The sequence below is a fragment of the Nonomuraea thailandensis genome (assembly GCF_024172165.1).
Classification (GTDB): Bacteria; Actinomycetota; Actinomycetes; order Streptosporangiales; family Streptosporangiaceae; genus Nonomuraea; species Nonomuraea thailandensis.
This window is the reverse complement of the sequence record NZ_JAMZEB010000002.1, coordinates 10,503,766-10,617,849: the sequence shown is the minus strand read 5'-3', so window position 1 is coordinate 10,617,849 and position 114,084 is coordinate 10,503,766. Positions and strand designations below refer to the sequence as shown.

The 114,084-nt window shown below is 72.7% G+C and carries 99 protein-coding genes and 1 pseudogene (2 of these 100 cut by a window edge); 57 read left to right on the top strand and 43 right to left on the bottom strand.

What is annotated here, in order from left to right; all coding sequences use genetic code 11:
• The 5 genes in view from HD597_RS53315 to HD597_RS53295 are tightly spaced (at most 5 nt apart) and all read right to left on the bottom strand, a layout consistent with a single transcriptional unit that may run on beyond the window.
• A protein-coding gene (locus HD597_RS53315; RefSeq protein ID WP_253755534.1) for an ABC transporter substrate-binding protein crosses the window boundary here: on the bottom strand, positions 1-235 show its 5' portion. The gene continues 1,052 nt to the left of window position 1, outside the view; 235 of the gene's 1,287 nt are visible here — the first part of the coding sequence; the start codon lies at positions 233-235; its stop codon lies off the left edge, out of view.
• Between the two features lie 5 nt (positions 236-240).
• Positions 241-1,239 (bottom strand): branched-chain amino acid ABC transporter permease, encoded by a 999-nt coding sequence (locus tag HD597_RS53310; RefSeq protein ID WP_253755532.1) that lies wholly within the window; start codon positions 1,237-1,239, stop codon positions 241-243.
• On the bottom strand, positions 1,236-2,117 hold the full coding sequence (locus HD597_RS53305) for a branched-chain amino acid ABC transporter permease (RefSeq protein WP_253755530.1): 882 nt from the start codon (positions 2,115-2,117) through the stop codon (positions 1,236-1,238). Before HD597_RS53305 ends, HD597_RS53310 begins: the two co-directional genes overlap by 4 nt.
• Before the next feature lie 4 nt (positions 2,118-2,121).
• Complete coding sequence (locus HD597_RS53300; protein ID WP_253755528.1) at positions 2,122-2,838, bottom strand: ABC transporter ATP-binding protein; 717 nt, start codon at positions 2,836-2,838, stop codon at positions 2,122-2,124.
• Positions 2,835-3,593 carry an ABC transporter ATP-binding protein gene (locus HD597_RS53295; RefSeq protein ID WP_253755526.1) on the bottom strand — a complete coding sequence of 253 codons (759 nt, stop codon included), beginning with the start codon at positions 3,591-3,593 and terminating at the stop codon, positions 2,835-2,837. The genes HD597_RS53300 and HD597_RS53295 overlap by 4 nt, the downstream gene beginning before the upstream one ends.
• A 177-nt stretch (positions 3,594-3,770) precedes the next feature.
• Between HD597_RS53295 and HD597_RS53290 the strand changes: the two genes are divergently transcribed.
• The gene (locus tag HD597_RS53290; RefSeq protein WP_253755523.1) at positions 3,771-5,114 is read left to right on the top strand and encodes a PucR family transcriptional regulator; all 1,344 of its coding nucleotides are present in this window, start codon (positions 3,771-3,773) and stop codon (positions 5,112-5,114) included.
• Positions 5,101-6,582, top strand: a complete 1,482-nt coding sequence (locus HD597_RS53285; RefSeq protein WP_253755521.1) for a long-chain-fatty-acid--CoA ligase — start codon at positions 5,101-5,103, stop codon at positions 6,580-6,582. Before HD597_RS53290 ends, HD597_RS53285 begins: the two co-directional genes overlap by 14 nt.
• Here HD597_RS53285 and HD597_RS53280 read toward each other — a convergent pair.
• Positions 6,560-9,040 (bottom strand): M20/M25/M40 family metallo-hydrolase, encoded by a 2,481-nt coding sequence (locus HD597_RS53280; protein ID WP_253755519.1) that lies wholly within the window; start codon positions 9,038-9,040, stop codon positions 6,560-6,562. The genes HD597_RS53285 and HD597_RS53280 overlap by 23 nt on opposite strands.
• 72 nt (positions 9,041-9,112) lie before the next feature.
• Positions 9,113-11,446 (bottom strand): glycoside hydrolase family 2 protein, encoded by a 2,334-nt coding sequence (locus tag HD597_RS53275; protein WP_253755517.1) that lies wholly within the window; start codon positions 11,444-11,446, stop codon positions 9,113-9,115.
• A gap of 224 nt (positions 11,447-11,670) precedes the next feature.
• Here HD597_RS53275 and HD597_RS53270 point away from each other — a divergent pair, with 224 nt between their 5' ends.
• From HD597_RS53270 to HD597_RS53220, 11 genes are read left to right on the top strand one after another with little or no spacing between them, the layout of a single operon-like run.
• Positions 11,671-12,993 carry an ABC transporter substrate-binding protein gene (locus HD597_RS53270; protein WP_253755515.1) on the top strand — a complete coding sequence of 441 codons (1,323 nt, stop codon included), beginning with the start codon at positions 11,671-11,673 and terminating at the stop codon, positions 12,991-12,993.
• Positions 12,994-12,995: 2 nt separating this feature from the next.
• Complete coding sequence (locus HD597_RS53265; protein ID WP_253755513.1) at positions 12,996-13,916, top strand: carbohydrate ABC transporter permease; 921 nt, start codon at positions 12,996-12,998, stop codon at positions 13,914-13,916.
• Positions 13,913-14,740: a carbohydrate ABC transporter permease gene (locus tag HD597_RS53260; RefSeq protein WP_253755510.1), complete on the top strand. Its 828-nt coding sequence runs from the start codon at positions 13,913-13,915 to the stop codon at positions 14,738-14,740. Before HD597_RS53265 ends, HD597_RS53260 begins: the two co-directional genes overlap by 4 nt.
• Before the next feature lie 25 nt (positions 14,741-14,765).
• Positions 14,766-15,791 carry a LacI family DNA-binding transcriptional regulator gene (locus HD597_RS53255; protein ID WP_253755508.1) on the top strand — a complete coding sequence of 342 codons (1,026 nt, stop codon included), beginning with the start codon at positions 14,766-14,768 and terminating at the stop codon, positions 15,789-15,791.
• Between the two features lie 48 nt (positions 15,792-15,839).
• Positions 15,840-16,589, top strand: coding sequence for a sulfite exporter TauE/SafE family protein (locus tag HD597_RS53250; protein WP_253755506.1), 750 nt, complete (start codon positions 15,840-15,842; stop codon positions 16,587-16,589).
• Between the two features lie 41 nt (positions 16,590-16,630).
• Positions 16,631-18,157, top strand: a complete 1,527-nt coding sequence (locus HD597_RS53245; RefSeq protein ID WP_253755504.1) for an ABC transporter substrate-binding protein — start codon at positions 16,631-16,633, stop codon at positions 18,155-18,157.
• Between the two features lie 46 nt (positions 18,158-18,203).
• Positions 18,204-19,148, top strand: a complete 945-nt coding sequence (locus tag HD597_RS53240) for an ABC transporter permease (RefSeq protein ID WP_253755502.1) — start codon at positions 18,204-18,206, stop codon at positions 19,146-19,148.
• Complete coding sequence (locus tag HD597_RS53235) at positions 19,145-19,927, top strand: ABC transporter permease subunit (RefSeq protein ID WP_253755500.1); 783 nt, start codon at positions 19,145-19,147, stop codon at positions 19,925-19,927. Before HD597_RS53240 ends, HD597_RS53235 begins: the two co-directional genes overlap by 4 nt.
• The gene (locus tag HD597_RS53230) at positions 19,924-21,351 is read left to right on the top strand and encodes an ABC transporter ATP-binding protein (protein ID WP_253755498.1); all 1,428 of its coding nucleotides are present in this window, start codon (positions 19,924-19,926) and stop codon (positions 21,349-21,351) included. The genes HD597_RS53235 and HD597_RS53230 overlap by 4 nt, the downstream gene beginning before the upstream one ends.
• Positions 21,348-21,872: a GNAT family N-acetyltransferase gene (locus HD597_RS53225; RefSeq protein WP_253755496.1), complete on the top strand. Its 525-nt coding sequence runs from the start codon at positions 21,348-21,350 to the stop codon at positions 21,870-21,872. The genes HD597_RS53230 and HD597_RS53225 overlap by 4 nt, the downstream gene beginning before the upstream one ends.
• A gap of 47 nt (positions 21,873-21,919) precedes the next feature.
• The gene (locus HD597_RS53220; protein WP_253755494.1) at positions 21,920-22,675 is read left to right on the top strand and encodes a hypothetical protein; all 756 of its coding nucleotides are present in this window, start codon (positions 21,920-21,922) and stop codon (positions 22,673-22,675) included.
• Here HD597_RS53220 and HD597_RS53215 read toward each other — a convergent pair.
• Together HD597_RS53215 and HD597_RS53210 are read right to left on the bottom strand one after the other, a co-directional pair.
• On the bottom strand, positions 22,655-23,332 hold the full coding sequence (locus HD597_RS53215) for a hypothetical protein (RefSeq protein ID WP_253755492.1): 678 nt from the start codon (positions 23,330-23,332) through the stop codon (positions 22,655-22,657). The two genes, HD597_RS53220 and HD597_RS53215, sit on opposite strands and share 21 nt — an antisense overlap.
• 111 nt (positions 23,333-23,443) lie before the next feature.
• Entirely contained in the window at positions 23,444-24,469 is a 1,026-nt protein-coding gene (locus tag HD597_RS53210; protein ID WP_253755490.1) for a LacI family DNA-binding transcriptional regulator, read from the bottom strand.
• A 137-nt stretch (positions 24,470-24,606) separates the two neighbouring features.
• Here HD597_RS53210 and HD597_RS53205 point away from each other — a divergent pair, with 137 nt between their 5' ends.
• The 5 genes from HD597_RS53205 to HD597_RS53185 are packed head-to-tail and all read left to right on the top strand — an operon-like array spanning position 24,607 to position 31,371.
• Positions 24,607-25,977: an ABC transporter substrate-binding protein gene (locus HD597_RS53205; RefSeq protein ID WP_253755488.1), complete on the top strand. Its 1,371-nt coding sequence runs from the start codon at positions 24,607-24,609 to the stop codon at positions 25,975-25,977.
• Positions 25,974-26,846: a carbohydrate ABC transporter permease gene (locus tag HD597_RS53200; RefSeq protein ID WP_253755486.1), complete on the top strand. Its 873-nt coding sequence runs from the start codon at positions 25,974-25,976 to the stop codon at positions 26,844-26,846. The genes HD597_RS53205 and HD597_RS53200 overlap by 4 nt, the downstream gene beginning before the upstream one ends.
• Positions 26,843-27,685, top strand: a complete 843-nt coding sequence (locus HD597_RS53195) for a carbohydrate ABC transporter permease (RefSeq protein WP_253755484.1) — start codon at positions 26,843-26,845, stop codon at positions 27,683-27,685. The genes HD597_RS53200 and HD597_RS53195 overlap by 4 nt, the downstream gene beginning before the upstream one ends.
• Before the next feature lie 23 nt (positions 27,686-27,708).
• A complete protein-coding gene (locus HD597_RS53190) occupies positions 27,709-29,724 on the top strand; it encodes a glycoside hydrolase family 2 protein (RefSeq protein WP_253755482.1) in 2,016 nt (671 codons plus the stop codon).
• A gap of 12 nt (positions 29,725-29,736) precedes the next feature.
• Positions 29,737-31,371 carry a sialidase family protein gene (locus tag HD597_RS53185; protein ID WP_253755480.1) on the top strand — a complete coding sequence of 545 codons (1,635 nt, stop codon included), beginning with the start codon at positions 29,737-29,739 and terminating at the stop codon, positions 31,369-31,371.
• A 57-nt stretch (positions 31,372-31,428) separates the two neighbouring features.
• On the opposite strand, the gene HD597_RS53180 is transcribed toward HD597_RS53185, so the two are convergent.
• On the bottom strand, positions 31,429-32,007 hold the full coding sequence (locus HD597_RS53180) for a TetR/AcrR family transcriptional regulator (RefSeq protein WP_253755478.1): 579 nt from the start codon (positions 32,005-32,007) through the stop codon (positions 31,429-31,431).
• A gap of 163 nt (positions 32,008-32,170) precedes the next feature.
• Here HD597_RS53180 and HD597_RS53175 point away from each other — a divergent pair, with 163 nt between their 5' ends.
• On the top strand, positions 32,171-32,824 hold the full coding sequence (locus HD597_RS53175) for a GntR family transcriptional regulator (protein WP_253755476.1): 654 nt from the start codon (positions 32,171-32,173) through the stop codon (positions 32,822-32,824).
• Here the strand turns inward: HD597_RS53175 and HD597_RS53170 are convergent.
• From HD597_RS53170 to HD597_RS53150, 5 genes are read right to left on the bottom strand one after another with little or no spacing between them, the layout of a single operon-like run.
• Positions 32,796-33,695, bottom strand: coding sequence for a DMT family transporter (locus tag HD597_RS53170; RefSeq protein ID WP_253755474.1), 900 nt, complete (start codon positions 33,693-33,695; stop codon positions 32,796-32,798). The genes HD597_RS53175 and HD597_RS53170 overlap by 29 nt on opposite strands.
• Entirely contained in the window at positions 33,692-34,483 is a 792-nt protein-coding gene (locus tag HD597_RS53165) for an amino acid ABC transporter ATP-binding protein (RefSeq protein ID WP_253755472.1), read from the bottom strand. Before HD597_RS53165 ends, HD597_RS53170 begins: the two co-directional genes overlap by 4 nt.
• 5 nt (positions 34,484-34,488) lie before the next feature.
• Positions 34,489-35,331 (bottom strand): amino acid ABC transporter permease, encoded by an 843-nt coding sequence (locus HD597_RS53160; RefSeq protein WP_253755470.1) that lies wholly within the window; start codon positions 35,329-35,331, stop codon positions 34,489-34,491.
• A complete protein-coding gene (locus HD597_RS53155; protein ID WP_253755468.1) occupies positions 35,318-36,187 on the bottom strand; it encodes a transporter substrate-binding domain-containing protein in 870 nt (289 codons plus the stop codon). The genes HD597_RS53160 and HD597_RS53155 overlap by 14 nt, the downstream gene beginning before the upstream one ends.
• A 41-nt stretch (positions 36,188-36,228) precedes the next feature.
• On the bottom strand, positions 36,229-36,726 hold the full coding sequence (locus HD597_RS53150) for a gamma-glutamylcyclotransferase family protein (RefSeq protein ID WP_253755466.1): 498 nt from the start codon (positions 36,724-36,726) through the stop codon (positions 36,229-36,231).
• A gap of 92 nt (positions 36,727-36,818) precedes the next feature.
• Here HD597_RS53150 and HD597_RS53145 point away from each other — a divergent pair, with 92 nt between their 5' ends.
• Together HD597_RS53145 and HD597_RS53140 are read left to right on the top strand one after the other, a co-directional pair.
• The gene (locus tag HD597_RS53145; RefSeq protein WP_253755464.1) at positions 36,819-37,262 is read left to right on the top strand and encodes a VOC family protein; all 444 of its coding nucleotides are present in this window, start codon (positions 36,819-36,821) and stop codon (positions 37,260-37,262) included.
• Positions 37,263-37,355: 93 nt separating this feature from the next.
• A complete protein-coding gene (locus tag HD597_RS53140; protein WP_253755462.1) occupies positions 37,356-40,448 on the top strand; it encodes a helix-turn-helix transcriptional regulator in 3,093 nt (1,030 codons plus the stop codon).
• Positions 40,449-40,454: 6 nt separating this feature from the next.
• Here HD597_RS53140 and HD597_RS53135 read toward each other — a convergent pair whose 3' ends face one another.
• The gene (locus tag HD597_RS53135; RefSeq protein ID WP_253755460.1) at positions 40,455-43,862 is read right to left on the bottom strand and encodes a M28 family peptidase; all 3,408 of its coding nucleotides are present in this window, start codon (positions 43,860-43,862) and stop codon (positions 40,455-40,457) included.
• 264 nt (positions 43,863-44,126) lie between these two features.
• On the opposite strand from HD597_RS53135, the gene HD597_RS65385 reads away from it, so the two are divergent.
• From HD597_RS65385 to HD597_RS53115, 3 genes are all read left to right on the top strand, one after another.
• Positions 44,127-47,567, top strand: a complete 3,441-nt coding sequence (locus HD597_RS65385; RefSeq protein WP_308210885.1) for an AfsR/SARP family transcriptional regulator — start codon at positions 44,127-44,129, stop codon at positions 47,565-47,567.
• Positions 47,568-47,755: 188 nt separating this feature from the next.
• Complete coding sequence (locus HD597_RS53120) at positions 47,756-48,892, top strand: FAD-dependent monooxygenase (RefSeq protein WP_253755456.1); 1,137 nt, start codon at positions 47,756-47,758, stop codon at positions 48,890-48,892.
• 33 nt (positions 48,893-48,925) lie between these two features.
• Positions 48,926-49,486: a hypothetical protein gene (locus HD597_RS53115; protein ID WP_253755454.1), complete on the top strand. Its 561-nt coding sequence runs from the start codon at positions 48,926-48,928 to the stop codon at positions 49,484-49,486.
• On the opposite strand, the gene HD597_RS53110 is transcribed toward HD597_RS53115, so the two are convergent.
• Positions 49,476-50,294, bottom strand: coding sequence for an SAM-dependent methyltransferase (locus HD597_RS53110; protein WP_253755452.1), 819 nt, complete (start codon positions 50,292-50,294; stop codon positions 49,476-49,478). The two genes, HD597_RS53115 and HD597_RS53110, sit on opposite strands and share 11 nt — an antisense overlap.
• Positions 50,295-50,529: 235 nt before the next feature.
• On the opposite strand from HD597_RS53110, the gene HD597_RS53105 reads away from it, so the two are divergent.
• Positions 50,530-50,715, top strand: coding sequence for a hypothetical protein (locus HD597_RS53105; protein WP_253755450.1), 186 nt, complete (start codon positions 50,530-50,532; stop codon positions 50,713-50,715).
• 89 nt (positions 50,716-50,804) lie between these two features.
• Here HD597_RS53105 and HD597_RS53100 read toward each other — a convergent pair whose 3' ends face one another.
• Positions 50,805-51,908, bottom strand: coding sequence for a serine hydrolase domain-containing protein (locus HD597_RS53100; protein WP_253755448.1), 1,104 nt, complete (start codon positions 51,906-51,908; stop codon positions 50,805-50,807).
• A gap of 102 nt (positions 51,909-52,010) precedes the next feature.
• Here HD597_RS53100 and HD597_RS53095 point away from each other — a divergent pair, with 102 nt between their 5' ends.
• Positions 52,011-52,649: a TetR/AcrR family transcriptional regulator gene (locus tag HD597_RS53095; protein ID WP_253755446.1), complete on the top strand. Its 639-nt coding sequence runs from the start codon at positions 52,011-52,013 to the stop codon at positions 52,647-52,649.
• On the opposite strand, the gene HD597_RS53090 is transcribed toward HD597_RS53095, so the two are convergent.
• A complete protein-coding gene (locus tag HD597_RS53090; RefSeq protein ID WP_253755444.1) occupies positions 52,630-53,427 on the bottom strand; it encodes an N-acetylmuramoyl-L-alanine amidase in 798 nt (265 codons plus the stop codon). The two genes, HD597_RS53095 and HD597_RS53090, sit on opposite strands and share 20 nt — an antisense overlap.
• Before the next feature lie 96 nt (positions 53,428-53,523).
• On the bottom strand, positions 53,524-55,107 hold the full coding sequence (locus HD597_RS53085; protein WP_253755442.1) for a carbamoyltransferase C-terminal domain-containing protein: 1,584 nt from the start codon (positions 55,105-55,107) through the stop codon (positions 53,524-53,526).
• 380 nt (positions 55,108-55,487) lie between these two features.
• Here HD597_RS53085 and HD597_RS53080 point away from each other — a divergent pair, with 380 nt between their 5' ends.
• The 4 genes from HD597_RS53080 to HD597_RS53065 all read left to right on the top strand — a co-directional run bounded on the left by HD597_RS53080 (position 55,488) and on the right by HD597_RS53065 (position 59,784).
• Positions 55,488-56,969: an APC family permease gene (locus HD597_RS53080; protein WP_253755440.1), complete on the top strand. Its 1,482-nt coding sequence runs from the start codon at positions 55,488-55,490 to the stop codon at positions 56,967-56,969.
• A gap of 23 nt (positions 56,970-56,992) precedes the next feature.
• Positions 56,993-57,658 carry a GNAT family N-acetyltransferase gene (locus tag HD597_RS53075; RefSeq protein ID WP_253755438.1) on the top strand — a complete coding sequence of 222 codons (666 nt, stop codon included), beginning with the start codon at positions 56,993-56,995 and terminating at the stop codon, positions 57,656-57,658.
• Between the two features lie 109 nt (positions 57,659-57,767).
• Complete coding sequence (locus HD597_RS53070; protein WP_253755436.1) at positions 57,768-58,883, top strand: alkaline phosphatase PhoX; 1,116 nt, start codon at positions 57,768-57,770, stop codon at positions 58,881-58,883.
• Positions 58,884-58,932: 49 nt separating this feature from the next.
• Positions 58,933-59,784 (top strand): SGNH/GDSL hydrolase family protein, encoded by an 852-nt coding sequence (locus HD597_RS53065; RefSeq protein ID WP_253755434.1) that lies wholly within the window; start codon positions 58,933-58,935, stop codon positions 59,782-59,784.
• Here the strand turns inward: HD597_RS53065 and HD597_RS66275 are convergent.
• Together HD597_RS66275 and HD597_RS53055 are read right to left on the bottom strand one after the other, a co-directional pair.
• Positions 59,768-60,955, bottom strand: coding sequence for a PucR family transcriptional regulator (locus HD597_RS66275; RefSeq protein WP_253755432.1), 1,188 nt, complete (start codon positions 60,953-60,955; stop codon positions 59,768-59,770). The two genes, HD597_RS53065 and HD597_RS66275, sit on opposite strands and share 17 nt — an antisense overlap.
• 79 nt (positions 60,956-61,034) lie before the next feature.
• Positions 61,035-61,511 carry a hypothetical protein gene (locus tag HD597_RS53055; protein WP_253755430.1) on the bottom strand — a complete coding sequence of 159 codons (477 nt, stop codon included), beginning with the start codon at positions 61,509-61,511 and terminating at the stop codon, positions 61,035-61,037.
• Positions 61,512-61,681: 170 nt separating this feature from the next.
• Here HD597_RS53055 and HD597_RS65375 point away from each other — a divergent pair, with 170 nt between their 5' ends.
• From HD597_RS65375 to HD597_RS53010, 9 genes are all read left to right on the top strand, one after another.
• Complete coding sequence (locus tag HD597_RS65375; protein ID WP_276083255.1) at positions 61,682-64,954, top strand: ATP-binding protein; 3,273 nt, start codon at positions 61,682-61,684, stop codon at positions 64,952-64,954.
• Positions 64,955-65,075: 121 nt separating this feature from the next.
• Positions 65,076-67,604, top strand: coding sequence for a glycoside hydrolase family 9 protein (locus tag HD597_RS53045; protein ID WP_253755428.1), 2,529 nt, complete (start codon positions 65,076-65,078; stop codon positions 67,602-67,604).
• 57 nt (positions 67,605-67,661) lie between these two features.
• Positions 67,662-67,985 (top strand): PadR family transcriptional regulator, encoded by a 324-nt coding sequence (locus HD597_RS53040; protein WP_253755426.1) that lies wholly within the window; start codon positions 67,662-67,664, stop codon positions 67,983-67,985.
• Positions 67,982-68,878: a hypothetical protein gene (locus HD597_RS53035; RefSeq protein WP_253755424.1), complete on the top strand. Its 897-nt coding sequence runs from the start codon at positions 67,982-67,984 to the stop codon at positions 68,876-68,878. The genes HD597_RS53040 and HD597_RS53035 overlap by 4 nt, the downstream gene beginning before the upstream one ends.
• Positions 68,879-68,912: 34 nt before the next feature.
• Positions 68,913-69,803 (top strand): hypothetical protein, encoded by an 891-nt coding sequence (locus HD597_RS53030; protein ID WP_253755422.1) that lies wholly within the window; start codon positions 68,913-68,915, stop codon positions 69,801-69,803.
• Between the two features lie 28 nt (positions 69,804-69,831).
• On the top strand, positions 69,832-71,577 hold the full coding sequence (locus tag HD597_RS53025; protein WP_253755420.1) for a peptidoglycan-binding protein: 1,746 nt from the start codon (positions 69,832-69,834) through the stop codon (positions 71,575-71,577).
• Positions 71,570-72,247: an ABC transporter ATP-binding protein gene (locus HD597_RS53020; protein ID WP_253755418.1), complete on the top strand. Its 678-nt coding sequence runs from the start codon at positions 71,570-71,572 to the stop codon at positions 72,245-72,247. The genes HD597_RS53025 and HD597_RS53020 overlap by 8 nt, the downstream gene beginning before the upstream one ends.
• A complete protein-coding gene (locus HD597_RS53015; protein WP_253755416.1) occupies positions 72,247-73,428 on the top strand; it encodes an ABC transporter permease in 1,182 nt (393 codons plus the stop codon). Before HD597_RS53020 ends, HD597_RS53015 begins: the two co-directional genes overlap by 1 nt.
• Before the next feature lie 31 nt (positions 73,429-73,459).
• The gene (locus HD597_RS53010; protein WP_253755414.1) at positions 73,460-73,879 is read left to right on the top strand and encodes a hypothetical protein; all 420 of its coding nucleotides are present in this window, start codon (positions 73,460-73,462) and stop codon (positions 73,877-73,879) included.
• A gap of 1 nt (position 73,880) precedes the next feature.
• Here HD597_RS53010 and HD597_RS53005 read toward each other — a convergent pair whose 3' ends face one another.
• The 3 genes from HD597_RS53005 to HD597_RS52995 are packed head-to-tail and all read right to left on the bottom strand — an operon-like array spanning position 73,881 to position 75,883.
• Entirely contained in the window at positions 73,881-74,573 is a 693-nt protein-coding gene (locus HD597_RS53005) for a hypothetical protein (RefSeq protein WP_253755412.1), read from the bottom strand.
• A 6-nt stretch (positions 74,574-74,579) separates the two neighbouring features.
• Complete coding sequence (locus HD597_RS53000) at positions 74,580-75,578, bottom strand: WXG100-like domain-containing protein (protein WP_253755410.1); 999 nt, start codon at positions 75,576-75,578, stop codon at positions 74,580-74,582.
• Positions 75,569-75,883, bottom strand: a complete 315-nt coding sequence (locus HD597_RS52995) for a hypothetical protein (RefSeq protein WP_253755408.1) — start codon at positions 75,881-75,883, stop codon at positions 75,569-75,571. Before HD597_RS52995 ends, HD597_RS53000 begins: the two co-directional genes overlap by 10 nt.
• Positions 75,884-76,022: 139 nt before the next feature.
• Between HD597_RS52995 and HD597_RS52990 the strand changes: the two genes are divergently transcribed.
• The 5 genes from HD597_RS52990 to HD597_RS52970 are packed head-to-tail and all read left to right on the top strand — an operon-like array spanning position 76,023 to position 80,259.
• On the top strand, positions 76,023-76,412 hold the full coding sequence (locus HD597_RS52990) for a YbaB/EbfC family nucleoid-associated protein (RefSeq protein ID WP_253755406.1): 390 nt from the start codon (positions 76,023-76,025) through the stop codon (positions 76,410-76,412).
• A 26-nt stretch (positions 76,413-76,438) separates the two neighbouring features.
• Entirely contained in the window at positions 76,439-76,819 is a 381-nt protein-coding gene (locus HD597_RS52985; RefSeq protein WP_253755404.1) for a YbaB/EbfC family nucleoid-associated protein, read from the top strand.
• A 58-nt stretch (positions 76,820-76,877) separates the two neighbouring features.
• Positions 76,878-77,498: a TetR/AcrR family transcriptional regulator gene (locus HD597_RS52980; protein ID WP_253755402.1), complete on the top strand. Its 621-nt coding sequence runs from the start codon at positions 76,878-76,880 to the stop codon at positions 77,496-77,498.
• Complete coding sequence (locus tag HD597_RS52975; protein ID WP_253755400.1) at positions 77,495-78,814, top strand: MFS transporter; 1,320 nt, start codon at positions 77,495-77,497, stop codon at positions 78,812-78,814. Before HD597_RS52980 ends, HD597_RS52975 begins: the two co-directional genes overlap by 4 nt.
• Positions 78,811-80,259, top strand: a complete 1,449-nt coding sequence (locus HD597_RS52970) for a pyridoxal phosphate-dependent decarboxylase family protein (RefSeq protein ID WP_253755398.1) — start codon at positions 78,811-78,813, stop codon at positions 80,257-80,259. The genes HD597_RS52975 and HD597_RS52970 overlap by 4 nt, the downstream gene beginning before the upstream one ends.
• 6 nt (positions 80,260-80,265) lie before the next feature.
• Here the strand turns inward: HD597_RS52970 and HD597_RS52965 are convergent, their stop codons facing one another.
• The 3 genes from HD597_RS52965 to HD597_RS52955 form a co-directional block, all read right to left on the bottom strand.
• Positions 80,266-81,402: a monooxygenase gene (locus tag HD597_RS52965; protein ID WP_253755396.1), complete on the bottom strand. Its 1,137-nt coding sequence runs from the start codon at positions 81,400-81,402 to the stop codon at positions 80,266-80,268.
• A gap of 100 nt (positions 81,403-81,502) precedes the next feature.
• Complete coding sequence (locus HD597_RS66270; RefSeq protein WP_253755394.1) at positions 81,503-82,585, bottom strand: sensor histidine kinase; 1,083 nt, start codon at positions 82,583-82,585, stop codon at positions 81,503-81,505.
• A gap of 54 nt (positions 82,586-82,639) precedes the next feature.
• Positions 82,640-84,592, bottom strand: coding sequence for a family 10 glycosylhydrolase (locus HD597_RS52955; RefSeq protein WP_253755392.1), 1,953 nt, complete (start codon positions 84,590-84,592; stop codon positions 82,640-82,642).
• 178 nt (positions 84,593-84,770) lie between these two features.
• Between HD597_RS52955 and HD597_RS52950 the strand changes: the two genes are divergently transcribed.
• Positions 84,771-86,342: a golvesin C-terminal-like domain-containing protein gene (locus tag HD597_RS52950; protein WP_253755390.1), complete on the top strand. Its 1,572-nt coding sequence runs from the start codon at positions 84,771-84,773 to the stop codon at positions 86,340-86,342.
• A gap of 63 nt (positions 86,343-86,405) precedes the next feature.
• On the opposite strand, the gene HD597_RS52945 is transcribed toward HD597_RS52950, so the two are convergent.
• A complete protein-coding gene (locus HD597_RS52945; protein ID WP_253755388.1) occupies positions 86,406-86,753 on the bottom strand; it encodes a hypothetical protein in 348 nt (115 codons plus the stop codon).
• 160 nt (positions 86,754-86,913) lie between these two features.
• On the opposite strand from HD597_RS52945, the gene HD597_RS52940 reads away from it, so the two are divergent.
• Together HD597_RS52940 and HD597_RS52935 are read left to right on the top strand one after the other, a co-directional pair.
• A complete protein-coding gene (locus tag HD597_RS52940) occupies positions 86,914-87,411 on the top strand; it encodes a SigE family RNA polymerase sigma factor (protein ID WP_253755386.1) in 498 nt (165 codons plus the stop codon).
• Positions 87,408-88,718, top strand: a complete 1,311-nt coding sequence (locus tag HD597_RS52935; RefSeq protein WP_253755384.1) for a TolB family protein — start codon at positions 87,408-87,410, stop codon at positions 88,716-88,718. The genes HD597_RS52940 and HD597_RS52935 overlap by 4 nt, the downstream gene beginning before the upstream one ends.
• Before the next feature lie 106 nt (positions 88,719-88,824).
• Here the strand turns inward: HD597_RS52935 and HD597_RS52930 are convergent, their stop codons facing one another.
• Together HD597_RS52930 and HD597_RS52925 are read right to left on the bottom strand one after the other, a co-directional pair.
• The gene (locus tag HD597_RS52930) at positions 88,825-89,586 is read right to left on the bottom strand and encodes an SDR family NAD(P)-dependent oxidoreductase (protein WP_253755382.1); all 762 of its coding nucleotides are present in this window, start codon (positions 89,584-89,586) and stop codon (positions 88,825-88,827) included.
• 19 nt (positions 89,587-89,605) lie between these two features.
• Positions 89,606-90,184: a TetR/AcrR family transcriptional regulator gene (locus HD597_RS52925; RefSeq protein WP_253755380.1), complete on the bottom strand. Its 579-nt coding sequence runs from the start codon at positions 90,182-90,184 to the stop codon at positions 89,606-89,608.
• Positions 90,185-90,363: 179 nt separating this feature from the next.
• Between HD597_RS52925 and HD597_RS52920 the strand changes: the two genes are divergently transcribed.
• The gene (locus HD597_RS52920; protein WP_253755378.1) at positions 90,364-91,458 is read left to right on the top strand and encodes a serine hydrolase domain-containing protein; all 1,095 of its coding nucleotides are present in this window, start codon (positions 90,364-90,366) and stop codon (positions 91,456-91,458) included.
• Here the strand turns inward: HD597_RS52920 and HD597_RS52915 are convergent.
• Genes HD597_RS52915 through HD597_RS52900 form a run of 4 tightly spaced genes read right to left on the bottom strand, consistent with a single transcriptional unit; the run spans position 91,445 to position 94,612 of the window.
• Positions 91,445-92,647 (bottom strand): hypothetical protein, encoded by a 1,203-nt coding sequence (locus HD597_RS52915; RefSeq protein ID WP_253755376.1) that lies wholly within the window; start codon positions 92,645-92,647, stop codon positions 91,445-91,447. The two genes, HD597_RS52920 and HD597_RS52915, sit on opposite strands and share 14 nt — an antisense overlap.
• The gene (locus HD597_RS52910) at positions 92,644-93,153 is read right to left on the bottom strand and encodes a SigE family RNA polymerase sigma factor (protein ID WP_253755374.1); all 510 of its coding nucleotides are present in this window, start codon (positions 93,151-93,153) and stop codon (positions 92,644-92,646) included. Before HD597_RS52910 ends, HD597_RS52915 begins: the two co-directional genes overlap by 4 nt.
• A gap of 59 nt (positions 93,154-93,212) precedes the next feature.
• Positions 93,213-93,560 (bottom strand): hypothetical protein, encoded by a 348-nt coding sequence (locus HD597_RS52905; RefSeq protein ID WP_253755372.1) that lies wholly within the window; start codon positions 93,558-93,560, stop codon positions 93,213-93,215.
• Complete coding sequence (locus tag HD597_RS52900) at positions 93,557-94,612, bottom strand: glycosyltransferase family 9 protein (RefSeq protein WP_253755370.1); 1,056 nt, start codon at positions 94,610-94,612, stop codon at positions 93,557-93,559. Before HD597_RS52900 ends, HD597_RS52905 begins: the two co-directional genes overlap by 4 nt.
• Positions 94,613-94,794: 182 nt before the next feature.
• On the opposite strand from HD597_RS52900, the gene rfaE2 reads away from it, so the two are divergent.
• Positions 94,795-96,210 carry a D-glycero-beta-D-manno-heptose 1-phosphate adenylyltransferase gene (gene rfaE2 / locus HD597_RS52895; RefSeq protein ID WP_253755368.1) on the top strand — a complete coding sequence of 472 codons (1,416 nt, stop codon included), beginning with the start codon at positions 94,795-94,797 and terminating at the stop codon, positions 96,208-96,210.
• A 39-nt stretch (positions 96,211-96,249) separates the two neighbouring features.
• Positions 96,250-96,798 carry a hypothetical protein gene (locus HD597_RS52890; RefSeq protein ID WP_253755366.1) on the top strand — a complete coding sequence of 183 codons (549 nt, stop codon included), beginning with the start codon at positions 96,250-96,252 and terminating at the stop codon, positions 96,796-96,798.
• A 7-nt stretch (positions 96,799-96,805) separates the two neighbouring features.
• On the opposite strand, the gene HD597_RS52885 is transcribed toward HD597_RS52890, so the two are convergent.
• Positions 96,806-98,353 (bottom strand): IucA/IucC family C-terminal-domain containing protein, encoded by a 1,548-nt coding sequence (locus HD597_RS52885; protein WP_253755364.1) that lies wholly within the window; start codon positions 98,351-98,353, stop codon positions 96,806-96,808.
• Positions 98,354-98,433: 80 nt separating this feature from the next.
• Here HD597_RS52885 and HD597_RS52880 point away from each other — a divergent pair, with 80 nt between their 5' ends.
• From HD597_RS52880 to HD597_RS66265, 5 genes and pseudogenes are all read left to right on the top strand, one after another.
• Positions 98,434-99,978: an IucA/IucC family protein gene (locus HD597_RS52880; RefSeq protein ID WP_253755362.1), complete on the top strand. Its 1,545-nt coding sequence runs from the start codon at positions 98,434-98,436 to the stop codon at positions 99,976-99,978.
• Positions 99,979-100,084: 106 nt separating this feature from the next.
• Positions 100,085-100,867 carry an STAS domain-containing protein gene (locus HD597_RS52875; protein WP_253755360.1) on the top strand — a complete coding sequence of 261 codons (783 nt, stop codon included), beginning with the start codon at positions 100,085-100,087 and terminating at the stop codon, positions 100,865-100,867.
• A gap of 9 nt (positions 100,868-100,876) precedes the next feature.
• Positions 100,877-101,413 (top strand): annotated as a pseudogene (locus tag HD597_RS67130) (chemotaxis protein CheB); the annotation flags it as partial.
• Between the two features lie 227 nt (positions 101,414-101,640).
• Positions 101,641-101,832: a hypothetical protein gene (locus HD597_RS52870; RefSeq protein ID WP_253755358.1), complete on the top strand. Its 192-nt coding sequence runs from the start codon at positions 101,641-101,643 to the stop codon at positions 101,830-101,832.
• Between the two features lie 28 nt (positions 101,833-101,860).
• The gene (locus HD597_RS66265; protein WP_253755356.1) at positions 101,861-103,717 is read left to right on the top strand and encodes a CheR family methyltransferase; all 1,857 of its coding nucleotides are present in this window, start codon (positions 101,861-101,863) and stop codon (positions 103,715-103,717) included.
• A 294-nt stretch (positions 103,718-104,011) separates the two neighbouring features.
• Here the strand turns inward: HD597_RS66265 and HD597_RS52860 are convergent, their stop codons facing one another.
• From HD597_RS52860 to HD597_RS52850, 3 genes are all read right to left on the bottom strand, one after another.
• The gene (locus HD597_RS52860; RefSeq protein WP_253755354.1) at positions 104,012-105,130 is read right to left on the bottom strand and encodes a sialidase family protein; all 1,119 of its coding nucleotides are present in this window, start codon (positions 105,128-105,130) and stop codon (positions 104,012-104,014) included.
• Positions 105,131-105,300: 170 nt separating this feature from the next.
• Positions 105,301-106,059 carry a class F sortase gene (locus HD597_RS65355; protein WP_276083251.1) on the bottom strand — a complete coding sequence of 253 codons (759 nt, stop codon included), beginning with the start codon at positions 106,057-106,059 and terminating at the stop codon, positions 105,301-105,303.
• A gap of 2 nt (positions 106,060-106,061) precedes the next feature.
• Positions 106,062-106,631 carry a hypothetical protein gene (locus HD597_RS52850; protein ID WP_253755350.1) on the bottom strand — a complete coding sequence of 190 codons (570 nt, stop codon included), beginning with the start codon at positions 106,629-106,631 and terminating at the stop codon, positions 106,062-106,064.
• Between the two features lie 195 nt (positions 106,632-106,826).
• Here HD597_RS52850 and HD597_RS66260 point away from each other — a divergent pair, with 195 nt between their 5' ends.
• Positions 106,827-108,233: a dihydrolipoyl dehydrogenase family protein gene (locus tag HD597_RS66260; protein ID WP_253755348.1), complete on the top strand. Its 1,407-nt coding sequence runs from the start codon at positions 106,827-106,829 to the stop codon at positions 108,231-108,233.
• Positions 108,234-108,501: 268 nt separating this feature from the next.
• On the opposite strand, the gene HD597_RS52840 is transcribed toward HD597_RS66260, so the two are convergent.
• From HD597_RS52840 to HD597_RS52825, 4 genes are all read right to left on the bottom strand, one after another.
• A complete protein-coding gene (locus HD597_RS52840; RefSeq protein ID WP_308210883.1) occupies positions 108,502-108,948 on the bottom strand; it encodes an STAS domain-containing protein in 447 nt (148 codons plus the stop codon).
• 29 nt (positions 108,949-108,977) lie between these two features.
• Entirely contained in the window at positions 108,978-109,517 is a 540-nt protein-coding gene (locus HD597_RS52835; protein ID WP_253755344.1) for a MarR family winged helix-turn-helix transcriptional regulator, read from the bottom strand.
• A 78-nt stretch (positions 109,518-109,595) separates the two neighbouring features.
• Positions 109,596-110,591 (bottom strand): hypothetical protein, encoded by a 996-nt coding sequence (locus HD597_RS52830; protein ID WP_253755342.1) that lies wholly within the window; start codon positions 110,589-110,591, stop codon positions 109,596-109,598.
• An 82-nt stretch (positions 110,592-110,673) separates the two neighbouring features.
• Positions 110,674-111,879 carry a hypothetical protein gene (locus tag HD597_RS52825; RefSeq protein ID WP_253755340.1) on the bottom strand — a complete coding sequence of 402 codons (1,206 nt, stop codon included), beginning with the start codon at positions 111,877-111,879 and terminating at the stop codon, positions 110,674-110,676.
• A gap of 293 nt (positions 111,880-112,172) precedes the next feature.
• Here HD597_RS52825 and HD597_RS52820 point away from each other — a divergent pair, with 293 nt between their 5' ends.
• Positions 112,173-114,084: the 5' portion of a transglycosylase domain-containing protein gene (locus HD597_RS52820; protein WP_308210881.1), read on the top strand. 224 nt of this gene lie beyond the right edge of the window; the window shows 1,912 of its 2,136 coding nt (coding positions 1-1,912); it begins with the start codon at positions 112,173-112,175; the stop codon falls past the right edge of the window.

Sequence of the window (114,084 nt, the reverse complement as noted above, 5' to 3'; positions counted from 1 at the left end):
CCTTGATGCCCTTGGGGATGTCCCCGTAGGCGGAGGCGGGGCCGGACAGCGGGTAGATGCCGCCCAGCTTGATGCTCGAGTCGGTGATGCCGGTGGTCTGCTGCCCCGCGCACTGGCCTCCCGCCGCGGCCGTGCCGCCGGTGCCCGTGCCGGTTCCGTCGGAACCCGAGCGCCCCCCGCATGCGGCGACGGCGAGCAGGAGCAGCGCCGTGCAACCGATCGCTGAAACTCGCATCCCTCTTACTCCTTCCGGGGAATCTTCTTGATCAAGCGCCCGGCCAGACCGGCCAGCCCCGTCGGGGCCACGTACATCACCGCGATGATCAGCAGGCCGAAGATGACGCCGGGCGCCGCGTCGTTGACGTCCTGAGAGATGCTCGGCACGAACATGACGAACAACCCGCCGAGCACGGGTCCGGACAACGAGCCGAGCCCGCCGACGACCAGGCCGGCCAGCAAGGTGATCGACAGGTTCACGGTGAACGAGTCCGGTGAGACGAACCCGATCACCCACGTGTAGACACACCCCGCCGCCCCGGCGAACATGGCGCTCCAGGCGAACGCGAGCGTCTTGTAGAACGACAGCCGCACCCCCATGACCTCGGCCGCCGTCTCGTTGTCCCTGAGCGCGTGCAGGGCCCGGCCCACCCGCGAGCGCAGCAGCGAGGCGGCCAGCAGGAACGCCACGACGGCGACGGCCAGCGTGAGGAAGTACAGCCACTGGTCCTCGGCCAGCCCGCTCCACGCGGGTGGCGCGGGCTTGGCCAGCGTCAGGCCCATGGAGCCGCCGGTCAGCTCCTCGAACCGCTTCAGCAGCGGAACGAGGAAGATCGCGATGGCGAGCGTCACGAGCGCCAGGTACAGGCCGCGCAGCCGCATGGCCGGCACGCCGAGCGCGAGGCCGAGCACGAACGCCACCGCCGCCGCGAGGGGCAGGGTCAGCGGGTACGGCAACGCCCAGTGATCCATCAGGATGGCGGCGGTGTACGCGCCCACGGCGAAGAAGGCGCCGTGACCGAGCGAGATCTGCCCCGCGTGGCCGACGAGGAGGTTGAGCCCGAGCAGCGCCACCGCGTACACCAGCACCATCGTGAGCTGGAAGACGTGGAAGGGGACGAGCTGGAAGGGTGCGTAGATCGCGGCGGCCAGGAGCAGGCCGAGGCCGGCCCACCGCCAGTCGAGCCTCCTGCGCTCCTTCACCGGCGCCGGCTTCACCTCGATCTTGCTGTCAAGACTCATGCCCGCTCCACCGCCGCCCGTCCGAAGAGCCCCTGGGGCCGCAGCAGCAGCACACCGAGGATGATCACCAGCGGCACTCCCACCTTGAGGTCGGAGCCGATGAAGCCGACGTAGGCCCCGGCGAGCGTCTCGGCGACGCCCACGACCAGCCCGCCGACGACCGCGCCGAGCGGGCTGTCGAAGCCGCCGAGCGTGGCGGCGGCGAAGGCGTAGATGAGAACGCCGCCCATCATGTTCGGCTCCAGGAACAGCAGCGGCGCCACGAGCACCCCGGACACGGCGCCCACGGTGGCGGCCAGGCCCCAGCCGAGCGCGAGCGTGCGGCCCACGCGGATGCCGACCAGCCGGGCGGAGGCGGGGTTCGTGGCCACGGCCCGCATGCCGAGCCCGATCTTGGTGTACTGGAAGAGCAGGTACAGCAGCCCCATGACCAGCCCCACCACGCCGAGCACGCCCAGCGTGGAGAAGCTGACGCTGATCCCCACCGCCTCCAGCGCGCCGCCGGGGAACGGGTTCGGGAAGTCCTTGATGAGGAACGTCCAGATCCAGCCGGCGGCGGCGTTGACGAAGATGAACAGCCCGACGGTGACGATCACGATGGTCAGCTCGGGAGCGCCCTCGACCGGCCTGATGATCACCCGTTCGATGAGCATGCCGCCGGCGAACGACACGGCCAGCGTCACCACCAGCGCCAGCCAGAACGGCATGCCGGCGGCCACGCACTGCCAGGCGATGTAGGTCGAGAACATGGCCAGCTCGCCCTGGGCGAAGTTGACGATCCCGGTGAACTGATAGATCAGCACCAGGGCCAGCGCCAGGCTGGCGTAGATGGCGCCCGCGCCGAGCCCCTCGACGACCTGCTGCAGGAATCCGGCCATCGCGCTACACCCGGTACCCGAGGTAGGACTGGGCGACCTGCTCGTCGGCCCGGATCTCCTCGGCCGTGCCCGACAGCACGATCCGCCCGGTCTCCAGGACGTGCGCCTGCTGGGCGACGCCCAGGGCGAGATGGGCGTTCTGCTCGACGACGACCACGGTGGTCTGCTCCTCTTCGTTGATGGTCTGGACGATGCGGAACAGCTCCCGGGTGACGAGCGGGGCCAGGCCCAGCGACGGCTCGTCGAGCAGCAGCATCCGGGGGCGCAGCATGAGGGCCCGGCCGAGGGCCAGCATCTGCTGCTCGCCGCCGCTGAGGCTGCCGGCGGCCTGCTTGAGGCGCTTCTTCAGGACCGGGAAGTACTGGTAGATGCGTTCGAGGTCGTCGTGCACGGCCGGGCCGCGCCGCACGTACGCGCCGAGCCGGAGGTTCTCCTCCACGGTCAGCGGCATGAACGTGCCGCGGCCCTCGGGCACGTGGGCGACGCCGAGGCGGGCGACGGCGTCGGGCGAGCGGCCGGCCAGGGAGACGCCGCCGAGCGTGATCGTGCCGCGGGTCCTGACCATGCCGGACAGGGCGCGCAGCAGCGTGGTCTTGCCGGCGCCGTTGGGGCCGAGGATCGCGCAGACCTCGCCCTCCTTCACGGTGAAGCGCACGCCGTGCAGCACCTGCGCGTCGCCGTAACCGGCGACCAGGTTCTCCACCACCAGGTCCGCGCTCATGCCGCCGTCCCCAGGTACGCCTCGATCACGGCCGGGTCGCGCTGGACCTCTTCCGGGGGCCCTTCGGCGATCTTGCGGCCGAAGTCGAGGCAGACGATGCGCTCGCAGATGCCCATGACGAACCCCATGTGGTGCTCGACCACGATGACCGTCAGGCCGTACTCGGTGCGGATCGACTCCAGCGTGCCCGCGAACTCCTCCACCTCCGCCGCGTTCAGCCCGTTGACCGGCTCGTCGAGGAGCAGCAGCCGGGGGCGGGCGATGAGCGCGCGGGCCAGCTCGACCCGCTTGAGGGTGCCGAACGGCAGCCCGGTCGCCGGGTGCGCGGCCACCTGGGTCAGCCCCAGCCGTTCCAGCAGGGCGTCGGCCTCGGCGCGCAGCTCGCGTTCCTCGCGGCCCACGCCCGGCAGCCTCAGCCCGGCGGAGAAGAAGCCGGCGCGGCCCCTGTGGTGCGCGCCGACCAGCACGTTGTCGCGTACGGACAGGCGGGGGAACAGGCCCAGGTTCTGGAAGGTCCTGGCGATGCCGAGCCCGACGACGGCGTGCGGCGCCACGGCGACCAGGTCCTTGCCCTCGTACGTGATCGTCCCGGACTGCGGGGTGTAGCGCCGGGTCAGGCAGTTGAACAGGGTGGTCTTGCCGGCGCCGTTCGGCCCGATGAGCCCCACCATCTCCACGCCCGCCACCCCGAACCCCACGCCGTCCAGCGCGGTGATGCCGCCGAAGCGAACGGTAAGATCGTGTACCTCCAGCATCCGGCCTCCTGGAGAACAATGTTCTGAATTGGGCTCAGCGTAGGATCCGCTCGTCAAGGGCCGCATTGGGCACGGTGACCCAAGATGTTTCTGGCGAGTTGTCCTCTGAGCACAGGCTGGGTCTCATCCCGGTTACAACCCGTTGACCGTGCGGCAATGGCCATGGATCATCCCGGCATGTCCACTGGTTCGAGCACCGTGGAAGCCGCCGTACGCGCGGAACGCACACGCATCCTGTCCGGGTTGCTCGGCGACCTCCAGGAGCTGGCCGACGTCGCGGTCACGACGATGCGGGAGGAGATCCCCGCCTACGACGCCATGGGCGCGGCCTTCCACGCCGACGTGCGGGACCAGGTGGTCAAGCACTACCGGGCCAAGCTGGGCGTGCTCCTGGAGGACCGGACGGTGACGTTCGAGGACATCTCGTTCACCCGTCGCGCCGCCATGCGCCGCGCCAGGGCGGGCGTGGCGCTGGCCGACTACATCAACGCCTTCCGGGTCGGGCAGCAGGTGTTCTGGGAGGCCGTGGTCGAGCGGGCCGGGCACACCTACGCCGGGCGCGAGGCCGCGCTGTCGCTGGCGACGCCGCTGATGCGCTACTGCGACTTCGCCAGCACGCACGCGGCGAACGCGTACATGGAGTTCCAGCAGTACGCGGCGGCGGAGGCGGTGCGCGAGACCCGCGACCTGCTGGAGACGCTGCTGGCCGGGTGCGCGCCCACGCGGGGCAGGGAGGTGGCCGCGGCGCAGGCGCACGGCCTGGGCCAGGACGCGCGCACGCCGCTGCTCGTGGTGACCGCGGTGCTGGCCGGGGCGGCGGCCGATCCCGAGGACGCCCGGCATTCGGCGTGCGCGGCCATCGCCAGGATCGCCGGGAACGGCACCCGTACGCTGTCGGTCGTGCGCAGGTCGGAGATCGTCGCCATCCCCGTGCTCGGCCCCGGCACGGGGCCGGAGGAGCTGTGCGACCGGCTGCAGGGCGTGGTGGAGAGCCTGGCCGTCGAGGGCGTCAGGCTCGCCATGGGCGTCAGCACCGTCGCGGCGGGCGCCGCGCAGATCCCGCAGGCCTACCAGGAGGCCAGGGCCGTGCTGGACTTCGTGCCCGAGGAGGGCGGCGTGGCGGCGCTGCCCAGGATCACGCCCTTCCAGTACCTGGCGCTCAAGGCCGACGACACCGCCCGCAACCTGGTCGATCCGCGCATCACGTCCTTGTTGTCCGAGGACCGGGCGCGCGGCGGCGTGCTGACGGCCACGATCAGGGCGTTCGCCGCCGCGGACCTGAACCTGCGAACCGCCGCCGAACGCCTCCAGATCCACCCGAACACCGCGCAGTACCGCATGCGCCGCATCCAGGAGCGCACCGGGCGCAGCCTGCGCTCCATCAACGATCTGGTGGAGCTGCTCGTCGCCATCGCGCTGCATGATGCCCTGCCCACCAATGCCGGGCGGGAAAGACTGGCCGCCGCGACCAATGAGAGCCGTGGGATCTCGGACGTACGGTCATTCCATGAACCTCGCTGACCGGCTCCACACCGCCGCTGCCCGGCTCGGCGGCAGAGCGGTTCTCACGCTGGACGAGGCGCAGCTCACCTACGGCACCCTCGACGAACTGAGCGCCCGCCTGGCGGGCCTGCTGCGGTGCCGCGGGATCGGCCCCGGCGACCGGGTCGCGATCATGTTGCCGAACGTGCCGGAGTTCGGCGTCGTCTACTACGGGGTGCTGCGGGTCGGGGCCGTGGTGGTCCCGCTGGACCCGCTGCTGAAGCGGCGCGAGATCGCCGCGTACCTGGGGGACTGCGGGGCGCGGCTGCTGATCGCCTGGCACGCGTTCGCCGAGACGGCGGAGGCGGGCTCGGCGGGCACCGACTGCTTCTTCGTGGTGCCGGGAGAGTTCAGGCGGCTGCTGCGGGGCGTCGCGGCCGAGCGCGAGATCGCCGACCTGGAGCCCGACGACACCGCGGTCGTGCACTACACCTCCGGCACCACCGGCCGCCCCAAGGGCATCGAGCTCACCCACGCGAACCTGGGGGGCAACGCCGCCACCGTGGCCCGCATGCACGCGCTCGGCGTGGACGACGTCGTGCTCGGCGCGCTGCCGCTCTACCACACCTTCGGCCAGACCTGCTCGCTCAACGCGACCGTGCACGCGGGCGCCCGGCTGACGCTGCTGGGCCGTTTCGACCCGGGGCGGGCCCTTGAGGTCATCCGGCGGGACGGGGTGACGGTCTTCCAGGGCGTGCCGACCATGTTCATCGCGTTGCTCGACCATCCCGGCGCCTCCGACATGTCGATGCTGCGGGTCTGCGCCTCCGGCGGGGCGGCGCTGCCGCTGGACGTGCTGCGGGCCTACGAGGCCAGGTTCGGCTGCGAGATCGTCGAGGGGTACGGGCTCAGCGAGACCTCCCCCGTCGCCGCGACCAACCGGGGCGGCTCGCACCGCAGGCCTGGCTCCATCGGCTGGCCCATCAGGGGCGTCGAGATGAAGGTCGTCGGCGACGACGGCCGCGAGCTGCCCGCCGGCGAGATCGGCGAGATCGTGGTGCGCGGCCCCAACGTGATGAAGGGCTACTGGAACGACCCGGCGGCCACGGCCGAGGTGATCCGCGACGGCTGGTTCCACACCGGCGACCTCGGGCGGGTGGACGGCGACGGCTACTTCTTCCTGGTGGACCGCCGCCGCGACGTGATCATCCGCGGCGGCTACACCGTCTACCCGCGCGAGGTCGAGGAGGTGCTCTACGAGCACCCGGCGGTGCGGCAGGCGGCCGTGTTCGGCGTGCCGCACCCCGGGCTGGGCGAGGAGATCGAGGCCGTGGTGGCGCTGCGCGCGCCCGTGACCGGCGAGGAACTGCGCGACTTCGTACGGGAGCGGGTGGCGGCGTACAAGTACCCCCGTCACGTGTCGTTCGTGGACGAGCTGCCGATGAGCCCCACCGGCAAGATCCTCAAGCGGGCCCTGCCCCGGCTCAGAGCCGGTACGTACGGGTGATCGCCACCAGGCCGCCGTCCTCGCGGGTGGCGGCCACCAGGCCCTGGGGCATGGGCGTGAAGCCGGGCACGGCCGCGAAGCCGTCCCGCTCACCGATCGCCGTCACCCGCAGCCCGCCCGCGCCCGCCCCCGCCGCGCCCGCGCCGTCCGCCTTCGCCTCGCCCGCCGCCCTTGCCGCGCCCGAGCCCGCCGCCCCTGTCGCGCCCGAGCCCGCCGCCTCTGTCGCGCCCGCCACCCGGATGGTGATCTCCGCGCCGTCCTGCGGGATGCCGCGGAAGCGCACCTCGCCCGGCCAGGTGTTCGCGCGGGCGCCGGTGACGGGGACGGTCACGGGCCGCATGCCCGCGGCCCTGGCGCTCGCCTCGACGATCGGCCGCTCGACGCGGAGCGTGAGCGAGCGCGCGCCCCTGCCCGCGGTGACCCGCAGCCGGTAGGTGTCGCCGTCCTTGCCCACCACGCGGACCCGCGGCCCGTCCACGTCCACCGCCGGCGCGCGGCCGGTCCACAGGTCGCCGCGGGCGTAGCCGGGCGGCAGGAACGCGGTGTCGCGGCCCGAGACGTACCTCTTCGTCCAGTCGGACGGGTCGAGGTCGGCGCTGACCCAGCCGGCCGTCCTGGTGTCGGCGTCCATCACGTACGCCAGGTGCGTACGCCGCGGGTTGGCCGCGTCGAAACCGTCCAGCGCCAGCCCGGCGGGCACCAGCGCCACCGCGAGGGCGGCGGCGGCCAGCGGCGCCCCGAACGTGACCGGCCGCCCGACCGGCCGCTGCGGCTCCGGCAGCCACAACTCGACGACAGGCAGGGCCGTCAGCGCGAACAGCGCCAGCGCCGCCGCGCTCACCCCGCCGAGCGCGAGCCCCATCCCGTCGAACGCCGTCAGCGCCAGCCCGGGCAACAACGCCGCCCCTGGGAAGAGGCCGGCCGTCACCGCCACCACCCGCCACACCGTGCCGCCCGGCATCCACCGAGCCGCCTGCGGGCCCGTGCCGCCCTTCTCCCCCTGCCGCGTCGAGCCGCGCGGCAGGAGCAGCGCGGTCAGGCCGCCGAGGGCGGCGAACAGCGCGGGCAGCGCGAACATGAACGACGCTCCCGGCGCGCTCCAGGCGCACACCACGCCCAGCAGCGCCGGCCAGACGAGCGCCCCGACGGCCAGCGCGGCGGGCCCGACCCTGCGCCGCAGCACCAGGTACCAGCCCAGCACCGCCAGCCCGGCCAGCACCGCCACGGCCGCGCGGAACGCGTCGGGCCGGTGCAGCAGCCCGCCCATCCCGGAGTAGTCGGGCCGCATGGCCACCAGCACCTCCCACAGCCCCTGCGCCAGCACCCCCGCCAGCACGACCGGCACGACCGCCGACACCGCGCCGGCCAGCATCCGCACCGGCCCGGCCACCCGCCGCCGCCACGCCACCAGCCCCAGCCCGGCGACCGCGGCCACGGCGAGCCCGGCCAGCGGCCACACCAGCGCCTCCGGGTAGGTGATCATGACTCCGAAGAGCCGGAAGTAGCTGACGTCGTGGCCGGCGGCCAGCCCGGGCAGGTCGGCGCCGCCGAGCGCGCGGGCCAGGGCCAGCATGTTCGTCCCGTGGTGCTGGAGGCTGCCCCTGTTCAGCTGGGCGAGCGAGTCGTCGGCCGTGTGGTAGCGCGAGGACTCCTGGATGTAGGCGAAGTTCATGCCGGTGAACCCGGCCGCGGTCATCGGCGTGAAGTCCGTGTTGTTCGGCAGCAGCCGGTAGAGCTCGACCATCATGGAGTCGCCCCGCGGGTACGGCACGGCGCCGGCGAACAGCTCGACCAGCCCGGCGTTGTCCCGCGACGTCTCGAACATCAGTGACGGCCCGCTGACCCCGCGCGCCTCCCAGTTCAGCAGCACGCCGCCCTTGCCGCCGAGCGGATGCTCCCTGACGAACGCCTCGGCGCCGAGCACGCCGTCCTCCTCGCCGTCCGTCATCAGGAACACCAGGTCGTTGCGGAGCTTCGTGTCGCCCAGCGCCCGTACGGTCTCCAGCATCGCCGCCACGGCGGCGGCGTCGTCCGACGCGCCGGGGCCCATCGCGGCGGAGTCGTAGTGGGCGGCGATCACCACCGTCCCGGTCGGGTCGGTGCCGCGGCGGGTGGCCACGACGTTGTCCACCTGCCCGAACGCCGCCAGCCCCGTCGAGGAGTTCGCCCCCACGGCCTGCTGCACCCGCACGTCCAGCCCGGCCTCGCGTAGCTGCCCGGCCAGGTAGTCCCGGGCCTGCGCACTCGCCTGGCTGCCGATCGGCCGCGGGCGGGTGGCGAACGCCCTCAGGTGACGCAGGGCCCGCCCGGCGCTGAACTCGGCGGCCGGCGCCGAGGCGGGCAGCGGCTGCATGGTGCTGTCGGACATGGCGGTCAGCACGATCACGGCGGCCACCGCCAGCAGAGCCGACACCCCCGCCAGGACGCGGCGGGGGACGTCGAACAACTTTCCCATCATGATCCGGAACGCTAGGTTTCCGGCCCGTGCGGCCGGAATGATGCGCGTACCCGGATCAGGCTGCGGTTTTCCTCAGCTCTCGTTCACGCAGCGCAGCACCGGATACGAGGTGAGCGCCGCCGGGTCGAGCTCCTTGTCCGTCGTGACGTGGAAGGTCACGCTCTCCCCCGGCAGCAGCGTGACGAGCTGGTCGTCCACGCTCGCGTCCGGGTCGAGCCGGTCGGGGAAGAGGGCCAGGTCGCGCAGGACGGTCCCGGCGGTGACGGTGACGGCGTACCCGCCCGGCTCCCGTTCCGTGAAGGCGGCGGCCTCGGCCCGCGGGTACCCCATGTCCGGGTCCTCGGCGAGCGCGAACACCACCCGCTCGTCCCCCAGCCTGGCCGTCAGCAGCCGGGCGCCCGGGTCCTCGGGCGGGCTGACGCGCACGGTCGCGCGGGCGGACACGGTGACCTGCTCCTCGCGTCCGGCCAGGGCCCGGCCCGACAGGTCGAGCGCGGCCAGCTCCAGCAGGCCGGACCACTCCTCGTCCGTGTCGTTGACCAGCACGACCTCGGCGCCGAGCCGGGTGATCAGGCGGTCGGCGAACGAGCGGCGCAGCGCGTACCACAGGGGCTTCCTGCGGCCCGCGCCGTCCACGGCGGCCCAGGAGGTGACCGGCCAGCAGTCGTTGAGCTGCCAGACGACCGTGCCCATGCAGTACGGCATCAGCGCCCTGAAGCGCTGCACCCCGAACGCCATCGCGCGGGCCTGGTTGAGCTGCGTCCAGTAGTGCCAGTCGTCGAAGGTCCGCGGCTCCGGCAGGTGCCCGCGCAACCCCTTCAGCAGCTTGGCCTGCCCGCCGGGGGCCTTCTGGTGCGAGGAGTCCGGCGTGAGCGGCTCGTCGGAGGAGGCGGCGCGCAGCGTGGCGTACGTCGGCGGCCCCTGGTAGCCGAACTCGGCCACGAAGCGCGGCGTGTAGTCGGCGTAGTGCTGGTAGCCCAGGTCGCCGCCCCACACGGTCCAGATGTGCACGGTCCCGGTCGAGGGGTCGCGCACGTCGCGGTCGGGGGCGCCCGAGTACGGGCTGCCCGGCCAGTACGGCCGCGTGGGGTCCAGCTCGGCGACGACGGACGGCAGCACGTCGTGGTAGAACCCGGCGCCCCAGCTCCTGCCGCCCAGGGGCTCGCGCCAGTCCCAGTGCTGGTGCCCCTCGATGTTCTCGTTGTTGCCGCACCACAGCACCAGGCTGGGGTGGGCGGACAGGCGGGCCACGTTGTCGCGGGCCTCCGCCTCCACCTCCGAGCGGAACGGCTCCTCCTCGGGGTAGGCCGAGCAGGCGAACGGGAAGTCCTGCCAGACCATCAGGCCCAGGCGGTCGGCCAGGCCGTAGAACTCCTCCGACTCGTACACGCCGCCGCCCCAGACGCGCAGCGCGTTGGCGCCGGTGCCGGTGGCCTGGTCGAAGCGCTCGGCCAGGCGGGCGGGGGTGACCCTGGCGGGGAAGCAGTCGTCGGGGATCCAGTTGAAGCCGCGAACGTACACCGGCTTGCCGTTGACGACCAGGCGGAAGGCGTCGGTGTCCAGCTCGACCGTGCGGAAGCCGATCTCGCGCCGCCACTCGTCCGAGCCGGCGCGCACGGTGAGCGCGTACAGCGGCTGCGCGCCGTGCCCGCGCGGCCACCACCGCTCGGCGTGCGGAACGTCCAGGCGCAGCACGGTCTCGCTCTGGCCCTGCTCCAGCTTGGTCTCGACGCTGACGCCGGCCACGTCGGCGGTGACGGTGACCGGCGCGTCGCCGGTGCGCTCGACGCGCACGTGCACGTCCACGCCGTCGCCGCGCACCAGCGGGCGCACCTCGGCCAGGCGGGCGCCGGACCAGGAGCTCAGGCCGATGGGCCGCCAGATCCCGCTGGTGACCAGCGTCGGCCCCCAGTCCCAGCCGAAGTTGCAGGCCATCTTGCGGATGAACGCGTACGGCTCGTCGTAGGGGCCGGGCCGCTCCCCGTGCCGGGCCTGCTGCTCCTCGGCGTAGGCGTACGGCGCGCGGAAGCGCACCTCCAGCCGGTTCTCGCCGTCCCGCAGCAGCTCGCGCGCCGGGAACCGGTAGGTGCGGTGCATGTTGGCGGTGCCGCCCAGCTCGTGCCCGTTCAGCAGGACGGTCGCGACCGTGTCGAGGCCCTCGCAGAGGAGGTCGGTGCGCTCGTGGCCGTCGTCGTGCCAGTCGAAGGCGGTCTCGTAGATCCAGTCCGTGCGGCCGATCCAGCCGAGCCGGGTCTCGTTGTCGTCGCGGTAGGGGTCCTCGATCAGCCCAGCGGCGAGCAGGTCGGTGTGCACGCTGCCCGGCACGGCCGCCGGGATCGCGGCGGGCCCGTGCGGGGCCTCGCCGTCTGCTCGCAGGGTCCAGCCGTCGTGCAACGCACGGTACACGTGATACTCCCAACTAAACCGGGTAAGCCAGCCAGACTGTACGGCTACGCCGCTCAGCAGGTCAACACCGCTCCCCGCTTTATGTAACGGTTAAGCAACATAGCCGCAATCCGCCTTTACACCGCACACAGAAACGGCAGACGATCGCGTCCACTCGAACTGAAGCGCTTTAGTTCCTCATCGCGCCCGCCCTTGCCGCGCGAAACCCCCTGAGGACGGAGACCATGGACATGCAACGTAGAGCACTCGCCGGCGCCACGCTGGTCTCGGTGTTCCTGATCGCGGCCTGCGGCGGCGGCACCAGCACCGGCGGGCCCTCTGCCAGCGCTTCCGCACCCGCCGACCCCGCCAAGGCCACCGGCGAGATCACCGTGCTGACCAACAGGACCGACATGGTGACCGACGGAACGCTGGCGAAGTACGCCGCCGAGTTCAACAAGACCCACCCCGGAATCAAGGTCAAGTTCGACGGCATCACCGATTACGAGGGCGAAGTCAAAATCCGGATGAACACCGAGAACTACGGTGACGTCCTGCTCATCCCCACCACCATCAGCCCCGACGACTATCCCAAGTTCTTCAGCGCGCTCGGCCCCGCCGCCGAACTGAGCAAGAAATACCAGTTCACCCAGAAGGGCACGGTCGACGGCACCGTCTACGGCCTGACCTCCTTCGGCGTGGTCAACGGCTTCGTCTACAACAAGGACCTGTGGACCAGGGCCGGGATCACGCAGTGGCCGAAGACGCCCGACGAGTTCCTCACGGCCCTGCAGGCGGTCAAGGACAAGACGGGGGCGATCCCGTACTACACGAACTACAAGGACGGCTGGCCGCTGAGCGGCTGGCAGGGCGCGCTCGGCACGATCAGCTGCGACCCCGCGGCCAACGACAAGCTGGCCACCTCCCAGAACCCCTGGGCCGCCGGCAGCGACCTGAACGTCTCCGACAAGCTGCTGTTCGACATCGTCAGCCGCAAGCTCGCCGAGCCCGACCCGACCACCACGAACTGGGAGGACTCCAAGGGCCTGCTCGCCCGCGGCGAGATCTCCAGCATGTTCCTCGGCTCCTGGTCGATCGCGCAGATGCGGGACGCGGCGGAGAAGGCCGGCAAGAGCCCCGACAGCATCGGCTACCTGCCCTTCCCTGCGCAGGCGAACGGCAGGTTCTGCGCCCCCACCACGCCCGACTACGTCTACGCGATCAACAAGCACTCCGGACAGCAGCAGGCGGCGCGCGCCTGGGTGGACTGGGTGCTCGACAAGTCCACCTTCGCCGCGGACATCCAGGGCATCTCCAGCGTGCGCGGCGCGCCGCTGCCGAGCGCGCTCAAGCCGTTCGAGGAGCAGGGCGTGCAGTTCTTCGAGCTGTCCCAGGCCGAGTCCGGCAAGGTGACGACGATCGACAACGCCGCCGAGGTGGGCCTGACCAAGCCGGAATACCGGCAGAAGCTGGTGGACATCGCCCGCGGGGCGGCCAAGGGCGATCTGGACGGCAGCTTCGCCGAACTGGCCGAGAAGTGGGCCGGTGCCGTGGCGCTCGGCGGCTGAGCATGGTCCGCACCTCGGAGCGCACGACCCGGCCCGCACCACCGGCACGGCACGCCGCGGCGCCGCCGCGCCGGTGGCCGCGGGTCACCCCCTGGCTGTACCTGGCCGTCCCGCTGATCATGCTGGGCACGTTCACGTACGTGCCGGTGGTGAGCATGATCTCCTACAGTTTCACCGACTGGGACGGCGTCAGCCCCGACCGCACCTACGTGGGCCTGGACAACTACCTGCGGCTCTTCACCCGGCCCGAGCTCTTCTCCGTCTTCGCCACCAGCCTGTTCTACCTGGTCGCCGCGCTGCTGCAGATCGCGCTGGCGCTCTACTTCGCGGCCGTGCTGAGCTTCCGGACGCGGCTGCGCAACTTCTTCAAGGGCGTCATCTTCTTCCCCTACCTGCTGAACGGCGTCGCGGTCGCGTTCGTCTTCCTCTACCTGTTCCAGCCGGGCGGCACGCTCGACCAGGTGCTCAGGCTGGTGGGCATCGACGCGGAGATCCTCTGGCTGGGCAACCCGGACCTGGCCAACGTGTCGCTGTCGGGGGTGTCGATCTGGCGCTTCATGGGCCTGAACTTCGTGCTCTTCCTCGGCGCCATCCAGTCGGTGCCGTCGGAGCTGCACGAGGCCGCCACGCTCGACGGCGCCAGCCGGCCGCAGATCCTGTGGCACATCATCATCCCGAGCATCAGGCCGATCATCAGCCTGAGCCTCATCCTGGGCGTGTCGGGGTCGCTGTCGGTCTTCGAGATCCCGTACATCATGACCGGCGGCTCGGGCGAGACCAAGACGTTCGTCATCCAGACCGTGAAGCTGGCCTTCCAGTTCAACAAGACCGGGCTGGCCTCGGCGGCGGCCGTGGTGCTGCTGGTCATCATCCTGCTGATCACCTGGGTGCAGCGGCGCGTCGTACCGGAGGAGAAGCCATGACAGCGCGCCTTTCCCTGACGGCGCTGAAGTACCTGTCGCTGGCCGCCGCGGCGGCGGTCGTGGTGCTGCCGCTGCTGACGATGTTCAGCACGTCGTTCAAGACGCCGGAGGAGATGGCCGGGGGCGACATCCTGGCGCTGCCCGCGAGCTGGTTCAACTTCGAGAACTACCGCATCGCCTTCGAGAACGGGAACATGCTGGCGGCCTTCGGCAACACCGCCTTCATCCTGCTGTTCTCGATCACCGGGACCATTCTCATCGGGTCCATGGCCGCGTACGCGATCGACCGTTTCGCCTTCCGCCTGAAGAAGCTCGTGGTCGCGCTCTTCCTGGTGGCCACGCTGGTGCCCGGGGTGACCACGCAGGTGGCCACGTTCGAGGTGATCGACGCGTTCGGGCTGTTCGACACCCGGTGGGGGCCGATCCTGCTCTTCATGGGCACCGACATCGTGGCCATCTACATTTTCCTGCAGTTCATCAGGAACATTCCGGTCTCGCTCGACGAGGCCGCCAGGATGGACGGCGCGACCTCGTTCACCATCTACCGGAAGGTCATCCTGCCGCTGCTCAAGCCGGCCATCGCGACGGTCGTCATCATCAAGGGGATCACCGTCTACAACGAGTTCTACATCCCGTTCCTGTACATGCCGTCGGAGGAGCTGGGCGTCATCTCCACCTCGCTCTTCCGGTTCAAGGGGCCGTTCGGCGCGCATTGGGAGGTCATTTCCGCGGGCGCGGTGCTGGTGATTCTGCCGACCCTGGCCATTTTCCTGGCGTTGCAGCGCTTCGTTTACAACGGATTCACCGCCGGGGCGACGAAGTGAGCCCGGCCGAACCTACGATGAGCCCGTGAAGCGGCTGACGATCAGCGACATCGCGGAGCGGGCAGGGGTGTCGATCGGCGCGGTCTCCTTCGCGCTGAACGGCCGGCCCGGGGTCTCCGAGGCCACCCGGCAGCGCATCCTGGCGATCGCGGCCGAGATGGGCTGGCGGCCCAACGCCGCCGCCAGGGGGCTGTCGGAGTCGCGGGCCCACACCGTGGGGCTGGTCCTGGCCCGCAGCGCCGACACGCTGGGCGTGGAGCCGTTCTTCATGAAGTTCATCGCGGGCGTGGAGAGCGAGCTGGCGCTCACGCGTACGGCGCTGCTGCTGCAGGTCGTGCCCGACCACGCCCGCTCGATCGAGGCCGTCAACGACTGGTGGGCCGAGCGGCGGGTGGACGGGCTGATCGTCATGGACCTGTGGGCGCGTGACGCGCGGCTGCCGGTGCTGGAGTCGATGGGCCTCCCCGCGGTGCTGGTCGGCCGGCCGCGGCCCGGCGGCATGCCCGCCCGGTGGAGCGCCGTGTGGAGCGACGACGCGGCCGCGGTGACCGAGGCGGTGGACTTCCTGGTCGGGCTCGGTCACCGGCGCATCGCGCGGGTCGCCGGGCTGCCCGCGCTGGAGCACACGCAGGTCCGCACGGCGGCCTTCCACGCCGCCATGGAGCGGCACGGCCTGTCGCCGGTCGCCGTCGTCGACACCGACTACACCTGGGCGGCGGGGGCGCGGGCCACCCGCGAGCTGCTCGCCGCCGCCGACCGGCCGACGGCCATCACGTACGACAACGACGTGATGGCGACGGCGGGGGTGAGCGTCGCCCGGCAGCTCGGCGTGGGGGTGCCGCAGGAGCTGTCGATCGTGGCGGGTGACGACTCGCAGCTCTGCGAGATGGTCTTCCCGACGCTGACCGCCCTGTCCAGGGACGTGCAGGCGTACGGGGTGCACACGGCGCGCACGCTGGTGAGCCTGCTCGACGGGGGCTCGCCCGGCTCGTTCCAGGACACGACGGCCCGGCTCGTGGCCAGGGAGAGCACCGGGCCGAATCTCATATAGCGGTACGATTCGTCTTACGACTCAAGACATGCCCTAGAGTCGCACGGCATGACACCTTGGGAGATGGTCGCGGTGCTCGCGGCCGGCGTCGCGGGCGGAGCCATCAACACCGTCGTCGGGTCCGGATCGCTGATCACGTTTCCCACGCTGCTCGCGGTGGGCCTGCCGCCGATCACGGCCAACGTCTCCAACAACATCGGGCTGGTCCCCGGCGGGCTGACCGGAGTCGCGGGTTACCGCGAGGAGCTGAAGGGCCAGCGCGACCGGCTGCTGCGGCTGGCGCCGGCGTCCGTGGCCGGCGCGCTGGCGGGCGGGCTGCTGCTGCTCAACCTGCCGGAGAGCACGTTCACCGCGGTCGTGGTCGTGCTCATCGCGATGTCCTGCACGCTCGTCGTGATCCAGCCCCGGCTCAGCCGCGCGCTGGCCGACCGGCCCCGGCGCGCGCACGGCGGCCCGTGGCTCTGGCTGGGCGCGCTCGCGGCGGGCGCGTACGGCGGCTACTTCGGCGCCGGGCAGGGCATCCTGCTCATCGGCCTGATGGGCATCCTCATCGACGAGGAGCTGCAGCGCGTCAACGCGGCCAAGAACGTGCTCGTCGTGCTGGTCAACGGCACGGCCGCCATCCTCTACACGCTCGTCGCCGACGTGGACTGGACGGCGGTGCTGCTGGTGGCGACGGGCTCGATGGCGGGCGGGTTCCTCGGCGCGCGGCTGGGCCGCAGGCTGCCGGCCCCGATCCTGCGCGGCGTGATCGTATGCATCGGCGTGGTGGCGATTGTGAAGCTCCTCACCGAGTGAGGGGATTGCGCCACAAATGAAAATCGTTACCATTGTCGGACATGCGCCTAGATCGTCGTGCCTTCCTGTCCGCCGCCGCCGCTGTGGCCCTGGCCGGCTGCGCGGCCCAGCCCACCGGCGGCAGCGCCTCCTCCCAGCCCAGGAGAGGCGGCAGGCTGCGGGCCGCGTTCGCCGGCGGCGGCGCGCAGGAGAGCCTGGACCCGCACCTGGCCAACCTCTTCCTGGAGGCCTCGCGGTCCAAGGCCATGTTCGACAAGCTCGCCGACTACGGCACCGACGTGTCGATCGTGCCGCGCCTGGCCTCCCGCTGGGAGTCCGACGCCGAGCTGACCACCTGGCGGATCACGCTGCGTGAGGCCGCCTTCCACGACGGCAAGCCGGTACGCGCCGCCGACGTGCTCCACAGCTACGCGCGCATCGCGGACGAGAAGCGCACCTTCCGTGCCAAGGCCAACCTCGCCCTCATCGACCTGAGGAACAGCCGCGCCGTCGACGACCGCACGGTCGAGTTCCGCCTGAAGCGGCCCTACGCGGAGTTCCCCAACGTGCTGGCCGCCTTCGGCGCCTACATCGTGCCCGAGGGCGCCGACGAGTTCAGCAGGCCCGTCGGGTCGGGGCCGTTCACGTTCGGCTCGTTCCAGCCGGGGCGCTCGCTGCTGCTCAAGCGCAACCCCGGCTACTGGGACGGCGCCCCGTACGTGGACGAGCTCGAATACCTGATCGCGGGCGAGGAGTCGGCGCGGGTGAACGCCGTGCTCGGCGGCCAGGCCGACTACGCGCACGACCTCACCCCCGCCACCGCCCGCACCCACGAGGCCGGCGGCAGGATGTCGATCATCCGGCTCAACAACAGCGGCATGCAGGCGTTCGCGATGAAGGTGGACCGGCCGCCCTTCGACGACCCGCGGCTCCGCAAGGCCATGTTCCTGCTGGCCGACCGCTCGCAACTGATCGACAGCGTGCTGGGCGGCGCCGGGCAGGTGGGCAACGACCTGTTCGGCAAGGACTACCTCTACTACGCCGCCGACATCCCGCAGCGCACCCCCGACCTGGAGCAGGCACGGTGGCTGATCGACAAGGCCGGGGCGAAGGGGATGAAGATCCAGCTCGACACGTCGGCGGCGGCCAGCGGCTTCCTGGAGGCGGCCGGCGTCTTCGCCGACCAGGCGCGGCAGGCCGGGCTGGAGGTGAGCGCCAAGGTCGGCAACAAGGACACGTACTGGGCCGACGTGCTGAACAAGGGCACCATCTGCTGCTACCGCTCCGGGGCCATGCCCATCGAGACCCATCTCTCGCAGCGCCTGCTCACGAACTCCACCACGAACGCCACCAAGTGGGCCCGCCCCGAGTTCGACGCCCTCTACGACCAGGCGGTGGCCAGCCCCGACGAGGCCAGGCGGCGCGGGATCTACCAGGACATGCAGCGCACGCTGCACGCCGAGGGCGGCTTCCTCATCTGGGGCTTCGCCGACTGGCTGCTCGGCACCTCTCCCAGGCTGCGCGGCGTCGCCAACGCCCCCGCCAACACGCTCGACTGGGCCCGCTTCGACAAGGTGTGGCTGGCGTGAGCACGGCCCGCGTCCGCCACGGCCACGGCCACGGGGTGTGTTTCACGTGAACCTGGCCCGTTACGCGATGCGGCGGCTGCTGCTCGGCGTGGCACAGGTCGTCGCGGTGGCCTCGCTCGTCTTCGTGCTGACGGAGGCGCTGCCCGGCGACGCCGCCGTCGTGCTGGCAGGCGACATCCCCGACGAGGAGCGCATCGCGCAGCTCCGCGCCGCCCTGGAGCTGGACCGGCCGGCGGTCGAGCGGTGGGCGGGCTGGCTGGCGGGGCTGGCGCGCGGCGACCTGGGCGTCTCGCTGGTGTCCGGGCGGCCGGTGGCCGGCGTGCTGGCCGACGGCCTGCCGCCCACGCTCGTGCTGGCCGGGCTCACGCTGCTGCTGCTCGTCCCCGTCGCCGTCGCGGCCGGGGTGGTCGCGGCCGTGCGGCAGGGCGGCCTGCTGGACCGGGTGCTCACCACCGTGACCGTCGGGCTGTACTCGATCCCCGAGTTCGCGCTCGGGGTGGTGCTCGTCGCGGTGTTCGCGGTGCGGCTCGGCTGGTTCCCGCCGACGGCGGTCGGCGCACCCCCGAACCTGCTGGAGCAGCCGGCCCTGCTGGTGCTGCCGCTGGTGGTGCTGCTGGCCAGGCCGGTCTGCTCGATCAGCCGCCTGGTACGGGCCGGCATGGTGGACGCGCTGGGCTCCGGCTACGTCGCCCATGCCCGGCGGCTCGGCCTGTCCCCCTGGCGGGTACGGCTGGCGCACGCGCTGCCGAACGCCCTGGCCCCCGGCGTGCAGCAGCTCGCCAGGACCACGGACTGGCTGCTCGGCGGCGTGATCGTGGTGGAGTCCGTGTTCGTGATCCCCGGGCTCGGCACGCTGTTGAACGACTCGGTGTCGGCCAGGGACATCCCGGTGATCCAGGCGTTGTGCGTGGTGTTCGCGACCACCACCGTGGTCGTGAACCTGGCCGCCGACCTGGGGGCGTACCGGCTGGCTCCCGGGAGCGCGCGGTGAGGGGGCGGCATGCGACCGGAGTGGTGCTGCTGGCCGTGCCGCTGGTGCTCGCGCTGGCCGGGCCATGGCTGGCGGGGGCGCCGGAGCCGCGCGGGGTGTCCTTCTCCGCCGGCGGCCCGCTCGGCACCGACTTCGTCGGGCGGGACGTGTGGGAGCAGGTGCTGCTCGGCGGGAGGTCCGTCGTCGTGGTCGCGGTGCTGGCGACGCTGCTCGCGTACGCGGCCGGGGTGCCGCTGGGGCTGCTGGCGGGACTGGCGGCGGCGCCGGCCGGGCGGCGGTGGCTGGACGAGGTGCTGATGCGGCCGCTGGACCTGCTGCTGGCGGTGCCGTCCCTGCTGCTGCTCGTCATGCTGGCCGCGCTGCTCTCGCCGGGGCCGGCCGCGCTGGTGGCGATCGTGGGGCTGATCGGGCTGCCGGAGGTCGTGCGGATCTCCCGGGCGGCGGCGTTGCGGGCGGCCGGCAGCACCGCGATGGAGGCCCTGCGGCTGCAGGGGGAGACGTGGTGGCGGCGGGCCGTCGGCTACGCCGGGCGGTCGATGCTCACCACGCTGGTGGCCGACGTGGGCGTGCGCCTGGTCGGGGCGCTGTACCTGGTGGCGTCGGCCAGCTTCCTGGGCGTCGGCCTCGCGCCGGACGCCAGCGACTGGGCGGTCATGGTGGACCGCAACAGGACCGGGTTGTTCCTGCAGCCGTGGGCGGTGGTGGTGCCCGCCCTGCTGATCGTGGCCCTGTCGGTGGGGCTGAACCTGACCTTCGACCGGGCGGCGGTGCGCCGGTGATCCTCAAGGTGTCCGGGCTGCGGGCCGAGGCCGGCGGGCGCGCGCTGGTGTCCGGGGTGTCCCTGGAACTGGCGGCGGGTGAGGTGCTCGCGCTGGTGGGCGCCTCGGGCAGCGGCAAGACGACCACGGGGCTGGCGCTGCTCGGCGAGCACGCGCCCGGGGTGCGGGTCTCGGGCGAGGTGTGGCGGGCTCCGGGGGCGGTGGCGTACGTGCCGCAGCACCCGTCCGGCGTGCTGAACCCGGTGCGCCGGGTGGGCGGCGTCCTGCGGGAGATCGCCCGAGCCCAGGAAGCGGAGGAACGGCGGCACGACCGGGACCCGGAGGGACGGCGGCGCGGCCGGGCGGGCTCGCGGCAGGCCGAGGAGCGGGTGCGGGAGGCCGCGCGGCGGGCGCGGCTGCCGATCGAGCTGCTGCGGCGCTACCCGCACCAGCTCTCGGGCGGCCAGCAGCAACGCGTCGTGCTGGCGCAGGCGCTGCTGCTCGACCCGGTCCTGATCGTCGCCGACGAGCCGACGACCGGCCAGGACGGGCTCATCCGCGCCGAGGTCATCGAGGAGTTCCGGGGGCTGCGCGCCCAGGGCGTCGCGCTCGTGCTGCTCAGCCACGACCTGGCCATGGTGCGCGCGCTGGCCGACCGGGTGGCGGTGATGCACGAGGGCCGCGTCGTCGAGTCCGGCCCGGCCGCCGTCGTCCTGGACGCGCCCCGCCACGACTACACCCGCCGCCTCCTCGCCACCCGCCTCCCTCCGCGCGCCCGCACCCCGGCAGGCGCCGCACCACCGCTCCTCGACGTGCGGGACCTGGTGGCCGGGCACCGCCGTACCCCCGTGCTCGACGGCGTGAGCCTGAGCGCCGCCGCCGGCGAGTGCGTGGCCGTGCTGGGCAGGTCGGGCAGCGGCAAGACCACGCTGGCCCGCTGCGTGGCCGGGCTGCACCGCCCCACCTCGGGCGCCGTGACGCTGGACGGCCGGCCGCTCCCCCGGCGCCTGCCCGCCAGGGCCCGCGACGTCCAGTACGTCTTCCAGGACGCCCGCGCCTCCTTCGACCCGTACCGGAGCGTGTCGGCCCAGGTCGCCCGCACCGCCGTACGGCTGCGCGGCGCCGCACCGCAGGAGGCGGCCGCTGCGGCCCGGCTCATGCTGGCGCGCGCCGGCCTGGACGAGCGCACGGCTGCCCGCCGGCCGGCCGAGCTGTCGGGCGGCGAGCTCCAGCGGGCCGCGCTCGCCCGCGCCCTGCTCGCCGAGCCGAAGGTGCTCATCTGCGACGAGATCACCTCCGGCCTGGACGCGCTCGTGCAGGCGTCCATCCTCGACCTGCTCGACGAGCTGCGCCGCGACCTCGGCCTCACCCTGCTGCTCATCAGCCACGACATGGACGTCGTCGCCAGACTCGCCGACCGCGTCCTGGAACTGGAGAGGACATGACCGCCTACACCGTCGGGCCCGCCGCGCCACGCCACCTGGAGGGCGCGCGCCGGGTCATGCTCGACACGTTCTACCGCGAGTTCGGCTACGGCTACCGTCCCGAGTGGCACTGGGACGTGATCGACCTGGTGGGCACGTACCTGCGGCCCGAGCGCCACACGCTGGTCGTGGCGCTGCACGGCGAGGAGGTGGTCGGCACCACGGCCGTGCGCGCGGGCGGCCCGAAGAGCCCGCCGCATCCGGAGTGGCTGGGCCGGCTCTACCCGGACGCGGGCACGGCGCAGCTCTTCCGCGTGTACGTGGACCCGGGCCATCGCAGGCGCGGCCTGGCCCGCGAGATGGTCGCCCAGGCGCGCCGGTTCGTCGCCGATGCCGGTTACCACGCGCTCTACCTGCACACGGACACCCGGGTGGAGGGGGCGGAGAAGTTCTGGAGCTCGGTGGCGGAGCCCGTGTTCGACGGCCGTGACGGCGACCCGGAGCACTTCCAGACCGTGCACTTCGAGATCGCCTTGTCATAGGTTTCCGCTACGCTCACCGATGATCATCCCCCGGTGAGAGGCTGCCGATGTTCCGTCTCCTGGCCATCCTGGCGGCCACCGCACCGAGCTTCTCATCCGCCTTCATGCTCGTGGAGTGCGGCTGGTTCGCCTATGAGGTGGTGCAGCCGGCCCCGGCGGCGGTCGCGGTCTGGAGCACCGCCGGATACGCTGCGCAGCTGCTGCCGGTGGTGCTGGCGTTCCTCGCGCTCTGGGCGCCGCGATGGTTGCCGAAGGCCGGCGCGATCGCCGCGGCGGTGACGCTGGCGGCCAACGCGCTGACCTTCGCCGTTCCCTACGCCTCGCCCTGCGCCGCGCCCGCGGGCCTGTGGGTCCCGGTGATCTGCTCGGCTGCCGCCCTCGTCGCCTTGCTGCTGTCCCGCCCGGAGCCGCCGCTGCCGGGGCGGCTGGCGGCTCTCTGGAGCGCCGTCGTGCTCCTGGCGCTCGGCCAGACCCTGGTCAGGACCTTCACCGGTGAGGACTTCACCTGCTGGGCGGATCTGACGGGAGACTGGGCGCTGGTCCAGATGCGCCTCGACACCGCGCAACACCTCCACCACTGGGTCAGCGTGGCCGCGATCGGCGCCGTGCTGGCCCGGCGTCGGGCCGCGCCGTTCCTCGGCCTGGTGCTGCTGGTGCCCGCGCTGTACATGCCGGCCGCCTGGTTCCTGTCGGGCGCGGGGCACGGCTGCTCCAGCACCCTGGCGCTGTTCACCTGGCCGTACCTGCTCGCGGGGGTGCTGGCGCTGCTCTCCGCGGTCCGCCTAACCCGCCAGCCCCAGTAGGAACGCCACGGGCACGAACGCGACCGCCAGCCCCACCGCCCACCACCGGGGCGCGGGCCCGTCCCTGAGCACCGTGACGCCGAGCGGCACCAGCGCCACGATCAGCCCGGCCAGCGCCGCCAGCGCGACGGGGTCGCTGCTGCCCTTGAGCACGCCCAGCGGCAGGCCGGCCGCCAGCCCCAGCGCCACGCTCCTGACCGGGCCCAGCGCCCCGGCCCGGTAGGCGCCGACCGCCAGCACGATCCAGCCGCCCATGATGCACACGTTCGTCGCCTTGAACACGTGGAAGGCGCCGTACGTCCCCTCGACCGCCCGTTGCGCGGCCTCCAGCCCGAGGACGTCCACGAGCTGGAACGCCAGATGCCCGACGCCGGCGTGGAACACCCGCCCGAACAGCCCGATCACGACCAGCGTGACACCCCACCGCGCCCACGCCGACGGCCCGGCGCGCCTGCCCAGCGCGGTCACGGCGGGCCACAGCAGCACGGCCCCGGCCGCGTACAGGCCGTAGGACCAGGACATCCGCCCGGGGTCGGCGGCGTACGCGGCGAGCTGGCCGGGGAAGAAGTCGTCCTCCCCCACGCGGACGAGCACTCCGGCGGCGAGCAGCAGCGGCCCCAGCACCGCGCCGGCGCCCTCGACCCAGCGCCCTGGCATCTCTTGGTTCATACCGGCCATCCAAGCGACGGCCGGGCGCCCGCACACGGGCGCTACGGCGAGACCCTCAGGTAGTGCCCGCACCACCCCCGGGCCGCGACCTGATGGCGGTCACCGTGGGCTGACCTCGCCCCCCGTGCTCTCGCGGACGATGAGCCGGTGGGGCACCACGATCTCGGGGGGCGCGCCGATCTCCCCCCGGATCGACTCCAGCAGCGTGTCCACCGCCCGCCGAGCGATCTCCCCCTTGTCAGGGGCGATCGTGGTCAGGCTGGGCGTGCTGTACTGGCCCTCCTCGATGTCGTCCAGGCCGACCACCGCCACGTCGTCGGGGACGCTGCGGCCCGCCCTGGTCAGCGCCCTGATCGCGCCCAGGGCGAGCAGGTCGTTGTAGCAGAACACCGCGTCGGGCGGCTCGGGCAGGGCCAGCAGCCGCTCCATGGCCTCGGCGCCCAGCCTCCGGTGGAAGTGCGCGGTGGGAACGATGAGCTCGTCGTCCACGTCCAGCCCGGCGCGGGCGTGCGCCTGCCGGTAGCCGGCGGTGCGGAGCTGGGCCGTCTCCCCCGTCGCGTACGGCTGGTCGCCGATGGCGGCCACCCGGCGGCGGCCCAGCTCCAGCAGGTGCGCGGTGGCGTCGCGCGCGGCGGCCACGTTGTCGATGGCGACGTGGGGGAAGCTGCCGTTGAAGATGTGCTCGCCGAGCAGCACGATGGGCACGCGGTTGCCCCGGGCGCGCAGCTCCTCGGCGGAGACCGACAGCGGGCTGAGCAGCAGGCCGTCGAACATCGTGGCCCGGGAGTCGCGCCCGAGCAGCTCGCGCTCCCTGTCGCCGTCGCCGTCGGTCTGGTCGATCATCACCACGTAGCCGTGGGCGCGGGCCGCCTTGATCACCTCGCGGGCCAACTCGGCGAAGTACGGCACGTCCAGCTCGGGCACCACGAGGGCGATCATGCCCGTGCGGCCCTGTTTGAGGTTGCGCGCGATGAGGTTGGGGCGGTAGTCGAGCTCGTCGAGCGCCACCTGGACCCGGGCCCGCAGCTCGTCGGAGACCGGCGCGTAACCGTTGACGACGTTGGACACCGTACGGATCGACACGTTCGCCAGTTTCGCGACGTCGCGCAGCGTTGTACCGGCCATGCGTCTCCTATACCTCCGGGCGCCGTTCTTGGGAAGATCCTAAACCTGCTCTTGCATCGTTGCAGACGAGTATGCATTATGTCTGCATCGTTGCAGAGCCTTCACAACCCCCTTCCCCGTCCGGCGAGGAGTCGAAGATGACTACATCCCCCATTGGCCGCCGCGGCTTCCTCAAGGGAGCCCTCGGCATCGGCACGCTCGCCGCCACCGGGTCACTGGCCGCCGCGTGCGCGGCTCCGGGCGGCACGAGCGCCCAGCCGAGCAGCCTGGCCGCGCCCTCCGCGTCCGGCTCCGCCGCCAAGGGCGAGATCACGATCTGGAACCGGTCGGGGGACCTGTTCAAGGTGTTCGACGCCGCGATCGCCAAGTTCCGCCAGGCGTACCCGAACGTCAAGGTCGACCACCAGGCCGTGGACATCGACGCCAAGCTGGCCAACACGCTGATCAGCGGCACCGACGTGCCCGACGGCAGCTTCTGGGACGACGCCAAGATCGGCGGGCAGGCGGAGCACCTGTTCGACCTGACCGACCTGATCGCGCCGTACAAGGAGCAGACCTCGGCGTACAAGCTGTCGGTGAACACCGTGGACGGCAAGATCTACGGCGTCCCGTGGGACCTGGACCCGGGCCTGCTCTGGTACCGGGAGGACGTCCTGGAGAGCGCCGGCGTCGACCCGGCGAGCCTGGCCACGTACGACGACCTGCTCGCCGCCTCCCGGACGATCAAGGAGAAGGACCCGAAGACCAGGCCCATCCACCTGGAGAAGACCCCGTTCCTCAGCCAGCTCTGGCTGGAGATGCTGGCGAACCAGCAGGGCACGAGCCTCACCGACGCCCAGGGCAGACTGCGGCTCGAATCCGAGGAGTACCGGCGGATCTTCACCTGGATCCAGACCGCGGTCAAGGACGGTCTCGTCACCCACGCCCCCTACCTGGAGCAGGCCGACGTCAACACGCTCGACAACGGCCAGCAGGTGTTCGTGCCATGGGCGATCTGGTGGTCGTTCGCGCCGCAGCAGCTCCTCAAGAACACCAAGGGCAAGTGGCGCGCGGCGCCGCTGCCCGCCTGGACGCCGGGCGGCGCGCGCAGCGGCGCCATGGGCGGCAGCAGCTTCATCATCCCCGCCAAGGCCAAGAACCCGGAGCTGGCCTGGCTGCTGTACGAGTTCCTGTGCTTCAAGGAGCCCGGCTACACCGCCGTGTACGGCCCCAACGACGTCTACCCCGGCGGCCTGTCCACCTCGATCCCCAGCTACACCCCGGCCGCCGACCCGGCCAAGCCGCTGTTCAAGCCGATCGAGGCGCTCGGCGGCCAGGACCTGTGGAAGGTCGCCGTCGAGGCGGGCGCGAGCATCCCGGCCGCCGCGCCGATCCCGTGGTGGTGGGCGCAGTCCGTGGACTACCTCGGCAACAACATGCAACGCCTGATGGAAGGCAAGATGTCCCCTGACCAAGTGATCAGCGAGTCGGCCGCGAAGATTCAGAAGAACCTGATCGACCGCTCATGAGGCTGCGCTCCGTACGGCTGACGCCGTACCTGTTCATCGCCCCGTTCTTCGTGGTCTTCGGCGCGTTCGGGCTCTACCCGCTGATCTACGCGCTGCAGCTCAGCTTCATGCGCTGGCGGGGCGGGAGCGAGGCCCGCTGGGTCGGCCTCGACAACTACCTGTACCTGCTGACCAGCCCGGAATTCTGGTCCTCGCTGGGCAACAGCGCGGTCATGTGGCTGCTCGTCGTGCCGATCCAGATCGTGGCCGGGCTGGGCGGCGCGGTGCTGCTGGCCAACGCCAAACTGCGGCTGCGCGGGTTCTTCCGGGTGGCGTTCATCGCGCCGTTCGTGACGCCGCTGGTGGCCATGGCGCAGGTGTGGATCGTGGTGTTCGACCAGGACCACGGCCTGATCAACTACCTGCTCAACCTGGTGGGCCTGCCCGACGTGGGCTGGCTGACCTCCACCGCGTGGTCCAAGCCCACGCTGGCGCTGCTGTTCCTGTGGAAGACCACCGGGTTCGCGATCATCATCCTGCTCGCCGGCCTGCAGGCCGTCCCCGGCGGCGTGTACGAGGCCGCCTCGCTCGACGGCGCCTCCCGCTGGCGCCAGTTCTGGTCGATCACCGTGCCGCTGGTGCGCCGGAGCATGGCGTTCCTCGTGGTCATCCAGACGCTGGCCGTCTTCCAGATGTTCGCCGAGCCGTTCGTGGTCACCGAGGGCGGCCCGTACGGCTCCACCACCACCGCGGGGCTCTACCTCTACGACCACATCACCGCCTCCGACCTGGGCACCGGCGCCGCGAACTCGTTCCTGCTGGTCCTGCTGGTCTTCGGCCTGTCGCTGGTCTCCGTCAGGATGCTGCGCCCGAAGGACGAGGTGTCATGAGCCAGAACAGGCCCGGGATCGGGCAGTACGTGCTGCTGGCCCTGCTCGCGATCGTGTTCCTCTCCCCGATCTGGTGGGCGGTCAGCTCCTCGCTCAAGCCGGCGGCCGAGATCATCGCCAGCCCGCTGTCGATCGGCGAGCTGACGCTGGACAACTACCGGGCGATGTTCGCCGACGTGCCGATCGGCACCGGGTTCCTGAACACGGCGATCGTGCTGCTGGTCAAGGGCGGGATGACGATGGTCTTCTGCCCGCTGGCCGGCTACGCCTTCGCCAAGTACGACTTCCCTTTCAAGAATCTGCTCTTCGGCGTCGTGCTGCTGACGCTGATGCTGCCGACGCTGGTGCTGATCATCCCGCTGTTGCTGGAGATGAGCGCGCTCCGCTGGGTGAACACCTACCAGGCGCTGATCCTGCCGGGCAGCGTCGACGCGTTCAGCATCTTCTGGATGCGGCAGACGATCGCCGCCATCCCGAACGAGCTGATCGACGCCGGGCGGGTGGACGGGGCCGGCGAGTTCGGCATCTTCTACAAGGTCGTGCTGCCGGTCATCCGGCCGGGCCTGGCCGCGCTGGCCGTGCTGACCACCATGAACATCTACAACGACTTCGTCTGGCCGGTCGTCGCCGTCAACGACACCGCGCACCAGACCCTCCAGGTGGTGCTGTCCACGCTGGCCCAGAACGTCACCGGCAACCGCATCGGCGCCGACTTCGCCACCGTGTGGGGCGAGCTGCTGGCCGCCGGGAGCATCGCCATGCTGCCGCTGTTGGTGATCTTCGTACTGCTGCAGCGCCACTTCATCAACGGCATCCTCGCGGGCAGCGTCAAGGGCTGACCCGGATCATGAAAGAGAGCGACATGGAGTACCCCCGCCCCCACTTCGACCGGTCACACTCCTGGTCGAGCCTGAACGGCGACTGGGGCTTCCGGGCCGACACCGAGCAGGGCTACGACCGGACCATCACCGTGCCCTTCGCCTGGGAGACCCCCGCGTCGGGCATCGAGGCCCACTGGCTGCCCGTGGCCTGGTACCGCCGCACGTTCACCGTCCCCGCCGGATGGCGCGGGCAGCGGGTCGTGATCCAGTTCGGCGCCGTGCACCACGAGGCCACCGTGTGGGTGAACGACGTCGAGGTGGTCAGCCACCGGGGCGGGTACACGCCGTTCGAGGCCGACATCACCGACGCGCTCCGCTCCCAGGGCGAGCAGGAGGTCGTGGTACGGGTCTCGGCGCCGCTGGACAAGCGCGAGCTCGCGCACGGCAAGCAGCGCAGCATCCCGCGCGACGACTTCGACGGCGTCTGCTTCACGCCCTCCTCGGGCATCTGGCAGAGCGTCTGGCTGGAGGCCAGGCCCGCGACGTACCTGGCGGGGCTGAAGCTGCGCCCCTCGGACGGGCTCGACGCCATCGAAGTGGAGGCCCGGGTCGGCGGGACCGCTGAGGCCACGCTCGTGCTGAGCCTGCGCGGCACGGATCTGAGCGTCGAAGTGCCGGTCGTGAACGGCCTGGCCGAGGCCGTGATCCCGGTCGCCGAGCCGCGCCTGTGGTCGCCGGAGGACCCGCACCTCTACCACGTGGACGCCACGCTGGCCTCGGCCGACGGCACCGACACCGTCGCCGCCTACACCGGGCTGCGCCGCATCGAGGTGATCGGCGAGGACCTGTACCTCAACGGCAGCCGCCTGTTCGTCCGCGGCGTGCTCGACCAGGGGTACTGGCCGCTGACCGGCATCACCCCGCCCGACGACGCCGCGCTGCGCCGCGACATCGAGCTGGCCGCGAAGGCCGGCTACAACCTGGTGCGTAAGCACCTCAAGCTGGAGGACCCGCGCTTCGTCCACCACGCCGACGTGCTCGGCATGCTGGTGTGGGCCGAGCCGGCCGCGACCGGCCGCTTCTCCGCCGACTCGGTGGCGGCGTTCGAGGAGCAGATCGCGCCCATGGTCGAGCGCGACGGCAACTCGCCCGCGATCGTCATCTGGGGCCTGTACAACGAGGAGTGGGGCCTCGACTGGGACATCCCCGGCGACCCGGCCAAGCAGGCGGCGACGGCGCAGGCGTACGACCTGCTCAAGGCGCTCGACGCGAGCAGGCCCGCCGTCGACAACTCCGGCTGGACGCACGTCAAGACCGACCTGCTCGACTGGCACTACTACGACGAGTCCGCGGCCTCCTGGGGCAGGACGGTCGCCGCCCTGCTGAACGGCGAGCAGGATGACTTCCCCGTCAAGCTCGGCCCCGACTTCGTGGTGCGCAAGAAGCTCGCCGGCAGCCCCGGCCAGCCGCTGCGCGGCCTGCCCAATCTCAACAGCGAGTACGGCACCGGCTTCACCTCCGTCGAGCGCGGCTGGCAGCTTCGCTGGCAGACCCAGGAGCTGCGCCGCCACGACCGCGTGGCCGGTTACGTCTACACCGAGCTGTACGACATCGAGCACGAGATGGCCGGCCTGCTCGACTTCGAACGCCGCGCCAAGGACCTGGCCGGGGTGGACCCGGCCGACGTGAACGCCACCACGACGCTGGTGCTCGACGTCGTGCCCGTCGCGCCCGGCCGTGACCTGCTCAGCGAGTCGCGCGAGGTGAGCGTGCCCGTACGCGTCTCGCACCACGGCGGCGCGCCGGTCAACGGCCACCTGCACACCGCCTGGACCCCGGTCTTCGGCGCGGCGCCCGCGTCCCCCGGGGCGCGGGGCCCGTGGATCGAGGCCAAGCCGTTCCTGCTCAGCGCCGCCGCCGAGGTGCGCGCCGAGCTGCCGGACGGCTGGACCAGCGGGCGCCTGCACCTCGCCCTCATCAGCGACGGCGCGGTCGTGGCCCGCTCCGCCGTGGACGTCGACACCTTCACCGGCTTCGTCATCGGAGACAACCGCTAAAGGAGACCAGTAGTGCGGCTGACACCCCCCGCGCGGCTCGTGACCGCGTTAGCCCTCATCGCCACCTGCCTCGGAGCACTGGCCGGCCCCGCTTCCGCGGCCCCCGCCGGCCAGGTGCTCTACTCGCCCGACCTGTCCGCGTTCCCCCAGGGTGACGCCAGTTACCCGAGGGCGATCAGGCTCGACCACGACGGCTCGGCGAACGAGACGATGCTCGCCACGTACGCCAGGCGCGGCCACAACGCGCCCGCCTCGTTCCCGATCCACCGCAGCACCGACGGCGGCCGCACCTGGTCGGCCGGCCCGATCTCCACCGTCACCTCCCACACCCCGGGCTGGGGCATCGGGGCGCCCGTCCTGTACGAGGTGCCGCGCACGGCCAACGGCCTGAACCAGGGCGACATCCTGGCGGCCGGGACCGCCTGGGTGGACGGCGACTACACGGCGCAGAAGGTCGAGGTGTTCAGGAGCACCGACCACGGCGTGACGTGGACGTACCTGTCCAACTGCACGCAGACCAGCGGCCTGCCCGACACGATCGGGCACGGCATCTGGGAGCCGTGGTTCCTGCTCGCCCCGGACAACACGCTGGCCTGCTTCATCTCCGACGAACGGCCCGCGAACAGCGCCACGAACAACCAGGTCATCGGCCACTACACCTCCACCGACGGCGGCCGGTCCTGGAGCGCCACGATGACCCTGGACGTGGCCTTCCCCGCCGACAATCTGGCCAGGCCCGGCATGTCGATCGTGACAGGGCTGCCGAACGGCACGTTCCTGATGGCGTACGAGCTGTGCAGGGACGCCACGGACGCCGACCACGCGTGCGAGGTGTACGTCAAGACCAGCTCCAACGGCCTCAACTGGGGCACCGGAGCCGGCACCCTCGTGCGCACCGCGGACCAGCGGGAGCTGCTGCACACCCCGTACGTGGCCTGGCTGCCGGGCGGCGGCCCGAACGGCACGCTGCTGTTGTCGGGCCAGCGCGTCGTGGCGGGGCCGACCGGCGACAAGACCGTGCTGGGCGAGTCGGGCCAGGTGATATTCGCCAACACCAACCTGGGCGCCGGCGAGTGGACCGAGATCGAGGCGCCCGCGCTCACCTCGCCGACCGGCGGCTACAACCCCGGCGAGCCCTCCTGCCCCGGCTACAGCTCCCCCGTCGTGCCGTCGGCGAACGGCACCGACTTCCTCTACCTGACCGCGACCCGCCTGACGGGCAACCAGTGCCAGGTCAGGTACGGCCTCGGCACGCTGCCCGCCAAGGCGGTGCGCATCACCGGCCCCGGCGGCAAGTGCCTGGACGTCGACACCAACACCAACGCCAACGGCAACGCCGCCCAGCTCTGGGACTGCGGCGTGGCCACCGGCCAGCGCTGGTCGCGGCACCCTGAGGGCAGCCTGCGCGCCTTCGGCAAGTGCCTGGACGTGGACGCGCAGGGCACCGCCAACCACACCGAGGTGCAGCTCTGGGAGTGCAACGGCAGCGGCGCCCAGAAGTGGACGCACCGCTCGGACGGCTCCCTGTTCAACCCGCAGTCGGGCCGCTGTCTCGACGCGCCCCAGGGCGCCACCGCCAACGGCACGAAGCTGCAGATCTACGACTGCAACGGCCTGTTCCCGCAGCAGTGGACCATCCCCGCCTAGCCGGAGGACTCCGGGGGGCGCGGCGAGCAGGTCGCCGCGCCCCTCACCCTTGCCCGGTCAGGTGAACTGCTGGGCCATCTGGTCGAGCGTCTCGCTCATGACCTCGCGCAGCGTGCGCGCCTCCCGCTCCTCCGCCCACAGGTGCGCGGCCACCCGCAGCGCCACCAGGAAGGCCGCGGCCAGCACCCGGGGCGGCACCGTGGTGGGCCGGTCGCCGACCGCCTCGACGAGGTCGCGCTCCAGGGCCGCGTGGTTGGCGAGCTGGCGGGCCAGCAGCGAGGGGTGGCGCTTGGCGAGGCGGGTGCGCAGCGCCCATTCGCGCTCTGGCTCCTGCAGCTCCCGCTGCACGTCGTCGATCGATCGCCGCAGGGCCTGCCAGGCCGTCAGCCCTTCCGGCTGGGCGCGCAGCTGCTCCACCAGCGCCCGGATGCGCTGCTCCTCGCCGTACAGGAGCGCGTCCTCCTTGCCGGAGAAGTAGTTGGAGAACGTGCGCCGCGAGATGTTGGCGGCGTCGGCGATCGCCTCGACGGTGACGGCGTCGAGGCCGTGCTCGACCACGAGCCGCAAGGCCGCCTCGTGCACGGCCTGACGGGTCTCGGCCTTCTTGCGTTCCCGCAGCCCCACCGTGGTCTCCATGATGGACGCAAGCCTACCTGTGGCGGGCGTGCGAGCCCCGGCTGCGGTCAGGGCCCGCACAAGATCATTATCGCTCATCAAGATCACTTATGGAGCACTCACGACATTGTGTACACTCCTGTATACAGGAGTGTGACCCCATCATAGGAGCACCATGGCCGCAATGCCCGAGCGCAAGAGCCGCCGCACCGCGGAGTTCATGGCCGACGTCGTGCACGAGCGGCTGCGTGACGCCATCCTGGCCGCCGAGTTCCGGCCCAACCACCGCCTGGTCGAGGAGGAGCTCGCCGACTGGCTGCAGGTGAGCCGCACGCCGGTGCGCGAGGCGCTGCTGCGGCTGCGCCAGGAGGGGCTGGTCGTCCAGCGCAAGGGCTGGTTCGTGCGCGACCACGCGCCGGAGGAGATCCTGGAGATCATCGAGGCGCGGGCCGGCATCGAGGCCCACGCCGCCTACCTCGCGGCCGAGCGGCTCGACGGCGAGCGGCTGGCGCGGCTGGAGGAGCTCATCGAGCAGATGGAGGTGCCGGGGATCTCGCGGCCGAAGCTCAACGAGCTGAACAACGAGTTCCACGAGATCATCACCGACGGGGCGGGCAACTCGCTGGTCGTCCAGTTCTACCGGCGCACGAAGGTCAACTACTGGAACTTCAACCAGCCCGTGGTCTTCACCCCGGCCGACGACGAGGTGGTCAACACCCAGCACCGCGAGCTGGTCGCGGCCATCGCGGCCAAGGACGCCGAGACGGCGGCGCGGGTGGCGCGCGCTCACGTCAACAACACCACCCGCATCATCGTGGCCGCGCTCGGGCTCGGCTGACGAGCGCCGGGCCGAGGCCGAAGGTCAGCAGGCCGAGCAGGATCACGGCCAGCGCGCCCCACTGCCGGGCGCTCATCGCCTCGTCCAGCACCAGCACGCTGAGCAGCAGGCCGACGAACGGCTGCAGGTAGGTGTTGACCGACGCCGCGGTCGAGCCCCACCGCAGGATGAACCGGAAGTAGAGCAGGTATCCGGCGGCCGAGGCGAGCAGGCCCAGCTCCACCACGGCCAGCACCGGCAGGAGTGCCGGGCGCCCGGCCGAGAGGTTGCCCGTCAGGGCCGTGGCCGGCACGAGCCAGAGGGTGGCGGCCGTGAGCTGGCCGTAGGCGATCACGGCCGGGTCCAGGTGCGGGAGGTGCGTGCGGGTGTAGACGTTGCCGATCGCGAAGATCGCGGAGCTGGCGACGACGGCGAGGGGCCAGGCTCCACCGGCCGCGGAGCCGCCCGACAGCGCCGCCATGCCGAAGAAGGCGATGACGATCCCGGCCAGCCGGGAGGCGCTGAACCGCTCGGCCCGCGTCACCAGGCTCGCGATCAGGAACACGAACACCGGCGTCGTCGCCGACAGCACCACCGCCGTGGAGGAGGTGACGTGTTGCTGCGCCGCCGTGAGCAGGGTGAACGGCAGCGCGATGTTGAACGCCCCGAGCAGCGCCAGGTGCCCGAGCAGCCGCCGGTCCCGCGGCACGGCGAGCCCGCGCACCCGTAACACGATCCCCAGCGCCGCGGCGGCCAGCGCCATCCGGATGAGCACGATCATGTACGGGTTGAACGATCTGAGGGCGATCGCGGTGAAGAAGAAGCTGGCTCCCCAGATCGACGTCATCACCGCGTAGAGCCCGTAGTCCCTGGCCGTGCCGCGGGCGGTCATGCAGGGGCGTCGTTCCTGCTGGACATCCTCGCCAGGAAGGCTCTGGTCCGCTCGTGCGCGGGCGCGTTCAGCACCTGTTCGGCCGGACCCTCCTCCACGATCGTGCCGTCCACCATGAAGATGATCCGATCCGCGATGTCCTCGACGAGCGGGATGTCGTGGGTGGCCATCAGCATCGTGCACTCCTGCCTGGCCAGGTCCCTGATGACGGTGGCGACCTCGACGCGCAGCTCGGGGTCGAGCGCGCTGGTCGGCTCGTCCAGCAGGATCATGCTCGGGTCCATGGCCAGCGCCCTGGCGATGGCCACCCGCTGCTGCTGGCCGCCGGAGAGCTGGCGCGGGTAGTGGTGCTCGCGCCCGGCCAGCCCCATCCGGCCGAGCAGCTCGACGGCCCGCCGCTCCGCCGCCGCCCGGTTCATGCCGAGCACCTGGCGCGGGCCGTAGGCCACGTTCTGGGTGGCGGTCATGTGCCGGAACAGGTTGAAGTGCTGGAAGACCATGCCGATGCGGGCCCGCTGCCTGCTCGCCTCGCGGTCGCCGAGCGGCTGCAGGTGATCATCCGCTTTGCGGTAGCCGATCAGCTCGCCGTCCACCTCGATGTAGCCGGAGTCGATCAGCTCCAGGTTGTTCACGCAGCGCAGGAACGTGGACTTGCCCGCCCCCGAGGGCCCGATGAGCGCCACGATCTCGCCGTCGTGCACCCGCACGGACACGTCCTTGAGCACCTGGGTGGCGCCGAAGGACTTGAACACGTGCCGCGATCGCATCTTGACCGCTGCCTCTGCCATGGCCGTCACCTCGCCGGGAACTTGCGCTCGAGGACGTGCTGCAGCACCGTGATCAGCGCGGTGAGCAGCAGATACCAGAAGGCGGCGACGAGCAGCAGTTCGAGATACTTGAAGTTGGTGTAGTAGACGCGGCTGACCGAGAGCAGGATCTCCGAGTACCCGATCGCGTACGCCAGCGACGTGTTCTTGATCATCAGGATGTACTGGTTGCCCACGGCCGGCATGACGATCCGGAACGCCTGCGCCAGCACGATCTGCCGGGTGATCTTGCCGCTGGGCACCCCGAGGGCCCGGGCCGCGTCGCGCTGCCCCTGGTCCACGCCCTGGATGCCGCTGCGGATGACCTCCGCCATGTACGCGCTCTCCGCCAGCGTCAGCGCGAACAGCCCGGCGACGAACGGCGTGAAGAACACGCTGGCCGCCTGGTCCTCGATCAGCACGACGTCCGTGAACGGGATCGACAGGCTCACCCGCCCGATCACCCTGGGCACCGCGTAGAACCAGATCAGCAGCTGCACCAGCATCGGCGTGCCGCGGAAGACGAACACGAACCCGGCCGCGGCGGCCCGCAGCACCGCGTTGCCGCTGATGCGCAGCAGCGCCACGCCCGTGCCGAGCACGATGGCCAGCGCCGTGCTCAGCGTGGCCAGGGAGAGAGTGCCCCAGACCGCCTCCAGGATCGTGGGCCCGAACAGGTAGCGCCCCACCGTGCCCAGGTCGAACACGCCCGAGCGGAGGAACGGCAGCACGATCAGGGGGACGGCGACGATGACGGCGCAGGCCTGGAGGATCTGCCCCCAGGGCCTGGGCCTGCGTACGGGGAAGTAGACCGGGTCAGGGCTTGGCATCGAGCTGCCCGTTGTAGGCGGGCTGCTTCAGCCCTCCGACGGCGAGGTTCCACTTGGCCAGGATCCTGCCGTACGTGCCGTCCTTCATCATCGCGTCGAGCGTGGTGTAGACGGCGTCGCGCAGCTCCGGGTTCCTGTCCTTCATGAAGGTGAAGTTGATCAGGTAGTCGACCAGGTGGTAGTCGGTGGTGGCGAACTGGTCGGGGTTCTCCTTGACGATGTACTGCGCCTGGGCCAGGTCGGGCGCGTACGCCGCGATCCGCTCCGACAGCAGCCCCTGCAGGCCGAGCGGCGTCGAGGTGTAGTGCTCGACCCCGATCTTCCCGGCCGGGCAGGAGGCGTTCTCCTTCTCCACGGCCTTCTCCAGCGTGGTCGAGCCCTCCAGCATGCCGAGCTTCTGACCGCACAGGGCCTGGCCGGTGGCGTACTTGCCCGCGTCCGCCTTGCGGACCAGGAACGTCGCGCCGGACTGGTAGTAGCCGATCATGTCGACCTGCTGGAGCCGCTCCGGGTTCGGGCTCATGCCGCCCGAGCCCATGTCGAACTGGCCCGCCTGCAGGCCGGTGATGATCGCCGAGTAGTCGACCTGCACCCACTGGGTGGTCAGGCCGAGCCGCTCGGCCACCTCCTCGACGATCTCCACGCCGAAGCCCTGGAGGTCCTGCGAGCCTTCCGCGCGGAACTCCCCTGGGATGTACGACTGCTGCGATCCGATCATGAGGACGCCCTCGTTGACCGTCGGCGCCTTGGCGCCCGAGGACGTCGTGCCGCCGCCACCGCCACCGCCGCCGGAGCAGGCGGCCAGCAGCAGCACGGCGGCGGTGGCGACGGCCGGGAGGAACAGCCTTCGTGACATGCGAGTCTCCCTGCGAGTGAGTGGTGGGGGGTGGGGGCCCGCTAGCGGGAGTCGGCGGAGCGGCCCGGCTTGCCGGCGGGCACGGGGCGGTCGAAGTCGGGGCACTCGGCGGCCTCGTCGAAGGTCTGCAGCACCTCGGCCTGGTAGCCCTCGGGGAAGCCCTGCTCGGCCAGGCCCTGGGGGACGCGCTCCCAGTAGAAGCGCGGGGGGCGCATGCGGATGCCCGGCTCGCTGAGCACGTACGTGAAGCAGTCGTAGTGCTCGCCGTCGTCACCCCGGACGGTCAGGAACACGATGTCGAAGTCGTCGAACTCGTCCTTCAGGTGCGCGTCGTCGACGTCGAACACGATCCCCTGGGCGGCCTTGCCGTACGTGCCGGTGTCGGCCAGGTGGCACCAGCCCCGGTCGGTCCGCTCGCCCGCCGCCCGGAACTGGATCTGCCGGTTGACCGCCTTGGCCTTGGTCACCGCGACGGCCTCCGGGAGGTATTTCCGCAGCTCGGACTCCAGCAGGTAGGTGCAGTAACCGAAGTAGTACATGGCTCTCTCCAGGGGAAACGAGTTTGTATGTGTTACCGTACGCCAATCTGTATACAGCCATTCCGGGCGTTCCGTCCAGATAGGGAGAACTCGTGATTCCGCTCTTCAGGCAGCTCCATCACGTGTGCGTCGTGGTCGCGGACCTGGACCGGGCCGTGGCGTACTACGAGAGCGTGGGCATCGGGCCGTGGTTCGACTACCCGAAGGGCGGCGCGTACGCGGAGTACGACGTGCCCAACGCCGAGGCCTCGGCCGCGATGCGCTACAAGTGCGCCGACCTGGACAACGTCCAGCTCCAGCTCTGCGAGCCGTCCGAGCTGGACTCGCCGCAGCGGCGCTTCCTCGACGAGTTCGGGGAGGGCGTCTACCACCTGGGCTTCGAGACCCCCGACCTGGCGCGGGCCGAGGAGCTGGGGCGGGGCGCGGGGCTGGGGATCGTCGCGCGGGGGCGCCGGGCCGACGGGTCCGGGTTCTGCTACTTCGACACGCGCGCCGGCGCCGGGGTGACGCTGGAGGTCCGTAAGACCCAGGTCTGACGGCCGGGCCGGACAGACGATGGACGAAACAGTGAGAAGCCAGCACACTCGCGAGGTGAATGCAGAGAACCTGCCACTGTTACGGAGACCCCGATGGCAAGCCTGGCTTCTCCTGCGCTGGTCGGGCGGGACGCCCCGCTGCGATTACTCGTCGGCGCCATCACCTGCCCGCCCGCCGTCATCCAGGTGCAGGGCGAGGCGGGGATCGGCAAGACCAGCCTCGTCCGAGCCGCGATCGAGCCGCTCACCTCGCCTGACAGGACCGTGCTGATCGGCCACTGTCACCAGATCCGCGAGCCGTTTCCTTACGGGCCGGTGTTCGACGCACTGCGCCACGTCGCCTCGGCCCTGCCCGGCCGCGACCGGCTCAGCCCGGTCACCGGAGCGCTGCGCGGCTACCTGCCCGAGCTCGCGGGACACCTGCCGCCCGCGCCGTCGCCACCGCCCATGGGCGACCCGCGCGCCGAGCGGCACCACCTCTTCCGGGCCGTGCACGCGCTGCTGGGCGCGGCCGGGATGGTGGTGCTGGTGGTCGAGGACCTGCACTGGGCCGACGACGGCACCCGGGACCTGCTGCGCTTCCTCACCGACCAGCCGCCCGAGGGGCTGGCCCTGGTGGTGACGTTCCGGCGGGAGGAGCTGCCGGTGCCGGGGCTGCCGTTCGGGCACGCGTACCGGCGGGCGCCCGGGGTGCGCAGCGAGCTGATCTCGCTGACGCCGCTCGACGTCGAGGGGGTGCGCAGGCTGGCCGGAGCGCTGCTCAGATCGGCCGCCACCGCGTCCGTCGTGCCTGCCGCGCAGGCCGCGCCTGAGGCATCGGGCGGGCCCGCCGCGCCTGGCGGATGGAGAGCGCCCGCCACGCTCACCACCGCCTTCGCCGCGAAGCTGCACGATCGCACGGCGGGGGTGCCGTTCGTGATCGAGGAGGTGGTGCGGTCGCTGCTCGACGACGAGGGCCGCCTGCCCGAGCCCGAGGCGCTCGACCGGATGGGCGTGCCGGTGCTGCTGCGCGAGGCCATGGCCGAACGCCTCACCGGGCTGTCACCCGCCGCGCTCCGCGCCGTCCACGCCGCCGCCGTCATGGGCCTGCCCGCCGAAGAGCCGCTCATCAACGCCATCGCCGGCCTGCCCGCGCCCCGCCCCGCCGCCCCGGGCCACACCCCGCGCGCCGCGCCCGGCCGGCAGGACCAGACGCCGCAGGACCAGACGCCGCAGGACGAGCCCGGGGAGTCGGGGCTGAGCGAGGCGTTGCAGGCCGGGGTGCTGCGCGAGCACCCCGACGGCCTGTACGGCTTCCGCCACGCCCTCGCCCGGCAGGCCGTCTACGACGCCATCCCCGGCCCCGAGCGCAGGCTCACGCACCGCCGCGCCATGGCCGCGCTGGCCGCGCTCGACCCGCCGCCCCTCGTCCAGCTCGCCCACCACGCCCGCCGCGCCGGCGACTTCGCGGCGTGGCAGCGGCACGGCAGCGCCGCCGCCGACCACTCCGCCGCGATCGGCGACATCCCGCTGGCCGTCGAGCTGCTGGAAGGGCTGCTCAGCGACCCGAAGCTGCCCAGGCAGGCCCGTGGGCCGCTGGCGCTCAGGCTCAGCCGCGTGGCCGCCATCGGCCTGTCGCACCGCCGCGTCGTCCGCATCCTGCGCCACCTCCTGTCCGACGACTTCCTGTCCCCCCGGGTACGCGGCGAGGCCCGGCTCAACCTCGGCGTGCTGCTGTCCAACCAGGCCGGCGCGATCACCGCGGGCCGGCAGGAGATCCTGGCCGCGCTCCCCGACCTGGCCGACAGCCCCTCCCTGGCAGCCCGCGGCCTGGCGCTGCTGGCGATGCCCGTGTGGGGCGGCGAGCCGCTGGCCATGCACGAGGAGTGGATGACGCAGGCGGAGAAGCTGCTGGTGGAGGACCAGGACCCGGAGCTGACCGCCGCCGTCCAGGCCAACAAGGTGAGCCTGGCCATGCTCGTCGGCTCCCCCGACGCGTTCGAGCTGGCCGGCACGCTGCCGGTCAACGACCCGTCCACCGCCGTGCGCAGGCAGGTGGCGCGCGGCTACTCCAACCTGTACGACGCCGCGCTCGCCCTCGGGCACTACGCCGCCGCCGGGCGCTTCGCCGAGCGGAGCAGGCGCGTCGCCGACGAGACCGGCGCGCTGTACCCGGCGTTCCTGGTGGAGATGTCGTCGATCCGGCTCGACCTGCTGACCGGTCGCTGGGACGGCCTGCGCGAGCGGGCGCTGGCCGCCGTCGAGATGACGTACGAGGCGCCGCTGCTCGCGGTGGAGGCCCGGCTCGCGCTCGGCGTGCTGGCCCTGGCCAGGGGCGAGTGGGACGAGGCCGGCGAGCACCTGGAGGCGGCCGGCGTGCGGGACCTGGACTCGGGATTCCTGCCGGTCGCCGTGGCGGGGTCGAGCGGGCTGGTCGAGCTCCACCTGACCAGGGGCGCGCTGGAGCCGGCGCTGGCGGCGGCCGATCTGGCGGTCACCCGGTTGCGGCGCAAGGGCGTGTGGGTGTGGGGCGACCAGCTCGTCCCGGCCGCCGTCGCCGCCCTGCTGAAGGCCGGCCGGTCGGAGGCGGCGGCCCGGCTGGTCGGCGAGTTCGCGTCGGGCATCGAGGGCAGGGACGCGCCCTCCGCGCACGCCGGGCACGACCTGGCCAGGGGCGCGCTGGCCTGCCACGCGGGCACGCCCGAGGAGGCGGCGCGGTGTTACGCGCGGGCGGGGGCGGCGTACCAGGCGATGCCGAGGCCGTACGCGGCGGCCCGCGCGGCCGAGCTGGAGGCGGGCGCCTGGCTGGCGGCGGCGAACCGCGCCGGCACGCCTGAGCGGGGTTCGTGCCGGGAGCGGGCCGCCGCGCTGATCGCCGATGCCGCCGAGCGGTACGCGGCGCTCGGCGCCACGCACGATGCCGCCCGCTGCCGCCGGCTCCTGCGCGAGCTCGGCCCCGACCGCCCGCCCGCGCGCCGCAGCAGGAAGGCCGGCGCCGGGGTGTTGTCGCCGCGCGAGAGCGAGGTGGCCAGGCTGGTGGCGCTGGGCCGGACGAACAGGGAGATCGCCGAGGTGCTGTTCCTGTCCCAGCGCACGGTGGACACGCACGTCGCCCGCGTGCTGCAGAAGCTCGGCGTGCGCACGCGGGCGGAGGTGAGAGAGCCCCGGCCGGAGGACCGGCCGGGGCCCGTCACCCCCGAGTCGTGAGGGCGGCTAGACGGTGATGCTCCACGAGTCGAGGTACCCGGTGTCACCCGAGTAGACGTCCTCGATGTCGAGCACCCACGTGCCGGCCGCCTGCTGGCTCACCGGTACGGAGAACGTCCTGGTCCCGTACGGGGTGCAGGTCGTGCCGCCGTAGCGGTCGACCACGTACCAGGTGCCGTTCGGCCCGCGCAGCCAGATGTCGAGGTCCTCCGCGCACGTGTGGCTGATCGTGATGGACAGCCGGACCGGTGAGGTCGCGGCACCTGTCGCGGTGGAGGAGATCGAGCTCTGGGTGTTGCTGTGGTCGGCGATCGGATGGTCGGTGTCGTTGGTGAACGTCCTGCCGCCCGACGTGCCCTGGACGGTCAGCGCGTACGTCGCCGTCCGCGTGGCCGTCTCGCCCGTGCCGGTCACCGTGACGGTGTAGCTGCCCGCCGGGGTGGTGGGCGCGGTCGAGATGGTCAGCGTGGCCGACCCGCCGGAGGTCACCGAGGCCGGGTTGAACGTGGCCGTGGCGCCGGTCGGCAGGCCGGAGGCCGCCAGGTTCACGGTCTGGGCGGTGCCGGCCGTGGTGCTGGTGCCGATGGTGGACGTGGCCGCCGAGCCCGCCTGAACGGTGCCGCTCGCCGGGTTCGCCGAGATCGAGAAGTCGCGGGTGGGCGGGGTGCCGCCGACCGCCTGCTTCCAGACCGCGTACATGGCCGCGTCCGCCGCCCGGTCGAGGACGGTGTCGTTGATGTTGGAGGTGGTGTCGCAGGAGGCGTGGTAGCACGGGTCGTACGCGCGCCCGGCCGTGCCGCCCCACTTGGCCGCCTGCGCCGAGGTCTTGGTGGCGCTGGCGCCGGCCGCGACGCCCGAGCTGGCGATGCCCGCGTTGCGGAAGGAGGCGTCGTCGGAGCGGTTGGCGCCCTCGACGTTCTCCTCGGGCTGCAGGCTCAGCCGGTCGTAGAACTCCTTGAGGTACGCGGCCCCGGCGGTGTTGATGTTGTTGATGAAGTAGCCGCCGTTGGTGGAGCCCGTCATGTCGTAGTTGTAGTAGACCTGGATCCGCTGCCGCTCGGCGGCGCTGAGCGAGGCCACGTAGTACTCCGACCCGTTGAGCCCCTGCTCCTCGTCGGTCCACCAGCCGAACCTGACGTGCTTGGCCAGCGTCGGGTTGCGCTGCGCGAGGGTCAGCGCGACCTCCAGGAGGTTCGCCGAGCCAGAGGCGTTGTCGTTGATGCCGGGCCCCGCCGCCACGCTGTCGAGGTGCGCGCCGGACATGATGACCTGGTTCGCGTCGCCGCCCGGCCAGTCGGCGATCAGGTTCGGGCCCGCGCCGCTGCTGCAGTAGGAGGTGGTGCAGCTCTGCCTGACCACGGTGTAGCCGGCCGCGCGCAGCCTCTCCTCGATGTACGACACCGACTGGGTGTATCCGGCGCCCGTTGACCTGCGGTTCCCACCGTTGCTCGTCGCGATCGACTGGAACTGCGCCAGGTGCGCCCTGACGTTGGCCAGGCTGATGTCCGGCGGGTCACCTGGGTTCGGCCCCTGGCCGACCGTGAGCGTGTACGTGGCGCTGTGCGAGGTCGAGCCGGCGCCCGTCACCGTGATCGGGTACGTGCCCTGCGGCGTGGCCGAGCCCACCCGCACCGTCAGCGTCGAGGAGTTGCCCGAGGTCACCGAGGCGGGGCTGAAGCTCGCCGTGGTGCCGGACGGCAGGCCGGACGCCGACAGGTTCACCGTCTGCGCGCTGCCCGAGGTGGTCTGCGTGTTGACCGTGACCGTGAGCTGCTGGCCCGGCGACCCGCTGCCGGACGACGGGTTGAGCGTGAGCGAGAAGTCGTTGCCCGGGGTGCCGCACGCGGGCTCACCCGACGCCGCCGCGACGCTGACCGCGCTCCAGGCGGCCTTGGTGGTGTTGCACTCCGCGCTGCTCGCGCCGTACAGCTCGATGACGGCCGCGACCGAGGCGGCGCGGACGTTCGCGTAACGCCAGGTCGAGGTCTTGCGGGAGAGGGCGCCCATGAAGATCTTGCCGGCCTTCTGGATGCCGATGCCGGTGACCGACGAGGGGCCGCCCGAGCAGATCGGGCTGGACGGCTTGCCGCCGCCCGGGTTGTTACCCTCGGCCAGCAGGTAGAACCAGTGGTTCAGCGGGCCGGCCGCCGCGTGCACCTCGGTGTTCGGGATCGAGGAGGACCAGCAGTTCGGGTCGCCGAGCGCGCCCGGGTTGTACATGTTGCGGATCGGGCCCTGCCCGACCAGGTTGACCTCCTCGCCGACCAGGTAGTCCGGCGGGTCGCCCGGGTTGTTCGCGTAGTGCTCGGTGAGCGCGCCGAAGATGTCGCCGGTGCCCTCGTTGATGCCGCCGTTCTCGTTGCCGGAGCCGGCGCCGCCGGGGGTGGTCTGGAAGATGGCGTGCCCGTACTCGTGGGCCACGACGTCGATGGGGGTGGCCTGCGCGGTGTTGGCCTGGTTGTGGCCGAAGTTGGTGTAGCTGCCGTTCCAGTAGGCGTTGACCTGGTTCAGCCCCACCCGGGCGGGGAAGCCGCGGCCGCTGCCGTTGATGCCGTTGCGGCCCAGCCAGTCACGCAGCATCTCCCACTCGCGCTGCACGCCGTAGAGGGCGTCCACGCAGGCGGTCTCCAGGTTGGTGCCCGAGCCGTTGCCCCACGCGTCGTCCGTGCCGGTGTAGGCGCTGCCGTTCTGGCCGCCGCACTGGATGCCGGGCCTGGTGGTGTCGGTCATCGAGTACGAGCTGCCGGAGCCGCTCGTGCCGATGGTCACCTGGCCGTTGTAGTAACCGTTGCCGGTGCCGGCGCGGACGAGGTCGTAGGAGTCGGCGATCTTCCCGGTGCGCGCGTCCACGAACACGTGCTGGATGCTCGGCTGCCCCGCGGCGATGCCGCTGACCACGGCCTCCCAGGTCAGCCGGGGCCGCTCGCCCCAGGCCAGCACGACCAGGCGCGGCTCGGCCGTGTCGTCCACCCGCTCCAGCCGGGTGCGCGCGACCTCCGTGGCGCGGCCGGCGCTGATCGTGGCCCTGGTCGGCACGCCCCGCGGGCTCGGCCCCGACGCCGCCACCGTGTCCCTGACGTGCCCCGCCGCGTCGGTCACCACGACGGCGTCGCCGCCCACCATGGGCAGGCCCTTGTACGTGCGCTCGTAGGCCACGTAGAACATGTCACTCGCGCCCGGCGTCACCGAGACCCTGCTGTACGCCTCGTCCGGACCTCTGGTGAGCTCGTCGAGCTGGCTGGAGACGGCCTTGTCGGCGACCGCCGCAGCGAGCGAGGCGGGATCGGCCGCCGCCGCCGCGAGCGTGCTCTCCTGCGACCTGGCGGCCCCTGGAGGGGCGGCGTTCGCGGGTGACACCACGGTCGCGGCCGTGGCGAGGCCCACGACCGCGGCGAGTAAGGCTTTGCGTTTCACGGCTGTCTTGCTCCTTTCGGCGGTTCCCTGAGCCGCCGGGCGCCGGTGGGCGCGCGGCGGCCCGCGCGTAACCCGGGATCGCCTGGGTTCGCGGTGGTGTCAGGGAAATGGGGGGTGATGGGGGGTGGCGGGAAAGCGAGCGGACCGTTTCGCCTTGTTGCCGCCCGACGCTAAGCCCTGCGTGACGGCGGGAAAATACGTATGTGCATCGGTAGGCATACCGATAATTCCGTTTCGCCAGGTGAGGTGGGGGACAATCGGGGCGTGCAGTTCGGCGTCCTGGGTCCGCTCGCGGTGTGGCGTGCCGATGGCGGCCCGGTCGCCGTCGGCGGGCCCCGGCCGCGCGCGCTGCTGGCGATGCTGCTGCTCGACGCGGGGCGGCTGGTCAGCGTCGAACGGCTCATCGACGGCCAGTACGGCGACCGGCCCCCGTCCGGCGCGGCCAACGCCGTGCAGGCACAGGTCTCCCGGCTCAGGCGGCAGTTGCCCGCCGAGCTGATCGAGTTCCACGGGACGGGTTACCGGCTGGCGGTCGAGCGCGACCACGTGGACGCGCACCGCTTCGAACGGCTGGCCCGGGAGGGGCGCGGCCTGCTCGCGGCGGGGTCGCACGCGCGGGCCGCCACGCTGCTGCGGGAAGGGCTGGAGCTGTGGCGCGGCCCGGCCTTCGCGGACGTGGCCGACGCGCCGTTCGCCGGGCCGCAGGCGGTGCGGCTGGAGGAGCTGCGGCTGGCCGCCGCCGAGGACCTGTACGAGGCCGAGCTGTCGCTGCCCGACGCCGGCCCCGCCGCCGGGCTGCGCGAGCTGGTGGCCGCCCATCCGCTCCGTGAACGGGCCCGCGGGCTGCTGATGCGGGCCCTGCACGCGGCGGGGCGGCAGGCCGAGGCGCTGGCCGCGTACGAGGAGGGGCGGCGGCTGCTCGCCGACGAGCTCGGCGCGGACCCGTCGCCCGAGCTGGCGGGCCTGCACCTGGAGATCCTGCGCGGCTCGCGGGGGCGTTCCGCGCGTACGGGGCCGCCCGCGCAGCTCACCAGCTTCGTGGGGCGCGAGGAGGAGCTGGCCCGGCTGACCGCCCTGCGCCCGGCCCGGCTGGTCACGATCGTCGGGCCGGGCGGCACGGGCAAGACCCGCCTGGCCATCGAGGCCGCCACCCGCCGCCCGCCCGGCCCGTCACCGGCCGCCGGCGCGGTCGCGTTCGCGGACCTGTCGCTCGTGGACGCGCCGACGGGCGGCCTGGCCGGCACACGAGCCTCGGGATCGTCGGGCGGCCTGGCAGGCGGGCCGATCGCTGGGACGGCGGGCGGCGTGGCAGGCGGGCCGATCGCTGGGACGGTGGACGGGGCGGGTGCCGGTGCGGGCGGTGGGCAGGTGGCGCAGGTCGTGCTCGGGGCGCTCGGGTTGCGGGAGCCGGCGCTCAGGCCGGCCGCCGCCGGTGGGCCGGATCCCGTCGAGCGGCTGGTCGCCGCGCTGGCCGGGCAGGAGTCGCTGCTCGTCCTGGACAACTGCGAGCACGTCGTCGCCGAGGCCGCCGCGCTCGCCCGCCGCCTGCTCGCCGCGTGCCCCGGCCTGACGATCTGGGCCACCAGCAGGGAGCCGCTGGGCCTCACCGGCGAGCACCTCGTCCCGCTCGCGCCCCTGCCCACCCCGCCGCCCGGCGCGCGGGACCCGCTCGGTTACCCGGCGGTGCGGCTGTTCGCCGACCGGGCGGCGGCCGTACGGCAGGGGTTCTCGCTCGGGCCCCGCAACCTGGACGCGGTGCTGCGGATCTGCGCGGCCCTCGACGGGCTGCCGCTGGCCATCGAGCTGGCGGCGGCGCGGGTGCGCACGTTCGGGGTGGCGGAGATCGCCGACCGGCTGGCCGAGCACGGCCGCTTCCGGCTGCTCTCGCGCGGCGACCGCACGGCCGCCGCCCGCCACCAGACCCTGCACGCGGTCGTGGAGTGGAGCTGGAGCCTGCTCGGGCCCGAGGAACAGGCGCTGGCCAGGCGCCTGTCGGTGTTCACCGGCGGTGCGACGCTGGAGGCGGTCGAACGTGTCTGCGGCCCGGCCGCCCCCCACACGGACCTGGCGGGGGCGCTGGCCGATCTGGTGGACAAGTCGCTGGTCGAGACCGACGGCGAGCGTTACCAGATGCTCGACACCATCCGCCTGTTCTGCCTGGAGCGGCTGGCGGAGGCGGGTGAGGAGGAGCGGCTGCGGCAGGGCCATGCCTCCTGGTTCCTGGAGTTCGCGGAGCGCGCGCACGAGCACCTCTACCGGGACGAGCAGCTCGAATGGCTGGCCTCGTTGTCGGCCGACAACGCCAACCTGCAGGCGGCCCTGCGCTGGAGCGTGGAGCACGACAGGCCGACCGCGTGGCGGCTGGTGGGCACGCTCGGCATGTACTGGTGGCTGACCGGGCGGCGCGGCCAGGCCATCCGGCCCGCCGAACGACTCCTCGGCACCACCGGCGCCGAGCCGCCCGCCGGCCTGGCGGAGGAGTACGTGCTGGCCGTGCTGCACGCCGTGCCCGACGCCGGTTCGCCGCACTGGGCGTGGGCGAAGGAGATCGTCGCGTCGCTCGACCGTCCGATGCGCTACCGGTTCGGCGTGGCGCTGTGGGGCATGATCGCGGGGCCGCCCGAAGGCGGGATGACGGCGGAGCGGGAGCGGCTGGTGCTCGGCCCCGACGCGTGGAGCCTGGCGCTCAACCAGCTCGGCACAGCGCTGATGACGCTGCACGACGGGCTGCTCGCCGAGGCCGAATCCCGGATGGAGCGGGTGCTGGCGGACTTCGAGGCGCTGGGCGAGCGCTGGGGCACGGGGCAGGCGCTCGACTGGCTGGCCCTCATCGCGAGCTGGCGCGGCGACTGGCGGCGGGCGATGGGGCTGTGGGAGCGGGCGCTCGCCCTGTTCACCGAGCTCGGCGCGCTCGACGAGCTGGCGGACGTCCTGAGCAGGCGGGCCAACGCGCACCGGCGGGCGGGCGACGACGAGGCCGCGCGTGCCGACAACGAGCGGGCGGGCGAGCTGGAGCGGCGGCTGGGGCGGCCCGAGCTGATGGCGTGGGTGCAGCTCCAGCTCGGGGACATCTCCCGGATCCAGGGCGATCTTCCCGAGGCGGCCAGGCGGCTCGACGCGGCACTGTCCGGTTCGGAGACCGGCGCGTTCACCGCCGGGGGGACGAGGTCACGCGTGTACACGGCGCTGGGCCGGCTGGCGGCCGCCCAGGGTGACGGGGAGCGGGCGGCCCGCATGCACGCCGAGGCCCTGGCGGCCGCGCTGGGCTCGCCGCTGGCCAACGACGTGGCCGAGGTCGCGGAAGGACTGGCCGGCCAGTCCCTCTTCGAGGCGACGCACGGGCCGGAGGACGAGGGCCGGACCGGGCGGCAGCGGCAGGCGGCGATCCGGCGACCGGCGGGCGCACGCACCCCGGCCGAGCGCACGACGGGCGAGCGCACGACGGGCGAGCGCACGACGGGCGAGCGCACGACGGGCGAGCCGGCACCGGCCGGGCAGGCCGCGGCCTGGCGGGCGGCGTTGCTGCTCGGGATCGGGGCGGCCGTGCGGGGCATGGCCGTGGCCGGGGATCACGACGTGGCCGCCACCGCCGCCGGAGCCACCCTCGTGCTCGGCCCCGAGGCGTTCGCGGCGGCGTACGCGAAGGGCGCGGCGATGAGCCGCGAGGAGGCACTGACGGCCCTGCGCGAGGCCGCCGCCCAGTAGCCGCCATGCGCAGCACGCCGTGCAGGCAGCGCAGCCGCCGGACGAAGCGAACCGTGCAGGCAGTACAGCCGCCGGACGAAGCGAACCGTGCAGGCAGCGCAGCCGCCGGGCGCGGCGCTGACACTCGCGCCTCGCACTGTCAGCCGGCAGTCGCCCGGCTGTCAGCGGCGGTGGCGAAGCTGCCGGGCATGCGAAACGTTCTCATCTCCGGCGCCGGCATCGGCGGCCCCGCCCTCGCCTACTGGCTCACCCGCCACGGCTACAAGGTCACGGTCGTCGAGAAGGCCCCGGCCCTGCGCCCCGGCGGCCAGGCGGTGGACTTCAAGGGCGAGACCCACCTCACGGTGCTGCGCCGCATGGGCATCCTGGACGACGTGCGCCGCCTGCAGACCGGCGGCACCGACCAGGAGGTCGTGGACACGAACGGCCGCAGGCTGGCGGTCCTGCCCGGCGAGTTCACCGGCGGCGCCCTGGAGATCAGGCGCGGCGACCTGGCCAGGATCCTGTACGACCGCACGGCCTCGCACTGCGAGTACGTCTTCGGCGACTCGATCACCTCGCTCACCGAGACCAAGGGCGGCGTCCAGGTGACGTTCGAGCGCACCGCGCCCCGCACGTACGACCTGGTGGTCGGCGCGGACGGGATCCACTCGAACGTGCGCCGCCTCGCCTTCGGCCCCGAGTCCGACTATGTCCGGCATCTCGGCTACTACTACGCCCTGGTGGACGTCGAGGGCGACTTCGGCAGGACGCCGCAGATGTACAACGAGCCGGGCAGGCTGGTGGCGGCGGGCGGGCCGAAGGCGCCGGTGTTCTTCGTCTTCGCCTCGCCCCCGCTGACCTACGACCGTTACGACAACGAGCAGCAGAAGGAGATCCTGGCGCGGGCGTACCGGGGCATGGGCTGGCAGACCCCGCGGATCATGGAGGAGGTGCGCCGGTCGGGGAGCGTCTACCTCGACTCGATCAGCCAGGTCAGGATCGACCGCTACGCCGAGGGCCGGGTGGCGCTGCTGGGCGACGCGGGCTACGGCAACACGCTGGGCGGGTTCGGCTCGGGCCTGGCGCTGGTGGGCGCGTACGTGCTGGCGGGTGAGCTGGCCGCGGCAAGCGGCGATCACCGTACGGCCTTCGCCGAGTACGAGCGGCAGTTCAGGCAGTACGCCAAGATCGCCAAGAACGGCAACGCCGGCCCCTTCCTCGCACCCGCCACCCCGTCCCGCCTCCGCATGCGCAACCGCATGTTCAACTCGAGCTTCCTGATGGGTCTGATGACGAAGATGGGCGACAAGTTCGCCACGGACATCGCGCTCAAGTCGTACTGAACTTTTCTCCTGCCGCCCGCATCCAACCCCGGCATGAGAACAATCACCGTGCTCGCGGCCCTGACCGCGGCGCCCGTCGCCGCGGCCCTCATCGCCGTTCCCGCCCACGCCTCGCCCGCCGCCTGCCCGGCGCCGACCAGGGCGGAGCTGAAGGGAACGGACGCCGACGAGCCGGCCAAGGGCGCGAAGGCGCTCAGGGGGGTGCGTGTCCGTCACCTGCCCAGGGGCTTCACCCACGGCACGCTGACGGCCTCCAGGCGAGGCGGCGTCACCGAGTACGGCTACGTCTGGTCCGACAACCGCGACACCGTCGACCTCGCGCACCGGTCCCTGTGGGTGCGGGTGGTGTGCTGGCCGAAGGCGAGCCGGCTCGCGCAGCTCAAGAAGCTGCCCGTGGGGCTGGGCGCGTTCACGGGCGACCCGGAGACCGTGAGGCTGGGCGGCCGCCAGGTGCTCAGGCAGGAGGGCGACGGCGCGCTGGGCCACGGCCGTTACGTCGGCTGGGTGGAGCGGAAGGGTGTGGTCGTCACCGTGATGGCCAGCGGGCCGCTGGTGCCCGAGCTCGCCGACATCGTCAGGGGCGTCAAGCTGTGAGCCTGCCGGCCGCGCCGTCCACGCGCAGCCGCGGCATGCCGTCCAGCAGGGGGAGGTGAGCCTCCTCCGGGCCCAGGTGCCAGTCCTGGACCGGCACGAGGCCGGGGCCGATCAGCTCGAACCCGTCGAACAGCCCCAGCACCTGCTCGCGTGTGCGGAACGTGGCCTGCGCCGGAGAGCCGGCCGTGGCCATCCTTAGCTGGGCGAGAGCTTCGGGGTCGCTCTCGGCCATGGCGTGGGAGATGACCAGGTGGCTGCCGGCCGTCATGCGCTTCCTGAAGGCGGCCACGATGCCGGCGGGGTCCTCCTCGTCCATCACGAAGTGCAGGACGCCGACCATCAGCACGCACACCGGCTGGTCGAAGTCGATCAGCCCGGTGATGTGCGGGTCGGCCAGGATGTCGGCGGGGCGGCGCAGGTCGGCCCGGATGCCGGCGACGCCGGGGGCGTCGGCCAGCAGCACCTGGGCGTGCAGCCGCACCACGGGGTCGTTGTCCACGTAGACCACCCGGCAGGCGGGATGCGCCTCGCGCGCGGTCTCGTGGATGCTGGGCGTGGTGGGGATGCCGGTGCCCAGGTCGATGAACTGCCTGACGCCCTGCCCGGCCAGGTGGCGGACGACCTCGACCTGAAAGTGCCGGTTGGCCCGCGCCACCAGGCGGGTGTCGGGGGCGACGGCGAGCAGCCTGTCGGCGACCGCCCGGTCCACGGCCAGGTTGTCCTTGCCGCCGAGCAGGTAGTCGTACACGCGGGCCGAGCTCGGGACCGTCGGGTCCACGCCGGGCGGAACACGTTCTAGCTCGGTCACGAGGCCGTCTCCTTCGCATGCCGCGGGGGCGAGCGTGCACCTGGTGCGTCATATTACTGGGCGGTCACACCGGCGCGCGTGCGGCCTTCACCGGCCGGCGGGCCGGCGACTCCTTCCCATGGCGTACGGAAATACCGCCGCATGACCGATGCGATCGAGACGAAGGCGTGTGCATCCTGGTGGGGACGGGTCCGGCGCGTGGCTCGTCCCCAACCTGGAGAGGAGTCACGAGGGCATGGACAACGCGGCAGGCCGCCCTACCGTGATCTTGGACAACGGCGTCGTGGGCCGGGTCATCCTGGCCCATCCGTCCCGGCGCGACCTGGTGCTCGTGCTCGGCATGGACGGCACCCTGCTGAGCTGCGAGCTCGACTACATCGCCTGCGTGGTCGGCGGCGAGCCACTCTGCCGCGACGGCTGACCGGATGCCCGGGCGAGCGGGCCTGCCCACCGCGGCGACCGCCCTGCGCGGGCACCGCGACGGCCGGCCCTCGCATGCCCTGTCCACGCTCAGTGGGAGGCGGTGACGATCCCGCTGATCAGCTCGGCCGCCGCGAAGTCGTTGGTGAGCCGGTTCTTGGTCAGCGCGAACGTGGTGCCGGTCGCCGTGTCGGCCCAGGCCGTGCTGCCGCCCGCGCCTCCCACGCCGAACACGGTCGGGGTCTGCTCCGGCGTCGAGCCGGGCCGGCCGATGTTGAAGCCGAGCCCCCACGCCGACGGCATGCCGAAGACCTCGTCGGCGCCGCTCGCCGCCACGGCCGTCACCTCGCGCAGCCGTTCCCGGGTGATCAGCCGCACCCCGTCGACCTCGCCGAGCAGCGCCGCGTACAGCCGCGCGACGGCCCTGGCCGAGGTCTTGCCGCCGGCGGGGATGTCGGCCGACAGGTAGTCGGGCCGGCTGCCCAGCTCGGCGTTCGGCATCAGCGTCATCGGCCCGGCCTTGAGCATCGGCAGGTCCGCCGGCATCTCGCCCCACGCGGACATGTCCACGGGCGCGTCCTCCAGCCGGGCCAGCCGCGCGTGCTCCTGCTGCGGCATCCCGAAGTACAGCTCGCCGGCCACCCCGAGCGGCCCCGCCACGTCCTCCCGCAGCACCTGCGAGATGGGCTTGCCGGTCACCCGCCGGACGATCTCGCCGACGAGGAACCCGAACGTGTAGGCGTGGTAGCCCATCTTGGTGCCCGGCTCCCACCACAGCTCCGCGTCCTCCAGGGCGGCCACCATCTTGCCCCAGTCGCAGACGTCCTCGGGCGTGGTGTCGAGCGGCACGCCGGGCACGCCCGCGGTGTGGGAGAGCACGTGCCGCACGGTGACGCGCTCCTTGCCGTGGCGGGCGAACTCGGGCCACAGCTCGGCGACCGGCGTGTCGTAGCCGAAGAGCCCGCGCTCGGCCAGCACGTGGGCCACGGCCGAGGTGGCGCCCTTGCCGATGGAGAAGTTGTAGAAGGGCGTGTCGGCCGTGACGGGCCGGCCGGTCTCCGGGTCGGCGACGCCCGCCACCACGTCCACGATCTGCTCGCCGTCCCGGTAGACGGCCACCTGGAGCCCGCGTTCCTCGCCCGACTCGACGAGCCTGTCGGCGGCTTCCTGCACCTGCTTCTGAAGATCACTCATGGCGTGTCCGTCCTTGTCCGTCGCTGGAACTAGACGGTACAGTACTCACATCAGTACGGAACTGTCTAGTACTGTTCTGAGCACGCGAACGAGAGGGCGGTCATGGCAGCGGAAGAGGACGGCCGGACGGCACGCAAGCGCAGGCAGATCCTGGAGGCGGCGCTCCCCGTGTTCCTGCGCAACGGCTACGTGGGCACCAGCATGGACGAGGTGGCCTCACTGGCCGCCGTGTCGAAGCAGACCGTCTACAAGCACTTCACCGACAAGGAGCAGCTCTTCACCAACATCATCATGGACACCACCGGCCAGGTGGAGGGGCTGGCGAAGATGATCACCGCGGCCCTGGAGGACAGCGACGACCTGGAGAAGGACCTCGGCGAGCTGGCCCGGCGGTTCCTCGCCCGCATCATGAGCCCCGACGTGCTGCGGCTGCGCCGGCTCGTGATCGCCGAGGCCGACCGCTTCCCCGACCTCGGCCGCACCTGGTACGCCCAGGGCTTCGAGCGCTCGCTCAAGACCATGGCCACCGCGTTCGAGCGGCTCACCGAGCGCGGCCTGCTGCGTGCGGACGACCCGGCCCTGGCCGCCGAGCACTTCGTCGGCCTGCTGCTGTGGATCCCGGTGAACAAGGTGATGTTCGCGGGCGGCGGCGACCACTACACGGACGCCGAGCTCGAACGCCTGGCGGAGGCAGGGGTGGCGGCGTTCCTGCGGGCCTACGCTAGCCCAGGAACCGCCTGATCCCGTCGGCGAGCGCGGCGGCCATCCGCTTGCGGAAGGCGGCGTCGGACATCTTGGCGGCGTCGCCCTCGTTGCGCATGTTGCCGCACTCGATGAACACCGCCGGCCGCTTCGACAGGTTGAGCCCGCCCAGATCGGTGCGGGTCTGCAAGCCGTTCTTCGCGGTGTAGTTGGCGTACGGCATCCCGGTGCCCTCGCGGTAGGCGTCGCGGACGGCCCGGCCGAGCCTGGCCGACGGCTTGACCACGTCGTCGTTGTGCCCCGGCAGCAGCCCCGGCATGATCACGTGGAACCCGTGCCCGCTCGGCGCGGCCCCGTCGCCGTGGATGGACAGCACCGCGTCCGCCCTGGCCTCGTTGCCGATGGCGGCCCGCTCGGTGACGCACGGGCCCACGCCCTTGTCGTTCGGCCGGGTGAGCACCACCTTGGCGCCCATGCCCTCCAGGATCGGCTTCATCTGGCCGGCGACGTCCCAGGTGAAGGCGTGCTCGGGGAAGCCGTCGTCGGTCTCGGTGCCGGTGGTGTTGCACGCCTTGCGGCCGGTGATGATGTCGACCTGGCGGTTGATCTCCTCGGGGTGCGCGGCGTTGCCGCCGTTGTGCCCCGGGTCGAGCACGACAGTCTTGCCCGCCAGCGGGCGCGCGCCCGCGGTCGGGCTCGCCGGCGGGGAGGCGGGCAGCGCCGCCTCCTGGGCTGCGGGCACGGCGCCGCCGCCGCACCCGGCGGACAGCGCGGCGAGCATGGCCAGTGCCACGGGTCCGGCTCGGTAGGCGCGCATGCCACCGACCGTACCGGGCACCGGCCCGGAAACCCAAGACCCGCGCTGACCTGCTCTTTCGTGTCGCGAACAGGGTTGCCCCGGCTCGGCCGAAGGTCAGGCGAGCTCTCCCGGCAGGGGCGGCTCCACCCGCTTGCGGATCAGGTACGGCGGCATCGCCAGCACGTGCATGCCGGTCCCGAGCAGGGTGTCGATGGAGTGCTCCGGCGTCTCCGTCAGCGGCTCGCCCGGGCCGTTCAACGAGGCGTTGATCAGGACGGGCGTGCCCGTGCGCTCGTGCCACCGGGTGAGCACGGCGTGCAGGAACGGGGCGCTCTCCCGGGTGACCGTCTGCGGGCCGGCCGTGCCGTCCACGTGCGTGATCCCGGGCAGCGCCTCGCGGTGCTCGCGGCGGACGGCGGCGGCGTACTGCATGAACGGGGCCGGCCGGTCCAGCTCGAAGATCTCGCCGGCGTGCTCGGCCGGCACCACGGGCGCCAGCGGGCGGAACCACTCGCGGCCCTTCACCTCGAAGTTGACGTAGTCCTGCATGTCGGGGCTGCGCGGGTCGCCGAGGATGCTGCGGTTGCCCAGCGCGCGCGGGCCGGACTCGCTGCGGCCCTGGTGCAGCCCGACCACGCGGCCGCTCTCCAGCAGCGTGACCATCGCGCCGACGAGGTCCGGGGGCTGCTCGGCGTACAGGCCGGCGGGCAGGGCGCGCACGGCCGCCTCGATCTCGCTCGCGTCGAGGTCGGGGCCGAGGAAGTCGTCCGTCCAGCGGAAGCGGCTGTCCGCTCCGAGGCAGGCGATGAGGCCGTACAGGGCGCAGCCCACGGCCGTGCCGCCGGCGTGCGGGCTGGGCGGGATGAACACCTCGCGGAACGGCGACTCGCGGATGAGCCGGCCGTTGGCGGAGCGGTTGAGCGCGGCGCCGCCGGCGAAGGCCAGCGCGTCCAGGCCGGTCTCGGCGTGCAGCCAGGCGGCCACGCGGCCCAGCGCCCGCTCGAAGGCGCGCTGGCCGGCGGCGGCCAGGTTCGCGGCGCGGCGGAACTCCTCGCCGCCCGGCTCGTAGACGAAGGCGTCGGGGCGGCCGAACGCCTCCAGCCAGGCGGGCGGGATGTGCACCTCGTGGCCGCGCACGTCGAGGTCGGGCAGGCCGAGCGCGTCCGGGTCGCCGTACGGGGCCAGGCCCACGACCTTGTCCTCGTTGCCCTCGCCCTCGGGCCACATCGCCTTGGTCAGCAGCGCGTAGAAGCACCCCAGCCCGGCGGGCCTGGCCCAGTCGCCGTCCCAGAGCTGCTTGGCCAGGCACTCCAGGCGCCCGCGCCCGCACCGGTAGAACGAGGCCACCTCCAGCAGGTCGCCGCCGGTGCCGGGCGGCAGCGGGACCTCCTCGGTGAAGTCCCGGACGTGGCTGCCCCGCGCGTCGATCACCAGCCCGGCCGCCTCCTCGAACGGCGAGGGGTAGAACGCGCCGTAGAGGTGGGACAGGTGGTGCGAGACCAGCACGATCTGCGCCCCGTCCTTGAGCCCGAGCGTCTCGCGCACCTCCTCCTGGTACGCGGGCGCGTGCTCGATCTCGGTGTCCGACGAGTAGCCCTCCACGACGAGGTCCACCGGCTCCTTCAGCAGCGCCAAGGCCGGCAGGTAGCGGTCGGGCAGGTCGCCGAGGCGGCCCCAGTGGTGCTTGCGGCGGCTCACGCGCTCCTTTTGCAGGCTGTACATGCCTGACTCGCCCACCGCCACGGCGATGGAGCCATCCTGGGTGCGATTTATACCGACAACGATGGGAAAGTCCGCCATCTACAGTGCCTCCTGATCGGAATCACGGGCACCGATACCCCAGCGAGGAACAAGTGGATCTCCCAACCGCGTAAGGGACACGTCAGCAGAGCTCGTCCTCGGCCCGCTGGTCAGCGGGGTGGGGAGCCGGGGACGCGCCAGGCAGTCGCCGTGAATCGGATGTCCGAAAACCGGCGCGTGGCCGAAGGGGTGCTGGCCGAGATCGACGATTCGCCGCACCATACGGACGTGCGTACGTGCTCGCGCACCTGGCCCTCCGCACCCCCCTGGAAGGAAGCATGTCGCGTACCACCTCGATCGACGCCGGGCGCGCCCCGGCCGGAACACTCGCCGCCGACCGGCTCGGCGCTCCCACCGTCGTCTACTTCGTCCTGTCGGCCGCCGCGCCGCTCACCGTCGTCGCCGGCGTGATCACCACCGGCTACGCCGTCACCGGGATCACCGGGCTGCCGATCGCCTTCCTGGTCGTGGGCGCCGTGCTGGCGGTCTTCGCGGTCGGGTACGTGGCGATGGCCCGGCACCTGGCCAACGCCGGCGCGTTCTACACCTACATCACCCGCGGGCTCGGCCGCCCGGCGGGCATCGCGGCGGCCTGGGTGGCGCTCATCGCGTACAACACGCTGCAGGTGGCGCTCTACGGCGCCTTCGGGGTGGCGAGCGCGCCCCTGCTCGAAGCGTGGCTGGGCCTCACGCCCGCCTGGTGGGTCGTCTCGCTGGCTGCCTGGGCGCTGGTGGCGGCGCTCGGCGTGCTGCGCGTGGACGTCAACGGCCGCCTGCTGGCCGTGCTGCTGACCGCCGAGGTGGCGGTGATCCTGCTGTTCGACCTGGCCGACCTGCTGAATCCGGCCGCCGCCGGCTACTCCGCCGAGACGCTGTCGCCCGCCGCGCTGTTCGTGCCGGGCGTGGGGGCGCTGCTGGTGCTGGCGACGCTCGGGTTCGTCGGGTTCGAGTCGTCCGTGGTGTTCTCCGAGGAGAGCCGGGAGCCGCGGCGTACGGTGCCGATCGCCACGTACGCGTCCGTGACGATCATCGCCCTGGTGTACGCGCTGTCGTCGTGGGCCATGACGGTCGCCGTCGGGCCAGGCGACATCGTCGCCACCGCGCGCCGGGACCAGGCCGACACGATCTTCGTGCTGGCCGAGGCGCATCTGGGCCCCGTCGTGGTGTCCATCGCCCGGGTGCTCTTCGCCACCAGCGTCCTGGCCGCGATGATCTCCTTCCACAACACCACCGCCCGCTACTTCTTCGCGCTCGGCCGCGAGCGGGTGCTGCCCGCCGTCTTCGGCCGGACGCGGGCCCGCACCGGGGCGCCCCAGGCGGGCTCGATCGCGCAGAGCGTGCTCGGCCTGGCCACGATCCTGCTGTACGCGGTCCTCGGCCTCGACCCGCTCGTGCAGCTCTTCTTCTACGGCGGCGCGTTCGGCGGGCTCGGCGTGCTGCTGCTCATCTTCGTGACGTCCATCGCGGTCATCGTCTTCTTCGCCCGGCGGCCGAGCGGCGAGACGCTCGGCCGGCGGGTGATCGCGCCGGTGCCCGCCGCGATCGCGCTGGCCGTGATGGTGTGGTTCGCGCTGGACAACTTCTGGGCGCTGCTGGGCGTGCCGGAGGGCGACGCCCTGGCCTGGGTGCTGCCGGCCGTCTACGGGGCCGCCGCGGTGCTCGGGGTGCTCTGGGCGTTCGTGCTGCGGGCCGGGCGACCCGACGTCTACGCTGCGGTGGGGACGGGCTCCAAGGCGTCCGCCGTCCCCGACGGCGCATGATCGACGAGAGGAGACCTGGGCCGATGGAAGAGACGTTCCGAACCGGGCGGGCAGAGGCGTTCGGGCCCTGGCCGGTGACCCACCGCGAGAGCGGGGCGGCGTTCGCGTTACGGCCCGCCGTCCGCCTGGCCACGGCCGACGACGCGCAGCAGGTCGCCGAGCTGATCGCGACCGCGTTCGCCGGGCTGCGGCCCATGGCGTACCTGGTGCCCGACCGCAGGGAGCGGCACCGCGTCATCGCCGCCAACTTCCGGATCTTCGTCGAGCACGCCGTCGAGCACGGCGAGATCCACCTCATCGACGACGGCCCCGCGGTGGCGGTGTGGTTCCCCTACACCTCGCCGCTGCCCGCCCCGCACGACTACGACCGCAGGCTGAGCGAGGCCACGGGAGCGTGGGCGGAGCGGTTCCGCACGCTGGACGAGCTGTTCGAGCAGAACCATCCGGCGGCGCCGCACCACCACCTGGCGTTCCTGGCGGTCCACCCCGAACGGCAGAACGAAGGGCTCGGCACGGCCCTGCTGCACTACCAGCACGCCCGGCTGGCCGGGCTGCCCGCGTACCTGGAGGCCAGCGATCCGCGCAACCGCGACCTCTACGCGCGGCACGGCTACCAGGCGCGGGCACCGTTCGCGCTGCCGGACGGCGCGCTGTTCTGGCCGATGTGGAGGCCGGGCGCCGATTTGTGAGGCGTCACAGATTTGACCGCCGACATTTACTCCCCTGTCCAGTTCACAGAATGACGAGCATGGCTCATCGTGTGTCTGCGAATCCAACCGCGACCACGGGAGAGCCCTCATGCGCCGCCGTACCTTCCTGACAGCCGTGCCCGTGTCGGTGGCGTTCTCGGGCGCGGTGTGGCACGAGGCCGTGGCGTCGGTGTCGGCCGGGACGAGCCCGTACGGGCCGCTCGGCGCGCCCGACGCCAACGGCATGGCGTTACCCGCGGGCTTCACCGGCCGCGTCGTGGCCAGGACTGGCCGCGGCGTCGGCGGCACGCTCTGGCACCCGGCGCCCGACGGCGGCGCCTGCTTCGCCGACGGCGCCGGCTGGATCTACGTGTCCAACTCCGAGGTGCCGCTGATCGGCGGCGCCTCGGCGATCAGGTTCAGGGCGGACGGGTCGATCGAGCGCGCGTACCGGATCCTGAGCGGCACGAACCTCAACTGCGCGGGCGGCGCCACCCCCTGGAACACCTGGCTGTCGTGCGAGGAGATCTTCCGCGGCCGGGTCTACGAGACCGACCCGTACGGCGTGCGCGCGGCCCAGCCCCGCCCCGCCATGGGCCGCTTCAAGCACGAGGCGGCCGCCTGCGACCCCGACCGCCGGGTGATCTACCTGACCGAGGACGAGAGCGACGGCTGCTTCTACCGCTTCACCCCCACGACCTGGGGTGACCTGTCCAGCGGGCGGCTGGAGGTGCTGTGCGGCGACGGCACGGTGTGGCGCGAGGTGCCCGACCCCTCGCCCGCCGTGCTGGAGCGCCAGACCAGGCACCAGGTGCCGGAGGCCAGGCACTTCAACGGCGGCGAGGGCTGCCACTACGCCGCCGGCGTCTGCTACTTCACCGCCAAGGGCGACCGCAGGGTGTGGGCGTACGACACCGCCCGCCAGACCGTCACCGCCGTCTACGACGGCACCGGCACGCTCGACGGCGTGGACAACATCACCGGGCTGCGAGGCGATCTCTACGTGGCCGAGGACGGCGGCAACATGGAGATCAACATCATCACGCCCGACGGCGTCGTGGCCCCGATCATGCGCCTCGACGGGCAGGCGCGGTCGGAGATCACCGGGCCCGCGTTCTCGCCCGACGGGACCCGCCTCTACTTCTCCTCTCAGCGCGGCACCAGCGGCGAGACCGCGGGCACCGGAGGCATCACCTACGAGGTGACCGGCCCCTTCCGCCGCTGACCGACCACCGGATTCCGCACCCCCCACCCCCTGCCGGAAGGAGTCCACCATGGTCCGACGCACCCTCCTCCTCCTCACCGCCGTCTGGCTCGCCCTCACCCTCGCCCCGCCCGCGCACGCCGCGCAGGCCGAGGTGTACGTGGCCCTGGGCGACTCGGCCGCAGCCGGCCCCCTGGTGCCCAACCAGATCCACCTCGGCTGCCTGCGCTCCGACCGCAACTACCCGCGGCTGACGGCCCAGGCCATCGGCGCGGCCAGGTTCCGCGACGTGACCTGCTCGGGCGCCCAGACCGAGGACATGTACCAGCCGCAGGGCACCGAGCTCGGCGACGTGGCGCCCCAGCTCGACGCGCTCACCCTGGACACCACGCTGGTCACGGTGCAGATCGGCGCCAACGACGTCGGGCTGACCGACTTCATCGAGGACTGCCTGAACCTGCTGCCCCCGCCGATCGGCGACGCCTGCAACGACGACTACAACGTGGGCGGCCAGGACAAGTGGCGGGTCGACACCGACGCGCTGCGCCCCCGCCTGACCACCCTGGTCGCCGACATCCGCGCCCGCGCCCCGCAGGCCAGGATCTTCGTGGTCGGGTACGGCACGTACGCGCGGCCCGACGGCTGCTACCCGCGGGTCCCGATCATCAGGGCGGACGCGAACTACATCAGGGCCACGCTGATGTACTTCAACCAGATGCTGGCCGAGCAGGCCGCCGCGGCCGGGGTGGGCTTCATCGACCTGCAGACGCCGAGCGTGGGCCACGACCCGTGCGCCTCGGCCGGCGCCCGGTGGATCGAGCCGTACGTGCCCGCCTCGCCGGCCGCGCCGTTCCATCCGAACGCGGCCGGGATGCGCGGCTTCGCGACCGCCGTGACGGCGGCCGTCACCGGGGCGGTGTGAGCCGGCGGGCCGCCAGGGCCGCGCCGATCCGCTGGAGGTGGGCGGGGTCCAGCGGGTCCAGCCCGGTCAGGACGACGACCCTGCGCAGGCGGTAGTCGACGGTGTTCGGGTGCACGTGCAGCAGCTCGGCGGTGCGCCGCCGGTCCAGGCCCGTGTCCAGGTACGCCGTCAGCGTCCGCAGCAGGTCGGGGTTGTCGAGCAGCGGGTCGAGCAGCCCCGCCAGCAGCGCCGTGGCCTGGCTCGACCGGGTGAGCTGGTATTCGAGCAGCACGTCGGCCAGCCGGTAGCCGCCGGGCGGCTGCTCGAAGACCCGCACCACCTCCAGCACCTCCTCCACCAGCCGCGCCGCCGCCGGGACGCCCTGCGGCGGCGCGCACTCGGCGGCCAGCCACACGGGCACGCCCGCCGACTTGCCCGCCGCCTCCGCCAGCTCACCGAGCTCGGGCTCCTCCCCCTGGAGCGGCACCAGCACCAGCCCGCCGGCCGTGTCGAGGGCGGGCAGCACCGGCTCGGCCGCGTACCGCTGGAGCGCCGTCCTGAGCCGGTGCAGCTTGCGCCGCCCGGCGACCGGCGCGCCGGGCCCGTCCTCGTCGGGATGCCGCCCCGCCGCGACGGCCAGCACGAGGTAACGCGACGGCAGCCGCACGCCCGCCAGGGCCGCGCGGTCGCCGCCGAGCAGCGCGGCGACGGTGGCGTGCATGGCGTGCTGCTCCTGGCTGAGCAGGCTCTCGCGCTCCTCCAGGTACGCCGAGCAGACGGCGGCCGTGGCGGCCTCCATGTAGAGCAGGACGATCCGGCCGGCCTCCAGCACGTCGGCCAGGTCGTCCGGCTGCGCGCCCGCGAACAGCCGCTCGCACACCATGCGCGCCCCCAGGTGGTAGGCAGAGAGCAGCGCTTCGAGCGGCACGCCCTCCTGGGCGCGGCGGGCCGCCGACTCCCGCAGCGGCACCAGGTCGGCCCTGGCCGGCGGGCGGCGCTCGCGGAAGGCGCGGGAGATCAGGCGCAGGTTGTGCTCGGTGATGGCCGTGATGTCGCCGTCGAGCTCCTCCTTCGGCAGCCGCCGGTAGACGGGGAGCTGCTCGGCGAAGCCCCGTACGAGCCGCCTGGCCAGCTTGGCGGTCTGGCGGTCGAGCAGCTCGTGCATCGGGCACCCGGCCAGGGTGAGAACCACGCTCGAACCCTGCCAGATCCCCGCGCATCGGTGAAGGCCCCGGCCCTCACCCGCGGCCGGGGCCCTCCCCTCGTAGCGGCTACAGCCCGGTCACCCTGAGCTCGACCAGGTAGGAGTAGAAGGTCTCGTGGGTCCCGTCGATGATGTCCTCCACGTAGGCGACGCCGTTCGTGGCGAGCGGGGCGCACACGCTGCTGCCCGAGACCGAGATGGAGCCGAGGCTGTCACCGCTCCCGATGGCGGGCGGGGTGACCTCGCGCAGGTTGAACGAGACACTGCCCGCGCTGCTGACGACGGTGCTCGGGTTGCCGAAGTCGGCCGGGTCGGCGTCGTCGCCGTTGCGCATGTTGACGTAGCCGTTGGGGAACAGGTTCCCGCCGACCAGGAAGCGGAGCTCGTCCTTGCCGTCCCTCTCGGCCACGTTGAGGTTGTCGATGTCGTACAGCTCCACCCGGCAGTTCGCGGCCATGGCGGTGGCCGGGCCCGCTGTCAGCGCCCCGGCGGCGGCCAGGCCCGTGGCCAGGGCGAGCGCGGTGATCAGTCTGGGAGTGCGCATGTCGTGCTCCTCGGTGTGCGCCGTTCCGCGGCTTTCGCGGAACGCGGCGTCAGCTTGCGGGCAGCACCGTGAGCGAAGCGTTAAAGCCCAGGTGAAGTCACCCAGAGCACAGGCTGGATGTGTCCTCTCACACAGTCGGGGAGCCGGTTCCGCGCTTACCCTCTCGCGCTATGAGGGAGTCGCTGTCCGTGCTGCTGCTCGGCTCACCGGAGCTCTCCGTCGGGGGCGCGCCCGTGGGCGTGCGCTCCGCCAAGGCCCGCGCCCTGCTCTGCTACCTGGCCACCACGGCCGCGCCCCGGCCGCGCGCCGAGCTGGCCACGCTGCTGTGGGGCGAGCGGCCTGACGCCAACGCCAGGGGCAGCCTGCGCCTGGCGCTGTCCGAGCTGCGCAAGGAGGTCGGCGGCTGGCTGGACGTCACCCGCGAGCACGTACGCCTGCGCGCGGCCGACGGGTGCTTCGTGGACCGCCGCCACCTCGCGCAGGCGCCCACCGTGGCCGAGGCGCTGCGGCTGTGGCGCGGCGACTTCATGCACGGGGTCTCCTTCTGCGACGCTCCCGCGTTCGCCGAGTGGCTGGAGTGCGAGCGCCGGGGAGTGCGGCTGCTGCTGCGCGAGGTGCTGCTGCGGGCGGGGGACGAGCCGGCCGAGCAGGTGGCGCGGCTGGCGCACATCGTGGCGGGGCTCGATCCGTACGACGAGGAGGCGCACCGGCTGCTCATGACGGCGCTCGCCCGGGCGGGCAACCGGGCCGGGGCGCTGGCCTGCTACGACGAGCTGCGGCGGCGGCTGACCGCCGAGCTGGGCGTCGAGCCCGCGCCCGAGACCCGCGAGGTCAGGCAGCGGCTCGCCCCCTGCGCCGCCCCCGCCCGCCGCGCCGCCGTGCCCGCCCCCGCCCGCCGCGCCGCCGTGCCCGCCCCCGCCCGCCGCGCCCCTGTGCCCGTCCCCGCCACGGACCTCATCGGCAGGGAGGCCGACGTCGGGCGGCTGCGCGCACTGCTGGCCCGCGAACGGCTGGTCACCCTGGTGGGGCCGGGCGGCATCGGCAAGACCCGCCTCGCCATCGCCGCCGCCGAGCCTTCCCCCTTACCCGCCCCCGGGGCGCCCGGCGAGACGGCGTTCGTGTCGTTCGCCGGGGTGCGGCCCGAGGCGGCCGTCACGACGCTGGCCCGCCGCCTGGACGTGGACCTCTCACCGCCGCGGCCGGCCCTCGGCCTCCTCCTGTCGGCCCTGTCCGCGCGCCCGCGCCCCCTCCTGCTCGTCCTGGACAACCTCGAACACCTCCCCGCCTTCGACCCGGTCATCGGCGAGCTGCTCCGCGCCGCTCCGGCCCTGCGGATCCTGGCGACGAGCAGGCGACGCCCCGACCTGCCCGGCCAGGTGGCGATCAGCGTCGAAGGGCTGGGCGCGCCGGCCGCCGAGGCGCTGTTCGCGGCCAGGGCGGCAACGGCGTGCCCGGGCTTCGACCCGGACCGCGAGGCCTCCCTGGTCGCCGGGATCTGCGCCGCCACCGGCGGTCTGCCCCTGGCCATCGAGCTGGCGGCCGGGCTGCTGCGCGCCGTCCCGTGCGCCGCGCTGGCCCGGCACCTGAACGCGGACCTCGGCCTGCTGGCGGTGCCCGGCCCCGCCGCGCGCTCGCGGCACGCCTGCATGCGCACCGTCTTCGAGACCTCCTGGCGCCTGCTGGACGAGGCGGGCCGCCAGGCGCTGGCGGCGCTGTCGGTGTTCGGCGGCGGCTGCACGCTGGACGCCGCCCTGGAGGTCGCCCGCACCAGCCCCGGCGTGCTGGTCCGGCTGGTGGACCACAGCATGATCCAGCTCACCCCGTCCGGCCGGTACGCCGTCCACCCCCTCATCCAGCAGTACGCCGCCACGCACCTGACCCCCGAGGAACGCCGGGCCGCCCGCAGGCGGCACGCCGACCACTTCGGCCGCCTGCTCGAACGGCACGCCGCAGCCCTGGAGGACGCCTCGGACGCCGAGGTCACCCGCGTGCTCGGCGCCGAGCTGGACAACATCAGACCGGCCTGGGCGGCGTCGGGACGGCCCCGTTTCCTGGAGCTCTACTGGACGTTGTGCCTGCGGCTGCGCCTGTACGAGGAGTCGGCGGCCGTCCTGCGCCGCCACCTCGCCCGTACCGCGGAGGAGCCCCGGCTGCGGGCCCGCCACCTGTGGATGGCGGGGACGAGCGAGCACCACCTCGCCAGGGAGCACGAGGCCACCCGCCTGGCCAGGGCCGCGCTGGAGACGCTGGGCGAGCCGCTGCCCGAGTCACGTCGCGGCCTCGCCACCGCGACCCTGGCGGCGGCCGGCCGTCAGCTCGGGCACCGATTACTCCCGCCCCGCCCCTCACCCGAGGGCCGGGAGGCGGCGCAGGCCCTCACCATGCTGGCCCGGCTCGCCTTCCACCAGCACGACCTGCCGACGATGCTCGCCGCCTCGCTCCGCCAGCTCAACGCCGCGGACCGCACGGACGACGCCGCGCTGCGGGCCGAGGCGTACGCGAACGCCGCCACGATCACCCGCATCGCCGGCCGCCACCGCCTGGCCGCCCGCTACGGCACGCTGGCCGACCGCGCCCTCGCGGACGTCGAGCAGGCCGCGGAGGCCGCGCACCGCGCCCGCCTGGCCCGCGGCCTCGACCAGCTCCACACGGGCGCGTTCGAGGCGGCCGGACGGTCGTTCGCCGAGTGCCGCGCCAGGACGCTCGCCCCGCGCGTGGCGGAGAACTGCTCGGGCCTGCTCGCCGAGACGGCACTCTGGCAGGGCCGGTTCGAGACGGCGGCGGGGTTGTTCGCCGCCACGGCGGAGCAGGCGGCCGGGCGACTGGGAGGCAACGACATCGCCCGCCACTGGTGCCTGCTCGGCCAGGTGGAAGCCATGCTGCGGCTGGACGCGGCAGGCCCGGAACGCATCGGGCCGGTCCTGGCCGCGGCCCGCGCCTCGACCGAGCGCCGCCGCGCCCAGGAGAAGCCGCTCGGCCTCCGGGACGGCCCCGCCATGCGCACCATCCAGGACATGCGCCTGCTCACCGCCGCCGCCCGGCTCCGAGCCCTGGAACGCGGCACGGCGGACGACGGCACGCGGCAGGCGCTCACCGAGGTGCTCGCCCTGGCCGGACGCCTGTCGCCCGCCCACCGCGGCCTGCTGGAGTGCTGGTCCGGTCTCGCCGAGCTGCTCTGGTCCCTCGCCCCCTGGCCGGACCGCGCGACCGCCCGCCTCCTTCACGCCCACCTGGCGAGGTACGTCACCAGGAACCCGGGGGCCGCGGCCAGGCTCGGCTGGGCCCGCGCCCTCGTCCTGGCCGCGGCAGGCAGGGACGGCGCGGCCCGTAAGGCGGCGGAGCAGGCGCTGGCCACCGCGACCCGCCTGTCCGCGCCGTACGACCAGGTCAGGTCCGAAGCGGTCATCCGGCACCTGCGCGGCCCGTGCGCCGCCGCCGGATGAAAGTTTCACGATTCTCGGCGGCCCCCTGTGCGCAGCCGTTGACGGAGCGGCGGCGGGCAAGGAGGATCGGATTCCGCGCTGTTTTGGGAGCGCTCCCAATCCCCCCGTCCCAAGGACCTCCATGACCCGATTCCGGGCCGCCTTACTGGCCCTTTTCACCATGGTCGCCCTGTCCCCCGCCACGGCCGCGCAGGCCGAGGACGAGGGGCCCGAGCAGATCGTGAACGGCACCTTCGACACCGGCACCGCCCCCTGGTGGAGCACCGGCAACACGACCCTCACCGTGCAGGACGGCCGGGCCTGCGCCGACATCCCCGGCGGCACCGCCAACCCGTGGGACGTCATCATCGGCCAGAACGACCTCCCGCTGGTGGAGGGCGACACGTACGCCTACCGCTTCTTCGCCTCCGCGACCCCGGCCAAGGTCGGCAGGGCGCTGATCCAGCTCCCCGTGGACCCCTGGACCCAGTACCTGTCGGCCGCGCCGGAGATGAGCGTCTCGGGCAACAGCTACTCCTTCACGTTCACCGCCCCGGTGTCGCTGCCGAACGCACAGGTCGTCTTCCAGTTGGGCGGCAGCGCCGAGCCTTGGAGGTTCTGCATGGACGACGTGTCGCTCAGGGGCGGCGCCGAGCCGGAGGAGTACGAGCCGGACACCGGCCCCCGCGTCCGGGTGAACATGGTCGGCTACCTGCCCGCGGGCCCCAAGAAGGCCACGCTGGTCACCGAGGCGACCGAGCCGCTGGAGTGGGAGCTGAAGGACGCCGACAAGCAGACGGTCGCCAGTGGCGAGACCGTCCCCAGGGGTGTGGACGGCAGCTCGGGACAGAACGTCCACACGCTCGACTTCGGCTCCTACCGCAAGGCGGGCGAGGGCTACACGCTGACGGCCGACGGTGAGACGAGCAGGCCGTTCGACATCGCGGCCGGCCTCTACGACCGGCTCCCGGCGGACGCGCTGAAGTTCTACTACACCCAGCGCAGCGGCATCGAGATCCGCGACGACCTCAGGCCGGGCTACGGCCGCCCCGCGGGCCACGTCGGCGTCGCGCCGAACCAGGGCGACGTGGAGGTGCCCTGCCAGCCGGGCGTCTGCGACTACACCCTGAACGTCAAGGGCGGCTGGTACGACGCCGGCGACCACGGCAAGTACGTCGTCAACGGCGGCATCTCCGTCCACCAGCTCATGGCCGCCTACGAGCGTGACAAGGCCGCCTTCGAGGACGGCCAGCTCGACATCCCCGAGAGCGGCAACGGCCGGCCGGACATCCTGGACGAGGCCCGCTGGGAGCAGGAGTTCCTGCTGAGCATGCAGGTGCCGGACGGCGAGCCGTTCGCGGGCATGGCGCACCACAAGATCCATGACCGGGCCTGGACCGGCCTGCCCCTGCTGCCGCACCTGGACCCGCAGCCGCGCGAGCTGCACCCGCCGTCCACGGCCGCCACGCTGAACCTGGCGGCGACGGCCGCGCAGGCGGCCCGCCTGTACGCCCCCTACGACTCCGCGTTCGCCGCCAGGAACCTCGCGGCGGCCCGCAAGGCGTGGGCGGCGGCCAGGGCGAACCCGGAGAAGTACGCCGACCCGAACGACGGCATCGGCGGCGGCGCCTACAGCGACGGCGATGTCAGTGACGAGTTCTACTGGGCGGCGGCCGAGCTGTTCATCACGACGGGCGAGAAGGAGTTCAGGGACTTCGTGCTGGCCTCGCCGCACCACACCGGCGACATCTGGCGCGAGCGCGGCTTCGACTGGGGCAACACCGCCCAGCTCGGCCGCCTGGAGCTGGCGACCGTGCCGAACGCGCTGCCCGACCGGGCCCGCGTGCGGCAGTCGGTGGTCGAGGGGGCCGAGAAGTACCTGGCGATCCAGACCGCGCACCCGTACGGCCTGCCGTACAACCCGCCGGACTTCGACTGGGGCTCCAACAACCTGGTACTGAACAACATGGTCGTCATGGCCACCGCCTACGACCTGACCGGCCAGGAGAAGTACCGCGCGGCCGTGCGTGAGGGCATGGACTACATCCTCGGCCGCAACGCCCTCAACCAGTCGTACGTCACCGGCTACGGCGAGGTGGCCTCGAAGAACCAGCACAGCCGCTGGTACGCCCGCCAGCTCGACCCGGCCCTGCCCAACCCGCCGGTCGGCACGCTGTCCGGCGGCCCGAACTCCGCCATCCAGGACCCGCTCGCGCAGCGGCTGCTCACGGGCTGCAAGCCGCAGTTCTGCTACATCGACCACATCGAGTCGTGGGCCACGAACGAGCTGACCATCAACTGGAACTCCCCGCTGGCCTGGGTCTCGGCGTTCCTGGCCGACAGGGGCGGGCGCGCGGACTGCCGGGTCCGCTACTCGGCGCACGGCTCGTGGCCGGGCGGGTTCACCGCGCAGGTCGTGATCGAGAACGTCGGCAAGAAGCCGGTGGACGGCTGGAGCCTGCGCTGGTCGTTCCTGAGCGGGCAGCGCGCCGGGCACGCCTGGGGCGCGGCCTTGTCGCAGTCGGGCTCGGTGGTGACGGCCACGGATCTGCGCTGGAACGGCAAGATCAAGCCGGGGCAGAAGGTGACGTTCGGGTTCAACGGCACGAACGCCTCCGGCCCCAACCCGGCGCCCGAGGTGTTCCACCTCGACGGAGTGCGCTGCAAGTAGAGGCGAGAATCCCCTGGGCGTTGCGGACACTTCGTTGAACGGAATACTGTCATCCCCATGCCCAGGGGAACCTCTGAAGTCAGCGAGCCGATGTACTTCGTGCTCACCGCACTGCGCGCGGGCCCGCTGCACGGACACGCGATCAGCAAGGCGATCAGGGAGCTCTCGCGGGGGCGGGTCCAGCCGTCCGTGGGCACGCTCTACGGCATCCTGGAGCGCCTGAACGAGCGGGGCGTGATCACCGTGGACCGCGAGGAGACGGTCAACGGCCGCAACCGGCGCTACTTCAGGATCACCCCCGACGGCCAGGCGCTCGTGGAGGCCGAGGCCAGGCGGATGCAGGAGGCGGCCGCCCTGGTCCTGCGCCCGTCCGGCGCATGACGGCGCCCTGCGGCCCTCTCGAACGGCGATATCGCAGGTTACTGCTGGCCTATCCGCGCTCGTACCGGCGGGCGCACGGCGACGAGCTGCTCGACGTGCTGCTGGAGGGGGCCGCCCCCGGCCGGAGGGTCCCCGTGCCCAGGGAGGCGTGGGGGCTGCTGGCGGGCGGCCTGCGCAGCCGCATCGTCCACCAGGCGGCCGGCAGCACCTGGGTGGACGGCCTGCACCTGGGCGTCACGGCCGTGGCGGCGGTGAATCTGGCCGCGCTGCTGCCGTACGCGCAGGCGCTGCCGCTGTGGACGGCGCTGTCGGCGCTCGCGCTGCTGGCGATCCTGCGCGGACGGCTGCGTACGGCTTTCGCGCTCACGCTCGCCACCGGCGTGAAGGCGGTCGGGCTGGCGGCGGCGCTGCAACCGTTCGACGTGACCGTGCTGCCGGTCGCCCCGAACGTGCTGGCCGACCGGGCCCTGTTCGAGCAGAGCGATCCGGTCCTGGTGGCGGCCGGTTACGCGATCACGCTCATCGGCCTGGTGGTGCTCACGTCGCCACGGCGGCCGGTGCGGGCCAGGTCATGGTGGTGGTGGGCGGCGGCCGGGCTGGCCGCATGGGCGGGGCCCGGCTGGATGCCGGACGACACGGCGTACCCGATCAGCCTGAGCAGGATGGCGGTGGAGGCGGCGGCCATCGGGCTGGGGGTGCTGGCCGGTTACCTGGCGCGCGACGTGCGGTGGGCGCTGGCGTCGAGCATCTACCTGCTGACCGTCTCGGGCGATCTGGTCCTGCACGCCGATGAGCTCACCCGGCAGCACCTCGCCTACCTGGGCGTCCTCGTGCTGCTGACCACGGCGGCCGCGTTCGCGCCCTTCCGCCAGCAGCGGCACTGCCTGGATTGACCATACTCTGTAGAACGGAGTATGGTCTGCTGCCATGCTCACGAGATCCCGCATGGCCATCGCCCTGTCGCTCTCGGCGGCCGTCCTCTGCGGCTGCGGGGGCGCCGCGGAGAACGCACCGGTCCCTTCGCCCGCGGCGAAGGCCGCCGTCAAGGACAAGAAGCACCAGTTCGAAGCGGCCAAGGCCGACTGCATGAAGCAGAAGGGCTTCAAGTACGTGCCGTTCGTGCACGAGACGGGCCCGAAGGACGAGGCGGAGCGCAAGCGCGACACCGGCGACTACCAAGCGATGCGGCAATATCGCGAGAAGTACGGCTTCGGGGTCTTCTCCATGCACGTCTACCCCGACGAGGCGGGCAACCCGGTCACCGACTCGGCGAAGGACCCCAACATGAAGGTCCAGGGTGCGCTCTCCATCGCCCAGCTCAAGGCCTACCACAAGGCCAAGGACGCCTGCGTGAGGCAGGCCGCCCAGCAGGTGCTCGGCCTGACCCTGACGTCCAACATGGACTACTACAACGAGGTCACGCTGGCCCACAAGCGGGTCAAGACCAAGGAGCTCGACGGCGACGCCCGGCTGGTGGAGCTGGCCGGCACCATGGCCACCTGCCTCAAGGGCAAGGGTTACCCGATCACCGACACCAGGCCCACGGCCGTCGAGAGCCGGGGCAAGAACCAGTTCCTGCAGCAGCAGGACGAGCTGGGCCGCGAGCAGTTCGAACCGAAGAGCCTGCCGCCGGGGATGACGAAGGAGACCAAGACCGTCGTCATGCCGACGCTCTCGCCCCAGGAGGCCAGGACGTACCTGGACAAGGAGATCAAGGCGGCGCTCGACGACCTGGAGTGCGGCAAGGACTTCTACGCGGCCTACGTGCCCAGGGAGACCGCGCTCCAGCAGCAGGTCAACGACCAGTACGCGCTCTGACGCGGCCATGAGGCGGATCCTTGCCGGTGTGCTCACCGGTGTCGTGGTCGTCGCGGGCGCCGGCTGGGTGGTCGGCTCCCGGCTGCGCTCCCCCGCCGACGAGGCGGCCCGCCGCGCCGCGCCTCCGGCCTCGCTGGTCACCGCCGCCGTCGAGCGCCGCAAGCTCGTCAGCACCGTGGTGCTCAGCGGCACCCTGGAGTACGGCTCCCCGCTGCCGATCAGCCTGGCCGGCGTGGTCGGCGGCGCGGCCGAGCTGCAGCGGGCCACCCGGGCGCCGCGCAAGGGCCGGATCGCGGAGGGCGCCGTGCTGATGGAGGTCAACGGCCGCCCCGTCTTCGTGCTGCGCGGCTCCGTGCCGATGCACCGCACGATCGCGCCCGGCACGAAGGGGGACGACGTGAGACAACTGCAGCGGGCCCTGCGCCGGCTCGGCCACGGCGCGCCCGCCACGGGCGTGTTCGACCGGGCCACGATCGCCGCGGTGACCAGGATGTACGCCGGAAGGGGCTACGAGGCGCAGCAGCCGACCCTGGCCGACCGGCAGGCGTACGACACGCTGCGCAAGGCCGTGCGGACGGCCGAGGAGACGCTCGCGACCGAGCGGCAGGCGCTGGACCGGGGCCGTGACGTGCTCCCGCTGAAGGTCAGGCTGGACAACGCCCGCAAGGACCTGAAGTCGGCCAGGGCCGCGCTGGCCGAGGCCGAGTCCCGCGAGCTCACCCCCGCGGACGAGGGCAGGCTGGCGGCGGCGGAGTCGGCGCTCAGAGCGGCCGAGGAACGGCTGCTGGAGGCCGAGCAGGCGCTCGCGGCGGCCGGGAACCAGCCGACCGGCACCCCGACCGGCGCCCCGGAAGGCACCCCCACCGGCACTCCGACCGGCCCCGCGACCGGCACGCCGGCCGGGACGCCCGCGCCCCGGCCCACCGCCTCCACCGACACGAGCCTGCTGGAGCTCAGGGTGGCCAACGCCAGGGCGGACCTGGCCGCCGCCCAGGACGCCCTCGACCGGGTGCGGGAGGAGGCGCGGGAGGCCGGGAACGCCAGGCTGGAGGAGCTGCGCAAGGCCGTGCGGACCGCGAAGGACGCGGTGGTCACCGCCGAGCAGGCACTGCGCCAGGCCAGGCAGCTCTCGCCGGCCCGGCTCAAGGTGGCCAACGCGGGCGAGGACGTCGCGGCGGCCAAGGGGCTGCTGGCCGAGTACGCCCGTACGTACGGCGTGTCGATCCCGCCCGGCGAGATGGTGTTCCTGCCGAAGCTGCCCGCCCGGGTGCAGAAGGTGTCGGTGAAGGCGGGGCAGCGCGTCGAGGCGGAGGTGGCCACCGTGACCAGCTCGACGTTCGCGGTGACCGGGTCCGTCGAGGCGGCAGAGTCGGAGCTGCTGCGCCCCGGCATGGAGGCGGCCGTCGAGGTGGACACGGGCAGGACGTACCCGGCCAGGCTCACCGCGATCGGCGAGCGGGCCCGGCTGCCCGGCGGGGAGGAGGCTCCGGAGGGCTCGATCCCCGTCCTGCTCACGCCGTCGGCGAGCAGGGGCCTGCGGGCGGGCGCCGTGGTGACCACGCGGGTGACCGTGGGGGCCACGGACGAGCCGGTGCTGGTGGTGCCGGTGGCCGCGGTGATCACCTCGGCGGACGGGAAGGCGCGGGTGCGGGTCGAGTACGCCACGGACAGGACCAGGGACGTGGAGGTCCGCACGGGCCTGACCGCGGACGGGAACGTCGAGGTCAGCGGCGCTCTCAAGGAGGGCGACCGGGTGGTGGTCAGCGGTGCCTGAGCGACCGGTGATCGAGCTGACGGGCGTCGGCAAGGACTTCCCCGCGCAGCCGCCCGTTCGCGCGCTGCGCGAGGTCTCGCTCCGCGTGGACCGCGGCGACCACCTGGCGATCGTCGGCCCGTCGGGCTCCGGCAAGTCCACGTTGCTGAACGTCCTGGGGCTCCTGGATCGCCCTACTTCCGGTAGTTACCTCCTGGACGGCGTGGAGACCACTACGCTGCGGGACGGAGCCAGGACCCGGTTGCGCGGCGACCGGATCGGCTTCGTCTTCCAGTCCTTCCACCTGCTCCCCCACCGCAGCGTGGTGGAGAACGTCATGCTCGCCGAGCTGTACGGCGCGCGCAGGCGCAGGGGCAGGCGGGAGCGGGCCCTGGCGGCGCTGGAGCGGGTCGGTCTCGGGCACAGGGCCGGGTTCACGCCCGGCCGGCTGTCCGGGGGCGAACGCCAGCGCGCGGCCATCGCCAGGGCCCTGTTGGGGGCCCCGTCGCTGCTGCTGTGCGACGAGCCCACGGGCAACCTCGACAGCCACAACACCGACGCGGTGCTCGACCTGTTCGCCGAGCTGCGGGAGCAGGGGCTGACGATCGTGGTCATCACGCACGAGCAGGAGGTCAGCGAGCGGGCCGGGCGCCGGGTGCGGATCACCGACGGCGCGCTGGTGGAGGAGTGATGCACGTACGCGACCTGATCGGCGAGGCCGTCGCCGGTGTGCTCGCCAGGCCGGTCCGCTCGGCGCTGACCACGCTCGGCACCGTGCTCGGCATCACCACGCTGGTCGTCACGCTCGGCGTGGCCGCCACCGCCGGGAACCAGATCGTCGGCCGCTTCGACGAGCTGGTCGCCACGGCCATCACCGTGGAGGTGCCCAGGTCCACGACCGGCACGCCGCTGGTGGGCTGGGACGCGGTCGAGCGGGTGACCAGGCTGCGCGGCGTCGAGTCGGCCGCCGCCGTGGCCGACGCGGACGAGGGCGTCAACCTGTCCGTACGCTCCACCGACCTGGTGGACCCGACCCGGGTGACCACGCAGGTTCTGACCGTGCTGGCCGCCACGACCGGCCTGCCCGAGGCCGCCCGGGGCCGGATGACGCAGGGCCGCTTCTACGACACCGGGCACATCAGGCGCGGCGACCGGGTGGCGGTGATCGGCGACGAGGCGGCCAGGATGCTCGGCGTGACCCGGCTCGACCGGGCGCCGGCGATCTTCATCGGCAAGCACGCGTACACGGTGATCGGCGTTCTCGGCGGCCTGCGCCGCGAGAAGAGCCTGAGCACCGCCGTGGTCGTGCCGCCCACCGTGGGCCGGCAGTTCGGGCTGCGCGACGTCACGAGGGTGCTGGTCAACACCAGCCTGGGCGCCGCCGGCCTGATCGCCGGCCAGGCTCCGGCGGCTCTCAGCCCGGGCAACGGCGACCTGCTGCAGGTGGTCTCCCCGCCCGGCCCCGCCAGGGCGCGCGACGGCGCGCAGGACGACGTCGACGCGCTGTTCCTGATCCTCGGCCTGGTCTCGCTGGTCGTCGGCGCCGTCGGCATCGCCAACGTCACGCTCGTGACCGTGATGGAGCGGGTCCCGGAGATCGGCCTGCGCCGCTCGCTCGGCGCGGCCAGGCGGCACATCGCCGCGCAGTTCCTGCTGGAGTCCACGCTGATCGGGCTGACCGGCGGCGTGATCGGGGCGAGCCTGGGCGTGGTCGCGGTGGTCGCGGTCTCGGCCGTCAAGCAGTGGACGCCGCTGCTGGACGTGCGGCTGGCGATCGCCGCGCCGGTCGCGGGAGCCCTGGTCGGGCTGCTGGCCGGGCTCTACCCCGCGCTGCGCGCGGCCAGGATGGAGCCGGTGGACGCGCTCAGGTGAGCCGATCGGGGCCCGGATACGTCCAAGGGACATGAGGATCTGGCGAATCGTGCTGCTGCCCGTGCTCCTGGCGGTGCTGAGCACGTCCATGGCTCCGGCTCAGGCCGAGGTCGCCCCGAAGCGGGTGCTGGTGGAGCTGCGCAAGCAGGGCGGCTTCGCGGGACTGAACGACCGCGTGATCGTCTTCGGCAACGGGTGCGCGCGGCTCAGCCGCCGCACGGGGCCGACCGTCGACAAGTGCCTGACCGCCAAGGAGGAGCGCAGGCTGCGCGGCCACCTGCGGCATCTGAAGATCGGCCGCTCGCAACGAGCCCCGCAGGGGGCGGACTTCATCAGGTTCACGCTGGCCCACGACAAGCGGCGGGCCGGCGTGTACGACCTGCCCCCGACCTGGCAGCCGGTGGTCAGGGACCTGGACAAGCTCATGGAGAAGTACTGGGCTCCCGACTGAGTCAGTCCTCGTCCTCGTCCTCGTCCTCGTTCTCGTCCTCCAGCAGGCCCCGGGCGAACGAGCGGATCTCCTCGTCCTCCGCGGCGGCGGCGTGCATGAGCAGGTTCGGATCCTCCTCGGACCAGCGGGCGGCCACCGCGGCGGCGAACAGCCTGGCCACGAGGTCGGGCCCTTCGAGCCGGGCCACGACCTCACGCGGATCGGGCTGCTCGTCGTCGTGCCGGACCAGCCACTCGGCCGGCTCCTTGACGCGGCCCGGCTCCAGGCTCACCGCACCCGCCCTGAGCTGGTCGGTCGAGGCCTCGAACAGGAAGCCGAGTACCTTCCAGCGGACGGAGCTCTCGGGGTCCAGGCTCAGGTTCATGACCTGGGCGAGGAGCGGGCCGTTCCACGTCCGGCCGTTGACCAGCACGACGTCGATCGCGAAGAAGCGCACCTGACGCAGCGGGTGCGACAGCAGCGCGGGGATCTCGCCGATCAGCGCGCCCCCGAGCTCCCCCAGCTCGGACAGCAGCCAGGCGCCGGTCCGTACAAGCGTGTCGTCTCCGCTGCGCAGCAGCGTGACGAGGTTGGTGACGGGGTAGCCGGCCCAGAACTCGTCGAGCAGGTCGTTGGAGGCCGGGCCCACGACGGCGTCGTCGCCCGGATGAGTCAGGAGACGCCGGATCAGGTCGTCACCGGTCTGGGTCTGCATCGGCCGTCACCACCATCCCTTCCGCTTGCCTTCTTCTTCGACCTTGCGAAGAGCCTCCTTCTCTCTGCGGATTCTCTCCTCGTGCCCGACCTCCTGGCCGAGCCGGTCCTGCTCCTGCCGCCTTTTCCTGATGCTTCCCCGTAGCGCGTCCCTGGCGGCCTCGCCCTGTTGCTGCGACATGCCCCTCGTGCCGTTGGGCAGCTCGCCGTGCACCTTTCCCGTGGAGTCCCTGCGGAACCAGCCGCCGCCGCCCCCGCTGCTTCCGCCGCTGCTGCCTCCACTGCTGCCTCTGCCGCCCCTGCCGCGTCCTCTGCCGGAGTCCCTGTTGTTCCTGCGGCCGAACTGGGCCATGCCCATGCGATCGCCCAGGCTCTGCGGCCGCGCGGGACCCGGGCGCACCGGGACGCCTCGCCCGCCGGCGCCCGCCAGCGCAGGAGTGCCTCCGGGGCCTCCCGGGCGGCGTAGATTGTCCAGGATGCGGCGCATCGGGTCGGTCACCCGGCGCGCCATCGCCGGAGCCAGCACCCTCCCGGTGCCTTCGGCGCCCTCGCGCATCACCTTGCCCATGGCCTGCCGGGTCAGGAGCATCCGCGCGGTGGCCGCCGTGACGCCCACCGCGCCGCCGAAGGCCACCGCCTGCACGACCGCGGTCAGCCCGGCCGCCGCCTGCGTGCCCACGGCCACCTTCACCGCGCTCACCACTGCGGCGGTGCCGTCGAGTGCCACCGGCGCCACCCGGGCGGCTGCCGCGGCCTGCGCGACGTGGCCGCTGTCGCCGCCGACCCGGTTCCAGTGCTGCGCCGCCGCCGTGGCGGACTCGCCGCGGTGGAACTGCTGCGCCTTGCGGAAGGACGCGTCGGCGGCGTCTCCGACCGGCTGCGATCCGGCCTGCACGGTACGCCAGGCGGCGGCGTCCTTCTTGATCTCGTCCTCGTCGATGTTCGGCCACGGCACGCCGAGCATCCCGAGGAATCCGTTCAGCTCGGGCGGGAGCATCAGGCCCATGAGACGCGTCCCACGTCCTCGGCGATGGCCGACTCGGCGACGTTCGTGTTCCTCGCCGTGGCGGCCAGCCCTTCGGCGGTGCCGGTGATCTCTCCCGAGACCCCCAGGAGCGCCATCAGCGAGACCTGGGTGCACTCGGCGTAGGCGGCGGCGAACCCGCCGAACAGTCCGTCATCGCCCCAGGAGGAGACTCCGTTTCCCCGTTCCCAGAGCCGCTGCAGCGCGGCCTGGTAGTCCGCCCCGTGGGTGCTGACGTGCTCGGCTTCATGCCCCACCGCACCCGACGCGATCTCAAATCCCGTCATGGCCGGTCACCATAGCGACATCTAACGATGATCGCGCAACTATCCCCGTTCATGAGATGCACATCTCATTGTCAAGATCAAGGCGGGTTTGTGCCACACTGGGCCATCGTTCCGTCCTGCAACGTTCACGGAGGTCGACATGCGGTCACCTGCGCCCGATGACGACGCCGACTACCTGGCCCAGTACCTCGCTCAGAGCCGCCGGATCATGCGCGACCTGAGGGCGGCACAGGCGGCCATGCTGCAGGTGGAGGGCCGGGCCCGCAGCGACGACGGGCTGGTCGAGGCGAGCGCCGACGGGCACGGCGGGCTGACCGCGCTGCGCATCGACCCGCGGGCGCTGCGTTCCGGCGAGGCCGAGCTCGGCCGGAAGGTGACGGAGGTCCTGCGCTCGGCTCAGGAGGACGCAGCCCGTCACGCTCAGGAGATCGCGGACAGGGTGACGGCCGGCGGCGCGGCCCTCCCCGAGCCGCTCGACGAGACGTTCGTGCGAGCGCGGGTCGAGCAGGCGGCCCAGGACCTTTTCTAGCAGCGACCTTCTTCAGGAGGAGACACGTGTTCGGCGCGCACCTCGATCCCGCCAACATCAGGGACGAGGATCTCGATGAGGCCGCCCGGCATGGTGAGCGGATGCTGGCCTGGCTGGAGACGGCCCGGGAGGAGCTGGACCAGGTCGTCGGCGCGGGCGAGAGCCCGTCGGGGCTTGTCAGGGCGCGGGTGGACGCGAACGGCCGGGTCATCGACGTCACGTACGGCCCCGGCGCCCCGCGGATGGGCAGTCTGGAACTGGCGGACGAGACGCTCGCGGCGGTGCACGCGGCGGGCGCCGACGCCGAGCGGCGGACGCACGACCTCATGCGTGAGGCCCTGCCCGGCTACGACCCGGTCGCGGCCCGCGCCGAGCTGGAGTCGCTGCTGGACGGCGAGCCGTACTAGCCCTCGCTCTCCATCAAGCGATTGACCGGGAAGGGGTGACCGAACTACCTTCGGTCGCATGACCTCCGGCCAGGCCGACGCGATACTCAAGGTCGCCACGCAACTCTTCGCGGCGCTCGGCTACGACGGCACCTCCACCCGTCAGATCGCCGACGCCGCCGGGCTGAACATCGCGACCGTCAACTACCACGTGGGCGGCAAGCGGGATCTCTACCTCGCCGTCATGGAGGCCGCGCACCGGGCGGAGAAGGCGGCGCTGGACCAGGCGCTGGCCAGGCTGCCCGGCGACGACCCCGTGGCCGCCGTCCACCGGCTGGCCGACGACTACCTCGACTTCTGCGTGGACAACCCCGAGGTGCCCGCCCTGTGGATGCACCGCTGGCTCTCGGACGCGAGCGACATCACCGAGCTGGAGCGCCAGTACGTGCAGCCGCTGCTCACCGCGGTCTCCGCCGCGCTGCGCCCCGCGGTCGAGGCCGGGCTGATCGCCGCCGAGACGGATCTCGACTACACCGTGTGGAGCGTCATCTGGACCGTGCACGGCTTCGCCAAGGGCGGCGTGCTCGACGAGCGGGGCCGCCGCAGGGCCGCCGGCGACCGCGCCGCGCTGCGCCGCTTCCGCGCCCACCTGCACCAGAGCCTGCACCGCACGCTCGGCCTGCCCGGCGACCCCCGGTGACCGCGATCCGCCTCGGCAGGGAGAGGCTGCTGGGCTACGGGATCGGCTCCGTCGGCACCGGCGTGTTCTCGGCCGTGCCCGGCCTGCTGCTCCTGTACTACCTGACCGACGTGCTGGGCGTGCCCGCCGCCGTGGCGGGCTTCGTGCTGGTGGCGCCCAAGATCTGGGACGTGCTGCTGAACCCGCTCGTCGGCGCCGCCAGCGACCGCGAGGCCGTGCGGACGGGCCGCAGGACGCGGCTGCTGGCGATCGGCTCGGCCGCGCTGCCGGTGACGTTCGCGCTGATGTTCGCGGTGCCCGGAGACGTGCCGGGCGCGCTCTGGGCGGGGGCGGCGTTCCTGCTGGCGGCCAGCGCGTTCGCCTGCTTCCAGGTCCCGTACGTGGCCCTGCCCGCCGAGATGTCGCCCGGCCAGGGCGAGCGGACCAGGATCATGTCCTGGCGGGTGGTGTGCATGACGGCCGGCATCCTGGTGGCGGGCGGGCTGGCCCCCGCCGTGGTGGACCTGGCCGGCGGCGGCCGGGCCGGGTACGCCGTGATGGGCGTGACGGTCGGCGCCGTCATGGCGGCGGCGCTGGCCTGGGCCACGCTGGCCACCCGCTGGGTGCCGTCCACGCCGGGGCCCCGCCCGCTCGGCCCGGTGGCGGCCTTCCGCCTGGCCAGGGGGAACGTGCCGTTCTTCGTGCTGCTGGCGGCGTTCGTGACGCAGGCGCTGGCCGTGGCCGTGATGCTGGCCGGGGCGCCGTACGTGGCGGCGTACCGGCTGGGCGACTACGGCCTGACCTCGGTGATGTTCGTCTGCCTGGTCGGGCCGAGCATGCTCGCCGTGCCCGGATGGGCCTGGCTGGCCCGCGTCCACGGGCCGGTGCGCTGCTACCTGGCCGCGTCCGCCGGCTTCTGCGGCGTCACGCTCGCGCTGGTCCCGGCCGTCGCGGCGGGCGGGACCGCGGCGACGCTGGCGCTGACCGCGCTGGCCGGGGTCTGCTACGCGGCGCTGCAACTGCTGCCGCTGTCGCTGCTGCCCGACACCGTGCACGCCGACGCCGCCCGCACCGGGCACGCCCAGGCCGGCGCGTTCACAGGGCTGTGGACGGCCGGCGAGACCGCGGGGCTGGCGCTCGGACCGGGGTTGTTCGCGCTGGTGCTGACCGTGTCGGGGTTCGTCTCCGCGCCGGTCGAGTCGCCGGTCGCGCAGCCGGCGGGGGCGCTGGCCGGGCTGCTGCTCGGGTTCACCGCGCTGCCCGCCCTGCTCATGCTGATCAGCCTGCCGTTCGTGGTCTGGTACGGGCGGCTCACGACGACGAAGGAGACCCTGTGAACCTGCCGCCGACGGGGAGGCCCGTAGCGGACCTGCTGGCCGAGGTGACCCGGCTCAAGCAGCACGACCTGCCGGTACGCGGCGGCCAGGTCACCGCCTACGTCTACGACACCGGCCGGGCCGAGGTGAACGACGCCGCGACCCGGGCGTACCTGGAGATGCTGGAGGTCAACTGCCTGGACCCGACCGCGTTCCCCAGCGTGGTGGAGATGGAGCGGCAGGTCGTCGGCGCGGTGGCGGACTTGCTCGGCGGCGGCCACGGCATCTTCACCAGCGGCGGCACCGAGTCGATCATGCTGGCGGTCAAGGCCGCCCGCGACCTGGCCAGGCGTCCGTCCGGAGCGGGAGAGGCGCCCCGCTCCCGGCCGAACGTGGTGCTGCCGGTCACCGCGCACCCCGCCTTCCACAAGGCGGCCCACTACCTGGGCGTCGAGGCCAGGCCCGTGCCGGTGGACCTGGGGACGTACAAGGTGCGGGCCCGCGACGTCGAGGAGGCGATCGACGACGACACGATCCTGGTCGTGGTCTCCGCGCCGTCCTACCCGCAAGGTGTCATCGACCCCGTCGAGGAGGTGGCGGCCGTGGCCGCCGCGGCGGGCGTGCCGTGCCACGTGGACGCGTGCGTGGGCGGCTGGCTGCTGCCCTGGCTGCGGGAGGCGGGCGCGGCGGTGCCGCCGTTCGACCTGTCGGTGCCGGGAGTGACGTCGATCTCCTGCGACCTGCACAAGTTCGGCTACGCGCCCAAGGGCGCCTCGGTGCTGCTGTTCGCCGACCCGGCGGCGCGGCGCAAGGCGTACTTCGCCTCGGCGGCCTGGCCCGGCTACACGATCATCAACGCGACCGTGCAGAGCTCCCGGTCGGCGGGCCCGCTCGGCGGCGCCTGGGCCACCCTCCAGGCGCTGGGCCGCTCCGGCTACGCCGAGCTGGGCCGGGCCACGCTGGAGGCGACGCTCAGGCTGCGCGCCGGCCTGGCCGAGATTCCGGGGCTGCGGGTGCTCGGGGAGCCCGAGTCGTCGCTGGTGGCCTTCGCCGGGGACGACGTGGACGTGTTCGTGCTGGCCGACGAGGCACGGGCGCGGGGCTGGTTCCTGCAGCCGCAGCTCTCCTACGCGGGCATCCCGGCCAACCTGCACATCACGGTCACCGGGGTCACGCTGGCCGGGGTCGAGGCCATGCTGAAGGTGATCGCGGAGTCGGCCGCGGCGGCACGTGAGCGCGGGCCCGTCGTGCTGCCCGACGGGCTGGTCGAGCTGGTGGCGGGGCTGGACCTGGAGGCGATCGACGACGCGACGTTCGCGGAGCTGAGCGCGTCGGTCGGGGTGGACCTGCGGCCGGGGGCGGGGCAGCCGGAGATGGCGATGGTCAACGCCGTCCTCGACGCGCTGCCCGCCCCCGCGAGGGAGGCGGTGCTGGTGCGTTTCCTGTCGGTCATCTACGGTCGCTGATCCGCCTCAGGCGGCCGACGTGATGGCGATGCCCAGGCACATCTCGTCGCTGGTGCCGTCGCCCCAGACGACGTACCGGGGCGGGGTGTCGCGCAGTTGCGGCAGCAGGGCGCGCAGGCCGGCGTCGTGCGTGCAGGTGACCCGTACGACGTCGCCCCTGCCGACCTTGACCGGCGCGGGCAGCAGCCGCAGCGACTGGTCGTCGAAGTTGTACTCGGGCACGTCGAGCAGCGTGCGGGCCTTCGCGGTGCCCGGGTTGAGCTCGACCTTGATGGCCCGTCCCAGCAGGTGCATGTGCCCCGCCAGCGCGTGCACCGTGAACGGGGCCTCGACGGGCACGTCGCAGCGCTGGGTCGGGCCCGGCTCGGCCGGGCCGCAGTACTGCTCCAGCAGCCGCACCTGCGTCAGGCTGTCGCGCCCGAACCGCTCGCCGACGTCCCGCACGGCGGCGTCCCTGTCGCACAGCGGCCCCGACTCGCTCGGCGTGCAGGGCAGCTCGACGGGCGCGTAGAACAGGCCGGTCTCCAGCGGCTCCAGCCGCCGGTCCGTGACGCGCAGGCGGATGCCCGAGCGGTCGGTGCCCGGCTCGCCCTTCACGCCCAGCAGGTTGTAGTGCACCTGCATGATCAGGCGGCTGCCCGGCGGCAGGTCGTAGCCGTACTTCGGGTCGAGGAGCGCCTCCCTGGTGCCGGGCGCCCAGTGCGCCACCCAGCCGGCGTCGCCGATGCCCGCGTCGCCGAAGCAGGACCAGCCCTGGCCGGGGGTGCTCTCGTCCAGCTCGCGCGCCCGGCCGGCCTGCTCGGGCGCGAGCCTGAAGAAGATCGCGTGGTGCACGATGGCGGTGTTCTGGGGCTCGAACCGGGCTCCGGTCAGCGACACCCGGCCGGTCAGCCCCGGGTCGACGAGGAAGCAGCGGTAGTCGTCCGTGCCGCCGTTGGGCGGCCCCGGCGTGTACGGCTCCGCCATGGCGAGGTCGACGAACCGCTCACCCGGCCGCAGCGGTGACGCCGTGGGCGCGGGCTCGGCAGCGTGGCCGGAATGTCCCCCCGAAGAAGCGGGAGGGGCCGGTGGGGCCGGCACGCCGCAGGAGGCGAGCAGGACGGCCGCGGCGAGCGCGGCGGCCGTCCGGGCGAATCGCGTCATGACATCAACACTCGCCCGCGGAAGGCCGCCGGGCATCCTTCCCCGGGATGCTTTCGCTACTTCCCTGGGATGACCCCGCCGTCACACCACGGTCGCGCCCTCACGACGTGGGAAAGGTGGCCTCGACCCGGAAGCCGCCGTCCCGCAGCGGGCGGCACACCAGCGTGCCGCCTGCCAGCTCCACCCGCGTGCGCAGGTCGGGCAGGCTCATCCCGGGGCCGGCGGCGGCGACCCAGGCGTCCGGCGAGCCGCCGGTGTTGCGCACCACGATCCGCACGTTGCCCGGCGCGTACCGCACCAGGACCCGCACGTCGGCACCGGGCGCGTGCTTGCGCACGTTGGCCAGGGCCGCCTCGGCCACGAGGTACGCGGTCCGCCCCACCAGGCCCGAGACGGGCGCGGGGGTGCCGTCCACCGTCAGCTCCACCGGCACGCCGTCGCGGGCCGAGTCGATCACCAGTGGCCGCAGGTCGGGCAGCGGCAGCCCCAGGTCGAAGCCCTCGCCGGTGCCGCGCCGCAGCAGCGCCACCATGTGCCGCAGCTCGTCGAGGGCGTCGCAGCCCGTCGCGCGGATGTCCTCCGCCGCCGCCCTGGCGCGGTCGTCGCCGGTGGCCAGGGCCAGCACGCCGGCCTGCAGCACGATCCGGCTGACGCGGTGGGTGACGACGTCGTGCATCTCGCCGGCCAGGCGCTCGCGCTCGATGCGCTCGGAGCGTTCCGCCAGCTCGGCGCGGAGCCGTTCCCTGACGGACACGTACAGGCCGTACATGATCGCGAGCGCGATCACCGCCTCGCTCCTGGCGATCAGCGCGAGCCGGTCGGGCACGGCCAGCACGGCGAAGGCGATCACCAGCACCGGCATCCAGCGGTACAGCGGGCGGCGGTCGGCCGCGAACGCCATCGCGCCGTAGGCCGCGAACGGCGCCGCCGGCGGCCACAGCGGCGCGCCGGCGGCAGGCAGCGGGACGGCGGACGGGACCACCAGGGCCAGCACCGGCGCGGCGAGCGCGGTGCCGGCGCAGATCCACGCGACGGCGAGGGGCGCCCGGCGCATCCACAGCAGCGGCAGCGCCCCCGCCAGCACGACCACCAGGCCCGGGCCCGCATAGCCCGTCGCGGGCGTCAAACCTGCCGCGACCAGGACCGCGACAGCGTCGATCGGTCGCGCGCGGGCACCGTCCACCGCCTCATCGTACGATCACCCGGCGTGTCTGCCCATCCCCGGACGCGTAGCGGATCACACCCTGGTGATGCGGACGGCGTCGGCGATGACGTACCCCGTCGTGGAGGTCCAGCGGCTCACGCCGACCACGTTGTAGGTGCCGGCGTTCAGGGTGAAGGTGCCCAGGTCACGCCAGGCCCCGCCGCCCGTGCGCTGGTCGACGGTGACCGTCCGGTTCCCGCCCGAGGCCGCCACGACGTACGGCGTCGCGCTGTTGTAGCCGGCGTCGGCCGGATACCACACCTCCACCCGGTAGCTCCCGGCGCTGGGCACAGCCGCCCGGAACCAGGCCGGGTCGCTGGCCGCGACCGGCTGGGCGAAGCGGTAGTCGGCGCCGTGGAGCTGCGTGGAGTACGTCGAGGTGCCCCAGGCCGAGCCCGCGGCGAACCCGGCGTCCGCGTTGTCGACCACCACGCTGAACCCGCCGGGCGTGGAGGAGGTGACGGCCCGGCCCGCGCTGGGCGCGCTCTCCTGGTGGGTGCGGTTGAGCGCGGTCACGTAGTACGTGTACGCCGGTCCGGTGGCCGTGGTGTCGGTGAACGTGGTCTGCCTGGTCGTCCTGATCAGGTTGCGGGCGTCGGCGAAGAAGCACGGGTCGGCCGCCGCCGGGGTGCCGTCCACCCGGTGGACGGCGTACGACGTGCCGGAGCCCGTCCAGGAGAGCTGCACGCCGCTCGGCCCGCGCGTGGCCGAGGTGATCGCGGGCGCGGCGGGGGCCGCCGCCGAGCCGCGGGCGGGCAGCAGCGCGGGCCTGGTGTAGTGCGCGTTGACGACCCTGGTGAACGCGCCGATCCGGTCGGCCCTGACGTCCTTGGCGCTGAAGTAGATGTCGCCGGACACCTCGGGGTGCTGCCGGTTGTCGTGCAGGTGGTCGCTCAGCTCGGCGGGGTCCTGCCAGGCGGCCTCCTGCCCTGACGCGCCCGCGCGGTAGGCCGCCTGGCCGATCACGAGCTGCACCCCGGTGCCCCTGACCTGCTCCGACCACCAGGCGGTGAGCACCTCGTAGGCGGCCGTGGAGAAGCCGATGTGCCAGTAGATCTGCGGCGCCAGGTAGTCCACCCAGCCCTGCTTGACCCACTGCCGGCTGTCGGCGTAGATCGCGTCGTACGACTGCAGCCCCGAGGTGCGCGAGCCGAGCGGGTCGGTGCCCGCGTTGCGCCAGATCCCGAACGGGCTGATGCCGAAGGAGACGTGCGGCTTGGCCGCGTGGATGCGCTGGTCGAGCTCGCGTACCAGCAGGTTGACGTTGTTCCGCCGCCAGTCGCCGACGTCGGCGAACGAGCCGCCGTACCTGTCGAACGTGGCCGCGTCCGGGATGTTCTGGCCGCTCACCGGATACGGGTAGAAGTAGTCGTCGAGGTGCACGCCGTCCACGTCGTACCGGGAGACGGCGTCCATGATCGCGTCCTCGATGAAGTCGCGCACCTCCGGGATGCCCGGGTTGTAGTAGAGCTTGCCGCCGTAGGCGAAGCGCCAGTCGGGGTGCTGCCGCGCCGGGTGCGTGGCGACCAGCCTGGACGGGTCGTCGTGGTTGGCGATCCGGTACGGGTTGAACCAGGCGTGGAACTCCAGGTTGCGGGCGTGGGCCTCGTTGACCATGAAGGCGAGGGGGTCGTAGCCCGGGTTGCCGCCCTGGGTGCCTGTCAGCCACTGCGACCACGGCTCGTACGGGGAGGGCCAGAACGCGTCGGCCGTCGGCCGGACCTGCACCACCACGGCGTTCATGCGCTTGGACACGGCCAGGTCGAGCCAGGCGCGGAACTCCGCCTGCTGCGCCGACACGCTGAGCCCGGTGCGGCTGGGCCAGTCGATGTTGGCGACCGAGGAGATCCACATGGCTCTGAGCTGCCGCTTCGGGGTGGCCGGATCGACGGTGCAGGCGGCCGACGCCGAGGCTGGGGGGTTGAGTGGGCTGACGAACGCGGCGATGAGCACCGCGAGGACGACGGTACGCAGGAGCGCGGTCACGAAGGGAAGTTTCAGCGCATCCATCAGAAAGCGCAATAGTCTTCACAAACATCGGAGGTCCCACCAGCCCCCGACAAAGGCGCTAAGTTTCACTTAACTCCCGTGTAATGTCAATTATCGACATCAGTCAGAAGATTGTCGTAGCGTGCACCCGTCACCTGTGAACGAGGAGCACCCCATGACTCTCGCCCGCACGCGATTAGTAGCAGCCCTCGCCACCTCGATCCTCGCCATCGCCCCCATCACCGCGGCCCAGCCCGCCTGGTCGCAGACCCAGGCAGCCGCGGTCAAGGAAACCCCGATGGCCGCGGCCTTCGCCAAGGCGTCCGCCGCCCACGACGTACCGCGCGACCTGCTGGTCGCCCTCGCCTACGCCGAGACCCACCTCGACGGCCACAAGGGCGAGCCCAGCGCCAGCAACGGCTACGGCGTGATGCACCTGGTCAGCAACCCCACCAACCACTCCCTGGAGAAGGCGGCCGAGCTCACCGGGCTGTCCGCCGACAAGCTCAAGACCGACGACGAGGCCAACATCCTCGGCGGCGCGGCCGTGCTCCGGTCCCTCGCCGACAAGCTCGGCCTCGGCGAGAGCGCCAGGAAGGACCCCGGCGGCTGGTACCGCGCCGTCGCCCAGTACGGCAACGCCTCCTCCCCCGAGCTGGCCCGCCTGTACGCCGACGCCGTCTACGAGCAGCTCGGCCTCGGCATCGACCTGCGCGGCATCCAGGTCAAGCCGCAGGAGGTCACCGCCGACCGCGGCGAGTACGCGGACGTCCGCGACCTGAACGCCCGCGCCGGCAAGCAGGCCGGCGAGCCGGCGGAATCGCCGGTCGCCGTGGCCAGCGCCGACTACCCGCCGGCCGCCTGGGTCGCGGCCAGCTCCAGCAACTACCGCGTCTCCAGCCGCGAGACCAGCTACAACATCGACCGGGTGGTCATCCACGTCACCCAGGGCTCCTACGCCGGGACCATCTCCTGGTTCCAGAACCCCAGCGCGCAGGTCTCCGCCCACTACGTGGTCAAGTCCTCCAACGGCGCCATCACCCAGATGGTCCGCGACAAGGACGTCGCCTGGCACGCGGGCAACTCCACCTACAACAACCGCTCCATCGGCATCGAGCACGAGGGCTGGGTCAACGACCCCTCGTGGTTCACCGACGCCATGTACCGGGCCTCCGCCGCGCTGACGCGTTACCTCTGCGACAAGTACGGCATCCCGAAGACCAGGACCGGCATCATCGGCCACAACGAGGTCCCCGGCGCGACCCACACCGACCCGGGCTCGAACTGGAACTGGACCACGTACATGAACTACGTGACCGGTGGCGGCGGCACCCCCTCGTGGACCACCACGGTGGACAACGCCACCTCCGGCCAGTTCACCGCCAGCGCCAACTGGGGCACCTCCACCTACTCCAGCCAGCGCCACGGCGCCGACTACCGCTTCGCCGACCCGGTCGCCGCCAGCGACCCGGCGTGGTACTCGGCCACGATCCCGAGCGCCGGAACGTACACGGTCGAGGTCTGGTATCCGGCCGATCCCGGGTACAACAGCTCGGCGCCGTACATCGTGGCGACGTCCGGCGGCAACCAGACCGTGTTCGTCGACCAACGCTCCGGCGGCGGGGCCTGGCGCAGCATCGGCACGTTCTCGCTGAACGCCGGCACGTACAACGTGGTCGGGGTGAGCCGGTGGACCTCGGGCACCGGCTACGTGATCGCGGACGCGGTCCGCATCAGCAGGCAGTAGCCCTTTCCACGTGACGGCCCGCGCCCGAAACCCCTCCCGGGCGCGGGCCGTCGCGTCGCGCGCTCACCGGCGGCGCCCGCGCTTGGGCGGCCTGTCGTAGGCGCGCTCCAGGGCCTCACGGACGGCCAGGCGCCCGGCCGTGCGGAAGGAGGCCGCGGAGGAGTCGTGCGTGACGGCCATGCGCTGGACGACCACGGCCGCCGCGAGGCCGATCTCCGGGATCCGCCTCGCCAGCTCCTCGCGCATGCCCTCGATCAGCGCCGCCCGCAGCGTCGGCAGCTCGTCCAGGGCGGGCGCGTGCTCGGCCACGGCCCGGTCGGCGAACTCGGCGGCGAAGCCGTCCTCCCACGGCTCGAAGTCCACGGTGACGCTCGCGTAATGATGGGGGCAGCCGCTGTAGCTGCTGTGCACCGCGTGGACTCCCCGTATCGGCACGGGCGGGAAGGTCCGGGCTCCGCTCTCCATGCTGTACCTGACCACAGGAACGGCCCCGCGGCCAAGACGATGGCCGGACGGTGCAACATCCTGGCCCCTTCGGCCGTCTGGGACGTGACTACCGAAGGGACGACAAGTGGACGACGAACCCGGCTTCGACGACTTCGTGGCAGAGCACACGGACGCGTTGCTCCGCTATGCGTACGTCCTGACCGGAAACCCCCATGACGCCGCCGACCTGGTGCAGGAAGCGCTGGTGCGGCTGTGCGGCGCCTGGCCGAGGGTGAGACGCAAGGACAACCCTCACAGCTACACCCGGACCACGATGGCACGGCTGCACATCAGCATCTGGCGGCGGCGCAGGCGCGAACACCTCACCGGAGAGCCACCGGATCGTGCTCACCACGAGAGCTTCCCTTCCGAGGAGGATCAGGGGCTCTGGCAGGAGCTGGCCGCCCTGCCCCGCAGACAGCGGGCCGTGCTGGTGCTGCGGCACTACGAGCAGCTCAGCGACGCGGAGATCGCCAAGGTGCTCGGCATCTCCCCCGGAACCGTGCGCAGCCAGGCGTCCCGTGGCCTGGACAAGCTGCGTTCCTCCCTCTCCTCACCAGCGCCGCACAGGAGCATGCGATGACCGACCTGGAAGACAAGCTGAGCCGCGTCCTGTCCGGGGCCGCGCAGCATGCGCCGCAGGCCTCGCCCGGCCTGGCCGCGACGGTCAGGACGCGCCATCGCCGGCGGCGGGCGCGGATCGCCGCCGCGTACGCGGCCGCGGCCGTGGTCGTGGTGGCGGGCGGGGCGGCCGTGACGGTGAACGCGATGGGCACGTCGGCGGCGCCGCAGCCCGCGGTCAACGCGACCCGCGCGCCCACGCCGACGGCGGACCGGATCCCGCCGCCCGTCGAGAAGGTGTGGCCGCAGGCGGTGCGCAAGATCCCGGCCAAGCTGCCCGACGGCCGCTCGTACTACCCGCAGCTGCTCCTCGACGACCACACACTGGTGGTCATGACGGGCGTCCAGGACGGCAGACGCCAGTTCCTGTGGAGCTACGACCTGCGCACCGGCCGGCCCACGCGGATCGCCGAGATCCCTCGGACGAAGGGGTCGGCGATCTTCGCCGACGGCGTCGCCGGCGGGGGCGGCCACATCGTCTGGTGGGCGTCCTACAAGGAGGCGGGCAGCCCGCGGGTCGCCCGGATCTGGACGGTGCCGGCCACCGGCGGCCGGCCTCGGCCGGTGACCGACGTCCCCCTCGGCGACGTCATGAAGGAGGGGCACATCAACGGGCTGGCGGTGGCCGGCTCCGACGTGGTCTTCGCCTACGAGAAGGGCGGGGTCTACCGGGTGCCGCTGAGCGGGGGGACGCCGCAGCCGGTGAAGGGCGCCGAGCGGCACCACGTCCTGCAGTGGCCGTGGGTGGGCGTCCACAAGGGAAAGGCGGTCTTCCGCGACCTGCTCAACGTTGAGACAGGTGAACGCCGCGACGCCGTGGTCAAGTCCGACGAGGAGGTCGGGTGCGGCGTCGACCGGTGCGCCGGCGTGGCGGTGCGGTGGAAGACCGTCAAGGTCGAGCGCCGCCGCGACAGCTCCGGCAAGGAGATCAGGTGCGGCACCCGCCGGTGCCCCGACACGGCGCGGATGCAGATCGTCCTGCGCCGTTTCGTCCGCGACCGCGACGGCTCCCGGGAACGCGCGCTGCCGACCGGCTTCCAGCGGGGCGACGACGCCGGCCTGGAGCGCTTCTTCAAGGTCACGCTGACCGGCCCGGGAGGCCGGCCCGTCGTGGCGCTGTACGACGCCGACACGGGCAGGTCCGCCGACCTCGGCCTCCGGCCGGACCCGACGGGATCCATGGCGATCCCGGACGGCGGCCTCGACCGGCTGATGACCTACCGGATCAAGGACGAGATGTTCGTCCTGGACCTGGCCGCGATCGAGTAGGGGACACCGACGCGTTCCCGCGTCCGTGTGGTGCGGCCGCCCCCCGGCGGGGTGATCCCGCGAGGAGCGTTCCTCTGCGCGATCACCCTCGCGGGGCGGCGGGTTCTCAGGCCGTGGCCCCGCCGTCGATCACGTGGTCGGCGCCCACCACGAAGCTCGACTCCGGCGACGACAACCACAGCGCCGCGGCCGCGATCTCCTCGGGGGTGGCCACGCGCCCGATGGGCAGCGCGGCCCTCATCCGCTCGTCCCGCTCCTCCCGCGTCTCCCCTGGACGCGACGACATGGGCGAGTCGATCGGCCCCGGGCTGAGGGAGTTGACGCGGACGCCGTCGGCGATGTGGTCGCGGGCCGCCGCACGCGTCAGATGGCTGACCGCGGCCTTCGAGGCGACGTAGGCGCTCGCTCCCGCCAGCCGCCAGTGCGCCCCGAGGTTGGAGGAGACGTTGACGATGGCGCCGCCTCCGTGAGCCCGCATGTGGGCGATCTCGTGCTTCATCGACAGGAACACCCCCTTGAGGTTGACCGCCAGGACGTCGTCCCAGACGTCCTCGTCGTAGTCGGCCAGCGGCGCCAGCGTGCCGAAGACGCCGGCCGCGTTGAGCGCCACGTCGAGAGCGCCGAAGCGGGAGACGGCGGCCTCGACCATGGCGGCGACCTCGGCGGAGCGGGTGAGGTCGACGGTGAACGCGGCGGCCCGGCCGCCGCCCTCCTCCACGAGCTTCACGACCTCGGCCAGCCGGGCGGCGTCACGGCCGGCGACCAGGACGGCCGCGCCCTCCCGCGCGTACGCCAGCGCCGCCGCCCGCCCCACGACCCCGCTCGCGCCCGTGACGAGCGCGACCTTACCGGCAAATCTTCCCGTCATCATTCAAGACCAATCATTCTCATATTTGGACAGCCGTCATGGCCTGCTCGACCGCGTCGCGCAGCCTGCGAGGGTCCGGGTCGGCCCGGCCGAGCACCCTGAGCCCCTGCAGCAGCACGAGCAGGAACCTGGCCAGCGCGTGCGGATCCTTGCCCGCCGGGATCTCCCCCTGGGCCCGCGCCCTGACGAGCGTGCCGGCCAGGGCCGCCTCCAGCCCCGCCCAGCTCGACGCCACCTTGGCCAGCACGGTCGCGTCGCGCGAGGCGAACTCCACGGCCGTGTTGACCACCATGCAGCCCCGCCGCAGCTCGTCGGCCAGGATCTCGGCGACGTAGGAGTCGAGGAGGGCACGGACGGCGGGCAGCGCGGGCCCCGGCTGGGACAGCGAATCGACCACGTTGCGCTGCTCCAGGTAGAGTTCCAGCGCCTTCAGGTAGAGCTCGCGCTTGCCGCCGAACGTCGCGTAGACGCTCGCCCGCGCCAGGCCGAGCCGCTCGACGAGGTCGGCCATCGAGGTCGCCTCGTAACCGCGCTCCCAGAACAGCTCCAGCGCCTGCTGCAGCGCGACCTCGGGATCGAACTCCTTGCTCCTTGCCACGCGGTGAACGGTAGCACTTTCGAGAACGATCGGTCTAGTTGCTGCTGCCCTCGCGGTGACGCGTCAGCGGCCGCGTCAGGACGGCGACGGTCCGGTGTCAGCGCGGCCGGTGATCGTAAGACCCATGAACGGCGCGACACCCGCCCGCTTCACCTGAACCCTCGAAGGAGCACACCCACATGTCCACCATCCCCAACCGCCCCGAACTGCAGCAGCTCCTCCAGGAGATGATCGACGCCGGTTTCGTCGGAGTGACCCTGCGCGTCAACGACCAGCACGGCGAATGGACCGGCGCCGCCGGGGTGAGCGAGCTGGGCGGCAGCGAGCCGGTCCCGGTGGACGGCCACGTGCGGATCGGCAGCAACACCAAGACCTTCACCGCCACTGCGGTGCTGCGCCTGGTCGCCGAGGGCAGGATCGGCCTCGACACGCCGGTGGACGACTACCTGCCCGAGTTCGGGCTGGACCGGCGGATCACCGTGCGGATGCTGCTGCAGCACACCAGCGGCATCTTCAACCACACCGGCGAGTACTACGAGGACGGCACCTTCGCCCCCGGCATCCCCGCCACCCCCTCCGGCCGCGAGTGGGTCGACAACCGCTTCCACACCTACCAGCCCGAGGAGCTGGTCCGGCTGTCGCTGTCCAAGCCCGCCCGCTTCGAGCCCGGCACCGACTGGAGCTACGCCAACACCAACTACGTGCTGGCCCGCCTGCTCATCGAGCGCGTCACCGGCCGCCCGATCGCCGAGGAGATGCACCGGCTCATCCTCGGCCCGCTCGGCCTGACCGGCACCCGCCAGCCCAGCAGCGAGACCGCCATCCCCGCCCCGCACCCGCACGCCTACTACCGCTACGACCTGGACGGCCAGGAGACGATCACCGACGTCACCGAGCACAACCCCTCCTGGGTCTCCAGCGGCGGCGACATGATCTCCACCAGCCGCGACCTGCACACCTTCATCACCGCCCTGCTCACCGGCAAGCTCCTGCCCGACCACCTGCTGGCCGAGATGTGCACCCCCGAGGCCAAGGCCGGCTACGGGCTGGGCCTGTTCGTCCAGCCCGCACCCGGCGGCGGCACCCTCATCACCCACAACGGCGGCATGGCCGGCCACGCCGCGCTGATGTACAGCACCCCCGACGGCGCCACCACCCTGACCGCCACGCTCAACTACGTCGACGACGCCCAGCTGTCCATGGCCGCCGCCTTCCAGGAGGCCAACCAGAAGCTCATCCAGGCGGTGTTCGGCAACGGCGTCACCTCGGAGTGAGCACCCATCGCCAGGCGCCGTCACCGTCGCTGTCGCGGTTGGCGGCGAGCTGGGTCATCCTGGAGCCGTCCACGCTGACCAGCACGAGACCGTTGTCGAACTCGTCCTCGCACCTGCCCGCGCAGCCGAGCGCGATGACGTTCTCGTCGTCCGCCCAGGCGTGCAGTTGCAGCACCCGCTGCCGTCCGGCCACGTTCCCCGTCCCCACTTCGGTGATCTTCGTGGGCAGGCCGTCCCGCCCCAGCACGAGGCGGCCGTCGGGGGAGGTCGCGGACAGGTTCGTCCCGCGCCGGTACCGCTCTCCCTCCGGCGGCTCCTGCTGGACGCCGTCGGGGGTGTAGAAGACCCGGTCCGGCGTGCCGGTGGTGGGGCCCCAGATCAGCCGGCCGTCGAGACTCCAGCCGAAGTCCTGGCGGCCGTTGCCGTTGGTGTGCTCGGCGTCTCGGGTCAAGCCGTTGGGCAGCGGGCCCAGCTCGTGGTAGACCGCCTCACCCGCCGGGACGTCGATGATGTAGTAGCCGGTACGCGGGCTGGCGGTCCGCACCGGCCCCAGCTCGTCGCCCTCGCCCTGCATGAGGTCGGGGTAGCCGGAGTAGGCGGTGGCCAGGATCCTCGTGCCGTCGGGCGACCAGGCGACGGATCCCACGGAGTGCTCCAGCTCGTACCAGCCCAGCATCTGCCGGGTGTTCAGGTCCATCACCCCGACGCGCCTGCCGAGCAGGTCCCCTTCGATCACGGCCGCGGCCTGCAGCCCGGGGGCGACGTCCACCCACGCCCACGGCGTCCGCTCGTAGCCGCCGGTGCGCGGGTCGTACAGGGACCAGGTGCGCCGGACCCGCTTCTGCTCGCCAGAGACCGGCTCCAGCGTGCGCACGTGGTACGCCGACACGGCCATCCGGCCGGCCGCGACGAGCTTGGCGGGCGGGCTGTGCTCGGTGTCCGTGCGCACGTCCGCAGGCGCGGGCGAGGGCCGGGGCGGCAGCGTGATGGGGGTGAGCGGGCGCACGACGGGCTCCGGCTCGCGCTGCCCGGTGACGAACACGGCGACAGCCGCGATCATGGCCGCGACCAGCACCGCCGCACCGTACGGCCGCCAGGTGCGCCTCCGTAGCGCCCGGTCGGCCAGGCCCGCCGGCACCCTGGCCTCGCCGGCCCAGTCCTCCAGCGTGTCGCGCAGCAGCCGGGTCACGTGGTCACCTCCAGGTCGCGGGCCAGCTCGGGGGCGATCTCGCGCAGCCGCGCGAGCGATCGGTGCGCGGTGCTCCTGACCGTGCCGATGGAGCAGCCCAGCACCCGGGCCACGTCCTGCTCGGGCAGGTCCTCGTAGTACCGCAGCACCACCACCGCGCGCTGGCGGGCGGTGAGCCTGGCCAGCGCGGAGCGCAGCATCAGGCGCAGCTCGCTCTGGTGGTGCGCGTCGCGCGCCTCCCGGTCGGGCAGGCTCGCCTGCACCACCTCGCCTCGCCGCGTGCTCACCCGCCACCAGCTGATCTGCTGCCGGTACATGATCTGCTTGGCGTACGCCTCCGGTGCCGCCACCCGCCGCCAGCGGGCCGCCAGCTTCGCCAGCGCGGTCTGCACCAGGTCCTCGGCCGCGTGCTGGTCACCACCGGTGAGCAGGAACCCGAGCCGCATGAGGGCAGGAGAACGCGCGTCCACGAACTCGCGGAACCGTTGCTCGTCCGCGGCGTCCACGGTCACCTCCAGGGATCGACATCACCCTCTCAGACGCCGCGCGGCACCTCCCGCTATGCCTACCGCATCAGATCGGGCCCCTCGTCCTCGTCCGGCCAGGCCGGCCTGCGCTTCGGGGTGTCCTCGCGCGCCGTCTCCTCCGCCGGCCCGGCCTGCCTGGGCACCTCCAGCAGCCCCAGCGTGTCCTGCTCGCCCCTCCGGGTGATCACCTCGTTGATCGCCTCGGTCAGCTCCCGCCTGTCGTAGGCGCCCTCGGGCAGCTCGTTGAGGTGCGTCAGCAGGTCGGCGGGCAGGCTCACGTGCCGGGAGGCCTGCGCGTAGACCTCGCGCATCGCCACCCGCTCGCGCCCGTGGAACACCTCGTCAATGGCCTGTCGCAGCTCGTCCAGCACAGCATGGTCGCTCATCGGTCCCCCTTGGTCAGCAGGTCCTCCACCTGCTCCGTCACCATGTCCACCGAGACGTCGCACACCCACGACTCGTCGTGCGGGCAACGCTCGGCGGCCGGGTCCACGCCGTCCGCGCCGCAGCGCGGGCAGGACGTGGTCCACGAGATCAGCGGCCGGTGCGCGGTCCTGCTGAGCGGGCCGGCCTGGATCAGGTTGCCGCACCAGTAGACGGCGACCGTGGGGGTTCCGACGGCCGCGGCCAGGTGGCGCGGGCCGGTGTCGTTGGCGATCAGCAGGTCGCAGCGCTCGTACAGGGCGGCGAGCGCGCCGAGGCCGAGCGCGCCCACGACGGGGATGGCGGGCCGGCTCATGGCCTCGACCACGCCCATCACCAGGTCCTGCTCCGCCCGCGTGCCGGTCACGACCACGGGGCGGCCGGTCAGGTCGGCCACCTCGGCGAAGCGCTCCACCGGCCAGCGCCGCCGCGGGTCGGTCGCGCCCGGATGCACGGCCACCAGCCCCGGCGGCGGCTGCCCGAGCGCTCGCGACAGCTCAGCGCGGTCGGCCCCGGTGACGGTCACCCGCGGCTCCAGCCCGGCGTCCACCGCGCCGACCAGTGCCGCCACCTGCAGGAAACGCAGGGTCTCGTGGTGGTAGTCGGTGTACGGCACCCAGCGGTCCAGCCGCTCGGCCCCCGGAGCGCGCAGCCCGGCGGTCACCCTGGCCCCGAGCCGGCGCACGAACGGGTTGGAGAACCGCCCGCCCCCGTGGATCTGCACCGCCAGGTCGAACTCCCGCTGCCGCAGCCCCGCGCACAGCTCTTCCGGCGCCGCGTGCCCGGGCTCCCGGGTGGAGACGCCCGAGATCGGCGGCAGCGCCACCACCTCGTCCACGGGCCCCGGCCGGCCGGTCAGGAACCCGGCGTGCCAGGCGGTGCCCAGCAGCGTCAGGCGCGCGCCGGGGTAGGCGTGCTTGAGCGCCTCCAGCGCGGGCACGGCCATGAGGTAGTCGCCGATGGCGTTGGCCCGCAGCACCGCGATCCGCCGGACGTCCCCGATCAACGCTGTCATGACGGCTCCAGCACGTAGTCGTGGCCTTCCGCGCTGCGGCGGCCACCGATCCGGTCCCTGGCCGGGACGAGCACGTCGAGGTCTGAAGGGCGGTGCATAGCGGCCTGGCTACCCGGGTCACCGCGTCCGTAACTTCCGTTATATGGGGTTTGAGCTGGTCTTTCACAGGTACACGCTCCTCTATGGGCACAGATGAGATCGTCAACGCCGTGGTCGTCGGCGACGTCATGCTCGACTCGTGGCTGCGCGGCTCGGCCAAGCGCCTCGCGCAGGAGGCGCCGGTGCCCGTGATGAGCCTGGAGACGACCGAGGACGCCCCGGGCGGCGCCGCCAACACCGCCGCCAACCTGGTGGCGCTCGGCGCCCGCGTCCGGCTCGTCGGCGTGGTGGGCGACGACTCGTGCGGCGAGAAGCTGGAGCGCGCGCTGCGGCTGCTCGGCGTCGGCGCCGACCTGGTGACCGTGCCCGGGCGGCGCACCGCGCACAAGCGGCGGCTGATCGCCAGCGGGCAGCTCACCGCGCGCTACGACGAGGAGGACCTGTCCGTCATCCCGGAGCAGGCCGAACGCGAGCTGCTCGGCCGGGTCGTGGAGGCCGTGGCGACGGCCGACGTGGTGGTGGCGTGCGACTACGGCGGCGGGGTGTTCACCCCCGCCGTCCGTCAGGCGCTGGCGGGGCTGCCGCTGCTGGTGGTGGACGCGCACGGGGTGGCGCCGTGGCGGGAGTGCGCGCCGTCCGCGGTGCTGCCGAACTACGCCGAGGTCGTACGCCTGCTCGGGGACGACGGCGGCGCGGTGGACCGGCCCGCGTACCTGATGGGCCGCTCCGAGCGGCTGCTGGAGCTGACCGGCGCCGGGATCGTGGTCACCACGCTCGACGGCGAGGGCACGCTGCTGCACAGGCGGGACAGCCCGCCGTACCGGACCTATGCCCAGCCCGCGCCGCAGCACATGGCCACGGGGGCGGGCGACACGTACACGGCCGCGTTCGCGCTCTGGCTGGCGAGCGGGGCCTCGCCGGAGGAGGCGGCGCAGGCGGGGCAGGCGGCGGCCGGCGTGGTCGTACGCCGCCAGGGCACCGCCGTCTGCACCCGCTACGAGCTGCTGCGCGCGCTGCGCCGCCAGGAGGGCACGGTGCAGACGGCCGAGCGGCTGGCCCAGCTCCTGGACGAGCACCGGCGCAGGGGCGAGCGGGTGGTGTTCACCAACGGCTGCTTCGACGTGCTGCACCGGGGGCACGTGACGTACCTGGAGCAGGCGGGGCAGCTCGGCGACGTGCTGGTGGTGGCGGTCAACAGCGACGCCAGCGTGGCCCGGCTGAAGGGCCCCGGCCGGCCGGTCAACCCGTGCGAGGACCGGATGTCCGTGCTGGCCGCGCTCAACGACGTGGACTACGTGACCGAGTTCGACGAGGACACGCCGGAGCGGCTGCTCAGGATGATGCGCCCCGAGCTGTACGTGAAGGGCGGCGACTACACCGCGGAGATGCTGGCGGAGGCGCCGCTGGTCCGCGCGCTCGGCGGCGAGGTGCGGGTGCTCGGCTACCTGCCCGACCGCTCCACGACCGCCATCATCGGCCGCATGCGCTCGCTGCCGTAGCGAGGTTTAGCCGCCGTGCCGTTCGGTAGGCGGCACACCATGACACAGACCCTGCAGACCCCCTCCCACCTGCGCGAAGACCTACGGCCCGAGCGGGAGAGCAAGCCGATCGTACGGGCGGCCGCCAGGGGCGCGATCGCCTCCATGGCGATGTCGGGCCTGCGGCGGCTCACCACCGCGCTCGGCATGGTGCCGAGCACCCCGCCGGAGTCCGTGATCGAGCGGACCGCGCCCAGGGCCTTCCACAACGTCCCCGCCGAGCGGCGGCCGGCTGTCGTGGAGGCCGTGCACTGGCTGTACGGGGCGGGCGGCGGCGCGTTCTTCGGCTGCCTGCCGAGGGCGGTGCGCCGGCGGCGCTGGGCGGGGCCGGTCTACGGGGTGCTGGCCTGGGCCGCCTTCGAGGTCGCGATCGCGCCCGCGCTGGGCCTGCCGCGCCGGCACGGCGCGGCAGAGCGGATGGCGCTGCTGGCCGACCACGTGCTGTACGGCATGGTGGTGGCCGCTTCGCCGTGGCCCCACGAGGACCGGCAGGCGAAGGGCCGCGCGCAGGACGCCGACGCGGCGCCCTGGCTCCAGGAGCGTCCCTAGGGACCGCTCAGGAGCCGAAGAGCCGCAGCGGGTTGGGGATCGGCACCCACCGCATGGCCGCGCCGTCGGCGTCCAGCCAGCGCAGCAGCAGGTTGGCCTTGGCCGGGATGTGCGTGGCGGCCAGCAGGTCGCGCAGCTCCGGCGGGTCGCCGTACTCCTTGGCCGCGTCGGCGAACCCTGCCCTGGCCCGCGCCCACAGCTCGTCCCGCAGCCGGGGATGCCGGGCCGTCACCGCGCCGGCGATCTCGCACAGGTTGTTGGTGAGCAGGCAGTACACCAGCCGCTCCCACGCGCGCACGCCGCCCAGCACGGGCGCGCTGAGGCCCGGATGGCGCTCGGCGACGAGCTTGACGCCTTCGTGGTCGCGGAACAGCGCCTGCCCCGGCATGCCGTGCTCGTCCACCGCGATCAGCACGTTCTGCAGGTGACATTCGAGCACCACCCCGTGCCGCAGGTAGGCGTGCAGGACCGGCGGCACGACGTGCTCCAGGTACCGCTCCCACCACACGAGCGCCCCGTCCTCGTCGAGGCCGTCGAGCGGGTTGCCGGGAAAGCCCTCGCTGATCCCCGCCGCCAGCAGCGCGGTCAGCCCGGGGAGCAGGTGCTCGCCCAGCCCGTCGCGGACGATCACGGCCAGCGCCTCACCCCCGTCCTCGCCCAGCCGGGCGCTGCGCCAGCCGCGGTCGCGCAGCACGGCCGGGCGCGGCAGGTGGCGGGGCAGGTCGTCGAACGCCACGTCCACCAGGGCCGCGACGAGCGAGAGCCGGCGCAGGTCGTGCAGCCACAGGCGGCGGATGTCGTTGGTGATCCGCACGTCCAGGCTGAACTTGCAGAACAGGTCCGCCTCCGGCAGGTACACCGTGCGGATGGACGCGGTGGCCACGGCGCCGGCGGCCGTGACGCCCACGCCGCGCAGGCCGGTCTCGCCCAGCAGCTCCAGTTGCCAGGGATGGGCGGGCAGCAGGGTCAGGCCGTCCTCCGGGAGGCCGCCGAGCCGGTCCAGGGCGCTCGGGTCCCCGTCCTCCACCAGGTCCCCGGGGGGCACGCCGAGCAGGGGCAGGGGGAAGCCCGCCCGCGCCTCGGGCGAGTAGCGCAGCCAGGACCCGGGGTCGCCGCCGCCGCGCGCCTTGGGGGCGGGGTGGTAGCGGTGCCCCGCCACGAGTGCCTGCTCGGAGCGCAGGTACGCGTCGGCGGGCGGCACGGCGGTGCGCCTGGCCGCCAGCAGGGCCGCCGTGACGTCCCGGCTGTCGAGGATCTCGGCGGGCAGCACGTCGTTGGCGACGCCGGTGGCCGCGCGCAGCTCGGCGGCCGTCAGCGCGACCAGCTCGGGCAGCGAGAGCGGGCACCAGCCGTCGGGCGTGCGCAGGGCCGGGGAGGCGGGGTACCGGGTGCCGCCGGCGCGCAGCAGGTGACCGGTCGCGGGCAGCAGGAAGGCTCCGGGTTCGGCGGGCCGGGCCACCTCGCGGATGAGGCAGTTCAGCAGCGCCGTCACGGCGAGGGACTCGGCTTCGAGCCCTGGCCCTGAGGCGGGCAGGAGGCCGTCGGTGAAAGCCATGGCGACCCTACTCCTACCCTTTGTCCCCATTGATGCCCTCAGAGTAGCTATCAGGCTTGTTTCTGGGGAAGATGGGGGTTATGAGGCGTTTAGAGGGCGAGTTCGCCGCCGAACTGGCCCTCGTCCGGCCCGGCCTGTCGGCCCGCTACGCCGCGGCACTCCCCGGCGCGCGGGCCGCCGTCCTGGGACGGTTGTGGCGCGGGCTGCTGTACGAGCCGCTCCCCGGCCTGAAGGCCGCCGGGCCCGCGCGCCTGCTGCTCGCCGACGGGCGCGAGCTGACCGGGCGGGAGAGGCGGCCGTACGACCTCGGGGAGGAGCCCGCGCTCTGGCTGGACGGCAGGCCCCACACCCATCCGGCCGAGCTGCTGGCCGCCCTCCGCCTGCCCTGCACGGACCGGCTGATCGAGGACCTCGACCACAGCGTCGCCTCCATGGCGCTGTCCCGCGCCGGCGCCTCACCGCCGCCTGGCGACACCCCGGAGGATCACGAGCAGAGCGTGGTGGACGGCCACCCCTACCATCCTGGGTGCCGCAACCGGCCAGGCGTGTCCGTGGCCGAGCAGCTCGCGTACATGCCCGAGCACCGCCCCACCGTGGCGCTCGACCTGCTGGCCCTGCCCCTGCGCGACTGCCTCGTCTCCGGGCCGTGGCCGGCCTCGCTCGTGGACGGCGACCGGCTGCTGCTGCCCGTGCACCCGTGGCAGACCCGGCACGTCCTGCCCGCCCTGGGCCTGCGCCCGCACGTCACGGGAGCCATCCGGGCCCGCCCGCTCATGTCCGTGCGCACGCTCGCCCCGCTCGGCGGCGGCCCGCACCTGAAGACGGCGTTCACCACCCGGATGACCTCGGGCGTCAGGGACATCTCCCCCGGCTCGGTACGCGACTGCGTCCCCCTGTCGAGCCTGCTCACCACGCTGTCCGCCCGGTGCGGCGGCGGCCTGCGCATCGCCCGCTACCTGAGCGGGGCCGCCGGCCTGGTGAACGGCGAGCACAGCGCCGACCTGTCCTGCATGCTCCGCGAGCCCACTCCCGGGAAGGGCCCCGTGCTGCCCGTCGCCGCCGTCACCCGGGCGATGGCGCACGACCCGGCCGCCTGGCTGGCCGCGTTCGCCCGGCTGGCCCTGACGGACACGCTGGGGATGCTGGCGCTCGGCGTGGCGCTGGAGGCACACGGCCAGAACCTGCTGGTCGCGCTCGGCGAGGACGGCCTGCCGTACCGGCTGATCTACCGCGACCTGGCCGACGTGCGGATCAGCCCCGCCAGGCTGGCGCGCAACGGGATCGAATCGCCGCCGGTCAGCGCCAGGCTGCTCAGTGACGATCCGGCCGTCCTGCACGCCAAGCTCTTCGGCTCGCTGGCGGGCACCACGTTCGGCAGCCTGGTCGCCCTCTTCGGGCAGCGTGACCGGGCGGTCGAGCGGCGGCTCTGGGCGATCGTGGCCGCCGCCGCCCGCGAGGCGTTCGAGGCGCTGCCGGACACGCCGGACGTACGCGCCGACCGGAACGCCCTCTTCGGCGAGCGCATCGTGGTGAAGGCCCACCTGGTCGCGCGGCTGGACGGCGCCCCGCCGGGCGACAGCTGGACCGGGCAGCCCAACTTTCTCGGCGGCCGGCAGGGTACATGATGGCGAATCGCCTGGCCCTTTGCGCGGCGGAGCGAGAGGATGGGGTCGAGCCGGAATCTGCCACGCGTTGCCTGAAGGCACGCGACACAGAGAGAGGGGGCTCGCCATGATGCAGTTGTCGGTGCGCCTCGTGCCCGTGGACGACGTCACCCTGGTCATCGCGCTGACCGGAGAGCTCGACTCGACGACGAAACCCGTGCTGGCCGCCTTCCTCGACCCCCTGCCGCAGACCTCCGTCAAGCACGTGCTCGTGGCGGCGGGCGACCTGTGGTTCTGTGATCTGAACGGGCTCGACCTGCTCGCCCGCACGCACCGCGCGCTCCAGGAGCAGGGCGGTTACCTGGCCCTGGCGGAGGTGCAGCCACCGCTGCGCCGGCTCGTCGCGCTGATGTCGGAGCGGTCCCCGGCAGCGCTCCCGCTGTTCGACAGCATGCCCGCGGCCCTCGCGGCCGCCGGCGTCGAGGCGTACCAGCTTCCCGAGCCGGCCGTGAAGCGCCGTCACCTGCCGCGCATGCGCGCCGTGCCCCGCGCCCAGCCCGTCGCACGGGAGCAGGCCCGGTCGCGCCGCGAGCCTGCGCCCGCGCAGGCCCGCCCGCTCGCGCCGCCCGTCGAGCTCGACGGGAGCCGGCTGCCGAAGATCATCTTCGAGTCGCGCACGCTGCGCGACCAGACCCGCTACCAGCAGCAGGCACTGCACGACCGGCTCAGCACCGCGGCCGAGGCCCGCACGCGGCTCATGACGACCCGCCGCCGCTGCGACGACAGCCTGCTGGCCATGCGCCTCAGCCTCTCGGAAGCCCGCTCGATCCTGACACTCACCGGGACAGGCCGGATGAGTCTGGGCCCTGGCACGGCCGCGCGCATGCATGAGGCCCGCCCCTGGGGATAGGGGGACGGCATGGAGGCTGCAGGGCGTGACGTGGTCGTGGTCGCCGCTTCGGCAGGCGGTGTCGAGCCACTGCGGATCCTGCTGAGCGAGCTGCCGTCGGACCTGCCTGCGGCGATCCTGGTGGTGCTGCACGTGCCACCGCAGGGCAGCAGCGTGCTGGCCAGCATCCTCGACCGGGCAGGGCCGCTCAAGGCCGCCCCCGCGGAGGATGGAGAAGCTCTGCGCCCCGGCCGCGTGTACGTCGCACGGCCCGACTTCCACCTGCTCGTGAACGAGGGCCGGGTCCGCCTGTCGCGGGGCCCTCGGCACAACGGGCACCGCCCGGCGGCCGATCCGCTGTTCATGAGCGCGGCCCTGGACACGGGAGCACGCACGGCGGCCGTGGTGCTGAGTGGCACGCTGGACGACGGGGCCAGGGGATGCGAGGCGGTCGACAGGCATGGGGGCGCGGTCACCGTACAGGAACTTTCGGAGTGCGCCTTTCCCGGCATGCCGAGGGCCGCCATGAGGGCGGTGCCAGCGGCGCGGGCACTCCCGGTGCGTCAGATCGCCCGATGGATCCTGGAGCAATATCGAGCAGTTCCTGCGGGAGGCGCCGTCGCTGGGGGAGCCCGAAGGAGAGCCGATCGGATTCAGTTGCCCGGAGTGCAACGGGCCCATCTACGAGCAGAAGAGTCCCAGAACCCACCGGTACGTCTGGAGGGTGGGTCACTCGTGGTCGCGGGACAGCATGATGAACGCGCAGTCGGACGCAGTAGAGCGGGCCCTTTTGGGTGGCGATCCAGCGGCTGGAGGAGCGGCTGCGCGTGCTCCAACACATGCGCCGCACCGCCGAGGAGCGGGGCCGGCACCTGTCGATGCGCTACTTCGACGAGGAGCAGGAGCGCACCAGCGAGGCGCTGAACACCATTCGCATGCTGCAATCCAGCATCGGTCGCAACGGTGACACGCTGCTGACGGATTGAGCAGGACCGACCGGCGTAGGCTTCGCTTGTGACCACAGAGGAAGAGCGTGAATTCGACGACCTCCTCCTTCTCCTCAAGGAGACGCGCGGTTTCGATTTCACGGGCTACAAACGCAACACCTTGATCCGGCGGATCGCCCGCCGCCTCGAAGCGCTGAAACTGCGCGACTACGGCGAATATCGTGACCTCCTGGAGCTGGAGCCCGAGGAGTTCACGCGGCTCTTCGACAGCCTTCTGATCAACGTCACCAGCTTCTTCCGCGACGCCACCGCCTGGCAGCGGATGCGCGAGCTCGTCATCCCCGCCCTGCTCGACCAGAAACCGGACGGCCAGCCCATCAGGATCTGGAGCGCCGGCTGCGCCACCGGCGAGGAGGTCTACACCATCGCCATGGTGCTGGCCGAGGAGCTCGGCCTGGACGAGTTCCGCGACCGGGTCAAGATCTACGGCACCGACCTCGACGAGAAGGCGCTGCACGGCGCCAGGACGGGCGTCTACGCCGACCGGTCGCTCGCCGACGTGCCGATCGATCTGCGCGAGATCTACTTCGAGCGGGTGGACAACGGCTTCACCTTCCGCCGCGACCTGCGCCGCCAGCTCATCTTCGGGCGCAACGACCTCACCCACGACGCGCCGATCTCCCGCGTCGACCTGCTGCTGGCCCGCAACACGCTGATGTACTTCAACACGGAGATGCAGCTCAACATCGTCCGGCGCTTCCACTTCGCGTTGTCCGACCCCGGGTTCCTGTTCCTGGGCAAGGCGGAGATGCTGCTCAACCACAGCGACAAGTTCGAGCCGGTCGACCTGCGCATGCGCCTGTTCAGGAAGATCAGGCCCGCCCGTCACGGCAACCGCGCGCCGTGGTCGGTCACCGGCGCCGCCGCGGACCTGGCCTCACGCCTGCCTGCACTGGCGTCCGTGGCGCTCGCCTCCGGTCCCGTGGCCCAGATCGTCGTGGACGTCTCGGGCAACCTGGCACTGGCCAACTCCAGGGCCGAGGCGCTGTTCAATCTCAACCCGCGCGACATCGGCCGCCCCTTCCAGGACCTCGAGGTCTCCTACCGCCCGGTCGAGCTGCGCTCGGTCATCGAGCGGGCCCGCCACGACCTGCGCCCGGTGGAGCTGGAGGAGGTGGTCTGGCACCGCGTCGGATCGCCGGAGGCCGGGGTCTTCGACGTCTCGGTCGTCCCCCTGCTGGCCTCGGGAAACCTGGTCGGAATGGGCATCCACTTCTACGATGTCACCCGCTACCGCAAGCTCAGGCACGAGCTGGAGCAGGCCAACAGGCAGCTCGAGCAGGCCTACGAGGAGCTCCAGTCGCTCAACGAGGAGCTGGAGACCACCAACGAGGAGCTCCAGTCCACCAACGAGGAGCTGGAGACCACCAACGAGGAGCTCCAGTCCACCAACGAGGAGCTGGAGACGATGAACGAGGAGCTCCAGTCCACCAACGACGAGCTCCAGCACATCAACGACGCCCTGACGGCCCGCACGATCGAGCTCGACGACGTCAACAGGTTCGTCTCCTCGGTGGTGCGCAGTCTCGGCGACGCCGTGGTGGTGCTGGACGGCGACCTGCGGGTGGCGGTCTGGAGCCCGGGGGCCGAGGAGCTGTGGGGGATGCGCGCCGACGAGGCCGTGGGCGAGCCGCTCGCCGGGCTCGACATCGGCCTGCCCCTGGAGCTGCTCCTGCCGCGCCTGCGCACCGCCCTCGCCGACGGGTCCAACCCGCTGCGGACGGTGGACGGGCTGGTGCTCGACGCGGTGAACCGCCGGGGCCGGCCGGCGCCGCTGACCGTGCGGCTGTCGCACCTGCGTACGGAGGACGACAGCGTGCACGGGCTCATCATGGTGATGAACGTCCTCAGCTCCGACGGCTGACTACCTGCAGGGCTTGTACGGCTGGTCCTTCAGCGAGTATCCCGCGGGCCCTGCGCGAGGGGCATGCCAGGCCAGGCCCGTACGCTCGATCTCACCGGCCCGCCGCCGACACCAGCGGCGAGTTCAACCTCAACGGCATCCAGGCCGCCGGCCGCACCCTCGTCGTCGCCCACAGCCCCGCTCATCGACCGCCACCGGCTCGCGGTGGTGAACGCCCGCCTCACCACGATCCCGCCCACCTCACCGACGTACGAGGTGATCGTCGTCGAGCCCCAGCCGTGAACGCCCGCGCGGTCACGCACCCCAGGAAGGGACGGCGGCCAGCTCCGAGACGGGGATGCGGCGGAAGGCGATGCTCTCGTACGGCCCGAAGTCGCCCGTCTCGAACAGCAGGCCCACCGTGTCGCCGTCCACCCGCACCAGGTCGGAGTAGGCGGCGGGCAGCCCGGACACCGTGTGCACCGGCCGCCAGGTGACGCCGTGGTCGTGGCTGGCGCGTACGGTCATCAGCGCCCGCGCGTCGGGCGCGGCCGGGCCGGAGAACAGCAGCACCTCAGGCGACTCGCACCACAACACGCTGCCCTCCACCACGGGCCCGGCCAGCCCGGCCTGCGGCCGGAACGGCAGCTCCAGCGTCTGCCCGCCGTCGGCGGAGCAGGCGTCGGCCCTGGTGCCGGGGGCGGTGGAGTCGGTGCGGGTGTTGAGGTAGATCCGCCCGCCGGGCAGCTCCGTGCCGGTGGTCTCGTTCACGTTGACGTACCCGTCGGGGTTGTCGTCCACGTACCCGATCCGCCAGGTCTGCCCGCCGTCGTCGCTCAGCAGCGAGTGACCCCCGTTGTACTTGCCTTCGGTCCCGTTGTCCTGCCCGCTGGGCGGCAGCGAGTGGTTGGCGGGGACGACGATGCGCCCGGCGTGCTCGCCCTGCCGCGACACGAGCGCGTGCCCGGGCGTGGTCGCGTACCACCGCCACTCGGGCCGCTTCACGCTCTGCGTGATCTCCCTGGCCGCCGACCAGGTGACGCCGTCGTCCTCGCTGACCTGGACGAACGCCCGCCGCCCGTCAGCCGCCGCGACCTGGCCGCGCCTGATCTTCTCCTCGGTGGCCGAGGGCCCCTGCCGCACGAAGACCAGCACGATCCGGCCGTCGTCCAGCACCACCGGCGCGGGGTTCCCGGCCGTCCCCCGCCGCGGCTCCGTCGCCACCACCTGCAGCCCGCCCCACGTGCGGCCGCCGTCGGACGATCGTTTGAGCACCAGGTCGATGTGCCCGGAGTCGGACGCCGACCCCCGCCGCCCTTCCGCGAACGCCAGCACCGTGCCGGCGCCGGTCACCACGACCGCCGGGATGCGATAGGTGTGGTAGCCGTCGGTCGACTGCCGGTACGGGAGCGAGGTGGGGTAGTCATCCGCCATGCGGGGCACGCTACGACTCGCGGGTTAACGGACTCCGACGTGAGCCGTACGTGACGGCGAATGAGGCCCGCGGCTGCGACCACCTGCCTCGCCCCCTGCCGCGCGTGCGGGCATGGCCGTGCCGCCGGGGAGGCGGCGGCTCCCCGGCGGCACGGCCCAGCGCGGTCATCTCACCGGGCGAACACGATGACGTTGTCGCGGTAACTGCGGCGGGCGCGGTCGAACGTGCCGCCACAGGTGATCAGCCGGAGCTGGGCCCCCGGAGCGGGACCGTAGACCTCTTTGTCCGGGATGCGGCTCTTGGGGTAGCGGGCCAGGCGGCCGACCCTGAACGTGACCGTGCTGCCGTCCGCGCGGTCGACGTGGATGCGGTCGCCCTTGCGTAGCTGGCGCAGGCGGTAGAACACCGCAGGCCCGGTCGCGGAGTCCACGTGACCGGCGATCACGGCGACGCCCTTCTCACCCGGCTCCGGACCGGACCTGTTCCATCCCACCCGGTCGAACTCGGTGGGAGCGATCAGGCGGCCCCTGGAGTCGAGGCGCAGCGGGATCACGCGGGTGGACAGCTTGATCGCCGGGATCCGCAACCGCACCGGGTCCGCCACGTCCCTGACACCGCCACTCACCGCCCGCGCCCGGCTCGCGGCACCGGCACCCCCGTGACCCGCACCGCTCACCGCCCCGACGGTGCTCTCGAAACCCGTCCCGCCCGCAGCCCCGACGCCCTCGAAGCCCGTCCTGCCCGCGGCGCCCTCGAAGCCCGTTTCACCCGCAGTGCCGACGCCCTCGTGACCTCGGCCGGCCTGGGCGCCGACGCTCCCGTGGAGGGAGCCGCTCAGGGCGGTCGCCGCCTGCGCCTGTGCGGTGGTGGTGGCGCAGGCGGTGGCCGTGACCATGAGGCAGGTCACGGCCGCCAGTTGCGTGCGCATGCTCAGCTGCCCGCGAAGAACGCGCGCCGCACCCAGTACGCGCCGACTCCGAGCAGGGCGGCGCCCGCCAGGCTCAGCGGCACCAGCGGCACCGACCGGCTGTCGTCGTCTCCGGCGGGTTCGCCTGCCCGCGAGTTGCTGACGTTGACCGCGTCCAAGCCGGCCCGGGCGGACTCGCTCTGGGCGGACCCGGTCACGGCCGTGCTGTCCTCGACGGCCCCCTTGCCGGCGGTCCCGCCCATGCCGGTCTCCACACCACCGCGCGGCGCGCCGCCGTCGTCGTCATCGTCGTCGTCGCGAGCGACCGAACCGCCCACGCCCGTGTCGACGCCACCGCGGGGCGCGCCGCCGTCGTCGTCATCGTCGTCGTCGCGAGCGACCGAACCGCCCACACCGGTGTCCACCCCGCCCCGGGGCGCACCGCCGTCGTCATCGTCGTCATCGTCCGCCGTCGTCTGGATGCTCGTCACGGTGACCGCCTGGGCGGGGCTCGTCGTGACAAGGGTGGCGGCGACGCCCGGCCCGAGCGTGATCGCCAGGGCGAGCAGCGCCCGCCTTAATGCCTGAGCCATGTGCTCCTCCTAGAAGCCGGTCGCGGGATTTCCGCGGCTGGACTCAGGGTGTCGGCGGGCCGTTGGACCACGATGAGGTCGAGATGAAAGGGCTCTCACGGCTCCGGGCGACGCACCGGCCGGGCGCGTTCGCCGACCGCCGACCTCGCGTGAAAGCATTTCCTCGATAGCCGAACGAGTCTTGTGGAGGCAGGGGTGGCTGACGAGTTCGATGTCATCGTGATCGGGGCGGGGCCCGCCGGTGAGAACGTCGTGGACCGGGCCGTGCGGGGCGGCCTGACAGCGGCGATCGTCGAGGAGCGGCTGGCCGGTGGCGAGTGCTCCTACTGGGCGTGCGTGCCGAGCAAGGCGCTGCTGCGGCCGATCGACCTGGCGGCCGAGGTGTCGCGGGTGCCCGGTCTCTCGCTCGGGCCGATCGACGTTGACAAGGTGCTGGCCAGGCGCGACGAGGCCGTGTCCGGCTACGACGACGCCGGTCAGGTGCGCTGGGTCGAGAGCGTCCCCGCCGAGTTCGTACGCGGCCGTGGCCGTCTCGACGGCCCCAAGCGCGTACGCGTGACGACCGACACCGGCGAGGAGCGCGTCCTGACGGCCCGCCAGGCCGTCGTGCTGGCCACGGGCAGCACCGCCGCCATCCCGCGCACGCCCGGCCTGGCCGAGGCGTCCCCCTGGACCAGCCACGAGGTGACGGCGGCGAGCTCGGTCCCCGAGCGGCTGATCGTGATCGGGGGCGGCGTGGTCGCCTGCGAGATGGCGCAGGCCATGCACGGCCTGGGCGCGCGGCAGACCACGGTGCTGGTGCGCGGCGGCCGGCTGCTCAACCGCATGGAGCCGTTCGCGGGCGAGCTGCTCGCCGAGTCGTTCGCCGAGGCGGGCATCGACGTGCGCACCCACACCGACGTCGCCAGGGTCGAGCGCCCCGAGCCCGGCGGGAAGGTCACCGTGCACCTGCCGGAGGGGCCGCCGCTGGAGGCCGACGAGCTGCTGGTGGCGACCGGTCGCCACCCCGCGACCCGCAACCTCGGGCTCGCCTCGGTGGGCCTGCCCGAGGACAAGCCGGTCGAGGTGGACGACAGCCTGCGGGCCACCGGGGTCGAGGGCGGCTGGCTGTACGCCGTGGGCGACGTCAACGGGCGGGCGCTGCTGACGCACATGGGCAAGTACCAGGCCCGGATCTGCGGCGACGTGATCGCCGCGCGGGCGCGGGGCGACGAGCTGCCCGCGATGCGGGATCTCGCGGGCGGCTACGGCTCGCCCCAGGTCGTCTTCACCGACCCGCAGATCTGCGCGGTCGGCCGGACGGAGGAGGCGGCGCGCGCGGACGGCTTCCGGGTGCGGGTCGTGGACTACGACATGGGGTCGGTCACCGGGGCGTACCTGCTGGGTGACGGCTACCGGGGCAAGGCCAGGGCCGTCGTGGACGAGGACAGGAAGGTGCTGCTCGGCGTCACGTTCGCGGGCCCGGGCGCGGCCGAGCTGCTGCACGCGGCCACGATCGCGGTGACCGCCGAGGTGCCGCTCGACCGGCTCTGGCACGCGGTGCCGTCGTTCCCGACGGTGAGCGAGATCTGGCTCCGGCTGCTGGAGGCCTACGGTCTGTGACGCGCGAGCGGGCGTGGCCGGCCGCCCAGCACGCCTGGACCCGGCCGGTCACGTCCCTGCGCAGCGACGTGCCGTGCCGGGTGACGGCCCGCTTGCGGGACGGCAGGTGACAGCCCGCGAAGCGGCGTGACGTAGCCCGCCCCGCGAAGCGGCATGACCGCCTGCGACACAAGCGCGGTCGTCACGGGCGCGGTCGTCACGGGCGCGGTCGTCACAGGCGCGGTCGTCACAGGCGCGGTCGTCACAGGCGCGGTAAGTTACAGGCGGGTCAGCCGTGATCCCGCCGTACGTCCAGGCGCGAGATCATCGGCGACCGCGACATCATGGCGCGCTCGGCGATGCCACGAGCTTCCGACTGCAACATCAGCTCAGCCACCGTCTCCTCGACGCTGTCGCGCAGCTCGACGTGCGAGAGCAGGTCCGTCAGCCGCAGCACCGACAGCAGGTGGTCGGAGGGACGGACGACGAAGATGCGGCCGCTGCCCTCCTCGGCCATCCGCTGCATCGCCATCGCCAGCACCCCGATGACCGACGAGTCGAAGAAGTCGAGGTCGGCCAGGTCGAGCACGAGGGTGGGCCCGGGCGACCAGTCCCACACGGCGTTGATGCGGGCGCTGAACCGGACGCGCCCCGCGTGGTCCAGCACCCCGCTGGCGCGCATGACCGTGCAATGCAGATGCCGGGTCGTCTCGATTCGCAAACCGCTCGTGCCCACACGAATCCACTGCCCGCTGAGCGGCGTTATCACAGGTGATCGTCATTTTTCCGGGTCCATTGGGCACCGCCGTCCCCGCGGTTACCAAGAGGACCGTTGACCAGCTTGCGCATGAGCTCGGCGAGCGTGGCGACGTCTTCGGAGGTCAGCGGGGAGGCGAGGCGGGCGAGGTTGGCGGCGTGCTCGGTGAGCGCGTCGTCGATGACCCGCAGGCCCTCCTCGGTCAGCCTGACGCGGAAGCTGCGCCGGTCGGCCGGGTCGAGGCTGCGCTCGACCAGGCCGGCTGCCTCCAGCCGGTCGAGCCGGTTGGTCATGCCGGCCCGCGACATCATCAGCACGTCCGACAGCTCCGAGGGGATCAGCGTGTACGGCGGCCCCGCCCTGCGCAGCGCCGCCAGCACGTCGAACTCGCCCTGCCGCAGCCCGCGCTTGGTGAAGACCTGGTCCACCTGGGGCATCATCAACCGCGTGACCTGGGCGAGCCTGCCGAAGACCCCCATGGCCGACAGGTCGAGGTCGGGCCGCTCACGCCGCCACTGCTCGATGATCCTGTCGATGGCGTCGCCCATGACCTCGCATCCTAGCCGTGCGACTCCCGGATGCGCGGGCGCCGGACACAGGCGCCGGACACGCGAGGTACCGGGGTTCTAGTGCGCGGTGCCCGACTCCAGGGTCGGGATCGCGTCCGGGCACGGGCCGAGGATCACCAGCAGCGGCGACCCGGCCGGGCTGGTCAGCTCCAGCTCGGTGACGTTGCCGCGCGCCGTCTGCTCGGGCGTCCCCAGATCCCCGTCCCTGAAGCTGATGATCCGCTCCACGGACGGCGCCGCCGAGTGCAGCAGCTTCCTGGTGGCGTGCCGGAGCCAGCGCAGCTCGCTGTTGACCCGCCGCCACGTCGCGGGGATCATGCTCACCGCCTCGGCCCTGGTCCCCAGCCGCAGGGTGATGCGCCCGCTCGACCCGAACCGGTCCTTCAGCACCGGGTTGACCACGAACATGCCGGATCGCAGCGCACGTACGCCCTGCCGGTTGACGTTGGCCAGCCCGCCCGCGCTGATCAGCGAGTACAGCTCGCAGCGCGACCCGTCGAGCGTGTCCGGGTCGTAGTCCACCGGCGGCGGCTCCTCGAACACGACCTTGTCCAGCCGCACCCCGGCCACGCCGTCGGGAGCGACGCGCCCGGACACGGCCTGGCGCACCGCGTCGCAGACGCCGTCGCCCTCGGTGATGTCCAGCGCCTCGACGCAGATCAGCCCGTCGTCGGGGATCTCCTCCGGCGTCAGGTCGAAGGCCACCCTGGCGTGCGCCTTCCTGCCGCGCAGCAGCACGCACTGGCGCAACCGGCCCTGGGACCGGATCTGTACGAGCCGCGGCAGCGTGGCGGCGTCGGTGCGCCCGTTCTGCCAGCCGCTCACCGACCGCTCGTCCGCCGACAGCGACACCTGCACCCGGAGCGGCCGTCCCTGCGCCGAGACCTTGAACCCGGCCAGCCCGGACGTCTCGAACCTGCCCACGATCTGGCTGCCACGCTGCAGCCGGTCGGTGACCTGCAGCGGGGCGACCCGCCCGCTGGTCAGGTGTACGGGCGGGATGGCGGGAAGGATCACCTGGTCCCGGTCGGTGGCTGATCCTGAGCTGCTCATGTGAGGCTCCTGGAGGGAATAGGTCCGGCCGCGTGGTGGCGACCGCTCGTCGGATGCTGCGGGCGGGATCGGCGGAGGCTGCTCATCGGGCGTTCCCCAAGGTGCTCAGCGCCGCCGGGTCGTGGAAGTCGAAGCGGGTGAGCAGGGGCTCGCGCCGCTCCCACATGCGCCCGAGCGCCGCGTACAGCGGATCTCCTCCGGGCTCCACGTGCGTCAGGTTGACGGCGAGCGCCCGCGCGTAGTCGTCCCCCTGCTCCCAGTGCGGCATGAGCTGGCTGGGCACGTCGGCCCCGCAGCGGCGCAGCCACGACCACAGGCGGGCGCGCTCGCGCTGCTCGGGCCCGAGGACGGTCTCGCCCTTGCCGTGCTTGGCGACGGCCTCTTCGAGCAGCCGCTGGAGCTCGTGCGGCGAGCCGGCCACGTGCGTGCCCCCGCAGGCGCCGCCCTCCGACCAGCCCGCCTGGATCACGGGGACGCCGAAGGCCGGCAGGTCGCTGTCGCCGAAGGTGACGCCCACATCGGCCATGCTCCACAACATGGTGGTCGACAGCGTCCCGCCCACGCAGCGGATGCGGGGGGAGTCGTCGGCGGGCACGGGGTCGAGGAAGAGCCAGTTGGCGCCGTCGTCGGCGGCGGCGAACTCGGCCGTCGTCCCGAACAGCTCCGCGTCTCGGTCCTGCGCGTGCCGGAGCACGGCGATCGTGGGGCGGTCTGCGTCGATGCCGAGCCGGGCGCAGCCATGGTGGCGGAGCTGGCGGCGTTCGGTGTCCGTACGGACCTGGTAGGCGTTCCCGGCCCGCCGGGCGACCCGCTCGGCGCTGGGCCGGATGAGCTCCCTGTGCGGCCAGACGTGCCGCTCGAAGAAGGCGCCGATCCTGGCGGGCAGCTCGTCCTGGATGGAGCACGGCCCCTGGTCGGGGAAGAGCGCGTAGGCCTGCAGCGTCCCCGTCCCGTGCACGTGCACGACGGGGATGTCGCGTGGCACGGCTCGCGCGGCGTTGCCGGTGACGAGGGCGACGGGCGGCAGCTCGGGCCGCGGGTCCTGCGCGGCGCCGAACGCCCGGGCCAGCGGGGTCCACTCGGGCCTGGTCAGCACGGCCAGGCGCGCCGAGAGCAGCCCGCAGACCGCCCGGGCGACGGTCAGCGTCCGCACCACCGTACGCAGGTCCTCGTCGTACGCCTCCGCCACGACGCATCCGTCACCGGCGGGGCTGTCTCCCCAGCAGGTCCTGGCGGCGGCGAGCAGCCGATCGACGTGCCCGCCGTCCCCGCCGACACGACGACGCATAAGCCCCTCCACCAAGGCAGCAAGAAATGCCCTGGTAGACGTTGCCAGACGGGCCCCGGCCGGCCGCGCGCGCGACACGGTTCTTTGCCTCAGCGTGGCGGAATCACGGAGAATCCCTGGGGTAGCACCAGCCCCATGCTGCGCGAACCCGCCGATGGCCCCGATTTCGGCGAAAAACCCCGAACAATCCGGGCCTGCCGGACGTCCAAGTTTTTACCTGGAGCATGTCATGCCCGGGTTTAGGATGCACCGTATTGCCAGGATGGGGAGGTTTTACCAGCATGGGTTCCCGTTTGTCGAGTGTCGCACGCCTGACGGCGGCGGCCGCCGCGGCCGGAGTCGTCGCCGCGGCCATCGCGCTGCCCGCGGTCGGGGGGACAGGGGCGATGTTCGTCTCGGCATCGGAGGACCTCGGGATCAAACCCGAGGATCTCAAGGAGCCCCCTCTCGCGGAGAAGACCACGGTCCTGGACGCCAACGGCAACCAGATCGCGCAGTTCTACGAGGAGTACCGCGAGACGATCACCCTTGACCAGGTCGCCCCGATCATGAAGACGGCGATCATCTCCATCGAGGACTTCCGCTTCTACGAGCACGGCGCCATCGACATCGAGGGCACCATCCGGGCCCTGGCCAAGAACTTCACCTCCGGCGGCATCGCGCAGGGCGGCTCGTCCATCACCCAGCAGTACGTCAAGCAGGTGCTGCTCAACTCGGCGACCACCGACGAGGAGCGGAACGCGGCCCTGGAGGCCAGCTACGCGCGCAAGCTCAGGGAGCTGCGCTACGCGATGGCGGTCGAGGAGAAGTACACCAAGGACGAGATCCTGGAGAAGTACCTCAACATCGCCTACTTCGGCGCCCACGCCAACGGCATCGAGGCGGCGGCCAAGCGGTTCTTCGGCGTGAAGGCCTCCGAGCTGAGCCTCGTGCAGGCGGCGACCCTGGCCGGCGCCGTGCAGGACCCGAACGCCACGGACCCCAACCTGGGCAAGGCGCAGCGCAAGAAGCTGCTCCACCGGCGCAACGTGGTGCTCGACCGGATGGCCGAGCTGAAGAAGATCACCGTTGAGGAGGCGGCCGAGGCCAAGAAGAAGCCGCTGGGCTACAAGGGCACTCCCCTGCCCGGCGGCTGCGAGGCCAGCCCGTATCCGTACTTCTGCATGTACGTCCGCAACGAGGTGCTCAGCAACAAGACGTTCGGCAAGACGGCCAAGGCCAGGAGCCAGTTCCTCAACCGCGGCGGCCTGACGATCCAGACCACGCTGGACCCGAAGATGCAGAAGGCCGCCGAGAGCGCGATCAAGAAGCACGTGTTCGCCTCGGACAACCCGGTCGCCGCCGAGGCGCTGGTGCAGCCGGGCACGGGCCAGATCAAGGCCATGGCCGCCAGCCGCAAGTACGGCCAGAACAAGCGTAAGAAGGAGATGTCGTACAACGTCGTGGCGGACGCCGTGCACGGCGGCGGCATCGGCTTCCAGGCGGGCTCGACGTTCAAGACGTTCACCCTGCTCACGGCCCTCAAGGAGGGCATGAAGGTCAACGACGGCTTCTCCGTGGGCAGCGGGTACCGCGCGCCGTACTACTCCACGTTCAAGAACTGCAAGGGCGAGAACATCGGCGACCCCAGCCACACCGTCACCAACGACGAGGGCGGCGGCGGCTTCAAGTCGCTGCAGACCGGCACCTGGGGCTCGGTGAACACCTTCTTCATGAAGCTGGAGGAGCACGTCGGCCTCTGCGACACGATCAAGACGGCCAAGTCGCTGGGCATCAAGCGCTCCGACGGCCTGGCGCTGACGGAGTACGAGACGTTCACGCTGGGCACCAACGAGATGGACCCGGTGACCGTGGCCACCGCGTACGCGGCGATCGGCGCGCGCGGCAAGTACTGCAAGCCGATGGCCATCACGAAGATCACCGACCGCAACGGCAAGGTGACGAACTACAAGCCCGACTGCAAGCAGGCCCTGGACCCGGAGGTCGCCGACGCGGCGGCGTACATCCTGTCCGGCGTGTTCACCAAGGGCACGATGCGGGGCGTGGGCGGCATCGGCCGGCCCGCCGCGGGCAAGACCGGCACCACGGACGCGCAGGCCACGGCCTGGTTCGCCGGCTTCACCCCGGACCTGGCGGGGGCGGTCAGCATCGGCGACTCGCGCGGCGCGCAGAAGTACAAGCTGAACAACGTCACCATCGGCGGCA

Coding starts and splice junctions, on each gene's coding strand:
- HD597_RS53005 (WP_253755412.1), bottom strand. CDS start 74,573: ATGCAGACCCAGACCGGTGACGACCTGATCCGGCGTCTCCTGACTCAT.
- HD597_RS53170 (WP_253755474.1), bottom strand. CDS start 33,695: ATGACCGCCCGCGGCACGGCCAGGGACTACGGGCTCTACGCGGTGATG.
- HD597_RS53095 (WP_253755446.1), top strand. CDS start 52,011: ATGGCAGCGGAAGAGGACGGCCGGACGGCACGCAAGCGCAGGCAGATC.
- HD597_RS52995 (WP_253755408.1), bottom strand. CDS start 75,883: ATGACGGGATTTGAGATCGCGTCGGGTGCGGTGGGGCATGAAGCCGAG.
- HD597_RS52835 (WP_253755344.1), bottom strand. CDS start 109,517: ATGGGCGACGCCATCGACAGGATCATCGAGCAGTGGCGGCGTGAGCGG.
- HD597_RS52860 (WP_253755354.1), bottom strand. CDS start 105,130: ATGGCGGATGACTACCCCACCTCGCTCCCGTACCGGCAGTCGACCGAC.
- HD597_RS53195 (WP_253755484.1), top strand. CDS start 26,843: ATGAGCCAGAACAGGCCCGGGATCGGGCAGTACGTGCTGCTGGCCCTG.
- HD597_RS53065 (WP_253755434.1), top strand. CDS start 58,933: ATGGTCCGACGCACCCTCCTCCTCCTCACCGCCGTCTGGCTCGCCCTC.
- HD597_RS53000 (WP_253755410.1), bottom strand. CDS start 75,578: ATGGGCCTGATGCTCCCGCCCGAGCTGAACGGATTCCTCGGGATGCTC.
- HD597_RS53270 (WP_253755515.1), top strand. CDS start 11,671: ATGGACATGCAACGTAGAGCACTCGCCGGCGCCACGCTGGTCTCGGTG.
- HD597_RS52830 (WP_253755342.1), bottom strand. CDS start 110,591: ATGAGCAGCTCAGGATCAGCCACCGACCGGGACCAGGTGATCCTTCCC.
- HD597_RS52980 (WP_253755402.1), top strand. CDS start 76,878: ATGACCTCCGGCCAGGCCGACGCGATACTCAAGGTCGCCACGCAACTC.
- HD597_RS53220 (WP_253755494.1), top strand. CDS start 21,920: ATGTTCCGTCTCCTGGCCATCCTGGCGGCCACCGCACCGAGCTTCTCA.
- HD597_RS52905 (WP_253755372.1), bottom strand. CDS start 93,560: ATGAGCGACCATGCTGTGCTGGACGAGCTGCGACAGGCCATTGACGAG.
- HD597_RS53120 (WP_253755456.1), top strand. CDS start 47,756: ATGCGAAACGTTCTCATCTCCGGCGCCGGCATCGGCGGCCCCGCCCTC.
- HD597_RS53150 (WP_253755466.1), bottom strand. CDS start 36,726: ATGTACTACTTCGGTTACTGCACCTACCTGCTGGAGTCCGAGCTGCGG.
- HD597_RS53160 (WP_253755470.1), bottom strand. CDS start 35,331: ATGCCAAGCCCTGACCCGGTCTACTTCCCCGTACGCAGGCCCAGGCCC.
- HD597_RS53245 (WP_253755504.1), top strand. CDS start 16,631: ATGCGCCTAGATCGTCGTGCCTTCCTGTCCGCCGCCGCCGCTGTGGCC.
- HD597_RS53180 (WP_253755478.1), bottom strand. CDS start 32,007: ATGGAGACCACGGTGGGGCTGCGGGAACGCAAGAAGGCCGAGACCCGT.
- HD597_RS53290 (WP_253755523.1), top strand. CDS start 3,771: ATGTCCACTGGTTCGAGCACCGTGGAAGCCGCCGTACGCGCGGAACGC.
- HD597_RS65355 (WP_276083251.1), bottom strand. CDS start 106,059: ATGCGCACGCAACTGGCGGCCGTGACCTGCCTCATGGTCACGGCCACC.
- HD597_RS53155 (WP_253755468.1), bottom strand. CDS start 36,187: ATGTCACGAAGGCTGTTCCTCCCGGCCGTCGCCACCGCCGCCGTGCTG.
- HD597_RS53280 (WP_253755519.1), bottom strand. CDS start 9,040: ATGATGGGAAAGTTGTTCGACGTCCCCCGCCGCGTCCTGGCGGGGGTG.
- HD597_RS53045 (WP_253755428.1), top strand. CDS start 65,076: ATGACCCGATTCCGGGCCGCCTTACTGGCCCTTTTCACCATGGTCGCC.
- HD597_RS53175 (WP_253755476.1), top strand. CDS start 32,171: ATGCCCGAGCGCAAGAGCCGCCGCACCGCGGAGTTCATGGCCGACGTC.
- HD597_RS53070 (WP_253755436.1), top strand. CDS start 57,768: ATGCGCCGCCGTACCTTCCTGACAGCCGTGCCCGTGTCGGTGGCGTTC.
- HD597_RS52935 (WP_253755384.1), top strand. CDS start 87,408: ATGACCGACCTGGAAGACAAGCTGAGCCGCGTCCTGTCCGGGGCCGCG.
- HD597_RS53215 (WP_253755492.1), bottom strand. CDS start 23,332: ATGCCAGGGCGCTGGGTCGAGGGCGCCGGCGCGGTGCTGGGGCCGCTG.
- HD597_RS53090 (WP_253755444.1), bottom strand. CDS start 53,427: ATGCGCGCCTACCGAGCCGGACCCGTGGCACTGGCCATGCTCGCCGCG.
- HD597_RS53100 (WP_253755448.1), bottom strand. CDS start 51,908: ATGAGTGATCTTCAGAAGCAGGTGCAGGAAGCCGCCGACAGGCTCGTC.
- HD597_RS52875 (WP_253755360.1), top strand. CDS start 100,085: ATGATGCAGTTGTCGGTGCGCCTCGTGCCCGTGGACGACGTCACCCTG.
- HD597_RS52930 (WP_253755382.1), bottom strand. CDS start 89,586: ATGACGGGAAGATTTGCCGGTAAGGTCGCGCTCGTCACGGGCGCGAGC.
- HD597_RS53310 (WP_253755532.1), bottom strand. CDS start 1,239: ATGAGTCTTGACAGCAAGATCGAGGTGAAGCCGGCGCCGGTGAAGGAG.
- HD597_RS52900 (WP_253755370.1), bottom strand. CDS start 94,612: ATGACAGCGTTGATCGGGGACGTCCGGCGGATCGCGGTGCTGCGGGCC.
- HD597_RS53010 (WP_253755414.1), top strand. CDS start 73,460: ATGAGGATCTGGCGAATCGTGCTGCTGCCCGTGCTCCTGGCGGTGCTG.
- HD597_RS52885 (WP_253755364.1), bottom strand. CDS start 98,353: ATGGCTTTCACCGACGGCCTCCTGCCCGCCTCAGGGCCAGGGCTCGAA.
- HD597_RS53115 (WP_253755454.1), top strand. CDS start 48,926: ATGAGAACAATCACCGTGCTCGCGGCCCTGACCGCGGCGCCCGTCGCC.
- HD597_RS52920 (WP_253755378.1), top strand. CDS start 90,364: ATGTCCACCATCCCCAACCGCCCCGAACTGCAGCAGCTCCTCCAGGAG.
- HD597_RS53055 (WP_253755430.1), bottom strand. CDS start 61,511: ATGCGCACTCCCAGACTGATCACCGCGCTCGCCCTGGCCACGGGCCTG.
- HD597_RS53210 (WP_253755490.1), bottom strand. CDS start 24,469: ATGGCCGGTACAACGCTGCGCGACGTCGCGAAACTGGCGAACGTGTCG.
- HD597_RS53260 (WP_253755510.1), top strand. CDS start 13,913: ATGACAGCGCGCCTTTCCCTGACGGCGCTGAAGTACCTGTCGCTGGCC.
- HD597_RS53305 (WP_253755530.1), bottom strand. CDS start 2,117: ATGGCCGGATTCCTGCAGCAGGTCGTCGAGGGGCTCGGCGCGGGCGCC.
- HD597_RS53140 (WP_253755462.1), top strand. CDS start 37,356: ATGGCAAGCCTGGCTTCTCCTGCGCTGGTCGGGCGGGACGCCCCGCTG.
- HD597_RS53030 (WP_253755422.1), top strand. CDS start 68,913: ATGCTCACGAGATCCCGCATGGCCATCGCCCTGTCGCTCTCGGCGGCC.
- HD597_RS53165 (WP_253755472.1), bottom strand. CDS start 34,483: ATGGCAGAGGCAGCGGTCAAGATGCGATCGCGGCACGTGTTCAAGTCC.
- HD597_RS53205 (WP_253755488.1), top strand. CDS start 24,607: ATGACTACATCCCCCATTGGCCGCCGCGGCTTCCTCAAGGGAGCCCTC.
- HD597_RS53190 (WP_253755482.1), top strand. CDS start 27,709: ATGGAGTACCCCCGCCCCCACTTCGACCGGTCACACTCCTGGTCGAGC.
- HD597_RS53015 (WP_253755416.1), top strand. CDS start 72,247: ATGCACGTACGCGACCTGATCGGCGAGGCCGTCGCCGGTGTGCTCGCC.
- HD597_RS53105 (WP_253755450.1), top strand. CDS start 50,530: ATGGACAACGCGGCAGGCCGCCCTACCGTGATCTTGGACAACGGCGTC.
- rfaE2 (WP_253755368.1), top strand. CDS start 94,795: ATGGGCACAGATGAGATCGTCAACGCCGTGGTCGTCGGCGACGTCATG.
- HD597_RS53225 (WP_253755496.1), top strand. CDS start 21,348: ATGACCGCCTACACCGTCGGGCCCGCCGCGCCACGCCACCTGGAGGGC.
- HD597_RS53080 (WP_253755440.1), top strand. CDS start 55,488: ATGTCGCGTACCACCTCGATCGACGCCGGGCGCGCCCCGGCCGGAACA.
- HD597_RS53265 (WP_253755513.1), top strand. CDS start 12,996: ATGGTCCGCACCTCGGAGCGCACGACCCGGCCCGCACCACCGGCACGG.
- HD597_RS65375 (WP_276083255.1), top strand. CDS start 61,682: ATGAGGGAGTCGCTGTCCGTGCTGCTGCTCGGCTCACCGGAGCTCTCC.
- HD597_RS52825 (WP_253755340.1), bottom strand. CDS start 111,879: ATGCGTCGTCGTGTCGGCGGGGACGGCGGGCACGTCGATCGGCTGCTC.
- HD597_RS52850 (WP_253755350.1), bottom strand. CDS start 106,631: ATGGCTCAGGCATTAAGGCGGGCGCTGCTCGCCCTGGCGATCACGCTC.
- HD597_RS53200 (WP_253755486.1), top strand. CDS start 25,974: ATGAGGCTGCGCTCCGTACGGCTGACGCCGTACCTGTTCATCGCCCCG.
- HD597_RS52880 (WP_253755362.1), top strand. CDS start 98,434: ATGAGGCGTTTAGAGGGCGAGTTCGCCGCCGAACTGGCCCTCGTCCGG.
- HD597_RS52990 (WP_253755406.1), top strand. CDS start 76,023: ATGCGGTCACCTGCGCCCGATGACGACGCCGACTACCTGGCCCAGTAC.
- HD597_RS53040 (WP_253755426.1), top strand. CDS start 67,662: ATGCCCAGGGGAACCTCTGAAGTCAGCGAGCCGATGTACTTCGTGCTC.
- HD597_RS53295 (WP_253755526.1), bottom strand. CDS start 3,593: ATGCTGGAGGTACACGATCTTACCGTTCGCTTCGGCGGCATCACCGCG.
- HD597_RS53075 (WP_253755438.1), top strand. CDS start 56,993: ATGGAAGAGACGTTCCGAACCGGGCGGGCAGAGGCGTTCGGGCCCTGG.
- HD597_RS53035 (WP_253755424.1), top strand. CDS start 67,982: ATGACGGCGCCCTGCGGCCCTCTCGAACGGCGATATCGCAGGTTACTG.
- HD597_RS52950 (WP_253755390.1), top strand. CDS start 84,771: ATGACTCTCGCCCGCACGCGATTAGTAGCAGCCCTCGCCACCTCGATC.
- HD597_RS53285 (WP_253755521.1), top strand. CDS start 5,101: ATGAACCTCGCTGACCGGCTCCACACCGCCGCTGCCCGGCTCGGCGGC.
- HD597_RS52890 (WP_253755366.1), top strand. CDS start 96,250: ATGACACAGACCCTGCAGACCCCCTCCCACCTGCGCGAAGACCTACGG.
- HD597_RS52965 (WP_253755396.1), bottom strand. CDS start 81,402: ATGACGCGATTCGCCCGGACGGCCGCCGCGCTCGCCGCGGCCGTCCTG.
- HD597_RS53300 (WP_253755528.1), bottom strand. CDS start 2,838: ATGAGCGCGGACCTGGTGGTGGAGAACCTGGTCGCCGGTTACGGCGAC.
- HD597_RS53250 (WP_253755506.1), top strand. CDS start 15,840: ATGACACCTTGGGAGATGGTCGCGGTGCTCGCGGCCGGCGTCGCGGGC.